Annotated in this window: 108 protein-coding genes and 1 pseudogene (2 of these 109 cut by a window edge); 70 read left to right on the forward strand and 39 right to left on the reverse strand. The window is 74.2% G+C overall.

The features are described from left to right. The 5 genes and pseudogenes from AVL61_RS17640 to AVL61_RS15455 all read left to right on the forward strand — a co-directional run. A pseudogene (locus tag AVL61_RS17640) lies at nt 1-2,016 on the forward strand (nitrate reductase subunit alpha); its annotated part reaches 1,614 nt to the left of the window's first position; the annotation flags it as partial. 13 nt (nt 2,017-2,029) lie between these two features. Next, nucleotides 2,030-3,703, forward strand: a complete 1,674-nt coding sequence (gene narH / locus AVL61_RS15440; protein ID WP_058875211.1) for a nitrate reductase subunit beta — start codon at nt 2,030-2,032, stop codon at nt 3,701-3,703. Continuing rightward, the gene (gene narJ / locus AVL61_RS15445) at nt 3,700-4,392 is read left to right on the forward strand and encodes a nitrate reductase molybdenum cofactor assembly chaperone (RefSeq protein ID WP_058875212.1); all 693 of its coding nucleotides are present in this window, start codon (nt 3,700-3,702) and stop codon (nt 4,390-4,392) included. The genes narH and narJ overlap by 4 nt, the downstream gene beginning before the upstream one ends. Then, on the forward strand, nt 4,389-5,270 hold the full coding sequence (narI, locus tag AVL61_RS15450; RefSeq protein WP_082697228.1) for a respiratory nitrate reductase subunit gamma: 882 nt from the start codon (nt 4,389-4,391) through the stop codon (nt 5,268-5,270). Before narJ ends, narI begins: the two co-directional genes overlap by 4 nt. 32 nt (nt 5,271-5,302) lie before the next feature. Beyond that, the gene (locus tag AVL61_RS15455; RefSeq protein ID WP_058875213.1) at nt 5,303-6,544 is read left to right on the forward strand and encodes an MFS transporter; all 1,242 of its coding nucleotides are present in this window, start codon (nt 5,303-5,305) and stop codon (nt 6,542-6,544) included. Between the two features lie 89 nt (nt 6,545-6,633). On the opposite strand, the gene AVL61_RS15460 is transcribed toward AVL61_RS15455, so the two are convergent. Further along, nucleotides 6,634-7,101: a pyridoxamine 5'-phosphate oxidase family protein gene (locus AVL61_RS15460; RefSeq protein WP_058875214.1), complete on the reverse strand. Its 468-nt coding sequence runs from the start codon at nt 7,099-7,101 to the stop codon at nt 6,634-6,636. 92 nt (nt 7,102-7,193) lie between these two features. Then, complete coding sequence (locus AVL61_RS15465; protein WP_058875359.1) at nt 7,194-8,402, reverse strand: globin domain-containing protein; 1,209 nt, start codon at nt 8,400-8,402, stop codon at nt 7,194-7,196. A gap of 171 nt (nt 8,403-8,573) precedes the next feature. Here AVL61_RS15465 and moaC point away from each other — a divergent pair, with 171 nt between their 5' ends. The 8 genes from moaC (at nt 8,574) to AVL61_RS15505 (ending at nt 15,036) form a co-directional block, all read left to right on the forward strand. Beyond that, a complete protein-coding gene (moaC, locus tag AVL61_RS15470) occupies nt 8,574-9,071 on the forward strand; it encodes a cyclic pyranopterin monophosphate synthase MoaC (RefSeq protein ID WP_058875215.1) in 498 nt (165 codons plus the stop codon). Beyond that, the gene (locus tag AVL61_RS15475) at nt 9,068-9,607 is read left to right on the forward strand and encodes a MogA/MoaB family molybdenum cofactor biosynthesis protein (RefSeq protein WP_058875216.1); all 540 of its coding nucleotides are present in this window, start codon (nt 9,068-9,070) and stop codon (nt 9,605-9,607) included. The genes moaC and AVL61_RS15475 overlap by 4 nt, the downstream gene beginning before the upstream one ends. After that, nucleotides 9,604-10,056 (forward strand): molybdenum cofactor biosynthesis protein MoaE, encoded by a 453-nt coding sequence (locus tag AVL61_RS15480; RefSeq protein WP_058875217.1) that lies wholly within the window; start codon nt 9,604-9,606, stop codon nt 10,054-10,056. The genes AVL61_RS15475 and AVL61_RS15480 overlap by 4 nt, the downstream gene beginning before the upstream one ends. A gap of 5 nt (nt 10,057-10,061) precedes the next feature. Further along, nucleotides 10,062-11,246, forward strand: a complete 1,185-nt coding sequence (gene moeB, locus AVL61_RS15485; RefSeq protein ID WP_058875218.1) for a molybdopterin-synthase adenylyltransferase MoeB — start codon at nt 10,062-10,064, stop codon at nt 11,244-11,246. Nucleotides 11,247-11,345: 99 nt separating this feature from the next. Continuing rightward, entirely contained in the window at nt 11,346-12,407 is a 1,062-nt protein-coding gene (locus tag AVL61_RS15490) for an acyl-CoA dehydrogenase family protein (protein WP_082697229.1), read from the forward strand. After that, a complete protein-coding gene (locus AVL61_RS15495) occupies nt 12,404-13,762 on the forward strand; it encodes a PIG-L family deacetylase (RefSeq protein ID WP_231738448.1) in 1,359 nt (452 codons plus the stop codon). The genes AVL61_RS15490 and AVL61_RS15495 overlap by 4 nt, the downstream gene beginning before the upstream one ends. Next, entirely contained in the window at nt 13,756-14,469 is a 714-nt protein-coding gene (locus AVL61_RS15500; protein ID WP_058875220.1) for a glycosyltransferase family 2 protein, read from the forward strand. The genes AVL61_RS15495 and AVL61_RS15500 overlap by 7 nt, the downstream gene beginning before the upstream one ends. A gap of 108 nt (nt 14,470-14,577) precedes the next feature. Further along, nucleotides 14,578-15,036, forward strand: coding sequence for an SRPBCC family protein (locus tag AVL61_RS15505; RefSeq protein WP_058875221.1), 459 nt, complete (start codon nt 14,578-14,580; stop codon nt 15,034-15,036). Between the two features lie 26 nt (nt 15,037-15,062). Here AVL61_RS15505 and AVL61_RS15510 read toward each other — a convergent pair whose 3' ends face one another. Beyond that, nucleotides 15,063-15,485 carry a VOC family protein gene (locus AVL61_RS15510; protein ID WP_058875222.1) on the reverse strand — a complete coding sequence of 141 codons (423 nt, stop codon included), beginning with the start codon at nt 15,483-15,485 and terminating at the stop codon, nt 15,063-15,065. Between the two features lie 183 nt (nt 15,486-15,668). On the opposite strand from AVL61_RS15510, the gene AVL61_RS15515 reads away from it, so the two are divergent. Further along, nucleotides 15,669-16,598 carry an NADP-dependent oxidoreductase gene (locus AVL61_RS15515; protein ID WP_058875223.1) on the forward strand — a complete coding sequence of 310 codons (930 nt, stop codon included), beginning with the start codon at nt 15,669-15,671 and terminating at the stop codon, nt 16,596-16,598. Nucleotides 16,599-16,622: 24 nt separating this feature from the next. Here AVL61_RS15515 and AVL61_RS15520 read toward each other — a convergent pair whose 3' ends face one another. Further along, nucleotides 16,623-17,294 (reverse strand): hypothetical protein, encoded by a 672-nt coding sequence (locus tag AVL61_RS15520; protein ID WP_331457133.1) that lies wholly within the window; start codon nt 17,292-17,294, stop codon nt 16,623-16,625. Nucleotides 17,295-17,499: 205 nt separating this feature from the next. Here AVL61_RS15520 and AVL61_RS15525 point away from each other — a divergent pair, with 205 nt between their 5' ends. Further along, a complete protein-coding gene (locus AVL61_RS15525; RefSeq protein ID WP_058875225.1) occupies nt 17,500-18,309 on the forward strand; it encodes an SDR family oxidoreductase in 810 nt (269 codons plus the stop codon). 90 nt (nt 18,310-18,399) lie between these two features. Here the strand turns inward: AVL61_RS15525 and AVL61_RS15530 are convergent, their stop codons facing one another. After that, nucleotides 18,400-19,131, reverse strand: coding sequence for a GAF and ANTAR domain-containing protein (locus AVL61_RS15530; protein ID WP_058875226.1), 732 nt, complete (start codon nt 19,129-19,131; stop codon nt 18,400-18,402). Nucleotides 19,132-19,487: 356 nt separating this feature from the next. On the opposite strand from AVL61_RS15530, the gene AVL61_RS15535 reads away from it, so the two are divergent. After that, nucleotides 19,488-20,771, forward strand: coding sequence for a glycosyltransferase 87 family protein (locus tag AVL61_RS15535; RefSeq protein ID WP_058875227.1), 1,284 nt, complete (start codon nt 19,488-19,490; stop codon nt 20,769-20,771). Further along, on the forward strand, nt 20,764-21,978 hold the full coding sequence (locus tag AVL61_RS15540; protein WP_058875228.1) for an MFS transporter: 1,215 nt from the start codon (nt 20,764-20,766) through the stop codon (nt 21,976-21,978). The genes AVL61_RS15535 and AVL61_RS15540 overlap by 8 nt, the downstream gene beginning before the upstream one ends. A gap of 25 nt (nt 21,979-22,003) precedes the next feature. Here the strand turns inward: AVL61_RS15540 and AVL61_RS15545 are convergent, their stop codons facing one another. The 5 genes from AVL61_RS15545 to AVL61_RS15565 all read right to left on the reverse strand — a co-directional run bounded on the left by AVL61_RS15545 (nt 22,004) and on the right by AVL61_RS15565 (nt 25,830). Continuing rightward, nucleotides 22,004-22,756 carry a PIG-L deacetylase family protein gene (locus AVL61_RS15545; RefSeq protein ID WP_058875361.1) on the reverse strand — a complete coding sequence of 251 codons (753 nt, stop codon included), beginning with the start codon at nt 22,754-22,756 and terminating at the stop codon, nt 22,004-22,006. A gap of 111 nt (nt 22,757-22,867) precedes the next feature. Next, nucleotides 22,868-23,539 (reverse strand): signal peptidase I, encoded by a 672-nt coding sequence (locus AVL61_RS18280; protein ID WP_058875229.1) that lies wholly within the window; start codon nt 23,537-23,539, stop codon nt 22,868-22,870. Further along, nucleotides 23,536-24,510: a hypothetical protein gene (locus AVL61_RS18285; protein ID WP_058875230.1), complete on the reverse strand. Its 975-nt coding sequence runs from the start codon at nt 24,508-24,510 to the stop codon at nt 23,536-23,538. Before AVL61_RS18285 ends, AVL61_RS18280 begins: the two co-directional genes overlap by 4 nt. A 15-nt stretch (nt 24,511-24,525) precedes the next feature. Next, complete coding sequence (locus AVL61_RS18070; RefSeq protein ID WP_058875231.1) at nt 24,526-25,125, reverse strand: hypothetical protein; 600 nt, start codon at nt 25,123-25,125, stop codon at nt 24,526-24,528. A 114-nt stretch (nt 25,126-25,239) separates the two neighbouring features. Then, complete coding sequence (locus AVL61_RS15565; protein WP_058875232.1) at nt 25,240-25,830, reverse strand: alternate-type signal peptide domain-containing protein; 591 nt, start codon at nt 25,828-25,830, stop codon at nt 25,240-25,242. Between the two features lie 398 nt (nt 25,831-26,228). On the opposite strand from AVL61_RS15565, the gene fdhD reads away from it, so the two are divergent. From fdhD to AVL61_RS15585, 4 genes are all read left to right on the forward strand, one after another. Continuing rightward, complete coding sequence (gene fdhD / locus AVL61_RS15570; protein ID WP_058875233.1) at nt 26,229-27,089, forward strand: formate dehydrogenase accessory sulfurtransferase FdhD; 861 nt, start codon at nt 26,229-26,231, stop codon at nt 27,087-27,089. Nucleotides 27,090-27,143: 54 nt separating this feature from the next. Next, complete coding sequence (locus AVL61_RS15575; RefSeq protein ID WP_058875234.1) at nt 27,144-27,878, forward strand: glutamine amidotransferase; 735 nt, start codon at nt 27,144-27,146, stop codon at nt 27,876-27,878. Between the two features lie 77 nt (nt 27,879-27,955). After that, a complete protein-coding gene (locus AVL61_RS15580) occupies nt 27,956-29,083 on the forward strand; it encodes a CPBP family intramembrane glutamic endopeptidase (protein ID WP_058875235.1) in 1,128 nt (375 codons plus the stop codon). Nucleotides 29,084-29,092: 9 nt separating this feature from the next. After that, on the forward strand, nt 29,093-30,412 hold the full coding sequence (locus AVL61_RS15585; protein WP_058875236.1) for a M18 family aminopeptidase: 1,320 nt from the start codon (nt 29,093-29,095) through the stop codon (nt 30,410-30,412). A gap of 103 nt (nt 30,413-30,515) precedes the next feature. Here AVL61_RS15585 and AVL61_RS15590 read toward each other — a convergent pair whose 3' ends face one another. Then, complete coding sequence (locus AVL61_RS15590) at nt 30,516-31,967, reverse strand: glyceraldehyde-3-phosphate dehydrogenase (protein ID WP_058875237.1); 1,452 nt, start codon at nt 31,965-31,967, stop codon at nt 30,516-30,518. A gap of 212 nt (nt 31,968-32,179) precedes the next feature. Between AVL61_RS15590 and AVL61_RS15595 the strand changes: the two genes are divergently transcribed. From AVL61_RS15595 to AVL61_RS15615, 5 genes are read left to right on the forward strand one after another with little or no spacing between them, the layout of a single operon-like run. Continuing rightward, nucleotides 32,180-33,109, forward strand: coding sequence for a carbohydrate kinase family protein (locus AVL61_RS15595; RefSeq protein WP_058875238.1), 930 nt, complete (start codon nt 32,180-32,182; stop codon nt 33,107-33,109). Between the two features lie 58 nt (nt 33,110-33,167). Further along, nucleotides 33,168-33,686, forward strand: a complete 519-nt coding sequence (locus AVL61_RS15600) for a YbhB/YbcL family Raf kinase inhibitor-like protein (protein WP_058875239.1) — start codon at nt 33,168-33,170, stop codon at nt 33,684-33,686. A gap of 26 nt (nt 33,687-33,712) precedes the next feature. Further along, complete coding sequence (locus AVL61_RS15605) at nt 33,713-34,594, forward strand: HAD family hydrolase (RefSeq protein WP_231738449.1); 882 nt, start codon at nt 33,713-33,715, stop codon at nt 34,592-34,594. 10 nt (nt 34,595-34,604) lie between these two features. Then, entirely contained in the window at nt 34,605-35,429 is an 825-nt protein-coding gene (locus tag AVL61_RS15610) for a glycerophosphodiester phosphodiesterase family protein (protein WP_058875241.1), read from the forward strand. Nucleotides 35,430-35,469: 40 nt separating this feature from the next. After that, nucleotides 35,470-36,528: an enoyl-CoA hydratase/isomerase family protein gene (locus AVL61_RS15615; RefSeq protein WP_058875242.1), complete on the forward strand. Its 1,059-nt coding sequence runs from the start codon at nt 35,470-35,472 to the stop codon at nt 36,526-36,528. A 25-nt stretch (nt 36,529-36,553) separates the two neighbouring features. On the opposite strand, the gene AVL61_RS15620 is transcribed toward AVL61_RS15615, so the two are convergent. After that, nucleotides 36,554-37,123, reverse strand: a complete 570-nt coding sequence (locus AVL61_RS15620; protein ID WP_058875243.1) for a hypothetical protein — start codon at nt 37,121-37,123, stop codon at nt 36,554-36,556. Between the two features lie 267 nt (nt 37,124-37,390). Here AVL61_RS15620 and AVL61_RS15625 point away from each other — a divergent pair, with 267 nt between their 5' ends. Both AVL61_RS15625 and AVL61_RS15630 read left to right on the forward strand, forming a co-directional pair. Then, nucleotides 37,391-38,746, forward strand: coding sequence for a phosphoribosyltransferase (locus tag AVL61_RS15625; RefSeq protein WP_058875362.1), 1,356 nt, complete (start codon nt 37,391-37,393; stop codon nt 38,744-38,746). Next, complete coding sequence (locus tag AVL61_RS15630) at nt 38,743-40,068, forward strand: erythromycin esterase family protein (protein WP_058875244.1); 1,326 nt, start codon at nt 38,743-38,745, stop codon at nt 40,066-40,068. Before AVL61_RS15625 ends, AVL61_RS15630 begins: the two co-directional genes overlap by 4 nt. Here the strand turns inward: AVL61_RS15630 and AVL61_RS15635 are convergent. Next, nucleotides 40,065-40,610: a hypothetical protein gene (locus AVL61_RS15635; protein ID WP_157571464.1), complete on the reverse strand. Its 546-nt coding sequence runs from the start codon at nt 40,608-40,610 to the stop codon at nt 40,065-40,067. The genes AVL61_RS15630 and AVL61_RS15635 overlap by 4 nt on opposite strands. Nucleotides 40,611-40,895: 285 nt before the next feature. Here AVL61_RS15635 and AVL61_RS15640 point away from each other — a divergent pair, with 285 nt between their 5' ends. The 4 genes from AVL61_RS15640 to AVL61_RS15655 all read left to right on the forward strand — a co-directional run bounded on the left by AVL61_RS15640 (nt 40,896) and on the right by AVL61_RS15655 (nt 42,918). Then, nucleotides 40,896-41,312: an Hsp20/alpha crystallin family protein gene (locus AVL61_RS15640; RefSeq protein WP_058875246.1), complete on the forward strand. Its 417-nt coding sequence runs from the start codon at nt 40,896-40,898 to the stop codon at nt 41,310-41,312. A 155-nt stretch (nt 41,313-41,467) separates the two neighbouring features. Then, complete coding sequence (locus AVL61_RS15645) at nt 41,468-41,899, forward strand: universal stress protein (RefSeq protein WP_058875247.1); 432 nt, start codon at nt 41,468-41,470, stop codon at nt 41,897-41,899. Between the two features lie 76 nt (nt 41,900-41,975). Further along, a complete protein-coding gene (locus tag AVL61_RS15650; protein ID WP_058875248.1) occupies nt 41,976-42,404 on the forward strand; it encodes a universal stress protein in 429 nt (142 codons plus the stop codon). Nucleotides 42,405-42,489: 85 nt separating this feature from the next. Then, on the forward strand, nt 42,490-42,918 hold the full coding sequence (locus tag AVL61_RS15655) for a universal stress protein (protein WP_058875249.1): 429 nt from the start codon (nt 42,490-42,492) through the stop codon (nt 42,916-42,918). Nucleotides 42,919-43,009: 91 nt separating this feature from the next. Here AVL61_RS15655 and AVL61_RS15660 read toward each other — a convergent pair whose 3' ends face one another. From AVL61_RS15660 to AVL61_RS15680, 5 genes are all read right to left on the reverse strand, one after another. Continuing rightward, complete coding sequence (locus AVL61_RS15660; protein ID WP_058875250.1) at nt 43,010-44,899, reverse strand: heavy metal translocating P-type ATPase; 1,890 nt, start codon at nt 44,897-44,899, stop codon at nt 43,010-43,012. Beyond that, the gene (gene ppsA, locus AVL61_RS15665) at nt 44,896-47,313 is read right to left on the reverse strand and encodes a phosphoenolpyruvate synthase (protein ID WP_058875251.1); all 2,418 of its coding nucleotides are present in this window, start codon (nt 47,311-47,313) and stop codon (nt 44,896-44,898) included. The genes AVL61_RS15660 and ppsA overlap by 4 nt, the downstream gene beginning before the upstream one ends. Nucleotide 47,314: 1 nt before the next feature. Further along, nucleotides 47,315-47,740 (reverse strand): four-helix bundle copper-binding protein, encoded by a 426-nt coding sequence (locus AVL61_RS15670; protein ID WP_082697230.1) that lies wholly within the window; start codon nt 47,738-47,740, stop codon nt 47,315-47,317. A 38-nt stretch (nt 47,741-47,778) separates the two neighbouring features. Further along, nucleotides 47,779-48,177, reverse strand: a complete 399-nt coding sequence (locus tag AVL61_RS15675; protein ID WP_058875252.1) for a hypothetical protein — start codon at nt 48,175-48,177, stop codon at nt 47,779-47,781. 146 nt (nt 48,178-48,323) lie between these two features. Beyond that, complete coding sequence (locus AVL61_RS15680; protein ID WP_058875253.1) at nt 48,324-49,682, reverse strand: uracil-xanthine permease family protein; 1,359 nt, start codon at nt 49,680-49,682, stop codon at nt 48,324-48,326. A 187-nt stretch (nt 49,683-49,869) separates the two neighbouring features. Here AVL61_RS15680 and AVL61_RS15685 point away from each other — a divergent pair, with 187 nt between their 5' ends. Together AVL61_RS15685 and AVL61_RS17650 are read left to right on the forward strand one after the other, a co-directional pair. Next, complete coding sequence (locus AVL61_RS15685; RefSeq protein ID WP_058875254.1) at nt 49,870-50,931, forward strand: iron-containing redox enzyme family protein; 1,062 nt, start codon at nt 49,870-49,872, stop codon at nt 50,929-50,931. Next, complete coding sequence (locus tag AVL61_RS17650; RefSeq protein ID WP_082697232.1) at nt 50,928-51,233, forward strand: CDGSH iron-sulfur domain-containing protein; 306 nt, start codon at nt 50,928-50,930, stop codon at nt 51,231-51,233. Before AVL61_RS15685 ends, AVL61_RS17650 begins: the two co-directional genes overlap by 4 nt. Before the next feature lie 3 nt (nt 51,234-51,236). Here AVL61_RS17650 and AVL61_RS15695 read toward each other — a convergent pair whose 3' ends face one another. The 6 genes from AVL61_RS15695 to pgm form a co-directional block, all read right to left on the reverse strand. Next, on the reverse strand, nt 51,237-52,136 hold the full coding sequence (locus tag AVL61_RS15695; RefSeq protein ID WP_231738450.1) for an ABC transporter permease: 900 nt from the start codon (nt 52,134-52,136) through the stop codon (nt 51,237-51,239). Next, nucleotides 52,133-53,314, reverse strand: a complete 1,182-nt coding sequence (locus AVL61_RS15700) for an ABC transporter substrate-binding protein (protein WP_058875255.1) — start codon at nt 53,312-53,314, stop codon at nt 52,133-52,135. The genes AVL61_RS15695 and AVL61_RS15700 overlap by 4 nt, the downstream gene beginning before the upstream one ends. Beyond that, nucleotides 53,311-54,066, reverse strand: coding sequence for an ABC transporter ATP-binding protein (locus tag AVL61_RS15705; RefSeq protein ID WP_231738451.1), 756 nt, complete (start codon nt 54,064-54,066; stop codon nt 53,311-53,313). Before AVL61_RS15705 ends, AVL61_RS15700 begins: the two co-directional genes overlap by 4 nt. Then, on the reverse strand, nt 54,042-55,133 hold the full coding sequence (locus AVL61_RS15710) for an acyl-CoA dehydrogenase family protein (protein WP_058875256.1): 1,092 nt from the start codon (nt 55,131-55,133) through the stop codon (nt 54,042-54,044). The genes AVL61_RS15705 and AVL61_RS15710 overlap by 25 nt, the downstream gene beginning before the upstream one ends. A gap of 114 nt (nt 55,134-55,247) precedes the next feature. Further along, nucleotides 55,248-55,781, reverse strand: coding sequence for a DUF4242 domain-containing protein (locus AVL61_RS15715; protein WP_058875257.1), 534 nt, complete (start codon nt 55,779-55,781; stop codon nt 55,248-55,250). A gap of 311 nt (nt 55,782-56,092) precedes the next feature. After that, nucleotides 56,093-57,727 (reverse strand): phosphoglucomutase (alpha-D-glucose-1,6-bisphosphate-dependent), encoded by a 1,635-nt coding sequence (pgm, locus tag AVL61_RS15720; RefSeq protein WP_058875258.1) that lies wholly within the window; start codon nt 57,725-57,727, stop codon nt 56,093-56,095. Between the two features lie 236 nt (nt 57,728-57,963). On the opposite strand from pgm, the gene AVL61_RS15725 reads away from it, so the two are divergent. Beyond that, nucleotides 57,964-58,158 (forward strand): hypothetical protein, encoded by a 195-nt coding sequence (locus AVL61_RS15725; protein ID WP_058875259.1) that lies wholly within the window; start codon nt 57,964-57,966, stop codon nt 58,156-58,158. On the opposite strand, the gene AVL61_RS15730 is transcribed toward AVL61_RS15725, so the two are convergent. Next, nucleotides 58,149-59,666 carry an amidase gene (locus tag AVL61_RS15730; protein WP_058875260.1) on the reverse strand — a complete coding sequence of 506 codons (1,518 nt, stop codon included), beginning with the start codon at nt 59,664-59,666 and terminating at the stop codon, nt 58,149-58,151. The genes AVL61_RS15725 and AVL61_RS15730 overlap by 10 nt on opposite strands. Before the next feature lie 129 nt (nt 59,667-59,795). On the opposite strand from AVL61_RS15730, the gene AVL61_RS15740 reads away from it, so the two are divergent. Further along, entirely contained in the window at nt 59,796-60,236 is a 441-nt protein-coding gene (locus tag AVL61_RS15740; RefSeq protein WP_157571465.1) for a hypothetical protein, read from the forward strand. Nucleotides 60,237-60,338: 102 nt separating this feature from the next. Here the strand turns inward: AVL61_RS15740 and gabT are convergent, their stop codons facing one another. From gabT to AVL61_RS15760, 4 genes are all read right to left on the reverse strand, one after another. Next, nucleotides 60,339-61,682, reverse strand: a complete 1,344-nt coding sequence (gene gabT / locus AVL61_RS15745) for a 4-aminobutyrate--2-oxoglutarate transaminase (RefSeq protein ID WP_058875263.1) — start codon at nt 61,680-61,682, stop codon at nt 60,339-60,341. 132 nt (nt 61,683-61,814) lie between these two features. Then, on the reverse strand, nt 61,815-63,353 hold the full coding sequence (locus AVL61_RS15750; RefSeq protein WP_197412737.1) for an NAD-dependent succinate-semialdehyde dehydrogenase: 1,539 nt from the start codon (nt 63,351-63,353) through the stop codon (nt 61,815-61,817). A 297-nt stretch (nt 63,354-63,650) separates the two neighbouring features. Continuing rightward, complete coding sequence (locus tag AVL61_RS15755; protein WP_058875264.1) at nt 63,651-65,192, reverse strand: PucR family transcriptional regulator; 1,542 nt, start codon at nt 65,190-65,192, stop codon at nt 63,651-63,653. 68 nt (nt 65,193-65,260) lie between these two features. Continuing rightward, nucleotides 65,261-66,730, reverse strand: coding sequence for an APC family permease (locus AVL61_RS15760; RefSeq protein WP_082697233.1), 1,470 nt, complete (start codon nt 66,728-66,730; stop codon nt 65,261-65,263). A 324-nt stretch (nt 66,731-67,054) separates the two neighbouring features. Between AVL61_RS15760 and AVL61_RS15765 the strand changes: the two genes are divergently transcribed. The 3 genes from AVL61_RS15765 to AVL61_RS15775 all read left to right on the forward strand — a co-directional run bounded on the left by AVL61_RS15765 (nt 67,055) and on the right by AVL61_RS15775 (nt 68,856). Beyond that, a complete protein-coding gene (locus tag AVL61_RS15765; RefSeq protein ID WP_058875265.1) occupies nt 67,055-67,390 on the forward strand; it encodes a rhodanese-like domain-containing protein in 336 nt (111 codons plus the stop codon). Beyond that, complete coding sequence (gene pheA / locus AVL61_RS15770) at nt 67,387-68,388, forward strand: prephenate dehydratase (protein ID WP_197412738.1); 1,002 nt, start codon at nt 67,387-67,389, stop codon at nt 68,386-68,388. Before AVL61_RS15765 ends, pheA begins: the two co-directional genes overlap by 4 nt. 144 nt (nt 68,389-68,532) lie before the next feature. After that, the gene (locus tag AVL61_RS15775; RefSeq protein ID WP_058875267.1) at nt 68,533-68,856 is read left to right on the forward strand and encodes a hypothetical protein; all 324 of its coding nucleotides are present in this window, start codon (nt 68,533-68,535) and stop codon (nt 68,854-68,856) included. 24 nt (nt 68,857-68,880) lie between these two features. Here the strand turns inward: AVL61_RS15775 and AVL61_RS15780 are convergent, their stop codons facing one another. Beyond that, complete coding sequence (locus AVL61_RS15780) at nt 68,881-69,822, reverse strand: diacylglycerol/lipid kinase family protein (protein ID WP_058875268.1); 942 nt, start codon at nt 69,820-69,822, stop codon at nt 68,881-68,883. Between the two features lie 161 nt (nt 69,823-69,983). On the opposite strand from AVL61_RS15780, the gene serS reads away from it, so the two are divergent. The 6 genes from serS (at nt 69,984) to AVL61_RS15810 (ending at nt 76,145) form a co-directional block, all read left to right on the forward strand. Continuing rightward, nucleotides 69,984-71,288 (forward strand): serine--tRNA ligase, encoded by a 1,305-nt coding sequence (gene serS, locus AVL61_RS15785; protein WP_058875269.1) that lies wholly within the window; start codon nt 69,984-69,986, stop codon nt 71,286-71,288. Nucleotides 71,289-71,362: 74 nt separating this feature from the next. Continuing rightward, entirely contained in the window at nt 71,363-72,364 is a 1,002-nt protein-coding gene (locus AVL61_RS15790) for an HAD family hydrolase (protein WP_058875270.1), read from the forward strand. A gap of 119 nt (nt 72,365-72,483) precedes the next feature. Next, entirely contained in the window at nt 72,484-73,125 is a 642-nt protein-coding gene (locus AVL61_RS15795) for an ABC transporter permease (RefSeq protein ID WP_058875271.1), read from the forward strand. Beyond that, entirely contained in the window at nt 73,118-74,359 is a 1,242-nt protein-coding gene (locus tag AVL61_RS15800) for an ABC transporter ATP-binding protein (RefSeq protein WP_231738452.1), read from the forward strand. Before AVL61_RS15795 ends, AVL61_RS15800 begins: the two co-directional genes overlap by 8 nt. Beyond that, nucleotides 74,356-75,168: an ABC transporter permease gene (locus tag AVL61_RS15805; RefSeq protein ID WP_231738453.1), complete on the forward strand. Its 813-nt coding sequence runs from the start codon at nt 74,356-74,358 to the stop codon at nt 75,166-75,168. The genes AVL61_RS15800 and AVL61_RS15805 overlap by 4 nt, the downstream gene beginning before the upstream one ends. After that, on the forward strand, nt 75,165-76,145 hold the full coding sequence (locus AVL61_RS15810) for a glycine betaine ABC transporter substrate-binding protein (protein WP_058875272.1): 981 nt from the start codon (nt 75,165-75,167) through the stop codon (nt 76,143-76,145). The genes AVL61_RS15805 and AVL61_RS15810 overlap by 4 nt, the downstream gene beginning before the upstream one ends. Here the strand turns inward: AVL61_RS15810 and AVL61_RS15815 are convergent. The 4 genes from AVL61_RS15815 to AVL61_RS15830 form a co-directional block, all read right to left on the reverse strand. Next, nucleotides 76,103-76,777, reverse strand: a complete 675-nt coding sequence (locus AVL61_RS15815; protein WP_058875273.1) for a hypothetical protein — start codon at nt 76,775-76,777, stop codon at nt 76,103-76,105. The genes AVL61_RS15810 and AVL61_RS15815 overlap by 43 nt on opposite strands. Before the next feature lie 52 nt (nt 76,778-76,829). Beyond that, nucleotides 76,830-77,492: a hypothetical protein gene (locus tag AVL61_RS15820; RefSeq protein WP_157571466.1), complete on the reverse strand. Its 663-nt coding sequence runs from the start codon at nt 77,490-77,492 to the stop codon at nt 76,830-76,832. Further along, the gene (locus AVL61_RS15825; protein ID WP_058875275.1) at nt 77,489-81,118 is read right to left on the reverse strand and encodes a TM0106 family RecB-like putative nuclease; all 3,630 of its coding nucleotides are present in this window, start codon (nt 81,116-81,118) and stop codon (nt 77,489-77,491) included. Before AVL61_RS15825 ends, AVL61_RS15820 begins: the two co-directional genes overlap by 4 nt. 522 nt (nt 81,119-81,640) lie before the next feature. Continuing rightward, entirely contained in the window at nt 81,641-82,168 is a 528-nt protein-coding gene (locus tag AVL61_RS15830; protein WP_058875276.1) for an inorganic diphosphatase, read from the reverse strand. Nucleotides 82,169-82,468: 300 nt separating this feature from the next. On the opposite strand from AVL61_RS15830, the gene dacB reads away from it, so the two are divergent. The 20 genes from dacB (at nt 82,469) to AVL61_RS15930 (ending at nt 102,912) form a co-directional block, all read left to right on the forward strand. Next, nucleotides 82,469-83,929, forward strand: coding sequence for a D-alanyl-D-alanine carboxypeptidase/D-alanyl-D-alanine endopeptidase (gene dacB / locus AVL61_RS15835; RefSeq protein WP_058875277.1), 1,461 nt, complete (start codon nt 82,469-82,471; stop codon nt 83,927-83,929). A gap of 45 nt (nt 83,930-83,974) precedes the next feature. Beyond that, a complete protein-coding gene (locus tag AVL61_RS15840) occupies nt 83,975-85,129 on the forward strand; it encodes a zinc-dependent metalloprotease (RefSeq protein WP_231738454.1) in 1,155 nt (384 codons plus the stop codon). Between the two features lie 174 nt (nt 85,130-85,303). After that, nucleotides 85,304-85,783, forward strand: a complete 480-nt coding sequence (locus AVL61_RS15845; RefSeq protein ID WP_058875279.1) for a hypothetical protein — start codon at nt 85,304-85,306, stop codon at nt 85,781-85,783. After that, entirely contained in the window at nt 85,780-86,904 is a 1,125-nt protein-coding gene (gene tilS / locus AVL61_RS15850) for a tRNA lysidine(34) synthetase TilS (RefSeq protein ID WP_058875280.1), read from the forward strand. The genes AVL61_RS15845 and tilS overlap by 4 nt, the downstream gene beginning before the upstream one ends. After that, on the forward strand, nt 86,894-87,445 hold the full coding sequence (hpt, locus tag AVL61_RS15855) for a hypoxanthine phosphoribosyltransferase (RefSeq protein ID WP_058875281.1): 552 nt from the start codon (nt 86,894-86,896) through the stop codon (nt 87,443-87,445). Before tilS ends, hpt begins: the two co-directional genes overlap by 11 nt. 190 nt (nt 87,446-87,635) lie before the next feature. Continuing rightward, nucleotides 87,636-89,744: an ATP-dependent zinc metalloprotease FtsH gene (gene ftsH, locus AVL61_RS15860; RefSeq protein WP_058875282.1), complete on the forward strand. Its 2,109-nt coding sequence runs from the start codon at nt 87,636-87,638 to the stop codon at nt 89,742-89,744. A gap of 11 nt (nt 89,745-89,755) precedes the next feature. After that, a complete protein-coding gene (gene folE / locus AVL61_RS15865) occupies nt 89,756-90,502 on the forward strand; it encodes a GTP cyclohydrolase I FolE (protein WP_331457134.1) in 747 nt (248 codons plus the stop codon). A 4-nt stretch (nt 90,503-90,506) separates the two neighbouring features. Beyond that, a complete protein-coding gene (gene folP / locus AVL61_RS15870) occupies nt 90,507-91,502 on the forward strand; it encodes a dihydropteroate synthase (RefSeq protein WP_231738455.1) in 996 nt (331 codons plus the stop codon). After that, nucleotides 91,499-91,960, forward strand: coding sequence for a dihydroneopterin aldolase (gene folB, locus AVL61_RS15875; RefSeq protein WP_082697234.1), 462 nt, complete (start codon nt 91,499-91,501; stop codon nt 91,958-91,960). The genes folP and folB overlap by 4 nt, the downstream gene beginning before the upstream one ends. Before the next feature lies 1 nt (nt 91,961). Then, nucleotides 91,962-92,492: a 2-amino-4-hydroxy-6-hydroxymethyldihydropteridine diphosphokinase gene (gene folK, locus AVL61_RS15880; RefSeq protein ID WP_058875283.1), complete on the forward strand. Its 531-nt coding sequence runs from the start codon at nt 91,962-91,964 to the stop codon at nt 92,490-92,492. A 12-nt stretch (nt 92,493-92,504) separates the two neighbouring features. Further along, nucleotides 92,505-93,074 (forward strand): DUF3180 domain-containing protein, encoded by a 570-nt coding sequence (locus AVL61_RS15885; RefSeq protein WP_058875284.1) that lies wholly within the window; start codon nt 92,505-92,507, stop codon nt 93,072-93,074. Further along, nucleotides 93,016-93,597: a PH domain-containing protein gene (locus AVL61_RS15890; RefSeq protein ID WP_231738456.1), complete on the forward strand. Its 582-nt coding sequence runs from the start codon at nt 93,016-93,018 to the stop codon at nt 93,595-93,597. The genes AVL61_RS15885 and AVL61_RS15890 overlap by 59 nt, the downstream gene beginning before the upstream one ends. Beyond that, nucleotides 93,594-95,108 carry a PH domain-containing protein gene (locus tag AVL61_RS15895; protein ID WP_157571467.1) on the forward strand — a complete coding sequence of 505 codons (1,515 nt, stop codon included), beginning with the start codon at nt 93,594-93,596 and terminating at the stop codon, nt 95,106-95,108. The genes AVL61_RS15890 and AVL61_RS15895 overlap by 4 nt, the downstream gene beginning before the upstream one ends. Next, complete coding sequence (locus AVL61_RS15900) at nt 95,105-96,043, forward strand: Rossmann-like and DUF2520 domain-containing protein (RefSeq protein WP_058875286.1); 939 nt, start codon at nt 95,105-95,107, stop codon at nt 96,041-96,043. Before AVL61_RS15895 ends, AVL61_RS15900 begins: the two co-directional genes overlap by 4 nt. Further along, complete coding sequence (gene panC / locus AVL61_RS15905) at nt 96,040-96,900, forward strand: pantoate--beta-alanine ligase (protein WP_058875287.1); 861 nt, start codon at nt 96,040-96,042, stop codon at nt 96,898-96,900. Before AVL61_RS15900 ends, panC begins: the two co-directional genes overlap by 4 nt. A 44-nt stretch (nt 96,901-96,944) precedes the next feature. Next, nucleotides 96,945-98,468 (forward strand): lysine--tRNA ligase, encoded by a 1,524-nt coding sequence (gene lysS, locus AVL61_RS15910; protein WP_058875288.1) that lies wholly within the window; start codon nt 96,945-96,947, stop codon nt 98,466-98,468. Between the two features lie 76 nt (nt 98,469-98,544). Beyond that, nucleotides 98,545-98,760, forward strand: a complete 216-nt coding sequence (locus tag AVL61_RS15915) for a hypothetical protein (RefSeq protein ID WP_058875289.1) — start codon at nt 98,545-98,547, stop codon at nt 98,758-98,760. A gap of 263 nt (nt 98,761-99,023) precedes the next feature. Then, the gene (locus AVL61_RS15920; RefSeq protein WP_058875290.1) at nt 99,024-99,353 is read left to right on the forward strand and encodes a histone-like nucleoid-structuring protein Lsr2; all 330 of its coding nucleotides are present in this window, start codon (nt 99,024-99,026) and stop codon (nt 99,351-99,353) included. Nucleotides 99,354-99,689: 336 nt separating this feature from the next. Then, on the forward strand, nt 99,690-102,254 hold the full coding sequence (locus AVL61_RS15925) for an ATP-dependent Clp protease ATP-binding subunit (RefSeq protein ID WP_058875291.1): 2,565 nt from the start codon (nt 99,690-99,692) through the stop codon (nt 102,252-102,254). Nucleotides 102,255-102,384: 130 nt separating this feature from the next. Further along, complete coding sequence (locus AVL61_RS15930; protein ID WP_058875292.1) at nt 102,385-102,912, forward strand: amino-acid N-acetyltransferase; 528 nt, start codon at nt 102,385-102,387, stop codon at nt 102,910-102,912. Here AVL61_RS15930 and AVL61_RS15935 read toward each other — a convergent pair. Continuing rightward, nucleotides 102,896-103,873, reverse strand: coding sequence for an HhH-GPD family protein (locus tag AVL61_RS15935; protein ID WP_058875293.1), 978 nt, complete (start codon nt 103,871-103,873; stop codon nt 102,896-102,898). The two genes, AVL61_RS15930 and AVL61_RS15935, sit on opposite strands and share 17 nt — an antisense overlap. 24 nt (nt 103,874-103,897) lie before the next feature. On the opposite strand from AVL61_RS15935, the gene AVL61_RS15940 reads away from it, so the two are divergent. Then, nucleotides 103,898-104,635, forward strand: coding sequence for a hypothetical protein (locus AVL61_RS15940; RefSeq protein WP_231738457.1), 738 nt, complete (start codon nt 103,898-103,900; stop codon nt 104,633-104,635). 16 nt (nt 104,636-104,651) lie between these two features. Here AVL61_RS15940 and disA read toward each other — a convergent pair whose 3' ends face one another. Genes disA through AVL61_RS15955 form a run of 3 tightly spaced genes read right to left on the reverse strand, consistent with a single transcriptional unit; the run spans nt 104,652 to nt 108,372 of the window. Further along, entirely contained in the window at nt 104,652-105,728 is a 1,077-nt protein-coding gene (disA, locus tag AVL61_RS15945) for a DNA integrity scanning diadenylate cyclase DisA (protein WP_058875374.1), read from the reverse strand. Nucleotides 105,729-105,735: 7 nt separating this feature from the next. After that, the gene (gene radA / locus AVL61_RS15950) at nt 105,736-107,163 is read right to left on the reverse strand and encodes a DNA repair protein RadA (protein WP_058875295.1); all 1,428 of its coding nucleotides are present in this window, start codon (nt 107,161-107,163) and stop codon (nt 105,736-105,738) included. Between the two features lie 60 nt (nt 107,164-107,223). Continuing rightward, a complete protein-coding gene (locus tag AVL61_RS15955) occupies nt 107,224-108,372 on the reverse strand; it encodes an FUSC family protein (protein ID WP_058875296.1) in 1,149 nt (382 codons plus the stop codon). 298 nt (nt 108,373-108,670) lie between these two features. On the opposite strand from AVL61_RS15955, the gene pstS reads away from it, so the two are divergent. The 4 genes from pstS (at nt 108,671) to pstB (ending at nt 112,880) form a co-directional block, all read left to right on the forward strand. Next, a complete protein-coding gene (gene pstS, locus AVL61_RS15960; protein ID WP_058875297.1) occupies nt 108,671-109,780 on the forward strand; it encodes a phosphate ABC transporter substrate-binding protein PstS in 1,110 nt (369 codons plus the stop codon). A gap of 175 nt (nt 109,781-109,955) precedes the next feature. Then, nucleotides 109,956-110,891, forward strand: a complete 936-nt coding sequence (gene pstC / locus AVL61_RS15965; protein ID WP_058875298.1) for a phosphate ABC transporter permease subunit PstC — start codon at nt 109,956-109,958, stop codon at nt 110,889-110,891. Next, a complete protein-coding gene (pstA, locus tag AVL61_RS15970; RefSeq protein WP_058875299.1) occupies nt 110,891-112,024 on the forward strand; it encodes a phosphate ABC transporter permease PstA in 1,134 nt (377 codons plus the stop codon). The genes pstC and pstA overlap by 1 nt, the downstream gene beginning before the upstream one ends. A 76-nt stretch (nt 112,025-112,100) precedes the next feature. Beyond that, on the forward strand, nt 112,101-112,880 hold the full coding sequence (pstB, locus tag AVL61_RS15975) for a phosphate ABC transporter ATP-binding protein PstB (protein ID WP_058875300.1): 780 nt from the start codon (nt 112,101-112,103) through the stop codon (nt 112,878-112,880). A gap of 152 nt (nt 112,881-113,032) precedes the next feature. Here the strand turns inward: pstB and AVL61_RS15980 are convergent, their stop codons facing one another. Further along, nucleotides 113,033-113,289 carry the 3' end of an inorganic phosphate transporter gene (locus AVL61_RS15980; protein WP_058875301.1) on the reverse strand. 757 nt of this gene lie beyond the right edge of the window, so the window shows 257 of its 1,014 coding nt (coding positions 758-1,014); the start codon falls outside the window, past its right edge; the stop codon is at nt 113,033-113,035.

Below are 113,289 nucleotides of genomic sequence, written 5' to 3' on the forward strand. Positions count from 1 at the left end.
GGCCGGTCGATGATCATCCTGGGCGCCGGCATCTGCCAGTGGTACCACGGGGACGTCACCTACCGGGCGATCCTCGCGATGCTCATGCTCTGCGGGTGCCAGGGCCGCAACGGCGGGGGGTGGGCGCACTACGTGGGCCAGGAGAAGGCCCGCCCCATCACGGGCTGGGCCGCGATGGCCGCCGCCACCGACTGGACCCGCCCGCCCCGGTTCATGATCGGCACCGCGTTCTGGTACATGCACACCGACCAGTGGCGCTCCGACGGCTACTCCTCCGACTCCCTCCAGTCCCCCCTCGCCGAGGGGCACCTGAAGGGCATGCACACCGCGGACGTGATCGCGAAGTCCACCCGGCTGGGCTGGATGCCGTTCTACCCGCAGTTCGACGAGAACTCCCTCGACGCCGCGGACCGCGCCGCCGAGGGCGTGGCGCGCGGGGAGGCGCCGGACGAGGCGCAGTGGGTCGCCGACCGGTTGAAGTCGGGGCAGATGCGCTTCGCCGTCGAGGACGTCGACGCCCCCCAGAACTGGGCCCGCACTCTGGTGCTGTGGCGCTCCAACCTGCTGGGGTCCTCCGCGAAGGGCGAGGAGTACTTCCTCCGGCACCTGCTCGGCACCCACCACAACGTCATGGGCCAGGACCACTCCGCGTCCCGGCCGCGGGACGTGACCTGGCACGAGGAGGCGCCCGAGGGCAAGCTCGACCTCCTGGTCTCCGCGGACTTCCGGATGACGAGCTCCACCCTGCTGTCCGACGTCGTCTTCCCGGCGGCCACCTGGTACGAGAAGCACGACCTGTCCTCCACGGACATGCACCCGTACGTGCACGCCTTCACCCCGGCGATCAACCCGCCGTGGGAGGCCAAGACCGACTACGAGCTGTTCCGGCTGCTGTCCGAGGAGTTCTCCCGGCAGGCGAAGGTGCACCTGGGCGTGCGCAAGGACCTCGTGGCCACCGCACTCACCCACGACACCCCCGGGGAGATCGCCCAGCCCGGAGGGCACGCGCCCGACTGGAAGAACACCGACCTGCCGGCTGTGCCCGGCCGGAACCTGCCGAACCTCAAGGTCGTGGAGCGGGACTACACGGCGGTCGGGGAGAAGTTCTCGGCGGTGGGCCCCCTGGCGGAGCAGCTGGGCTTCACCACGAAGTACATCACCTACGACGTCTCCCACCAGGTGGACCAGCTGGCCCGCCTGCACGGGGTCTTCGACTCCGGCGCCGCCGCGGGCCGCCCCGCCGTGGACACCGACGCGCGGATGGCCGAGGCGATCCTGCTGTTCTCCGGCACCACCAACGGGGAACTCGCGGTGCAGGGCTTCGAGACCCTCGAGAAGCGCACCGGGGTGGAGCTCGCGGACCTCGCCCGCGGCTCTGAGGAGAAGCGGATCAGCTTCGCCGACACCCAGGCCGCCCCGGTCCCGGTGATCACGTCCCCGGAGTGGTCCGGCTCGGAGACCGGGGGGCGGCGCTACGCCCCGTTCACGGTCAACATCGAACGGCTCAAGCCCTTCCACACCCTCACCGGGCGGATGCACTTCTTCCTGGACCACGACTGGATGAAGGACATGGGCGAGACCCTGCCGATCTACCGCCCGCCCCTGGACATGCACCGGCTCTTCGGCGAGCCGCCGCTCGGGGAGCGGGGCGAGCTGTCCGTCGCCGTGCGCTACCTGACCCCGCACAACAAGTGGTCGATCCACTCGGAGTACCAGGACAACCTCTTCATGCTCTCCCTCTCCCGCGGCGGCACCACGGTGTGGATGAGCCCCCAGGACGCCGCGCTGATCGAGGTCTCCGACAACCAGTGGGTCGAGTGCGTCAACACCAACGGCGTCTACGTGGGCCGGGCCATCGTCAGCCACCGCATGCCGGCCGGCGTGGTCTACGTCCACCACGCCCAGGAGCGCACCATCGACGTGCCGAAGTCCGAGGCGACCGGCCGCCGCGGCGGGATCCACAACTCGGTCACGCGCATCCTCGTCAAACCCACCCACATGATCGGCGGCTACGCGCANNCCAGTACTGATGCGAGTCATGGCCCAGGTCGCCATGGTGATGGCGCTCGACAAGTGCATCGGGTGCCACACCTGTTCGGTGACGTGCAAGCAGGCGTGGACCAACCGCGCCGGCACCGAGTACGTGTGGTTCAACAACGTGGAGACCCGTCCCGGGCAGGGGTACCCCCGCCGGTACGAGGACCAGGAGAAGTGGAAGGGCGGCTGGGAGCTCAACCGCCGCGGCAACCTCAAGCTCAAGTCCGGCGGGCGCTGGTCCAAGCTCGCCGGGCTGTTCGCCAGCCCCGTCCAGCCCGAGCTCAACGACTACTACGAGCCGTGGACCTACGACTACGAGACCCTGACCAACGCCCCCGCCGGCGACGACTTCCCCGTGGCCCGTCCCAAGTCCCTGATCACCGGGAAGGACATGAAGATCGAGTGGTCCGCCAACTGGGACGACAACCTCGGCGGCGTCACCGAGGCCGGTCACCTGGACCCGATCGTGGAAAAGGTCCGCCGGGAGTCCGAGGACAAGATCAAGTTCGAGTTCGAGCAGACCTTCGCCTTCTACCTCCCCCGGATCTGCGAGCACTGCCTGAACCCCTCCTGCATGGCGTCCTGCCCCTCCGGCGCGATCTACAAGCGCACCGAGGACGGCATCGTGCTGGTCGACCAGGACAAGTGCCGCGGCTGGCGCCAGTGCGTCACCGGCTGCCCCTACAAGAAGATGTACTACAACCACAAGTCCGGCAAGGCCGAGAAGTGCACCTTCTGCTACCCCCGCATCGAGGTCGGCATCCCCACGGTCTGCGCCGAGACGTGCGTGGGGCGGCTGCGCTACATCGGGATCTTCCTCTACGACGCCGACCGCGTCACCGAGGCCGCCGCGACCCCGGACGAGCGAGACCTCTACGAGGCGCAGCTGGATCTGATGCTCGACCCGCGCGACCCGGAGGTGGTCGCCGCGGCACGGGCCGAGGGCATCCCCGAGGACTGGCTCGACGCCGCCCGCAGGTCCCCCGTCTACACGCTCGCCAAGGAACTGCGCGTGGCGCTGCCCCTGCACCCCGAGTACCGCACCATGCCCATGGTCTGGTACGTCCCGCCGCTGTCCCCGGTCGTGGACCTGCTCAAGGACCAGGGCCACGACGGCGAGGACGCGGGCAACCTCTTCGGAGCCATCGACTCCTTGCGCATCCCGGTGGAGTACCTGGCCGAGCTGTTCACCGCCGGGGACACCGAAAAGATCCGGGAGGTGCTCAACAAGCTGGCCGCCATGCGCTCCTACATGCGCGACATCGCCTTGGGCGAGGAACCGGACGAGTCGATCGCCGAGGCGGTCGGGATGACCGGGACCGAGATCCAGAAGATGTACCGGCTCATGGCCATCGCCAAGTACGAGGAACGCTACGTCATTCCCTCCGCCCACCTGGAGGACGCGCACAACCTCGAGGAGATCGGCTGCTCCCTCGACGTGGAGGGCGGGCCGGGGATGGGCCAGACCGGTGTGTTCGGCGAGGCGTCCGGCCGCCCCACGCCCGTGGCCGTGGAGAACTTCAACGCCCTGCAGGCGCGGCAGACCGGGGAGTCCGCCACCGGCGAGCAGCAGATGGCCGGACGCGTCAACCTGCTCAACTGGGACGGCCGGGGGGCGCCCGCGGGACTGTTCCCGCCGCGCCCCGAGGACGGGGACCGGCCATGAGCCTGCTGGAGAAGCTGCTGGGCAGGGCCGGGAAGGGCACGCTCGACCCCGGGACCTGCACGGACCGGCACCCGCGCCGCAGCGCGGTGGCCCGGCAGGCCGCCGCCGTGCTGCTGGGCTACCCCGACCGCGAGCTGCTGGCGACGCTCCCGGTCCTCCGGGAGGCCCTCGAGGAGGTGGGCGCGCCCGTGCCCGAGGACCTCCTCGACTGGCTGCGCGCCCGCCCGCTCGACGAGGTGCAGGCCGACCACGTCCAGGAGTTCGACCTCTCCCGGCGGCACAGCCTGCACCTGACCTACTGGACCGACGGCGACACCCGGCGGCGCGGCGAGGCGCTCGCCGCCTTCAAGGAGGTCTACCGGTCCCACGGGGCGCAGCTGGACGAGACCGAGCTGCCGGACTACCTGCCGCTCGTGCTCGAGTTCGCGGCGAAGGTCTCCCCGGAGGACGGCTACGAGCTGCTCCAGCGCTACCGGCCGTCCCTCGAGCTGCTGCGGCTGGCGCTGCGCGACGACGGCCTGCCCCACCACGGCGTCGTCGCCCTCGTGTGCTCCACGCTGCCCGGGGTCTCCCCGGAGGACCGGGACGCGGCCATGCGGATGGCCGGCTACGGCCCGCCCACGGAGTCCGTGGGCCTCGACCCGTACGACCCCCGCCTGCTGCCCGTCACCGAAAGGAACAGCGCATGACTGCCACCGCCGCGAGCCTGCTCGCGCCCGGGACCTCCCTCCCCCTCGAGGCGGCGGTCCCGGCCGCCGCCGAGGTGGGGGTCGGCGACGTCCTGCTCTGGGGCGTGCTGCCCTACGTCGTGCTGGCGATCGTGATCGGCGGCACCGTCTGGCGGTACAAGTACGACCAGTTCGGCTGGACCACCCGGTCCTCGCAGCTCTACGAGTCGCGCATCCTGCGCATCGCGTCCCCGCTGTTCCACTTCGGGATCCTCGCCGTGCTGGCGGGCCACGTCATGGGCCTGATCATCCCGAAGACCTGGACCGAGGCCGTGGGGGTCACCGAGGGGATGTACCACTTCCTGGCCCTGAGCATCGGGCTCGTGGCCGGCGTGGGCACGCTGCTCGGGATCATCATGCTCATCTGGCGCCGGCGCACCACCGGGCCCGTGTTCATGGCGACCACCAAGAACGACAAGTTCATGTACGTCATGCTCGTGGCCGCCCTGCTCACGGGGCTGGGCACCACCCTCATCTCGGTGTTCGACCACTCCGTGCCCGACTACCGCCAGACGGTCTCCCCGTGGTTCCGCTCGATCTGGGTCCTGCAGCCGGACGTCGCCGCGATGACGGCCGCCGGGATCTCCTTCAAGGTGCACGCCCTGTGGGCCATGGCGCTGTTCGCGATCTGGCCCTTCACCCGCCTGGTGCACGCGTTCACCGCGCCCGTGCACTACCTGTTCCGCCCGTACATCGTCTACCGCTCCCGCGACGGGCGGTCCTCCTCCGGCCTGGTGCCGGTGCGCCGGGGCTGGGAGCCGGTGGGCACCCAGGACCGCGTGCGCGGCTCCTCCCGCCGCCCGGCCGACCGCGGCAGCACCCGCGCCGGCCGCCGCTGACCCCTCCCACCGACCGACCCTGCAGGAGCACCATGTCAGCCGCATCGTCAGCCTCCGCGGACACCGCCGCACCGGACCTGCGCTCGGGACAGCTGCGCAATCTGCTGCTCGCCACGGTGGCCTCCGCCGTCGGCTTCTGGGCCTGGACCATCGTCGGCCCGCTGTCCAGGCGCTACGCCGAGCAGATGGAGCTCGACGCGGGCCGGGTGGCGGTCCTGGTGGCCATGCCCATCTTCGTGGGCTCGATCGCCCGCGTGCCCGTGGGCGCCCTGACCGACCGCTACGGCGGGCGCACCATGTTCACCGTGGTCCTGGGCGTCACCGCGCCGCTGGTGCTGCTGACCGGTCTCGTGGGCCGGACCGGCAGCTTCGGGCTGCTCGTGGTGGTGGCGTTCTTCCTCGGCATCGCCGGCACGGTGTTCGCCGTGGGCATCCCCTTCTGCTCCGCCTGGTACGAGTCCCACCGCAAGGGCTTCGCGACCGGGGTGTTCGGGGCAGGCATGGTCGGCACGGCCGTCTCCGCGTTCTTCACCCCACGGCTCGTGGCCGGGCTCGGCTACCTGGGCGCGCACATCGCCATCGCCGTCGTGGTCGCCGTCATGGCGGTGCTCTGCGCGGTGGCGCTGCGCGACTCGCCGGTGCACACGGCCAAGACCCCGGAGCCGGTGCTGCCCAAGATGAAGCACGCCTTCACCCTGGTGGTCACCTGGCAGCTGTGCTTCCTCTACGGGGTGGTCTTCGGGGCGTTCGTGGCCTTCTCCAACTACCTGCCCACCTATCTCGACAACGTCTACGGCTGGGACGCCGCCGCCGCCGGTGCCCGCACCGCCGGCTTCGCCCTCGCCGCCGTGGTCGCACGCCCGATCGGCGGGATGCTCGCGGACCGGGTGGGGCCCCGGACGGTCACGGTGGTCTCGCTGGTGGGCACCGCCGTGCTCGCCGTGGTGGTCGCCTTCCAGCCGGGAGCGGAGCGGGTCTACGGGCCCACGTTCCTGGCCATGGCCCTGTTCCTCGGCCTGGGCACCGGCGGCGTGTTCGCCTGGGTGGGGCGGGCCGCCCCGCCCCGGGACGTGGGCACGGTCGGCGGGATCATCGCGGCCGCCGGCGGCCTGGGCGGCTACTTCCCGCCGCTCGTGATGGGCGCCACCTACGACGCCGAGAACAGCAGCTACTTCGTGGGACTGACCCTGCTGGCCGTGTTCGCGGTGGCCGCCCTGGTGCTCGCGTTCACCGTGCGCAACGGGGGGAAGGTCGACGAGCGCGCTCGTGGATGAGCGCCGCCCGGGCACCGGGGACGGTGTCCGGGCGGCGCCCGCTCAGCGGCTCCGCCGCCTCCCGCTCACTCGTCCGGGCCGCCTCCCGCTCACTCGTCCGGGGAGTGCCGCGCCCCCGACAGCGGCGTGCGCCACACCTCCGGGTCCGCGACCGGGAACCGGCGGCCGGTCACGGGCCCCGGGACGATCCGGACGAAGATGCCCTTGCGGCCCGCCTGCCACGGGAACAGCGGCAGGTCGAGGGTGTCCGTGAGCTCCTGGACCTGCTGGATGCGCTCGGCCCGGCCCTTGACCACCACGCTCCACGCCTTCCCGGAGGCCTCGTCGTACCCGTCGATCTCGACCGCCACGGGGACGTCGGTCAGGGCTCCCGCGAGCTTCGTCCCCTCCGCCGAGCGGAAGACGAGGGTCCCGTGGTCCACCACGAAGTTGACCGGGAAGATGTCCGGGTGGTCCTCCACCCACACGGCGAGGCGGCCGACGCCCGCGTCCCGCAGCAGCTCCCAGCAGCTGTTGACCGCCAGCTCCTCCACGTCGTTGCCGTGCGTGTCCGTCATCGTGTCCTCCGTCGTCGTCGCTGTCCCGGCCTGCGGCCGCGTCCTGGTCCCCGTCCCGGTCCTCGTGCCGGTGCGGGCGTCTGCACGGCCCCTCACTCGAAGTCGGCGAGCCAGAGGTCCGGGCCGAACACCTCGTACTGGATGTCCCGGGCCGGGACGCCCCTCGCGACGAGCGCGCTGCGCACGGCCTGCATGAACGGCAGGGGCCCGCACAGGTAGTACTGCGCGTCGTTCGGCAGCTCCGCGGCGCGGAGGTCCATGAACCCCTCGTGCTCGTTCTCGCCGCGCTCGCCGCCCGCCCGGGGCTGCTCGAACCACGCCTGCAGGGAGCCGTCCTCCAGGGCGGCGAGGTCCTCCTCGATCTGCCCGCGCAGCGCGAACGTCTCCGGGGAGGCGTCCGCGTGCAGGAACCGCACCGTGCGCTGCGAGCCGTCCTTCACCAGGTGCGAGAGCATCCCCGCCATGGGCGTGACGCCGATGCCGGCGCTGGCCAGGACCAGGGGCCGGTCGGAGTACTCCAGGACCACGTCGCCGGAGGGCACCGACAGCACCACCTCGTCGCCCACCTGCACCCGGTCGTGCAGCAGGGTGGACATCTCGCCGGCCGGGGTGCCGTTGCCGCGCACCCGCTTGACCGCGAAGCGCCGGTGGTGGCCGTCGTCGGCGCGGGTCAGGCTGTACTGCCGCGGTTGCTGCACCCCGTCGGGCATCTCCATCCGCAGGGTCACGTACTGCCCCGGCAGGGACCGCTTCACCTCGCGCTCGTCGACGCGCTCCACCACGAAGGTCGTGACGTCCTCGGTCTCCGGGATCTTCTCGACCACCCGCCACGTCCGCCAGACGGTCTCGGGGGAGAGCCGGACCGCGTCGTAGAGGCCGCGCTCCTGGTTGATGAGCACGTTGGCCATCAGCCAGTAGACCTCGTCCCACGCCGCGGCGACCTCCGGGGTCACGGCGTCGCCCAGGACGTCCACGATGGCCCACATGAGGTTGTCGTGCACGATCTGGTACTGGTCCGGGTGCAGCCCCAGGGAGACGTGCTTGTGCGCGATGCGGGAGAGCAGGTGGTCCGGGAGCTCGGTCGGCTTGTTCACCAGGTAGCCGGCGAAGGCGGCCACGGACCCGGCCAGCGCCTGCTGCTGCCGCCCGTCGGCCTGGTTGCCGCGGTTGAACAGCCCGTCCAGCAGCTCGGGGTGCTCCCCGAACATGTGCGCGTAGAAGCGCCGGGCGATCTCCTGGATGTTCTCCCCGACCACGGGGAGCGTGGCCTTCACGACGGGGTACGAGGTGTCTGACAGCACGGTGGGCTCCTTCACGAGCACCGACGTCGTCGACGGCGCTCTGGTCGCGTCCCGTCAAGCTAGCACCGCACCGGGCGCGGTACCAGGAGATGACACGGCGGCGCCCGGAGCCGTCGTGGGCCAGAATGGGAGGGACGCACCGACGGCACAGGCGAAGGGGACCGGACCGACATGACCGAGCAGCAGCAGGGACTCACCCACGTGCGGGCGGACGGGTCCGCGCACATGGTGGACGTCTCGGCCAAGGCCGTCACCACCCGCGAGGCCACCGCGACGGCCACGCTGCGCACCCGCCCCGACGTCGTCGAGCAGGTCTTCGCCGCGGACCTGCCCAAGGGGGACGCCCTGCCCGTGGCCCGGGTCGCCGGCATCATGGCGGCGAAGAGGACCCCGGAGCTCGTCCCGCTGTGCCACCCCCTGCCGATCAGCAAGGTGACCGTGGACTTCGAGCGGCTGGCGGACGGCGTGCGGATCAGCGCGACGGTGCGCACCCGCGGGGTGACGGGCGTGGAGATGGAGGCGCTCACCGCGGCGACGGTGGCCGCCCTGACGCTCTACGACATGATCAAGGCCGTGGACAAGCTCGCCGAGATCGAGCAGGTGAAGGTGCTCGCGAAGTCCGGCGGCAAGTCCGGGGACTGGGCGCGGACCGACGGGGACGGGGCATGAGGAGCGCCGCCGTCGTCGTCGCGTCGACCCGCGCCGCCGCCGGGGTCTACCAGGACCGGAGCGGGCGGATCGCCGCGGACTGGTTCGGCTCCCACGGCTTCACCGTGGAGGGCCCGTTCGTGGTGGCCGACGGCGAGGACGTCCGCGCCCAGCTCGAGCGGCTGCTCGTGGCCCGGGCGCCGGAGGACCGGCCCAGCGTGGTGGTGACCAGCGGCGGGACCGGTCTGGCCCCCGACGACCTCACCCCCGAGGTCACCCGGCCCTTCCTCGACCGCGAGCTGCCCGGCATCATGGAGGCACTGTGGGCGGAGGGCCGCAGGACCACCCCCCTGGCCGCGCTCAGCCGCGGGCACGCCGGGGTCAGCGGGCACACGTTCGTGGTCAACCTCCCCGGCTCCACCGGCGGGGTGTGGGACGGGCTGAAGGTGCTGGAGCCGCTGCTCGACCACGTCTGCGACCAGCTGGAGGGCCACCGCGACCGCGGGCACGCCGGCCCCCGCCACGACCCCCGACCGCACGAGGAGACCGACCGTTGAGCACCCCCGGACCCATCCAGGCCGAGACCGCCGTCGTGGCCGCGTTCGTGACCGACGAACCGCTGGACCACGGGCAGGCCGTCGCGGCCGTGCAGGACGAGCGCACCGGCGCCGTGGTCTCCTTCAGCGGCGTCATCCGCGACCACGACGGCGGCCGCCCCGTCACGAGCCTCGACTACACCTGCCATCCCGGCGCCGACCGGGCCGTCCAGGAGGTCGCCCGCCGGGTCGCCGAGGAGTTCCCGGGGGTGCGGATCTGGGCCGCGCACCGGGTCGGCCGGCTCCGGATCGGGGACTCCGCCCTGGAGGCCGCCGTGGCCGCCGCCCACCGCAAGCTCGCGTTCGCCGCGTGCGACGCGCTCGTGGACCGGATCAAGACCGAGGTGCCCATCTGGAAGGAGCAGCTGTTCGCGGACGGCTCCACCGAGTGGGTCGGACTGGACGCCTGAGCGCCGTGGACCTGCCCCCGCTCGTCGAGCCGGCCCCCGAGCTCACCGACGCCGAGCTGCGCCGCTACGCCCGCCACCTGACCGTCCCCGAGATCGGCGAGCAGGGCCAGCGGCGGCTCAAGAACGCCCGCGTGCTGTGCGTGGGCGCGGGCGGCCTCGGCTCCCCGGCCCTGCTCTACCTCGCCGCCGCGGGCGTCGGGACCCTCGGCGTCGTCGACGACGACGTGGTGGAGGCCTCCAACCTGCAGCGCCAGGTCGTCCACGGCGGATCGACGCTGGGCGCGGCCAAGACCGCCTCGGCCGCCGCGCGGATCGCCGACCTCAACCCGCTGGTGCACGTGGTGGAGCACCGCGAGCGGCTCACGGCCGCCAACGCGGAGGAGGTCCTGGCCGGCTACGACCTCGTGCTCGACGGCACGGACAACTTCGGGACCCGCTACCTCGTCTCCGACGCGTGCGAACTGACCGGTCTGCCGCACGTGTGGGGCTCGATCCTGCGCTTCGACGGCCAGTACTCGGTGTTCTGGGGCGCGCACGGGCCCACCTACCGCGACCTCTACCCCGTGCCCCCGGCGCCGGGCACGGTGCCCAGCTGCGCCGAGGCCGGGGTGCTCGGCGTGCTGCCGGGGCTGCTGGGCACCGCCATGGCGGTCGAGGCCGTCAAGCTGGTCACCGGGATCGGCACCACGATGCTCGGCCGGGTCGCCACCTACGACGCCCTCTCGGCACGCTGGTGGGAGATCCCGCTGGCACCGACGCCGGGGCGCGCGCCCGTCACGTCCCTCGCTCCCGGCACAGCCGGCACCGGGGCCGACGGCGGCGCTCCCGCCTGCCCGGCGCCGGCCCCCGAGCACGTCCCGACCGTGACGGCTCCCGAGCTCGCGGCGCTGCTGGCGGCGCGGGAGCGCGGCGCCGCGGACTTCGAGCTCGTCGACGTCCGGGAGCCCTACGAGGCCCGGCTCGCGGCGATCCCCGGCTCGCGGCTGGTCCCCCTGGGGCAGTTCGAGTCCGGGGAGGCCCTCGCGCGGATCGCCCCGGACCGCCGGGTGCTGCTGCACTGCAAGGCCGGGGCGCGCTCCGAGCGCGCCCTGCGGCTCCTGGTGGCCTCGGGGCACCGCGACGTCGCGCACCTCGAGGGCGGGGTGCTGGCGTGGATCGAGCAGGTGGACCCGTCCCAGCAGCCCTACTGAGCCGGTCGCCCCTGGTCCGGTCCCGGCCGGCGCACGGCAGCGGGCCCGGGGCACAGGACGTAGGCTGATCATCCCGTGCCGCCGACCGATGGACACCGCATGCCCCCTCCGCACCCCTGCCGCGACTCCCGGCCCGGGCGTGTCCAGGAGGCCGCCGCGGCCCTGCGCGCCGCCGTGCCCGGCGCCCTGGGCGCCGCCCTCGCCGCGGCGAGGGAGCTGGGCGAGGACCTCCCCGCTCCCGGAACGGGCCGCACCGGGCAGCTGTGGCTCCGGCTCGCCGAGCTCGCCCGGCTCGACCTCTCCCTCGCCCGCGTCGTGGAGCCGCACCTGGACGCTCTCGCGATCCTGCGCCAGGCGGGCCTCGACGAGCTCGCCGGCCGGCCCGCCGCCTGGGGCGTCTGGGCCGCCGAGGCCGCCGGTCACGAGCTCGTGGCCCGGTACGGGTCCGGCGGCTGGGAGCTCACGGGCACCAAGGCCTGGTGCTCGCTCGCCGCGCACCTGGACCGGGCGGTCGTCACGGCGAGCACCGGCGGGGGGCGCCGCCGGGCCTTCGCCGTGGACCTCGCCCACCCCGGCGTGGTCCCCGGGAGCACCGAGGACTGGCGGCCGGCGGGGCTGCAGGACGTGCCGACCGGCGACGTGCGGTGCACGGCGGTGCCCGCCGTGCCGGTCGGACCGGACGGGTGGTACCTGGAGCGCCCCGGCTTCGCGTGGGGCGGGATCGGGGTGGCCGCGTGCTGGTACGGCGGTGCCGCGGGCGTGGCCGACCTCCTGTGGGAGGACGCCGTGCGGCGCCGCCGCCCGGACGGGCGCCCGCTCGACCAGCTGGGCCACGCCGCGCTCGGCGTCGTCGACACGCACCTGCACGCCGCCCGCACGGCGCTGCGCGCGGCGGCGGAGCAGGTCGACGCCGGCCGGGCCGGCGGGGACCGCGGCGCGGTCCTGGCCCTGCGCACCCGGCGCGTCGTCGCGCGGGCGGCGGAGGCCGTGCTCGGGGAGGTCTCGGCCGCCACCGGCCCGGGACCGCTCACCGGCGCCCCCGAGCACGTCCGCCGGGTGAGCGCCCTGCAGGTCTACGTCCGGCAGGAGCACGCCCAGCGGGACGCCGCCGCACTGGGGCGCGCCCTGCTCGACGGCGCGGCCGGGGACCGCCCGTGGTGAGCTTCGACCACCGGGACCCCGGGACCCCCGAAGCGGTGTGGGCGCGCGCCCCGCGCCTGCGGGCGGCGCGTCCGCTCCTGCTCGGCGGCATCGAACGTCTCGTGGTCCTCGCCGCCCACCCCGACGACGAGAGCCTCGGCGCGGGCGGGCTGATCTCGCTCGCGGCCCGTGCCGGCGCCCGGGTGCGGGTGGTCGTGGCGACCCTGGGCGAGCGCTCCCACCCCGGGTCCCCGACCCGGACGCCGGCCGACCTCGCCCGCGTGCGGCGGGCCGAGGCCGCGGCCGCCACCGACCGTCTCGCGGACGGCGTGGTGCCCGAGCTGCTGGGGCTTCCCGACGGGGCCCTGGACACCGCGGGGGAGGCGCTGCGCGGCCCCGTGGCCGAGGCCGCGGCCTGGGCCGCCGCCGGACGGCGGGGTGTGCTCGCCGCCCCCTGGGGCGACGACGGGCACGTCGACCACGAGGTGCTGGGCCGGGCGGCACGGGCGGCCGCCGCCGCGCACGGTGTCGAGTGCCTCGAGTACCCCGTCTGGCTGTGGCACTGGGGCGGGCCCGACGACCTGCCGGCGCACGGGATCCGGGTCCTCGCCCTGGACGCCGGGGCGCGCGCGGCCAAGGAGCGGGCCCTGACCGCCCACGCCTCGCAGGTCCTGCCGCTGTCCCCGGCCCCGGGGGACGAGGCCCTCCTGGGCCCGCACGTGCTGGCCCGGTTCCGCCGTCCGGCAGAGCACTTCTTCGTGCTCCCGCCCGCCGGGGCGGCACCGGACGCCGCCGACGTGTTCGACGACGTCCACCGCGGCGCCGAGGACCCGTGGGACGTCGACTCCTCCTGGTACGAGCGGCGCAAGCGCGCCGTGACCGTCGCCGCACTGCCCCGCGCCCGGTACCGCCGGGTCCTGGAGGCCGGCTGCTCCGTCGGCGCCCTGACCGCAGAGCTCGCGGGCCGCGCCGACGTCGTGCTGGCCGTGGACGCGAGCGGTGTCGCGGCCGACCGGGCGCGGCACCGGCTGGCGGCGCGGCCCGGCGTGCAGGTGGAGCGGCGCCGGCTGCCCGAGCAGTGGCCGGCCGGCCCGTTCGACCTCGTGGTGCTCTCCGAGACCGGCTACTTCCTCGACGCCTCGCAGCTGAGCGCTCTCCTCGACCGCGCGGCCGGAGCGCTCGAGCCGGACGGCCACCTCCTGCTGTGCCACTGGCGCCACCCGATCGAGGGCTGGCCGCTCGACGGGGCCGACGTGCACGCGGCCGTGCACGCGGACGCCCGCTTCCACCGCCTGCTGGAGCACACGGAACGGGACTTCGTGCTGGAGGTCTTCGAGCCCGTGGCGCCCCGGGCAGCCGGCGCCGGACCGTGCTGAGCCCGGTGGAGCGGGTGGTGGTCGTGGTCCCGGCCCGGAACGAGGAGCGGCTGCTCGGCCGGTGCCTGGCCACGGTGGAGCACGCTGCCACCCGGGCGCGGGCGGTCCGGGCCCCGGTGCGGGTGGACGTCGTCGTGGCACTGGACCGCTGCACCGACGGCAGCGCCCGGATCGCCGCGGCGTCGGGAGCGGACGTCGTCGTCGGCTCGTGGGGCACCCCGGGGGCGGCCCGGGCCGCGGCGGTGCGCGCCGCGGGTGCGGTGGGGGAGCGCACCTGGATCGTGTCGACCGACGCGGACAGCGCGGTGCCCGCCCACTGGCTCACGGGTCACCTGGACGCGGCCGGGCGCGGAGCGGAACTGCTGCTCGGCACCGTGGAACCGGATCCCCGGGACCTGCCCGCGGACGTCCTGGCACGCTGGCACGCCCTGCACCGGCTCGAGGAGGGGCACCCCCACGCGCATGCGGCGAACCTGGGCGTCCGGGCCGACGTCTATGCCGCGTGCGGTGGTTTCCGGTCCCTGCCGCACGGCGAGGACGTCGAGCTGGCGGAGACGGCGCGGGCGCACGGGCGCCGCGTGCTCGCCACGGACCGGGTGCGCGTGCTCACCTCGGGGCGCAGCACCGGGCGGGTCGAGCTCGGCTTCGCCGGCTGGCTGCGGGCGCTGGCGGGGGAGCGGCAGCCCCTCGGCGCGGAGCCCGGCTGAGCCGGGGGACGGGCTCCGCGCTACGCGGGGAGCGGACAGCCCTGGCCAGGGACCGGTGCCGTCTGCCTACGGTGAGGCCGTACCGCAGACGACGGAAGGACCCACAGCATGACCGAGAACAGCATCTCCGCCAGCCGCGTCATCGACGCCCCCGCCGACGCCATCTTCGACGTCCTCAGCCTGCCCGCGCGCCACCGGCAGATCGACGGCTCCGGCACGGTGGTCTCCGGCGACGACCAGCGCATCCAGCAGGTCGGGCAGGTCTTCGTGATGAACATGAACGGCGAGCACATGGGCGGCGACTACGTCATGGAGAACACCGTCTCCGGCTTCGACGAGAACAAGCTGCTCGCCTGGCGGCCCAAGCCGCAGGGCGCGGAGCTGGAGGGCTGGGAGTGGATCTGGGAGCTCGAGCCCCAGGGCCCCGGCGCCACGCTGGTCACCGAGACCTACTCGTGGGAGCACGCGAGCCCGGAGGCCCGGAAGGCCGTGTCCTTCCCGCTGTTCGAGGAGGGCGCCCTGGAGCACTCCCTCGAGCGGCTCGCCGCGGCCGTCTCCGAGAAGTGAGCGCCTGAGCCGCCCAGGCCCGTGGGTCAGGGCTCCCGGCGGGCGGCGCGCGCCGAGGCCGCCGCCGGGTCGACCCACAGGATCTCCCACTGGTGGCCGTCGGGGTCCCGGAAGCAGCGCGAGCGCAGGAAGCCGTAGTCCTGGGCGTCGCCCTCGGTCCCGCCGGCGCGGACGGCGCGGTCCACGATGGTGTCGATCTCGTCCGGGGAGTCCACGCTGAGCGCGTTGACCACCGAGGCGTCGGCCGGGGTGCCGGGAGTCCCGGGGCCCACCAGGCGCAGGTGGCGGTCCTCGCTCAGGACCATGACGTGCTCGTCCTCGCGGATCTCCACGGTCCCCGCCCCGCTGCCCTCGAACGCCGGGTGCAGCCGCCAGCCCAGGCCGGAGTAGAACCGCTTCGAGCGCTCCAGGTCCGAGACGGGAAGGGTGATGAATTCTGCCGGTGCCATGACGTCCCCCTCGTGCTGCGGCGGTCCCCGCCCTCAGCATGGTCCCCGGCCCGCGGGGGCGCAACGGTGTGACAGGATCCCCGCCCGCATGTCGCGGCGGCATCGCCACGGCATCGCCACGGCATCGTCACGGCATCGGAGCGGGGCCGGAATGGGTTCGCCCGTCCCGGGGTTGGAACGGGCATGCAGGTCATCGGAGTCGAGTCGTTCGGAGGACCCGAGGTCCTCGCCGTCCACGAGCTGCCGGACCCCCACCCGGGGCCCGGGGAGGTGCGGATCCGGGTCAGGGCGGCTGCCGTCAGCCCCACGGACACCGTGCTGCGCGCCGGCGGACAGCCGCTGGAGCACCTGAGCCCGCCGTACGTGCCGGGGATGGACGCGGCCGGGGTCGTCGACGAGGTCGGGCCGGGCAGCGCCTGGCGGGTGGGGGAGGCGGTCATGGCCATCGCCCTGCCGCGCGGGGAGCACGGGGGCGCCTACGCCGAGCTCCTGGTCGCCCCCGACGACTCGATCGCCCGCCTCCCCGCGGGCACGGACTTCGCCACCGCCTGCACCCTGCCCATGAACGGGCTCACGGCCCTGCAGATCCTCGAGGTGCTGGACCTGCAGCCCGAGCAGACCCTGGCCGTCACCGGGGCCGCGGGCACCCTGGGCAACTACGTGGTGGAGCTCGCCAAGCACGAGGGCCTCACCGTCGTGGCCGACGCGTCGGAGCACGACCTAGAGCTCGTGGAGAGCCTCGGCGCCGACCACGTGGTCGCCCGCGGCGACGACGTCGCGGAGCGGATCCGCGAGTTCTTCCCCGACGGGGTCGACGCCCTCGTGGACGCCGCCGTGCTCCACGAGAAGGCGGTCCCCGCCGTCCGGGACGGCGGGGACTTCGCGACCGTGCGGCACTGGACGGGGGACCCGGGGCGCGGGATCACCGTGCACCGGATCAGCGTGCCCCGGGAGTACCACTCGGGCCGGAAGCTCGACCGGCTGCGCCGGCACGTGGAGGAGGGGGTGCTCTCCCTGCGCGTGGCCGCCGTCCTGCCCGCCGCGGACGCCGCCGAGGCGCACCGCCGGCTCGAGGCCGGGGGCGTCCGGGGGCGCCTCGTCCTGGAGTTCTGAGGCCCGGCTCCCGGAGGGCCGGACTCAGAAGTGGGACCGGTACTGGTGGTCGATCCCGACCTGGTCCACCTTGCGGTGGAAGCGCATCCCGGCCAGGCCGCCCAGGACCGCCGCGAGCAGCGGGATCAGGACGGCGACGACCAGGGCGATGATGCCGCCCGTGGTGAGGGCACCCTCGCCGATCGGGATCCGGGGGAAGCTGTTGAGCTCGCGCAGCACGTTGAACTGCTCGCCCGCGAGCGCACCCAGGAGCGCCAGGACGATCGCGATGAGGATCGCCCACACCCACACGGCCACTCCCTGCTTGGCGCCGTCGAAGCGGGCCATGCGCCCGGCCACGTAGCCCCCGGCGAAGTAGGCGACGAAGAGGATCAGCGCGAGGGCGATCCCGCTGACCAGGCCCACGGTGCCGGCGTCCTGGGCCACCTGCTCCGCGATCTCGCCGGGGTCGGTGCTGGTCGCCACGCCCACCCCCGCGCCGATCGCCCCGAGCAGCGCGGTGAGCAGCACGGCGATGCCCGTGGCGGTCATCCAGCCGAAGAACGCGGAACCGAACTTCACGCCCCCGAACTCCCGCTTCTCCGCCGCGACGACCTCCTGCCGCCGCCCCCGCGGGGTGGACGCGCCCGGGCGGTTCGCCCCGGACGTCCGGGGCTCCTCCGGGACGGTCGATCCTGACTGGTCCTGAGCTGCCACGACTGTCTCCTCACGTCCGACCGTCAGCTTGCTTGACATGCTCCTCTCCTCGGCGGTGGTCCGCAACGGGTCCGGAGGAGCAGTCCGGACGAGCTGCCCGGACGACGGCAGGGGGTGTGCCCGGGGTTGCGGCCGGACATAGGCTGAGGCTCCCGAACCGCCCCGCACGGCGGTTCCCGCACCGGACGGACGGAAGGCCACGATCATGGAACGCACTCCCGACTTCGACCCGCGCACGGCCGTGGTGACCGGCTCCGACTCCGGCATCGGGCGCGCGACCGCCGTGGCGCTCGCGGCGGCCGGCATGGACGTGGGCATCACCTGGCGCCAGGACGAGGCCGGCGCCGAGCGGACCGCCGAGGAGGTCCGCTCCTACGACCGGCGGGCCGTGGTCGCGCGGCTGGACACCACGGAGCTGGAGAGCTGCGGCGCCGTCGTCGACGGCCTCGTGGAGCAGCTGGGCGGCGTGGACGTCTTCGTGAACAACTCGGGCACGGGGGCGAACATCCCCTTCCTGGAGACGTCCCTGGCCACGTGGCGCAAGGTGTTGGCGACCGATCTCGACGGCGCGTTCCTGTGCCTCCAGGCGGCGGCACGGCACATGGTGGCGGCCGGCCGGGGCGGCCGGCTGATCGCCGTCACCAGCGTGCACGAGCACGTGCCCCGGGTCGGCTCGAGCGCCTACGACGCCGCCAAGCACGGGCTCGGGGGGCTCGTGAAGACCATCGCGCTCGAGCTGGGGGAGCACGGGATCACCGCGAACTCGGTGGCCCCCGGGGAGATCGCGACCCCCATGACGGGCCAGGAGGACGAGAACCCGAGGTCCACCCACCGTCCCGGCGTGCCGCTGGGCCGGCCCGGGGACGCCCGGGAGATCGCCTCGGTCATCGCGTTCCTCGCCTCCCCGGCCTCCGCCTACGTCACCGGGGCGTCCTGGGTCGTGGACGGCGGCATGGTGCAGATGGGGCCGCAGGCGGGATCCCACCTGACGAGCGACGAGTGGCGGAAGGGCTGACTCCGGCCGGCGGGACGCCACGGCTCCCGGCCGGCCGGGGCGCCGGCCCACGGGTGCCCGCACGCCGTCCCCGGCGACGCGGACGTGCGCTCAGGGGTCGAAGTGGGTGGTGGCCGGGCCCTGTCCCACGGTGGCGACCAGTTCCGCGGCCAGGTCGCGCAGCTTGACGTTGCGGTGGCTGGAGGCGGCCCGCAGGATCGCGAAGGCCTCCTCCTGCGTGCAGCGGTTCTGGCCCATGACGATGCCCACGGCCAGGTCGATGGTGGTGCGGGAGGCCATGGCCGCCTTGAGGTCCGCCTCGGCGTCCCGGTGCTTCTCCATCCGCACGGCCAGGCGCAGCGCGGTCGAGGCAGAGGCCACCTCGCGCTGGACGACCTCGATCGTCGCCGGGTCGAACTTGTGGGGGCGGTCGGCGTAGACGTCCAGGGCCGCGGAGGCCTCGCCGCCGAGATCCAGGGGCACCCCGAGGGCGGAGCGGATGCCGTTGGCGGCGGCGGCCCTGCCGTACTCGGGCCACCGGGGGTCGGAGCGGGTGTCCGCCACGTGGACCAGCCGGTGCTCGCGGGAGGCCGTCAGGCAGGGACCGTCACCGTAGTGGTACTGGATCTCGTCCAGGGCCTCGGCCGCGGGGCTGGAGGAGGCCACGGTCGAGGACCTCTTCGGCCGCAGCAGGGTGACCGCGCACCACACCTCGTCCCCGTCGGTGGACAGGGCCTGGGCGATGGTGGCCGTGAGCGCGTCGAGGAAGGACGTGATGTCCTCGCTCTCGAGCAGCAGCTCGTGCGGCGCCGTGGGCGATTCGCCCGTCTCGTGCTCCGTCATGGTCTTCCTCCGGTGGTCGCAGCGGGCCCGCGGTGCAGGTGCCGTCGGGCCTGGCCGTAGAGGCTCGGGGCCCGCACGGTCCATCATGCCGTGTTCCCGCGCCCCCTGCGTCCCGCCGCCGCGGCGTCCCGGCATCCGCTCGGCGCGCGTGCGGCCCGTGCCGGTCACCGGCGATCCCGGTGCGGAGCCGCGCGCGATTAGAGTGGGGGCCGACCCCGCACGCCGGCGCACGCAGTGCAGCGGCGTTCCGGGCAGCGGCGGACCACGCCGCCGCGCGGCGCCGGCTCCGCCGCCCGCGACATCCCGCCCCGTCCGCGTGCACTCCTGCACGCACCGACCCGAGAACTGAGGTCCTGGTGAGCGCTACCCCCGCCGCCGTCACGTCCCGCACGGGACGCTCGACGGCGCTGACCGGACTGGTGTGGCTGCTGCTGGTGGGCGCGCTGGTGCGGTCCGTGTGGCTGACCCTCGACGGCAGCATCGACCTGGACGTCTACCGGCTCGGCGGCATGGCCGTGGTGGACCGGCACGGGTTCGCCGACGAGCTCTACGGGCCCGGGCTGAGCCTGCACGACGACGGCGGACTGCCGTTCACCTACCCGCCGTTCGCGGCGCTGCTGTTCGTGCCGCTCGCCTACCTCCCCGAGCCGCTCACCGAGCTCGCCCTGGGGCTCGTCACGATGGGCATCGCCGCGGGTCTGTCCGCCGTCCTCCTGCGCTGGGCCGCGGAGCGCGGCCGGCCGCTGCCGCTGCAGGGCCTGCTGGGCCCGGCGACCGCCGTGGCCGCGGGCACCGCGGTGCTGCTGTGGTCGGGTCCGTGGATGCGCAACGTGGGCCTCGGGCAGATCAACGCCCTGCTCCTCGCCCTCGTGCTCTACGACCTGCTGCGCACCCGGGACGACAGCCTCCTGGGCAGGATCCCGCGGGGGTTCTGGGTCGGGCTGGCCGCCGGCGTCAAGCTGACGCCCCTGGCGTTCGGGCTGGTGTTCCTGATGCGCGGACAGCTGCGGCCGATCCTCACCATGGGCCTCACGTTCGCCGCGACCGTGCTGGTCGGGTTCCTGGCGCTGCCGCGGGACGCCGCCGTGTTCTGGAGCGAGGCCGTGGTCAGCGACGAGCGCGTGGGTGACACCGGGTACGTCGACAACACCTCGCTGCAGGGGGTGCTCCTGCACCTGGGCGTCCCCGGCGAGGCGGAGCCCCTGCTGCGCTGGGCGCTGATCCTCGTCATGGTCGTGGGCGTCGCCCTGCTGATCCGGGTTCTCGCGGCCCGGGACATGGTCCTCTCCGCGGTCGCGGTCAACGCCCTCGTCATGCTCTACATGTCCCCGGTCACGTGGTCCCACCACCACCTGTGGTGGGGGCTGGTGTTCACGGCGCTGTGGGTCGAGGCGTGGCCGGCGTTCCTCCGGGACGGCCCGCGCCGGCTCGCCCTGGTGCTGAGCGGGGTCGCCCTCGTGGGCCTGTACGTCGGTCCGATCCGCTGGGACGCGTGGCTGCGCCCGCCGGGCGTGCCCGGGCCGGTGATCGACGCCGTGGCCGCGCTGCCCTACCTCGCCCTGTTCCTGCTCCTGGCCCTGTGGACGGTCACCGGCCTCCGGGCCGGGACCCGGGGCGCCGTCGCCGCGGACCGTGGCTGAGCCCGGCGCCTGGACCGGCTACGGCCGCGGCAGCCGGGGCTACCGGCGGGTGCTGCTGGCCCTGCTGTGCGCGGGCGTGGCGACGTTCGCCCAGCTGTACTCCGTGCAGGGCGTGCTGCCGCTCATGGCGGCGGACCTCGGGATCGGCGCCGCGGAGGCGTCCCTGGGCGTCTCCGCGGCCACCCTCGGCCTCGCCGTGGGCGTCCTGCCGTGGTCCGTGGTCTCCGACCGGTGGGGAAGGCTGCGGACCATGGTGATGGCCGTGCTGTCGGCCACGGCCCTGGGACTCGTGATGCCCCTGGCACCGGGCTTCGAGACCGTGGTGGCGCTGCGCTTCGCGGAGGGCGTCGCCCTGGGCGGGATCCCCGCCGTGGCGATGGCCTACCTCGCGGAGGAGCTCGACCGCCGGCACGCCGCCGTGGCCGCCGGCACCTACGTGGCGGGGACGAGCCTGGGCGGGCTCGCCGGGCGCATCGTCGCCGCACCCGTGGGGGACGCCTTCGGCTGGCGCACCGGCACGATCACCGTGAGCGTGCTGGCCGCGCTCGCCGCCGTGGTCTTCGTCCTGATCGCCCCGCGCCAGCGGGGCTTCGTGCGCCAGACCGTCCGGCTCACCGGGCCGGGCGGTCTGCTGGGGCGGCTGCGCGCCAATCTCGCGGACCGCGGCCTGGTGGTGCTCTACCTGCAGGGCTTCCTGCTCATGGGCGGGTTCGTGGCGATCTACAACTACCTCGGCTTCCACCTCGGCGAGGAGCCGTTCGGGGTGTCCCAGACCGTGGTGAGCCTCCTGTTCCTGGCCTACCTCTCGGGCACCTGGTCCTCCGGGACCGCCGGACGCATCGCGGCGGCCCACGGGCGCCGGGTGGTCCTGGCGAGCAGCGGAGCCGTCATGCTCACCGGGCTGCTGGCCACGCTGGTCCCGTCGATCCCCGTGGTCGTGGTGGGGCTGCTGCTGTTCACCGCGGGGTTCTTCGCCGCGCACGCCGTGGCCTCCGGGTGGGTCCCCGTGCGCTCCCGCACCGGCAAGGCGCAGGCCTCGTCCCTCTACACGCTCTTCTACTACGCCGGGTCCTCCGTGCTGGGCACGGCCGGCGGCGTCTTCTACACGGCCACCGGCTGGCCGGGAGCGGTCGGCTTCGTGGCGGGCCTCGTGGTCCTCGCCGTGCTGCTGGTCCTCACGGTCCTCCGGGAGCCCGAACCCGCCTGACGGTGCCCCGCCGGCGGACCGGCGCTCACTCCTCGGTGCCGCCCCACTGCAGGGGGAACACCTCGAAGGAGCTCGCAAGCGGCACCCCGAGCCGTTCCCCCACGGCGGCGGCGTTGCCCCGCAGGAAGGTGTCCGGGTCGAAATCGGCCCAGCCCAGGCCCTCGAGGTAGGCGCCGTGGGCGCGCAGCGACTCCACGCCGGCGCCGAAGGTCTCCGTGACGTCGGCCGCGTGCCGGGCGTCGGGCGAGGCGGCCGCCCACACCGCCAGCACGTCCGGCCACGGCTGCAGGCCCGTGCCGATCTGCTCCGGGAAGACCCACCGGTTGCCGGCGTCCCGCACGGCGTCCAGCGTGGCCCGGCCCGTGGCGATGTGGTCGGCCTGGTTGAGGTTGGTGGCGCTGTCCCAGGTGTCCCGGAAGTTGTTGGTGATCACCACGTCCGGGCGGTGCCGGCGGACCACCTCGGCGATCCGCCGCCGCAGCGCCACCCCGTACTCGAGCACCCCGTCCGGCTGGTGCAGGAACTCCACCTGCTCCACGCCCACGATCCGGCACGACTCCCGCTGCTCCGCCTCCCGCAGGGGGCCGCACTGCTCCGGCTCGAGCCCGTCGATGCCGGCCTCCCCGCTGGTGACCAGGCAGTACACCACCTCCTTGCCCTGTCCGGTCCAGCGGGCCACGGCCGCGGCGGCGCCGAACTCCATGTCGTCCGGGTGCGCGACCACCACCAGGGCGCGCTGCCAGTTCTCGTCGACGTGCGTGAGCGGGGTCTCGGTCATGCTCCCCATCATGGACCCGCTCCGGGGGACCGGCAACGGCGGCCCGCCCGGTGTCGTCGTTCCGTGGGACGTGCCGGCCACGGGGCGGCGACGGAACGGCCGGGGAGGGCCTCAGCGCCCGGAGGCCGTGGCGGGCACGAGCGGCAGGGCCTCCGTGCGCGCCTCCGCCGGGGACGACGGCTCCCCGTCCGGCCGCGCGAGCTCGCCGGTGCCCTCGTCGGCGGTGGCGTCCGCGCCCTCGTCGGCGCTGTCGTCCGGGCGCCGGTCCCGGACCGCGCCCACGAGCTGCCACAGCGCGTAGCCGAACAGGGCGGCGGCGACCAGCACGATCCCGCCGCGCTTCTGCTCGGCGTCCAGGAGGGTCGCGGCGTAGCCGGCCCAGGGCACGTGGTACTTCACCAGTCCGCGCAGCTGGGTGGCGGTGACCGGCTCCGCGTCCGGGACCGCGTTGGCGTCCCCCCGGGTCGTGAAGCTGCGCCGCCCCTCGCCGTCCACCGCCACGCCCACGATCCGGTGGGTGACGAGGGTGGGGTCGTCCGGGCGGGGCATGAAGGTCACGACGTCCCCGGTGCTCAGCCCGGCGGCGTCGTCCTCGCCCTCGAGGGGGGCGACGACGACCTGGCTGCCGGTCGGGACGGTGGGCTCCATCGAGCCGGACAGCACCGTCAGGGGCACCCAGCCGAGCGCGAGCGGGACGACGACGACGGCGAGCAGCAGCGCGGCCACCGCGGTCAGGAGGGCGACGAGCACGGCGTGGCCGGCGCGGTGGACGGTCGTGGTCACTGCTGGACTCCCATGCACTCGATCTTCCTGCTCTCGCCCGGGGACTTCAGGGTCCACACGATCGGCAGCGTCTCGGGGGCCGCGGTGCCCGGCGCGAAGTGGGCCCGCACGGCGAACTCGTGGACGGTGTTGTGCTTGCCGGCGCCGCCGTTCGGGACGTCGGCCGCGGTCACGGTGGCCGCGCGGTCCGGGCTCTCCGGAACGGAGCGCAGGACGGTCCAGTCGCCGCCGGTCAGCTGGGGCCTCCGGAGCAGCTCCCAGCCGACCACGCGGGCGCCGTCGGTCGTGGCGGACCAGGGCCAGCTCAGCACCCCCTCGAGGCCCGGGGTGCAGGTCGCCGCGGGGACGGCCGGCGTCTCCGCCGGGGGCGCCGCCTCGGGCGGCTCCACCGTGAAGGGCGCCGTCCACGAGCGGGTCGTCGACCAGGTGCCCTCGCCGAGGGAGGTGGCCTCCAGCTCGGTGAGCACCTGCAGCTGCCGCCCGGCCAGGGGCCGGAGCTCGTCCTCGGGCACGCCGTCGGTCGAGACCGTCAGGCACAGCGCGGCGGGCCGGTCCCGCTCCAGGGTGGCCGCGGTCCGCTCGAGGACGGCCACCGGCGCGGACCCGCCCGCCGCGACGGCGGTCCACCGTGCCGGGGTCCCGGCAGCGCCGCAGTCCGCGCCGGTGCGGTAGGCGAAGCGCAGGCCCGGCGGCGGGGTCACGGTCTCGCCGTCGGAACCGGTCAGGGAGACCTGCCTGGGCCGGTACCCGACGCCGAACCCGGAGGTGTTGGTCAGGGTCGCCGAGCTCGCGCCGCCCTCGGCGCCGCCGACCTCGAAGCCGACCCGGCCCGTGGCCATGGCGGGCACCTCGGACTGCGCGGTGGCGGACCAGCGTGCGTGCGTCCCGCCGTTGGGGGTGGTGAGCACGATGACGGCCAGCAGGACGAGGACGCCGAGCACGTAGGCCGTGGGGGTGCGGTACTGGCTCATGAGAACTCCTGGGGGTCAGTTCTGGAGGAGGGCGACCGTGAGGTGGCCGGGGTCGACGGTCGTGCCCTGGGCCGAGGGGTCGGCGGAGACCTCGTAGGCGACGGTGACGTCGTAGGCCGCGCCGTCGTGGGCCGCGGTCACCGTCCAGGAGGACGGCGCGGGACCGGGATCCATCGGCGGGGCGCCGAGGACGGGCACCAGCTCCGCGCGCGGGACGACCGTGCCGCCGGCCGGGACGCCGGGGTCGACCGTGAGCGTCGCGGTGAGGTTCGCGCCCTCGACGTCGAGGACCGCGCGGGTCGTGACGACGACGGTGTCGCCGGGGGCCAGCGCGGAGAGGGCGCCGGCGGTGCCGGTGAGGTCGGTGGTCCCGCGAGCGAGCTCACCGGTCGCCGGGTCGATGTCGGTGTGCTGGAGGGCGGCCCGGGCCGGCTCCAGCACCACGCCGAGGCTGCCGGTGCTGGCGGCCCGCGTCTCGAGCGGGGCCGTGTCGGACCAGCGGGCGGCCGTCCCGAGGCCGTTGCCGAGCAGCGTCAGGGCCAGCAGCGCGGCTGCGGCGGCGGCCAGGGCGCGGCCGGCGGTCGAGGGGCGGCGGGTGCGGTGGGAGCGCGTCATGGGAGCCTCTGGGGGGACGAGACGGAACGGTGCGGGGCGTGCGAGGGGCGGGAGCACCCCGGTGCGGCGCCGAGGCCGCACCGGGGCGCTCCGGGGCCGGAAGGCCCCGTGCGGTCACTGCTGGGCGAGGACGAGCTTGGTGCCGCTCAACGACTTGGACATGTTCTCGCCGGCGCTGCCGGTGGTCTTGTCCGCCTGCCAGGTGAACGAGGCGACGGCCGTCACGGTGTCCCCGTTGTCGCTCGCGGTGACCGGGAACGAGTTCTGGGTCGACTTCTCGTCGCTGGACAGAGTCACGTCGTAGGACACGTAGCCGGCCTTCTCGAGAGCGTCGATCTCCTGCTGCAGCTGTGCCGGCAGCTGCAGTTCGAGGGACCCCTGCAGGTTGTTGCCCTTCGCGATCACCGTGGTGGACGCGTGGAGCTCGATGGTGTCGCCGGGGACGATCTTGTAGGTGGCCGGGTCGATGTCCTTCCCGGCGCCGTCCGTCCAGAACACGGTGGTGTTCTCCATGGAGAGCTCACCGGCGGTGACGATGTCGTCCGAGGCGACGGCGTGCTCCTCGGACCACTTCGAGAAGGTGCCGCCGCCGGCGGCGAGGAGCCCGACCGCCACGGCGCCGGCCAGGACGGCCTTGCCGGCACGCCGGTTCTTGCCGTCCCGCCCGGGGGACTCGGCCTGGGGGGTCTGTGCTGCAGTGTTCATGGTTCCGCCTTCGAGCGAGAGAGGGGTGGGAGGACGGCACGCCCGGGATCGGTGCGCGTGCCGTGCGAGGCATCCGGTGGGGTGTCCGCGGAAGGCGGCGGGTGCCCGTCCCCCCGGATCACGGGGGACGGGGTGCCCGCTGCGCCGGGCGCGCCTCGGCGCGCCGGCCCGGGAGCCGCAGTGGATCGCCCGGGGGAACCGCCGGCAGCCCTGCCGCGGAACCCCCTTGACACGTCAACCCTAGACAAAAGTCTATGAATTCGAACAGGCTTCTCCTGTCCCCACTTCCCCCCACGTTACTGATCAGTAATGTCCCCGCTTCGGCGGTCCCCCGGGGCAGCACGCCTAGGATGCCAGGGGGGGCCCCCGACCGGAGGGGCCGGGACCGGAGGACCGCCATGACCCGTGCTTCCCAGCGCCGCCGCGTGCACCGGTACACCGCCGACGGCGACGGCTCCGGTCGGGCGGACACCCTGGCCGGCGAGGAGCCCCTGGAGATCCGGCTCGACGGCAGGCCCTTCACCGTCACCATGCGCACGCCAGGCCACGACTTCGACCTCGTGGCGGGGTTCCTCGTCTCCGAGGGCGTGGTGCGCTCGCCGGCCGAGATCCTGCAGATGGACTACCGCAGCGGCGTCGGCCCGGACGGGCAGCGGACCTACAACGTGGTGGAGGTGCGGCTCGCCCCCGGCGTCGCACTGCCGGACACCTCCATGGAGCGGCACGTCTACACGTCGTCGTCGTGCGGAGTGTGCGGCACGGCGTCCATCGAGGCCGTCACCAAGGTCTCCACCCACGACCCGGCCGGGGACGCGGTCCGCCTGCCGGTGCCCGCGGTCCTGGCCCTGCCGGACCGGCTGCGCACCGGCCAGAGGCTGTTCGCCACGACCGGCGGTGTCCACGCCGCCGGTCTCTTCCGCTTCCCGGACGGTCCCGCCGCGCGCGACGGCGTCGCCGAGCCCGAGCTGCTGTGCGTGCGCGAGGACGTGGGGCGGCACAACGCCGTGGACAAGGCCGTGGGCTGGGCCCTGCGCGAGGGTCTCCTGCCCCTGCGCGGCACCGTCCTGCAGGTCTCCGGCCGCGCCTCGTTCGAACTGGTGCAGAAGGCGTACATGGCCGGGGTCCCCGCGCTCGCGGCCGTCTCGGCGCCGTCGGCCCTCGCCGTGGACCTCGCGGACCGCACGGGCGTCACGCTGCTCGGCTTCAGCCGAGGGACGTCGTTCAACGCCTACGCCCACCGGGAGCGACTCCTCCCCTGAGCCTGCCTCTCCCGAGTGCGCGGGGAGCGCCGCGGCGCTGGCTACGATGGAGTCATGAAGCCCTTCCTGCTGCTCGCGACCCGCGCCGAGGACGACGTGGCGGACGAGGAGTACGAGACCGTCCGCCGCTTCAGCGGCCTGCAGGAGAGCAGCCTCCACCGGGTCCGGCTGGAGGCCGGGCCCATGCCGCCGATCGACCTCGAGCGCTACTCCGGGGTCATCATCGGCGGGTCCCCGTTCAACTCCTCCGACCCGCCGCAGCTGAAGACCGAGGTGCAGCGGCGGGCCGAGTCCGAGATGCGGGACCTGCTCGACGAGGTGGTCGCCCGGGACTTCCCCTTCCTCGGCGCCTGCTACGGGGTCGGCACCCTCGGCACGCACCAGGGCGCGGTCGTGGACCGCACCCGTGGCGAGGAGATCGGCGTCATCGAGGTCACCCTCACCGACGAGGGGCGGCGGGACCCGCTGCTCCGCGGGTTCCCGCCCACGTTCCACGGCTTCGTGGGGCACAAGGAGGGCACGCGGACCCTCGCGCCCGCCGCCGTCCTGCTGGCCACGGGCACGGGCTGCCCCGTCCAGATGTTCCGGATCAAGCAGAACCTCTACGCGACGCAGTTCCACCCCGAGCTCGACGCCCCCGCGCTGCTGAACCGGATCGAGGCGTACAAGGAGCACGGCTACTTCCCGGCGGGCGCGGCCGAGCAGGTCAAGCACCGGATCCGCACGGGCCCGCGCGTGACGGAGCCCGAGAAGATCCTCGCCGCGTTCGTGGACCGCTACGCGCGCTGAGCCCCTCGGGGGCCGGGGATCCCGGCCCCCGAACTGTCGCGTGTCCGGAAGGGCCGGCTGAGGATACCGTGGGAGGTATGACCACGCGCGCCGCCCCCTGGAGGCAGGGGCCCCTCGACGACCTCCGCCCGAGCCCCGGTCCCCGCCTCCTGCCCTACCACCGGCTCGGCCACGCCGACCCCGAGCACCGGTGGTGGAAGCCGCTCGTGGAGCTGCTCCTCTTCGGGGCCTTCTACCTGGTGCTGACGATCGTCTTCGGCATCGTCTGGGCCGTGGGCCTCGTGGTCGTGCGCGGCGAGGAGGCCCTGGACGAGGTCTTCCTCGAGGCCACGGAGCTGGACATCATGGACCCGGCGATCTTCTTCATGCTGTTCTTCTCCCTGGTCCTGATGATCCCGGCGCTCCTCGCAGCCCGGGCCATCATGGGCCCCCGGCCCATCGGGCTGCTGCTGTCGGTGACGGGGCGGCTGCGCTGGGGCTTCCTCGGCCGGTGCCTCCTCGTGGCCCTGGCGGTCTACGCGCTGGGTCACGCGGCCGCCCTCGTGGTGGAGTACCTGCTGGTCGGGACGCCGGCCGCCCCGCGGCCCGTGGCGGGCTTCTGGTGGCTGATCGCGATGATCGTGCTCGTGGTCCCGCTGCAGTGCGCCGCGGAGGAGCTCGTCTTCCGCGGCTACCTGCTGCAGACCGTGGGGCGGTGGCTGCGCCGGCCCGTGTTCGCGATCCTGCTGCCCGTGCCCCTGTTCACCTTCGGGCACCTCTACGACGCCTGGGGGCTGCTGGCGGTCGCGGTCATGGCGGTCGTCGCCGGGTGGCTGACCTGGCGCACCGGCGGGCTCGAGGCCGCGATCGCCCTGCACGTGGTCAACAACGTGGTCGCCACGCTCTTCGGGGCCCTCGGGCTGGCCGACCCCGACGCCGAGGAGTCCTCCTGGGTGGCTCTGGCCGTCTCCGCGGCCATGCAGGTGCTCTTCGCGTGGCTCGTGGTCCGTGCCGCGCGCCGGCACGGCGTCGAGGTGACCCGGACCGTGCACCCGCCGCGGCCGCCCCTCGCGCCCGGTCCCTGGCCCGGCCCCGGAGGGCACGCCGGGGCCGGATCCGGACGGCCCGGCCACGAGCCCGCGGCCTGGGTGTGCCCCGGCCCGCCGGCCTGCCCCGGCCACTGGGCGGAGCCGGCGCCCGGCCCCGCGCCCCGGTCCCTTTCGTAGACTGACCGCATGGAACCCCGCACCGCAGCCGACCCCCGTTCCGCCGTCGAGGACCTCGGCCGCTACGTGATGGAGTCGCCGAGCTCCTTCCACGCCGCGCACGCCGCCGCCGCGCGACTGACGGAAGCGGGCTTCGTCCGCCTCGACGAGACGGAGGACTGGGCCCGGAACGGGGTCCGCGGGCGGCGCTACGTGCTCCGCGACGGGGCGGTCATCGCGTGGGCCACCCCCGCGGAGGTGCCGCCGGCGGCCGGTTTCCGGATCCTCGGCGCGCACACGGACTCGCCGGGGTTCAAGCTCAAGCCGAGGCCCACGAGCACGGCCCACACCTGGCACCAGGCGGGGGTCGAGACCTACGGCGGGGCACTGCTGAACTCGTGGCTGGACCGCGAGCTGCGCCTCGCGGGCCGGCTCGTGGTGCGGGGCGCGGACGGGGTCCCTGTGGAGCACCTGACCGCGACCGGACCCGTGGCCCGCATCCCGCAGCTCGCCATCCACCTGGACCGCGAGGCCAACAAGGGCCTGCAGCTCGACCGGCAGCAGCACGTGCAGCCCGTCTGGGGCGTGGGGCAGCCGGAGGACGCGGACGTCCTCGCGCTGCTGGCCGAGCACGCGGACGGCGGTCCCGTGGACCCCGCCCGGATCGTCGGCTACGACGTGGTGCTGGCGGACTCGCAGCGGCCCACCGTGTTCGGGCAGGGCGGGACCCTGTTCGCCTCCGGGCGGCTGGACAACCTGTCCTCCGTGCACGCCGGGCTGGGCGCCCTCGTCCGGGAGGCGGAGGCGGTGGAGCAGGGCCGGCACATCGCGGTGCTCGCCGCGTTCGACCACGAGGAGATCGGCTCCCGCACCCGCTCCGGCGCCGCGGGGCCGTTCCTCGAGGACGTGCTGGTGCGCATCAACGAGGAGCTGGGCCGCACGGCCGCCGAGCACCGGCGCTCCCTGGCCGGCTCGGTGTGCCTGTCCGCGGACGCCGGGCACCTGGTGCACCCCAACTACCAGGGCCACCACGACCCCGTGAACCGGCCGGTGCCCGGGGCGGGTCCGCTGCTGAAGATCAACGCCGACCAGCACTACGCCACGGACGCGGTGGGCGCCGGGATCTGGGCCGAGGCCTGCGCGCGCGCCGGCGTGGGCTACCAGGAGTTCGTCTCCAACAACCGGGTGCCCTGCGGGTCCACGATCGGGCCCATCACCGCCGCCCGGCTGGGGGTGCGCACGATCGACGTCGGCATCGGCCTGCTGTCGATGCACTCCGCCCGGGAGCTGTGCCACGTGGACGACGTCGCGGCCCTGGGGGCCGTCGCAGGGGCCTTCTACACCACCTGACGGGGCGCGCCGGGCCGCGGGAGGGTCCGGTGCCCGGACACGGAGAGGGGCCGTGGCCCGCCGGCGCTCCGGTGGGACACGGCCCCTCGTGGCCGGACCGGGCTCAGCCGGCGACGGCGCCGACCGCGACCCGCTCGGCCGGGAACTGCGGCATGGCGATGTCGGCCATCCGGGCCAGCACCCGCACGACCTGGCAGGAGTAGCCGAACTCGTTGTCGTACCAGACGTAGAGCACCAGCGAGCTGCCGTTGACGATCGTCGCGAGACCGTCGACGACGCCCGCGCGGCGGGAGCCCACGAAGTCGGTGGACACGATCTCGGGGGAGTCGGTGTAGTCGATCTGCTTGCGCAGGGACGAGTTCAGCGAGATGTCCTTCAGGTACTGGTTGACCGCGTCCTCGGACTCCGGGGCCCGCTCGAGCTGCAGGTTCAGGATGGCCATGGACACGTCCGGGGTGGGGACGCGGATCGCGTTGCCCGTCAGCTTCCCGGCCATCTCCGGCAGGGCCTTGGCCACGGCCTTCGCCGCGCCGGTCTCGGTGATGACCATGTTCAGGGCGGCGGAGCGGCCCCGGCGGTCGCCCTTGTGCCAGTTGTCGATGAGGTTCTGGTCGTTGGTGTAGGAGTGCACCGTCTCGACGTGGCCCTGTGCGATGCCGTACTTGTCGTGGAGGACCTTCACGACCGGGGTGATCGCGTTGGTGGTGCAGGACGCCGCGGAGAGGATGGTGTCCTCCGGAGTGATGACGTCGTCGTTGACCCCGCACACGATGTTCTTCAGGTCGCCCTTGCCCGGCGCCGTGAGCAGCACCTTGGCCACGCCCTTGGACTGCAGGTGCTTGGACAGGCCGGCCTCGTCGCGCCACACGCCCGTGTTGTCCACGACGATCGCGTTGTCGATGCCGTGCGCGGTGTAGTCGATCTCCGTGGGGTCGTTCGCGTAGATGAACTTGATGGCCACCCCGTTGGCCGTGATGACGTCGTTCTCCTCGTCGACGTGGATGGTCCCGTCGAACTTGCCGTGCACCGAGTCGCGGCGCAGCAGGGAGGCGCGCTTGACCAGGTCGTTGCCCGGCTTCTTGCGCACCACGACGGCGCGCAGGTTCAGGCCGGTGCCGTCGTTGCGGTTGATCAGGATGCGGGCGAGCAGGCGGCCGATGCGGCCGAACCCGTAGAGCACCACGTCCTGGGCCTCCGGGGAGTTCTGGGCCCTGCGGTCCACCACGGGGGCGAGCTCCTCGCGCAGGAACGCCTCGAGGTCCTGGTCCGACTCCTGGGCGAGCCGGTTGAGCTTGCCGAGGTCCACCGCGCAGGTGCCCAGGTTCAGCCGGGACAGGGTCTCGAGCAGGCGGGTCGTGTCCTCCAGGGGCAGCTCCTCGCCGTCGATGCGGCGGGCGAAGCGGTGCGCCTTGATGATCTGGGTGACGGACTTGTGCACCAGGGAGCGGCCGTAGACCGTCGGCACGACCTTGTTCTCGCGGTGCAGACGTCCGACCAGGGGGACGATGCTCTCCGCGAGTGCCTCGCGGTCGGCCCAGCTTTCAGGAGTGCTCAAGAATGACTCTCTTCCTCGGCCGGGGACGTCATCGTGTCCGGCCGTGACGTGCCGCGCCTCGTTGCGCGGTCGGATGCTCGCGCCGCTGCGGTTCGCACAGGGCGCCGCCCTCCATCCTAAGCGCACGGGCGCGCGCGCGAGGCCTCTGTGACACGTCCGCCGGGCCCCTCCGGGGCCGGGGCGGCGGGACCGGCGGGTGCTACCGTGAGGGCATGCTGACGGTGATCGGTGAAGCGCTCGTTGACGTGGTCTCGAAGCACGGCCAGGAGCCCCGCGCGCACGCCGGGGGGAGCCCCATGAACGTGGCCGTGGGCCTGGCCCGGCTCGGCCACGAGGTCCAGTTCCTCGGCCGCTACGGCGAGGACGAGTACGGCACGCAGGTCGAGGCGCACCTGCGGGACAACGGCGTCCTGCTGCCCTTCGGCGCCGACGCGCGGCCCACGTCCGTGGCGGAGGCCGTCATCGGGGACGACGGCGCCGCGACCTACGACTTCCAGCTGGACTGGTCCCTGGACCTCTCGGACGAGCAGCTGGGCGAACTGCTGCGGGACACGACCCTGCTGCACGTGGGGTCGATCGGGGCGATGCTCGAGCCCGGCGCCTCGAAGGTCCTGCACGCCGTGGAGCAGGCCCACCGCTCGGCCCTGATCTCCTACGACCCCAACTGCCGGCCGTCCATCATCCCCGACTCCTCGGAGGCGCGGGCCCGCGCCGAGCAGCTCGTGGCCCTCGCCGACGTCGTGAAGGCCTCGGACGAGGACCTCCTGTGGCTCTACCCGCACCGCAGCGTCGAGGAGAGCGCCGGCGCCTGGCTCAAGGCCGGCGCGGAGCTCGTCGTCGTCACCCGGGGACCCCTGGGGCCCTGGGCCCGCACCCGGGCCACCGGCCCGGCCGGGGTGCAGGTGCCCGCCGCCCGCACCACCGTGGTGGACACGGTGGGAGCCGGCGACTCCTTCATGGCTGCGCTGCTGTCCTGGCTCACCTACCACGGCTACACGGGCGCCCGGGCCCGCGAGCGGATCGACAACCTGGACCAGGAACAGGTCGGCGAGCTGCTGCGCCACGCCGCCTCGGCGGCCGGCGTCACGGTCTCCCGGGCCGGCGCCGACCTGCCCCGCCGGGACGAGCTGCCCGCACCCTGACCGGCCCTCGGCCGACCCCCGACCCGATCCCGACCCGACCCCGACCGAAGGAGAGCCCGTGCTCGACCGCGATCCGTACGCAGACCTGCCCGACCTGCCGAGCTTCACCCTCACCTCCGAGGACATCACCGACGGCGGGCCGCTCGCCCCGGCCCAGCTCTCGGGCATCATGGGCGCCGGCGGCGAGGACGTGTCCCCGCAGCTGAGCTGGTCCGGGGCCCCGGAGGGCACCAGGAGCTACGTGGTCACGGTCTTCGACCCGGACGCCCCCACCCCCAGCGGCTTCTGGCACTGGTGCCTGTCCAACATCCCCGCCGACGTCACCTCGCTCGAGCGCGGCGCGGCCTCCCGTCCGCCGGCCGGGGCGGTCAAGCACCGCAACGACGGCGGCACCGACGAGTACGTGGGGGCCGCCCCGCCCCCCGGCCACGGGCCGCACCGCTACGTGGTGTGCGTGACCGCGGTGGGGGAGGAGCGGATCGACGTCGACGAGAGCGCCAGTCCCGCGGTGGTCAACTTCCAGCTGTTCAGCTCCGGGATCGCCCGAGCCTGCCTCACCGGGACGCACGAGGCATAGGTGGCGGAAGAGGTGGCAGCGCACCCGTGAGCCCGACTCCGGAGGTCCCCGGGGCGGCGGCGCCGATCCGGATGATCGCCAGCGACCTCGACGGCACCGTCCTGGGGCACGACTTCCGCTTCCGCCCCCGCACCGTCGACGCGATCCGGGCCGCCCAGGACAGCGGGATCCACGTGGTGTTCGTGACGGGCCGGCCCATGCGCTGGCTCGACCCGCTGCGCGAGCAGCTCGGCCACGAGGGCGTGGTGATCTGCTCGAACGGCGCGGTGGTCTACGACCTGCGGGCCGACCTCGTGGTGGAGTCGAGCCTGTTCCCGGCCCGGGACGCGTTCGCGGTGATGGACGAGGTCGCGGCCCGGCACCCCGGCACGCTGTTCGCGGCGGAGACGCTCGAGGGCGTGTTCACGGACCGCGGCTGGGCCCGCACCGACCGGATGGAGATCGGCGCCCCCCTGGTGGGGGCGCTGCGGGAGCGGGTGCCTGAGGACCAGGGGCTCGTGAAGTTCCTGGCCAAGCTGGACACCGCCGACCCGCAGGAGTACTTCCGCGCGCTCGCCGGGATCGTGGCGGGCAGACTGTCCGTGACGCACTCCGTGGCGGCCGCCCCGCTCGTGGAGATGGGGCAGAAGGGGCTCACCAAGGCCCGCACCCTCGAGCAGTACGCGGCCGAGCGCGGGATCGGCCCGCACGAGGTGATGGCCTTCGGCGACATGCCCAACGACCTCGAGATGCTCACGTGGGCCGCCCACGGGTACGCGATGGCCGGCGGGCACCCCGCGGTGGCCCGCGCGGTCGGCCGCACGGCCCCGCCCTTCGAGGAGGACGGGGTGGCCCAGGTGATCGAGGCGCTGCTGCGCCGGGGGCGCCCCGGTGCGTCATGGGCGGGACAAACCGCTACCGCGGGGTAACAATAGGGGGGTGACCCCTCCAGCGCACCGGCGCGGCCGTCCCGCGGCCCTGGCCCACCGCGGCTTCTGCCGCGACGGGGCCGAGAACACCCTCGACGCGTTCCGTGCGGCCCGGGACCTCGGCTACGAGTGGATCGAGACGGACGTCAACACGACGGCCGACGGCGTGGTCCTGTCCTTCCACGACGAGACCCTGGACCGCGTCACCGGCGGCAGCGGGAAGGTCTCCGCGCTGACCTGGGAGCAGATCAGCACCCAGCGCGTGGCCGGCGCCGGGCGCATCCCACGGTTCGCGGACCTGCTGACGGAGTTCCCCGGGCTGAGGTTCAACGTGGACGTCAAGGACGAGGCGTCCGTGACGGCCCTGCCGGCCCTGCTCCACGAGCTCGGGGCCGCGGACCGGGTGCGGGTGACGTCCTTCTCCGAGAGCCGGCGGCGGCGCACGCTGCGGCGGATCCGCGAGCTCGACGGCCGGAGCGTGCCCACGTCCTCCGGCAAGGAGGGGATGCGCCTGCTGCTCGTGTGCTCGTGGCTGGGCGGGCCCAGCTGGCGGCTCGTCCGGCGGGTGGCCGCCCGCTGGATCGAGCCGTTCGACACCGTGCAGATCCCCCGCCGGTACCGGATGCGGGGCGGGGTGGAGGTCCAGCTCGTGACGCCCCGGTTCGTGCGCTTCGCCCACCGGCACGGCATCGACGTGCACGTGTGGACCGTCAACGAGACCGCCGAGATGGCGGAGCTGCTCGAGCTCGGGGTCGACGGGATCGTCACCGACCGGGCGGACCGGCTCGCCGCGCTGCTGGCGGAGCGGGGGCAGTGGCCGCCCACCGGCGTGTGAGCCATGACACGGCGGTCCGGCCCGTGGCAGGCTGGGGACCATGACCGACACCGCCACGGCCGGCACCGCGCCCGGCACCGAGCAGCACGTCCGGACCGAGGTCCGCAACGGCACGGGGCACATCGTGCTCAACCGGCCCCGGCAGCTCAACGCCCTGACCGCGCAGATGTACCGGGACCTCAAGGCCGCGCTCGACGCGTGGCGGGACGACGACGCCGTGCGCCACGTGCTCGTCACGTCCGCCTCGCCGCGGGCGTGGTGCGCCGGCGGCGACATCCGGGAGGTCCGCGACGCCGTGCTCGGCGGGCGGACCGAGGAGGCCACCGGGGTGTTCGCCGTCGAGTACGCCCTCGACTGCCTGATCGCGGACTACCCGAAGCCCTACGTGGCGCTCATGAACGGCATCTGCATGGGCGGCGGCATGGGCATCTCCGTGCACGGCTCCCACCGCGTGGTGGGGCCCTCGACGGTCATGGCGATGCCCGAGACGAAGATCGGGTTCTTCCCCGACATCGGCGCCTCCTGGTTCCTGCCGCGCGTCTCCCGCCCGGACCGCCGCGGCGAGCCGGGCCTGGCCGTGGGCCGCTGGCTCGCGCTCGGCGGGCAGCGGATCAGCGGCGCGGACGCCGTCGCCCTCGGCCTCGCCGACGTCCTCGTGGCCGACGAGGACTTCGAGGCCCTCGCGGGGGCCGTCGTGGAGGAGGGCCCGGAGGACGCGCTGGCCCGCTTCGCACGGGAGCCGGAGCCGTCCTCCGTGGTCGCGCAGTGGGACCGGATCGAGGAGCGCTACGGCGCCCCGACCCTCGAGGAGATCGTCGCCGCCGCGCCGGAGGACCTCGCGGGGATGAGCCCGTCCTCCCTGGTGCGCGCCTTCGAGCTGCTCGAACGAGGGGCGGCCGACGACAGCGTGCGCTCCTGCCTCGAGCGGGAGCTGCGCCTGGCCGCCGACACGATCGTGCGCCCCGACTTCGCCGAGGGCGTGCGGGCGGTCCTCGTGGACAAGGACAACGCGCCGGCCTGGGAGCACGCCTCCGTCGCGGACGTCGACGTCGCGGCCGTGCGGGCCGTGCTCGGCGAGAAGCTCCCCCTGCCCCTGTAGACGGCCCTGCACGGGCCCGCCCCGCTCAGCGGCGGGACGGGTGCTTCCCGTTGTCGCTGACCACCGTCCCGGAGGGGCCCGGGCGGTCGCCGGTCCCGGTGGGCCGGTCCACGAACCGGCGGTAGCCGAGGTACAGCACCACGACCAGTGCCACGGTCACCACGCCGAAGGCGGCGAGGGTGTCCTGCGAGATCATGCTGCGGACCACGCTGTGGAGCAGCGTGAACAGGCCGCCGAGCAGGATGCCGTGGGCGAGGACCGGCCGGCGCCGCTCCACGGCCAGGCTCACCGCCAGGAGCAGGACCGAGGCGACCAGGGCGAGCACGCCGACGTCGCGGCTGTGGCGCATGAACTCGTCCTCCCACGCCCGGCGCTCCAGCTCGTAGCCCACCCACTGCTGCTGCTCCTCCGGGGTGAGCTCCCGCGTCTCCTGCGCCAGGGCGATGGACCGCGGCGGCTCCGGCTCCTCCGGACCCGGGTGGACCGTGGCGATGCCGAGACCCACGAACAGGGCCAGCAGCACCCCCAGGAAGAACGTGTAGACCGTCCGCAGGACCCTGCGGTCCTGCGAGCGGTCCTCCGTGCGGTCCACCATGCGGCGTGCTCCGTCTCCCCCGCTCGTGCGGGACGTCCGTCCAGGGCGCCCGGGACCGCGGCCGGCCGGCGGGGCGTGCTCGCATTATGGGCCGGACCCGCAGGGTTGTCCACGGCCGTCACCTGGCCCGCGGGCCTTCCACCGGCTTCCCCGTCTGCCTACGCTGGACTCATCCGCCCCGGCCCGCGGGACCCGAGGGCCCGGGCGGAGCCGGGGAGCACCGGAGGGGCGGTGGGCCGCGCGCCCGCCGGAGAGGCGGTGGAGGCCATGGCGGTCTTCGAGAACAGGGTCGAGGCCGGACGGCAGCTGGGGAAGCGGCTGAGGTCCCTGCGCGGACAGGACGTGGTGGTGCTGGGCCTGCCCCGCGGCGGGGTGCCCGTGGCCCACGAGGTGGCCCGGATCCTCGACGCCCCGCTGGACGTCATCGTGGTGCGCAAGCTGGGAGTCCCCTCCCAGCCCGAGCTGGCCATGGGCGCCATCGGGGAGGAGGGCGCCCGGGTGCTCGAGGAGCGGACCCTGCAGTACTTCGGGGTGACGGACGCGCAGCTCGAGCAGATCGAGGCGCGGGAGCGGGCCGTGCTCGAGGCACGGACGGAGCGCTTCCGGGCGGGCCGGGAACGGGTCGATCTCACCGGGCGGATCGCCCTGGTCGTCGACGACGGCATCGCCACCGGCTCCACGGCGCGCGTGGCCTGCCGGATCGCCCGCCAGCTGGGCGCCGCACGGGTGGTGCTGGCCGTTCCGGTGGCCCCGCAGGAGGCCCTGTCCCGGGTGGTCGAGGCGGACGAGGTGATCTGCCTCGCGACCCCGCCGTACTTCACGGCCGTCGGCTACCACTACCGGGACTTCTCCGCCACGGAGGACGACGAGGTCGTGGCGCTGCTCGACGCCGCCCGGCGCCGCCACCAGGCGGAGCTGCCCGGGCCCGCCCGGGCGGACCGGGAACCGGCCGGCCGGCCGGTCGACGCCGACGTGCGCATCCCGGCGGGGACGGAGCAGCTCGAGGCCCACCTGCACCTGCCGCGGCCCGGCGCCGGGGTGGTGGTCTTCGCCCACGGCAGCGGGAGCAGCCGGCACAGCCCGCGGAACCAGTACGTGGCCTCCGTCCTGCAGCAGGCGGGGCTCGGCACCCTGCTGCTCGACCTGCTCACCCCCGGGGAGGAGTCGGACCGCGGCAACGTCTTCGACATCGGCCTGCTCGCCGAGCGGCTGCTCGTGGCCACGGCGTGGCTGCGCGAGCAGCCCGGCTCCGCGGCCTCCCCGGTCGGGTACTTCGGGGCCAGCACGGGCGCCGGCGCCGCCCTGTGGGCCGCGGCCGAGCCCGGCGCGTCGATCGCCGCCGTGGTCTCCCGCGGGGGCCGCCCCGACCTCGCGGACGAGCGGCTGCGCTCGGTGCGGGCGCCCACCCTGCTGATCGTCGGCAGCGAGGACTTCGAGGTGCTCGGCCTCAACCGGTGGGCGCAGGAGTCGATGCGCTGCCCCACCCGGCTGGCGGTCGTGGAGGGCGCCACGCACCTCTTCGAGGAGCCCGGCACGCTCGCCGAGGCCGCCGGACTGGCACGGGACTGGTTCCTCCGCCACCTCCGGCCGGCCGGCGAGCACGGCGACGGGGCGTCCCGGTGAGCGCCCGCGGACGGGGGTCCTCCCGGGAGGCCGAGGTCCTCGCGGAGATCCGCTCCCTCGCCCGGCCGCTGGAGGGGGCCCCGGACCTCGACCGGCTGGTCGAGCGCTGCGCCGGTGCCCGGTTCGTGTGCGTGGGGGAGGCCTCCCACGGCACCCACGAGTACTACCGGTGGCGGGCCCTGCTCAGCCGCCGGCTGATCGAGGAGCACGGCTTCACCTGGATCGGGGTCGAGGGGGACTGGCCGGACTGCCGGCGGATCGACCGGTGGGTGCGCGGCGAGGCGGACCAGGACCTCGACGCCCGCGGCGTCCTCGCGGGCTTCGAGCGCTGGCCCACGTGGATGTGGGCGAACGAGGAGGTCGCCGAGTTCCTCGACTGGCTCCGGGAGGAGAACGCCCGCCGCGCCGGCCACGAGCAGGTGGGCTTCTACGGCCTGGACGTGTACTCGCTGTGGGACTCGCTGCGGGAGATCATCGGCTGGCTCGAGGCCAGCGCCCCCGAGGCCCTGCCCGCCGCGCTGCAGGCGTGGCAGTGCTTCGTGCCCTTCCACGAGGACCCGCACCGGTACGCGTGGCGCACCCGGATCGTGCCCGAGAGCTGCGAGGCCGACGTCGTGGCCCTCCTGGCCGAGGTGCGCCGGCGCACCATGGACCGGACGGCCGGTGACCCCGCCGCGTTCGACGCCGCCCTCAACGCCATGGTGGCGGTCGACGCCGAGCGCTACTACCGGACCATGGTCCGGGGCGACCGGCAGTCCTGGAACGTGCGGGACGAGCACATGGCGGACACCGCCGGCCTGCTCTCCCGCCACCACGGGCCCGGGGCCAAGGGCCTGGTGTGGGAGCACAACTCCCACGTGGGGGACGCCCGGGCCACCGACATGTTCGACGCCGGGCTGGTCAACGTGGGCCAGCTGCTGCGCGAGCGCCACGCCGCGCACGAGGTGGTGCTCGTGGGCCTCGCCTCCTGGGCCGGCACGGTGGTCGCGGCGGAGTCGTGGGGCGCGGCCGAGGAGGTCGTGGCCGTCCCCGAGGCCCGTCCCGGCAGCCACGAGGACCTGCTGCACCGGGCCCTGGCGGACCCCGCGGTGCTGGTCTTCGGCCGCGACCGCTCCGGGCCCTGGCTCTCCGGGCGGTACGGTCACCGGGCCATCGGGGTGGTGTACCACCCGTGGCACGAGGCCGGCAACTACGTCCCCACCCGGATGGGGGAGCGCTACGACGCCCTGCTCTGGTTCACGGTGACCGCCGCGCTGCGGCCCCTGCACCACGAGGGCCCGCCCGAGGAGCCCGAGCTGGAGACCGAGCCGACGGGCTTCTAGGGGCGTTCCGGCGGAGCGGCCCGGACGTCGGTCCGCTCCGGCCGTCCCTCCTCGGGCGCGTCCTCGGCGGGACGGTCCTGGAAGAAGCGGCGGTGGCCGAGGAACAGCACCACGGCCAGGCCCACGCCCACGGCGATGAACGTCATGGTGGTCTCGCTGGAGGCGAAGCTCCGCCCGATGGCGTAGAGCAGGGTGAAGAGACCGCCGAGCATCACGCCGTTGGTCAGCACCCTGTTGCGCTTCTCGAGCACGAGGCTGAGGCCGAGCAGCACCACGGAGGCGCCGAGGGCGACGACCGCCACGTCGCGGCTGTAGGCCTGCTGCTCCTCCTGCCACTGCCGCCACTGCCGCTCGTTCTCCGCCATCTCCTCGCGCTGCTCCTCGGTGGGGGTGCCGCTCCCCTCGGGGACGAACTCCACCCCCGAGGTCGGCTCCGGCATCTCCGGGCCCGGGTAGAAGGTCTGGATGCCGAGCCCCACGAACAGCGCCAGCAGCGCGCCCAGGAAGAAGGTGTAGACGATCTTCATCACGTTGTTGTCCACGGCGGACACCTCGATCTGTCCCGGTCCCCGGGGCGCTCCGCCGGACGGCGGCGGCACCCGTGGAGGATGCCCTGATTATCGCCCCGCGGCACCTGCGGATCCAGTGCTCCGGGAGCCGGCCGAGCGGGCCCGTCATCATGGCGCCCCGGGCGCCGCGGGTCTTACGCACCCGGTCGGCGGTGTCTACGCTGGAAGGGTCGAGGCGGACCGCGCCGGTTCCCCGGCCGGCCGGGGTCGACACCCCGGTCGGCGCCGTGGAGCGGTGCCACGGGAAGGAGTCAGGTCATGGCCGGATTGATGCGCAGGGAGGGCCTGGAGATGCTCGAGCCCCTCCGGCGCCTCCTGGAGGGGGACGTCGAGGCGTCCTGGCCCCGGGTGGAGGAGTACCGGGACGGCGACACGGTGGTGATCCGGGCGGAGCTGCCCGGCATCGACCCGGAGCAGGACGTGGAGCTCACCGTGGCCGACGACGTGCTCCACCTGCGGGCCGAGCGCCGGGAGCGGACCGAGCACAAGGACAAGGGCAGCTACCGCTCGGAGTTCCGCTACGGCTCGTTCTCCCGCACCCTGCCGCTGCCCGCGGGGTGCCGGGACGAGGACATCAGCGCCGCCTACCGCGACGGCGTGCTGGAGGTCCGCGTGCCCGTCGCCGAGCACGTCGAGCCCCCGGCCACCAAGAAGATCCAGGTGACCCGCGGCTGAGGCCGCGCCGGCCGTGCGGGGGCGGGCGGACCGGCTCGGTGCCGCCCGCCGTCGCACGGGCCCCGCGGGCCCGGGGGCCGTTGTGACGGACCTCACCGGGTCCTATCGTGGAGACAGGCGGACCGGCCGGCCCGCCGTGATCGAGGAGGTACAGCATGGACGAGCCGTCGTCCGGTGACCGGATCGTCGTGGGAGTCGACGGGTCCGGCTCGTCCAAGGCCGCGCTCCGGGAGGGGGTGCGGCTCGCCGAGGCCCTGGGCGCGCCGCTCGAGGCCGTCATGTGCTGGGAGGACCCGCTGCTCTACGAGAGCTACCGCGTGGTGGATCCCGAGGAGTTCCGCCGCGGCAGCGAGCAGCTCTTCGAGAGCACGCTCGCCGAGGTGTTCGGGGAGCAGCGCCCCGCGCGCCTCACCACCCGGCTGCTGCGCGGCCAGGCCGCCGCCCGCCTCATCGAGGAGAGCGAGGACGCCCGGATGCTCGTGGTGGGCCGGCGGGGCACGGGCGGGGTGCTCGGGATGATCCTCGGCTCGGTCTCCTCGGCCCTCGTCTCCCACGCCAAGTGCCCCGTCCTCGTGGTGCGGCACTGAGCGCTCCGGCAGGAACCTGCCGGACGGAGCGCGCCCCGGGCTCGGACCGTGGGCGCCGGAACGAAGGAGTTCGACCATGGCAGCACCATCGCAGCAGCGGATCCTCGTGGGGATCGACGGATCGGACTCCTCGAAGGAGGCCCTCCGGACGGGGGACCGGATCGCCCGGTCCCTGGGCGCCCCGCTGACCGCCCTCATGTTCTGGCAGGGCCCGCCGGTCTACGAGGGCTGGGAGACCGTCGACCCGAACAATCCGCCGGCCGGCACCGAGGACGTGCTCCGCGCGACGGTCGAGGACGTGTTCGGCGGCGAGGTCCCGGAGCACGTGAGCGCCGAACTCGTGCACGGGCGGCCCGCGGCCCGGCTGGTCGAGGAGAGCGAGAACGCCCTGATGCTGGTCCTCGGCCGCCGCGGCCACGGCGGCATGCGGGGCTCGGCCCTGGGCTCCGTCTCCAACGCGTGCATCGCGCACGCCCACTGCCCGGTGCTGGTCGTCCGGCACTGACCGGCCGGCGCAGGCCGCCCGGCGCGGCCCCCGCGGCACCGACAGGCCGGCTCCCGGGAGCCGGCCCGGACCAGGAGGTTCGACCATGAGTGCACCGACGGACCAGCGGATCCTCGTGGGGATCGACGGCTCGGAGTCCTCGATGGAGGCCCTGCGGCTCGCCGCGGGACTGGCGGAGGCCCTCGACGCCCCGCTCGAGGCGATCGCGTGCGCCGGGGACCCCACCGTGCTGGACGCCGAGCTCCTCGTCGACGAGGAGGCCCTGCGCGCCAACCACGAGCGGATCCTCGCGCGCACGGTCGCGGCCGTCTTCGGGGAGGACGTCCCCGGACGGCTGACCACCACGGTGACCCACGGCCGCCCGGCCGGCCGGCTCATCGCGGAGAGCGAGTCCGCGCAGCTGCTCGTGCTCGGCCGGCGCGGCCGCGCCGGACTGCTCGGCTCCGGCCTGGGGTCCGTGTCCCACGCGTGCGTCGCCTACGCGCACTGCCCGGTGCTCGTGGTCCGGCACTGAGCGGACCGGCCCGTCACTTCTCGCCGTGCGGTGTGCGGCCGTGCGTTCCGGGGCTGTGCGGCTCGGAGGTGTGCGGTGCGGGACGGGCCCGTCACTTCTCGCCGTGCGGCCCCCGCAGGGCGCGCAGGGCGTTGAGGATGGCCAGGAGGTCCACGACCTCCTGGCTGAGGGCGCCGAAGATCGCCGGGATCGCCCCGGTGGCGGCCACGAGCATGAGCACCACGGACAGGGCGATGCCCAGCCAGATGCTCTGCAGGGCCACCTGCATGGTGCGCCGGCCGATCCGCACCGCGGTCGCGGTCCGGGCGAGGTCCTCGGTGAGGACCACGACGTCGGCGGACTCGCTGGCGGCGGTCGCGCCCCGGGCGCCCATCGCGACGCCGACGTCGGCGGCGGCGAGCACGGGGGCGTCGTTGACGCCGTCGCCGACCATGAGCACCGGCCGGTCCCGGGCGTCCCGGACGGTGCGGACCTTGTCCTCGGGCAGGCACTCGGGCAGCACCTGCGTGATGCCCAGCGCCGCGGCGACGTGCTCCACGGTGGCGCGGGCGTCCCCGCTGAGCACCAGGATCTCCCGCACCCCGAGCGCGGTCAGCTGGGCCATCGTGGCCGCCGCGTCCTCGCGCACCCCGTCGCTCATCACCAGGGTGCCGGCGAAACGGCCGTCCACGGCCACGTACACGGCCAGCTCGCCGGGTCCGAGCGCCTGCTCGACCACGTCCGGGGCGGAGCGGGCCACGTGGGCGCGCTTGCCGACCACCACCCGGCGCCCCCCGACGGTGGCCGTGACCCCGTGGGTGGCCTCCTCGTGCGCCTCCTCCGCGGGGACCGGGTCCAGTCCCCGGGCGAGCGCGGCGTCCCGCACCGAGGCCGAGAGCACGTGCGAGGAGTACTGCTCCGCGGAGGCCGTCAGGCGCAGCAGCTCGTCCTCCCGGAACGGGGGACGGGCGTGCACGGCCAGCAGCTCGGGGCGGCCGTAGGTGATCGTGCCGGTCTTGTCGAAGGCGGCGGTGCGCACCGCCGCGAGCCGTTCGAGCGTTCCGGCGTTCTTGATGATGACCCCGTTGCGGGCCGCCCGGCTCATTCCGCCCAGGAACGCCACGGGCGCGGCGATCAGCAGCGGACAGGGGGTCGCCACCACGAGGACCTCCGCGAAGACCACCGGGTCCCCGTGGTACCACCACGCCAGCCCGGCCACGAGGAGGGCGAACGCGGTGAAGGGCACGGCGTAGCGGTCGGCCAGGCGCACCACCGGCGCGCGGGACGCGGCGGCCTCGCGCACCATCGCCACGATCGTGGCGTACTGGCTGTCCGCCGCGGTCGCCGTGGCCCGCAGGACCACGGCCTGCTGCTCGTTGAGCACCCCGGAGAGCACCGCGTCACCGGCGCGGCGGGTCACGGGCAGGCTCTCCCCGGTGATGGAGGACTCGTCGAAGTCGGCCTCCGCGCCGACCAGCCGGCCGTCCACGGGCACGACCTCGGCGGGGCGGACCAGGATCTCGTCCCCGGGCCGGACCTCCTCGACCGGGACGTCCTGGACGGAGCCGTCCGGGTGCAGCCGGTGGGCGAGCACGGGGGCCCGCTCGAGCAGCGCGTTGAGCTCCTTGCGGGCCCGGTTGGCAGCGTAGTCCTCGAGGGCCTGCCCGCCGGTGAGCATGAGGACCACCACGAGGGACGCCAGGTACTCGCCGACCGCCACGGTGGAGCTGATCGCGGTGACGGCCAGCAGGTCCACGCCCCAGTGCCCGGCGAGGACGTCCTCGACCATGCCCCACGCCACCCGGGCGGCCACGGCCAGCGCCCAGCCCGAGCCCAGCCACTGCGCCGGGACCGGCAGCCCGGCGACCAGCAGCCCGACGACCACGGCACCCACGGCCAGGGTGGCGGCCACGAGCGGGTAGCGCCGCGGGAACTCGAGCAGCCGGCCCGCGCGGCCGGGGTCGACGTCGAGGTCGGGGCGTGCGCCCACGGAGAGGCTCATGCGTCCATGGTGCCCCCGGGCCCGGCCCCGAGTCGACGTTCCGTCTCGGCGATCCGCCGTGCGGTGCGCAGGAAGCTGTCCGGGTTCAGGGAGATCGAGTCGATGCCCTCCCGCACCAGGAACTCGGCGAAGTCGGGGTGGTTGCTGGGGCCCTGGCCGCAGATGCCGATGGGGATGCCGGCGGCGTGGGCCTTGCGGATCGCCTCGCCGATCATCCGGGTGACGGCCTCGTCCCGCTCGTCGAAGAGCGCGCGCAGGGCCTCCGCGTCCCGGTCCACGCCCAGGACGAGCTGGGTGAGGTCGTTGGAGCCGATGGAGAAGCCGTCGAACCGCGTGGCGAACTGCTCGGCCAGGACCACGTTGGAGGGGATCTCGCACATCATGTACACCTTCAGGCCGTGCCGTCCCCGCTCCAGGCCGTGCTCGGCCATCGTGGCGAGGACCCGGTCCGCCTCCGCCACGGTGCGGCAGAACGGGACCATGACCACCACGTTGTCGAAGCCGATGCGCTCGCGGACCCGCCGCAGCGCCCGGCACTCCAGGGCGAAGCCCTCGCGGTAGCGCGGGTCGTAGTAGCGCGAGGCGCCCCGGAAGCCGAGCATCGGGTTCTCCTCGGGCTCCTCGAAGGCCGCCCCGCCCACGAGGTGCGCGTACTCGTTGGTCTTGAAGTCGCTGAGCCGCACGATCACGGGCAGCGGGTGGTACGGGGCGGCGAGCTTGGCGATGCCCAGCGCCAGCGTCTGCACGAAGTACTCCTGCCCGTCGGCGAAGCCCGCCGTCAGCTGCGCGATCCGCCGCCGGTCCGCCTCGTCCTGCACCCGCTCCGGGTGCACGAGGGCCATGGGGTGGACCTCGACGATGTTGTTGACCACGAACTCCATCCGGGCCAGCCCCACCCCGTCGGCCGGCAGCCGCCACCAGCGGAAGGCCGCGGCGGGGCTCGCCACGTTGACCATGACGGCGGTGCGCGTGTCCGGCAGCTCCCCGAGGTCCACCTCCTCGACGTCGAACGCGAGGGCGCCCTCGTAGACCGTGCCCCGGTCGCCCGACGCGCAGGAGACCGTCAGCTCCTGGCCCTCCGGGATCGTCCGGGAGGCGTCCCCGGTGCCGACGACGGCGGGCAGGCCCAGCTCCCGGCTGACGATCGCGGCGTGGCTGGTGGCCCCGCCGTGGTCGGTGACGATCGCGGCGGCACGCTTCATCACCGGGACCCAGTCCGGGTCCGTCATCTCGGTGACGAGCACCGCCCCGTCCCGGAAGGACTCGATGTCCGCAGCGGTGCGCACCACGCAGGCCGGCCCGGTCGCCACGGCGTCCCCGACCGCGGCGCCCACCGCGAGCACGCGTCCCTCCTCGCGGAGGTGGTGGACCGTGAAGCGGGTCCCGCTGCGCCCGGCCTGGACGGTCTCCGGCCGGGCCTGCAGCAGGAACAGCTCGCCGGTCAGCCCGTCCTTCGCCCACTCCAGGTCCATGGGCCGGCCGTAGTGGTCCTCGACGAGCACGGCCCAGCGGCCGAGCTGCAGGACGTCGGCGTCGCCGAGCACCCACGCCTCCCGCTCCGCGGGGGTGGTCTCCACGAGCCGGGTGGCGGCGGCGCCGGCCGGGGCGTCGTCGTCGTGCACGAGCTTGTGCAGCTTGGCCCCGCGGGTCCGCTCCACGATCGGGGCCTCCGCGACGTCGAGGAGGGGCTTGAAGACGAGGTACTTGTCCGGGTCCACGGTGCCCTGCACGACCGTCTCGCCCAGGCCCCACGCCGCGCTGATCACCGCCACGCGGGGGAAGCCGCTCTCGGTGTCGATCGAGAACATCACCCCGGAGCCGCCGAGGTCCGAGCGCACCATCTCCTGCACGCCGACGGACAGGGCGACCGCGCGGTGGTCGAAGCGCTTGAGCTCCCGGTAGGTGATCGCCCGGTCCGTGAACAGGGACGCGTAGCACCGCCGGCACGCCGCCAGCAGCTCCTCCTCGCCGACCACGTTGAGATAGGTCTCCTGCTGGCCGGCGAAGCTCGCGTCCGGGAGGTCCTCCGCGGTGGCGCTGCTGCGCACGGCCACGGACAGCCGGGCGCGGCCGGTGCGCTCGGAGAGCTCCCGGTAGAACCGCCGGATCTGCCGCGCCGTCTCCTCGGGGAACTCCCCGCGCAGGAACAGCTCCCGCACGGCGGCCCCGGTCTCCCGCAGCGTCGCGCGGCCCGCGCGGTGGTCCTCGAGCCGTTCCCGCAGGGCGGGCCCGATCCCGTTGGCCTCCACGTAGGACCGGTAGGCGTCCGCGCTGGTCGCGAAGCCGCCCGGCACGCGCACGCCCCGGGACGCCAGCTCCCGGACCAGCTCCCCGAGCGAGGCGTTCTTGCCGCCCACGAGGGGGACGTCCGCGATCCCGAGCTCCTCGAACCAGCGGACCTCGGGGGCGGCCACGTCAGCTCCTCCGGGCCAGGAGGGCCGCGCAGGCCTCCTCGCACCGCTCGCAGGCCTCGGCCGCGAGGGCGCAGTGCTCGTAGACCTCGTCGTGCCTGCGGCACGCGTCCCGGCAGATCCGGACCGCGGCCCGGCACGCCTCGAGCAGCGGCACCAGCACGGCCCGGCCGTCCCCGGGCTCCGGGAAGCCGAGACGGGCCAGCACCTGGGCGGTGGCCGAGCAGATCACCGCGCAGTCCTGTTCGGCGCGCAGGCACTCGCGCAGCTCCGCGACGGCGTCCTCCTCGACGCACGCGTCGGCGCTGATCCGGCAGATCTGGGCGGTGTCGAGGCACGCCTCGATGCACTCGGCCTCGGCCGCGCGCTCCTCGTGCGTGAGCTCCGGGGCGGCGGGGTGCGCCATCAGGGCGCGGCTGATCGTGCTCACGGGACGTCCTCCATCGGGTGGGACCGGTACGGGTCGGATCAGCCCGCGAGGCGGGACCTCGGGTCGGTGCGGGGCCGGGCCGCCCGGCGCACGGGCTCGGGGGGCCCGGAGCGGCGGGAGCCCGCCCACCCGGCGAGCTGGGTGACGGTGCCGTGGCCGGGCAGCTCGGCGGGGACCACGAAGTCGACGGCGGGCGTGCCGCGCACCGCGTCCTCGTGCTCCGCGGCCCAGCGCAGCAGGTCCACGGCGGCCGGCTCGACGTGGTGGGCGGTGGTGAGGTCCACGACCACCGCGATGTCCGGTGCCAGGGTGCGGGCGCGGCGGACCAGGGGGCACAGGGCCCGGTGGTTGAGCTCCGTGACGCACCCGCTGACCACGAGCCGGATGTGCCTGCCGTCCAGATCGACCTGGACGAGGACGGACGGTTTGTGGTGCATGCTGTCTCCCCCTGCAGCTCGCGGTGCGTGGCCGGCTGCTCGGCCTTCCCTCAGTCCACGCTAGGCGACGGGAGACCTGGGTCACCACGAAAGGTGGCCTCCCACGGGCACATTTCGTCTACCGACGGGTAGGAGGGGTGCGGCGCTCAGCCCAGCGGAGAGGGCTGCCGCGTGGCGTCGGGGGCGAACGGGTCGCTGCCCACCGTCCCGCGCACGCGGGCGAGGAAGGCCATGAGGTGGTACACGACGAGCGTGGCCGCGGTGCCGAGGGCGATGCCCGCGAACTGCAGCCCGGAGGCCTCCCACGTGTAGTCGGCGATCCCGATGATCATGGCCACCGCCGCGGTGGTGAGGTTGACCGGGTTCGAGAAGTCCACGCGGTTCTGCACCCAGATCCGTACGCCGAGCATGCCGATCATCCCGTACAGCACGGTCGCGGCCCCGCCCAGGACCCCCGCGGGGACCGTGGCCACGGCGGCGCCGAAGACCGGGAAGACGCTCAGCAGGATCGCCACGACGGCGGCGACCCAGTAGGCCGCCGTCGAGTAGACGCGCGTGGCCGCCATGACGCCGATGTTCTCCGCGTAGGTCGTGGTCCCGGAGCCGCCGCCCGAGCCGGCGATCACGGTGGCGAGCCCGTCGGACATGATGGCCCGGCCGATGTACGGGTCGAGGTCGTCGCCGGTCATGAGCGCCACGGACTTCACGTGCCCGATGTTCTCGGCCACCAGCACGAGGATGACCGGGACGAACAGGCCCATGAGGGGCAGGTGGAACTCGGGGGCCTGGAACGGGGGCAGCCCGAACAGGCCCTGCTGCTGCCACGCCTCGGCGATCCGGGTGAAGTCCACCTCGCCCCGGAGCACCGCCGTCAGGTAGCCGATCAGCACGCCGAGCAGGATCGACAGCCGGCCGGGCAGGCCGCGGAAGAGCACCGAGATGAGGATGATGGAGAACAGCGTCACCAGTGCGGTGACGGGGGCCTCCATGAAGTTCTGCTGCGCGGACGGGGCCAGGTTGAAGCCGATGAGCGCCACGATGGTGCCCGTGACCAGCGGCGGCATGAGCTTCTGGAGCCAGGCCGTGCCCGCGAACTGCACCACCAGGCCGATGAGGAACAGCGCCGCGCCGGCCATCAGGACGCCGCCCAGCGCCCCGCCCGGGCCGTACTGGTTCGTCGAGGCGCCGATGGGGGCGATGAAGGCGAAGGACGAGCCGAGGTAGGAGGGCACCCGGCCGGCGGTGACCACCAGGAAGAGGATCGTGCCCACCCCGGAGAAGAACAGCGTGGTGGAGGGCGGGAATCCCGTGATCAGGGGGACCAGGAACGTGGCGCCGAACATGGCCACCACGTGCTGCGCGCCGATCGTGACCGTGCGGGGCCAGGTGAGCCGCTCCCGCGGCCGCACGACCTCCCCGGCGGTGACGGTGCGGCCGTCGCCGTGGAGGCGCCAGCCGAGGCCGAGGCGGGTGGCGATGCTGCGTCCGGGCACGGGGGAACTCATGGGGTCTCCTCGACGGCGGGGTGGGAGCCCGGATCCGGGCCCCCACCACTGTACTCGGTGCCCCCCGCCGGGCGGGGCGGGCCCTGCTTCCCGCCCGGAGGTGTCGGAGGCCCTCCATGTGATCAGCACGGTGATGGAAACTATGATGGTGGGCGACCAGCACCACCGCCCGGACAGGAGTCGACACATGCGTCAGCCACAGCCACGAGGGCCGCTCGGCGAGGACCTCCTCGCGGTGCTCCGGGAGGAGCCCGGCACCCCCGCGGCCGAGGAGCGGGCCTCGGCGCTGCCGGCGGCCGCCCGTGCCGCCGTGTCCCGCGCGGAGGACGTCCTCGCGGACGACGACGTCCAGCTCGCCCTCTTCGTCCTGCACGCCCTGCACTACCAGGGCGTCGAGGGGGTCGACGACCGCTGGGAGAGCGACCCCGAGCTGCTGCGGGCGAGGGAAGTGCTCTCCGCCGCGCTCGAGGCACGGCTGCGGGCGGAGCTGCCGGTCGACACGGTGCCCGGCACGCCGCAGTCGGTCGCCGACGCCCTGTTCGCCATGGCCGCCGAGGACGACGGCCCGAGCCTCGCGCGCCACCTCTCCGGCCGGGCGGACGGGGAGCAGGCACGGGAGTTCCTGCAGCTGAAGTCCGTCTACCAGCTCATGGAGGGCGATCCGCACACGTGGGGCATCCCGCGGCTGAGCGGCCGGGCGAAGGCCGGGCTGATCGAGATCCAGGTCGACGAGTACGGGGGCGGCAACGCCGCCCGGATGCACTCGGCCCTGTTCGCCGCCGGGATGCGCGAGGCCGGCCTCGACGACTCCTACGGCAGCGCCGTGGACCGGGTGCCCGCCGAGTGGCTCGCCGGGGTCAACACCGTCACGATGTTCGGTCTGCACCGCCGGCTGCGCGGCGCGGTGGTGGGGCACCTGGCCATGTACGAGATGACCTCCTCCGTGCCCTCCAGGTTCCTGGCCCGGGGCTTCCACCGCCTGGGGCTGCCCGCCGCGGCCGCGTTCTACGACGAGCACGTCGAGGCCGACGCCGCCCACGAGCAGATCGCGGCCCGGGACATGGCCGGGGGCCTCGTGGTCGAGGACCCCGCCGTCGCCGCCGACGTCTTCTTCGGCGCGCGCTGCGTCCTGCACCTGGACGGCCTCGCCGCACGTCAGGCGCTCGCCCGCTGGGAGGCGGGGGAGTCCGCGCTGCGCCCGGCCACGGCGGGGTCCGCACGGCGTGGCGCCGCAGAGCTCGTCCGGTGAGCGGGGAGCCCCGCGCCGGGGACCCCGCGCCGGACCCCGCCCCCGGCCCCACGGCGCTCCCTGATCCCGGCCCCGCTGCGCTCCCCGGTCCCGCCCCGGCCGGCGGTGCCGGTGAGCGGGTGACGATCACCGTGTGCCCCGACGGCCCGCTGCTGGTGCGCGGCGGCTACGAGCTGCTGGACGGCGACGACCGGCCCATCGACCCGGGGCGCGCCACCGTGGCGCTGTGCCGCTGCGGGGCCTCGTCCATCAAGCCGTTCTGCGACGGCTCGCACAAGCGGGCCCGGTTCCGCGCCCGCTGAGCCTCAGCGGCGCGGAGCGGGCTCGCGCAGCAGCCACTGCGCGAGCTGGTCCAGGGCCATGCCCAGCAGGCCGATCACGAGGATCACCACGAGCATCTCGTCGTAGGCCAGCCGGTCCCGGGCGTTGAGGATCTCGTAGCCCAGGCCGCTGCTGACCCCGAGCATCTCCGCCGGGACGATGACCACCCACGAGATCCCCAGGGCCAGCCGCACACCGGTCATGACGAACGGCCGGATGCTGGGCAGCACCACGGTGCGCAGCCGCTCGACCGGGGTGGCCCCGAGGGTCTCGGCGACCCGCAGGTGCAGCGGGTCCAGCGCCTGCACGCCCGCCGCCGTGTTCATGGTGATCGGCCAGACGGCGGCGGCGGCCACGAGGAAGACGACGGGCGCGTTGCCCACCCCCAGCAGGGCCACGGCCACCGGTGCCCAGGACAGCGGGGAGACCATGCGCAGGAACTGCACGACCGGGGCGCTGGTCCACCGGAAGCGGCGGTAGGAGCCGATGAGCAGACCCAGGGGCACGCCGAGCCCGGTGGCCACGGCCAGCCCGCACAGCAGCCGCCACAGGCTCGTCAGGCCGTCCTGGACCACCACGCCCCGCTCGAACAGCGAGGCCACGGCGCCGGGCATGCGCTCGGGCTGGAACGCGGCGATCATCGTGCTGGCGCCCGCCGCGGCGTGGGTGAACGCCCACCACACGGCGACCGTGACGAGCACCCCGAACACGCCCCAGGCGGGCCCGGCCCAGCGGGGCCCGGTGCGCCGGGCCGTCCGCGCCGGAGCGGAGCCGCCCGGGCCGGAGCCGGCCGGCGCGGTGCGGGACGGGCCGGTGCGGGCGACGTCGTCGAGGTCGGTGGGGGTCCCCGAGGCGTCCTGCGGGGTCCGGTGCGGGGCGCTCATGGGGCGATCTCCTCGGTGCGGGTCGTGCCGGTCAGGCCGAAGACGCCCAGCCCGCCGACCTTCTCGATGCTGCGGGTCACGAGCGTGTCGTCGACGAGCTCGCGGTGGGCGGCGGCCGGGTCGAGGCCGTCGAGGAACCCGGCCGGCGCGTCGACGACCGTCTCCTGCATGGCGCGCACCAGCTCCTCGGTGAAGCTCGCGTACGGGTACGGGCGGAAGTCCAGGCGCTCGCCGTTCCAGGCGGGGTGGTGCAGGGCGCCCTGGTGCTCGGCGGCGTGGTAGGTCAGGGCCTGCTGGATCACGGGCCGGGGCTGGGGGAGGTAGTCGGCGGAGAGCAGCGCCGCGGTCTCGGGGCGGTTCTGCCGGGCCCAGGCCTGGGCCCGGACGAGGGCGTCCATGAACCCCTGGGCCTGCGCGGGGCGGTTGCGGATGAGCTCGCCGCGCAGCATCGTCACGCAGCACGCGTGGTCGTGCCACACGTCGCCGAGGAACCGGTGGATGTTCCCGACGTCCTTCGCCTCGGCGGCGGCGTTGAACGGGTCGGCGACCACGTAGCCGCCGATCACCCCGTTGTTCAGCGCCGGGAGCATGTCCGAGGGGGCCATGGGCAGCAGGGCGACGGTGCGGCGCTGCCGGGACGGGGCCTCCCGCATGACCGGGACGAGACCGGCCTCGCGCAGCAGCTTCTGCACGATCACGTTGTGCACGGACCACCACGCCGGGATCGCCACGGACTCCCCGGACAGGTCCTCGAGCCGCTGCACGTCCGGGCGGACCGTGAGCGCGGAGCCGTTGATGTGGTTCCAGGCCGTGATGCGGACGTCGGCCCGCAGGCCGTAGCGCATGTACAGGGCCATGGGCATGAGCATGTGGATCGCGTCCACCTTGCCCGCCACGAACGCCTCGGACAGGGACGCCCAGCTGCGGAAGAGCACCGGGTCCGCGACCGGGACGGCGGCGTCGTCGTAGTAGCCGTTGGCGTGGGCGACCAGCAGGGGGGAGGCGTCCGTGATGGGAAGGTACCCGATCCGCACGGGCCGTGCCGGGCCGTCCGCGCCGCGGGCGTCCTGCTGGCTGCCCGCGTAGAGGCTCCCGGCGCCCCAGCCGAGACCGGTGAGGGCCGCGGCCCCGGCCCCGGCCCGCAGCAGGGTCCGCCGGCTCGGTCCGCCGGTGCTCATATGACCCAGTTCCCGTCGTCGTCCCCGCCGCCGCGGTAGTGGGCGAGGATCTGCTCGGCCGTGGTGCCGTCCTGCGCCGGCACCCACTGCTGCCGGAACCCGCGCGGACCGGCGAAGAAGCCGATCCGGTCGCCGAGGGTGATGGCCTCGTCGACGTCGTGGGTGACGAGGAAGACCGTCAGCTCGAGCTCGGTCGCGAGCCCGCGCAGCCACAGCTGCAGGTCCTTGCGGGTCGCGGGGTCCAGGGCGCTGAAGGGCTCGTCGAGCAGGAGCACGTCGGGGCGCACCGCCAGCGCACGGCCCACGGACACGCGCTGGGCCTGCCCGCCGGAGAGCTCCTGGACCGGGGTGTGCGCCAGCGCGGCCAGGCCGAGGATCCCGAGCAGGTCGTCCACGCGGGCGTCCTCGAAGCGGTCGCGGTTGCGCCGGTACCGGCCGCCGAGGGCGATGTTCTGGCGCACCGACAGCCAGGGGAACAGCCCGGGGTCCTGGAAGACGACGGCGAAGCGCTCGTCGGCGTCGCCGAACTCGATGCTGCCCCCGTCCAGGGGCTCGAGCCCGGCGATGGCCCGCAGCAGGGTCGACTTCCCGGAGCCGCTGGGGCCCAGCACCGCGAGGGTCTCGCCGCTGCGCAGGGTCAGGTCCACCCCGTCGAGGGCGGGGGCGGAGGCCCCCGGGTAGCTCTTGCGCAGCCCGCGGACGGTGAGCGCGGGCCGCGGGGCGGGGCTCAGACCAGGTGCTGCAGGACCCACCGCAGGTGCCCTTCCGTGGGGGACTGGACGGGAAGGAACGCGGCCTCGCGGGCGCGGCGGGCCGTGGCCGACGACATGGCGTAGCCGCGCCCGCCCACGATCTTCCCCTCGAGCCGGGTGGCCCGGCCCGTGAGCAGCGCGGCGTCCAGGCGGAGGGAGAACAGCTCGCGGGGGCCCGCCGCGCGGGGCGTGTCCGCGAGGCGCAGCAGGTCGGTGCGCAGCCGCCGCTGCTCGGCGGTCGCCTCCTCCAGCTCCTCGCGGAAGACCTCGGCGACGCCCTGCAGGGCGTCGTGGGCGGCGGTCAGCGCGGCGGCCGAGAGGCCGAGGCAGAACGCGGTCTGCAGCAGCAGGAAGGGGCCCCGGACGGCGGCGAGGAAGGACGGGACGTCCTCGCTCAGCAGGTCCTCGGCGAGGTCGACGGGCACGTCCTCGAGCACGAGCACGCCGGAGGCCGTCGCGTTGAGGGCCATCAGGTTCTCGAGCAGCCGCACCGTCACGCCGGGCGCCGAGACCCGGGTCCGGAGCACCGCGCGGGAGCCGTCGGCCCGCACGGCGGGCAGCACCACGAGGCCCTCGGGGTACAGGTTGGAGGCCCACGGCACGGTGCCGTTGAGGACGGGCCCCGAGGCGCCGTCGGTGAGGGTCACGGGGATCTCCCCGATGCCGGCCGCGTCCTTGAACGCCGGCGCCATCGCCGAGCACCCGGGCACGGCCCCGGACCGGACGTCCGCGGGGATCCCGGTCCCGGTGGCGGCGAGGTACTCGACGGTCGCCCGGTGCGCCCACAGGGAGAACGCCGTGGCGGTGCACTCGGTGGCGAGGTCGAACACGACGGCGGCCTGCGGGGCCAGCGACCCGGTCAGGCCGAGGTCCAGCAGCCCCCGGTCGCCCAGCTCGCGCAGGGTCGTCAGCGGGGACGCGGTGGCCGCGTCGACGTCGCGGGCCCGCGCCGCGGCGGTGCGGCGGACGAACTCGTGGTCCGGGTAGTCGACGAGCGGGGCGAGCAGCGGCTCGGTCCCGGGGACCGGGCCGCCGGCCGTGGACGGGGTGCGCGTGGACTGGGTCATGGTCTTCCGTTCTGCCGGGGAGTGCGGTGCGGGCCCGCCGGCACGGCGGGCGGGAAGCACGACGGCGGCCCCCGGCTCGCGGGGGCCGCCGTGGCGCCGGGTGCTGCGGTCCGCTCAGACGTTGAGCTTGAACATCCGGTCGAACGGGGTGCCCACGGCCTGGCGCGCGCGCTCCACGGACGCCTCGTCGGGGGCGTTGTAGAAGCACAGGCACTTCGCGGTGTCCTCGCGCACGTAGGTGCGCAGGAAGGAGACCTCGGGGACCTCGGCGTACTTGGGGGAGTTGGCCTTCTTGCGGGCCAGGTACTGCTCCATGGTGATCTCCGCGGGGATGTCCCACTCCACCAGGTACTGCGCGTCGCCCTTGAGCTTCTTGATGTCCTCGAGCTCGGCGCCCACGAGGCGGACGGCGTCGGGTCCGGTGACCTCCGCGGCGGCGTCCCCGGCGGCGGAGCGCACCGCCTGGGCGAGGCCCTCGCCGCTGTCGGCCTCGACGATCACGAACACCCGTCCGTGGTCGGCCGTGACCTGGGACTCGATGAACTCGGCGCCGGCCGAGGAGACGGCCTCGGAGACCGTGCCGATCAGCTGGGTCACGGCGTCCTTGGACGCGGAGGCGGGAACGATCTCGAGCAGGTGGAGAGACATGGGATTCCTTCCGGACGAGGGAGGCGGCGGAGCCGCGCCGGCACTGTTTCCAGGCTAGGCTCCTGCCCGCCGGACGTCGCGGAAATCGTCATGGTTCGCAACATCGGGCTCTTCCGCCCGTTTCCCTGGTGCCGGGGACCTGTCGTGTGCACAATGTCCCCCGCTCCGCCCGCCGGGACGCGGCCGGCCGACCCGGGCGGGGACCGCACGGCCTCCGCGGGGAGCGTGCCCGGGTCGGGGCGGGCGCCCCCGCGGGGGAGGCGGTCCGGCCCCGGTCCGGGGCGGTCCGGGGCCGGACCGCCCCGGACCCGTCAGGAGATGACGCCGTCCACCAGGGCCTTGGCCTCCCGCTGGACCTGCTGCAGGTGCTCCTCGCCGAGGAAGGACTCCGCGTAGATCTTGTAGACGTCCTCCGTGCCGGACGGCCGCGCCGCGAACCACGCGTTCTTCGTGGTGACCTTCAGCCCGCCGATCGCCGCGCCGTTGCCGGGGGCGTTGGTCAGCTTCGCCGTGATCTGCTCGCCGGCCAGGGTGTCCGCCTCCACCTGGGCGGGGGAGAGCTTCTTCAGGGCGGCCTTCTGCTCCCGGCTCGCCGGGGCGTCGATGCGCTGGTAGACGGGGGCGCCGAACTGCTGGGTGAGCTCCGCGTAGCGCTGGGACGGGGTCTTCCCGGTGCGGGCCGTGATCTCCGCGGCCAGCAGCGCCAGGATGATCCCGTCCTTGTCGGTGGACCACACGGAGCCGTCCCGGCGCAGGAAGGACGCGCCCGCGGACTCCTCGCCGCCGAAGCCGATCGAGCCGTCCATCAGCCCGGGCACGAACCACTTGAAGCCCACCGGGACCTCCACGAGCTCACGGCCCAGGGAAGCCGCCACCCGGTCGATGATCGAGGAGGACACGAGCGTCTTGCCGACCCCGGCCTCCGGGGACCAGCCGGTGCGCTCGCGGAAGAGGTAGTCGATGGCCACCGCCAGGTAGTGGTTGGGGTTCATCAGGCCCGCGTCGGGGGTCACGATGCCGTGGCGGTCCGTGTCGGCGTCGTTGCCGGTGGCGATGTCGTACTTGTCCCGGTTGCCGATGAGCGAGGCCATGGCGGAGGGGGAGGAGCAGTCCATCCGGATCTTCTCGTCCCAGTCGAGGGTCATGAACGCCCACTGGGGGTCCACGTCCGGGTTCACCACGGTCATGTTCAGCCCGAAGCGCTGGGCGATCTCGCCCCAGTAGGCCACGGAGGCCGAGCCCATGGGGTCGGCACCGATGTGCAGGCCGGAGTCACGGATCACGTCGAGGTCGACGACCTCCGGCAGCGTCCGCACGTACTCCTCGAGGAAGTCGTAGCCCCCGGTGGTCTCCGCCGCCCGCGCCTGGGCCAGGGGCATCCTGCGGACCCCCGCCATGCCGTTCTCGAGGAACTGGTTGGCGCGCTGGGCGATCCACTCGGTGGCGTCGCTGTCCGCGGGGCCGCCGTTGGGCGGGTTGTACTTGAAGCCGCCGTCGGAGGGCGGGTTGTGGGACGGGGTGATGACGATGCCGTCGGCCATCCCCTCCGCCCGGCCCGTGTTGTGGGTCAGGATCGCGTGGGACAGCGCCGGGGTGGGCACGTAGCCGTCCCGGGAGTCCAGCAGGACGGTCACGCCGTTGGCGGCCAGCACCTCGAGCGCGGTGTCCTGCGCGGGCCCGGACAGGGCGTGGGTGTCCTTGCCCATGAACAGCGGGCCCGTGATCCGCTGGCCGGTGCGGTACTCCACGATGGCCTGCGTGATCGCCGCGATGTGCGGCTCGTTGAACGAGGCCTTGAGGGACGAGCCCCGGTGCCCGGACGTGCCGAAGGCCACGCGCTGGTCCGGGTCCGACGGGTCGGGCGAGACGTCGGTGTAGGCGTCGAGGAGCTTGCCGAGGTCGACGAGGTCACTGGGTTGGGCGACGGTGCCCGCACGGTTGGTCATGGCGCCCAACCTACCGCCGGGCGGCTGGCGCGTGGGGCTGCCGCGCGATCGGGTCGCCAGGTTTCGCGCTCCCTGCCGCGCGAGCAGGGCCGCGCAGCGGGAGGGCCGGAGGGGGCGGACAAGCAGGGCCGCGCAGCGGGGGGCCGGAGGGAGTGCGCAGGGGCTGGAGGAATCGCGGCGGGTGGGACAGGATGAGGGCACCAGCCACGGCAGGACCCAACGAGGAGGCCGACACCATGAGCGACGCACCCGACGAGACGACCGAGGGCTCGGGCAAGGGCCCGGAGGGCACCGTCCCGGACAACGAGCAGGGCATCGGGCTGACGGCCGACGAGAACGCGACCGGGTTCGAGCCGGAGGAGGACCCCGAGGCGGCCACCGACCCGGACGAGGACCCCGAGGCGGGAGAGGCGGCCCTGGGTCACTCCTGACGTGCCGGGCGAGGACCGGGCAGACCCTGGTCCTCGAGCTGGGCGACGACGGCGAGCAGCTGCGCCTCCGCGCTCGGGCGGCCGACGAGCTGGACGCCCATCGGCACGACCGGACCGTCGTCGTCGCCCGCCGGACGGGTCCACAGCGTGGGCACGGTCACCGCGGGCAGGCCCACCACGTTGACGACCGACGTCCAGGGCGTGTACCCGCACTGGCGCCGGTAGTCCTGGTCCGCGCCCGCGGGGTCCGCGAGGTCGTAGCCCTCCCAGTACCAGCCCAGGGGGCGCGGGGTCATGGCGAGCGCCGGCGTCAGGACCAGGTCCCAGGCGCCGTAGGCCCGCACCACGTCCTGCTCGACGCGGCGCAGGACGGTCACGGCCCGCGCCAGCTCGACCGCCGACCGGCGCAGGGCGCGGGCCCGGAACTCGCCGGCGAGCCCGGTCAGCCTCCCGGCCTGGTCCTCGTCGAGGGGCGCGGTGCCCATCGCCGTGGTCCACACCTCGAAGAACGCGCCCGGGTACTCGGGGTCGTAGGACAGCTCGGCCTCCTCGACCTCGTGCCCGGCCGCCCGCAGCCGGGCGGCGCCGGCCTCGAGGGCGGCGCGCGCCTCCGGGGAGACCTCGATGTCCTGGACGGTGTCGAACGGGGAGGCGGTGCTCACCCCGATCCGCAGCGGCCGGTCCCCCCAGGGGAGGTCGCCCCGCCGGGCCGCGCGCACGCCGTCGAGGAACGACTCCTGCGGGGCGGCGCGGACCGCCCGCCGCACCACGTTGCCGTGCGCCGGTCCCGGCGCGGGGGAGCACAGGACGTCGAGCAGCAGCGCCGCGTCCTCCGCCGTGCGGGCGAGGGGGCCGTTCACCACGAGCTGTGCGGCGTCCGACTGCGCGTCCGCGGTGGGCACCCGGCCGCGGTTGGGCTTGAGCCCGACCAGCCCGCACGCCGCCGCCGGGATCCGCACCGAGCCGCCGCCGTCGGAGCCCGGCGCCACCGGGAGCATCCCCGCCGCCACGGCCGCCGCCTGGCCGCCCGAGGACCCGCCGGCTCCCGCCGACAGGTCGTGCGGGTTCCGGGCGGGCGGGGCCACGAGGTTCTCGGAGTAGCAGTTCAGGCCGAACTCGGGGACCTGGGTCTTGCCCAGGCACACGGCGCCGGAGGCGCGCAGCACGGCCGCGAGGTCGTCGTCGGCCTCCGCCACGGGCGCGCCCCCGGGCCGGCCGGCCACGGCGGCGGAGCCGTAGCCGGTGGGCATCCCCGCGACGTCGTGCAGGTCCTTCAGCGCGAGCGGCACGCCGTGCAGGGGCCCGCGCGCGGTCCCGGCCGGCAGGTCGTCGAGCGCGCGGGCCCGGGCGAGCGCGAGGTCCGCGGCCACGTGGACGAACGCCCCCACGGCCGGGTTGCGCTCCTCGATCCTGGCCAGGAAGTGCTCGGCGGTCTCGGCCGCGCGCAGTTCTCCGCGCGCCAGCGCGTCCCGCAGCTGCACGGCGCTGAGGTCTCCGATCGAGGTCACGGCTGCTCCTGTCCGACGGTGGTGCGCTGCCCTCCGGGGTCCGCGGGGCGCTGGGCCCAGGCTAGTAGGCTGGCGGCTGCCGGGGCGTGCCCGCCCCCCTCGTGTACCTCGACCCCGCAGGAGATCCCCGTGCCGACAGCCCCTGCGCCCCGTTCCGCGGTGACCCGCGCGGCGACGGCGGCCGTCCTGGTCCTGGCCCTCACCGGCTGCTCCGCCGCCGGTCCCTCCGCTCCCTCCGCCGAGCGGGAGGCCGCGGAGGTTCCCGGGCAGGACGGGCGCACGCCCACCGCCACGAGCGCCGCCGCGGCCTCGGGCGACGCCTCGGTCGCCACCGTGCGGCAGACGTGCGACCGCGTGCTCGAGACCGTCCGCACCGCCCCGCAGCAGCTGCGGGAGGATCCCGCGGGACTGTTCGCGGAGGTCGACGAGCTCGCCGCCACCGCCCCGGACGAGCTGACCGGGCAGCTGACCTCGGTCCGCGAGGCCGTCTCCGGCTTCCGGCAGGGCGAACGCTCCTTCATCGACGTGGTGCAGGAGGTCAGGGGCCTGCAGGAGCGCTGCTCCGGCTGACGCCGCGCCGGGGGCGTCCGTGACCGGGCACGCGCGAGGGGCCCCTCCGTCCGCCGGCTGACTCGCCAGGCGGACGGGGGAGCCCCTCGGGAGGTGCCGGTGCTACCGGGCCGCGGTGCGGACGGCCTGTGCGAGCACCCGCAGTCCGTCGCGCAGCAGCTCCTCGCCGATGACGAGCGGGGGCAGCAGGCGCACGACGTTGCCGAAGGTCCCGCAGGTCAGGATGATGACGCCCTGGGCGAGGCACTCCGCGGCGATCGCCCTGGCCGCGTCGGCGTCGGGCTCCGTGCCGCCGGGGCGGACGAACTCGAGCGCCATCATGGCCCCGCGGCCGCGGATCTCGCCCACGATGCCGGTCTCCTCGGCCACCGGGGCCAGCTCCTCGCGGATGACCTCCTCGATCCGGCGGGCGCGGGCGACGAGGTCCCACTCCTCGACGGTCTGCAGCGCGCCCAGGGCGGCGGCGCAGGCCACGGGGTTGCCGCCGTAGGTGCCGCCGAGGCCGCCGGCGTGCACGGAGTCCATGATCTCGGCGCGGCCGACCACGCCGGACAGCGGCATGCCGCCGGCCACGCCCTTGGCCACGGTGATCAGGTCCGGGACGACGCCCTCGTGGTCCACGGCGAACCACTCGCCGGTGCGCGCGATGCCGGACTGCACCTCGTCGACGACGAACACGGCGCCGTTGCCGGTGCACCACTCGGACAGCGCGGGCAGGAAGCCCTCGGCCGGCACGATGAACCCGCCCTCGCCCTGGACGGGCTCGATCACGACGGCGGCGACGTTCTCGGCGCCCACCTGCTTCTCCACCTGGAGCAGCGCGCGGCGGGCGGCCTCGGCGCCGCTCATGCCCTCCGGGTCCCGGAACGGGTAGGACACGGGCACGCGGTAGACCTCACCGGCGAACGGTCCGAAGCCCTGCTTGTAGGGCATGACCTTGGCCGTCATGGCCAGGGTCATGTTCGTGCGGCCGTGGTAGGCGTGGTCGAACACGACGACGGCCTGGCGGCCGGTGTGCACGCGGGCGATCTTCACGGCGTTCTCGACGGCCTCGGAGCCGGAGTTGAACAGCGCCGCCTTCTTCGGGTGGTCGCCGGGGGAGAGCGCGGCGAGCTTCTCCGCGACGGCCACGTAGCCCTCGTACGGGGTGACCATGAAACAGGTGTGCGTGAAGTGCGCCACGGCCTCCTGCACCTTGGCGACCACGGCGGGGGCGGAGCCGCCCACGGTGGTCACGGCGATGCCGGAGCCGAGGTCGACGAGCTGGTTGCCGTCGACGTCGAGCACGATCCCGCCGTCGACGTCCGCGGCGTAGGCGGGCACGGACGAGGCGACTCCGGAGGCGACGGCCGCGGCACGCCGCTCGGTGAGCTCGCGGGACCTCGGGCCGGGGAGGGCCCCGTCGACACGGCGGACCTGCTCGAGGCGGTACTGGATCTCGGTCACGGCGAGATCTCCTTTCGGTGGGGAGGGGGTGGGGACAGGGACGTCGAGCGGGCGTGCGCCGACGCGGGGCGGCGGTCGCCGCAGCTGACTGCGACGACCGCCGCCCCGGGGCAGGGAGCGCGGGTCAGGACCTCAGGCGGGGGTGCCGGTGCCGGGGGTCGGGACGGTGGCCCAGGGGTTCTCCACGCCGATGTACTGGGTGGTGGTGTACTCGTGCAGGCCCTCGGCCCCGCCCTCGCGGCCCAGACCGGACTGCTTGACCCCGCCGAAGGGGGCGGCGGCGTTGGAGATCACCCCGACGTTGAGGCCCATCAGGCCGAACTCGATGCGGTCGCCGATGCGCAGCCCGCGGGAGATGTTCTCGGTGAACACGTAGGAGGCCAGCCCGTACTCGGTGGCGTTGGCCAGGGCCACGGCCTCGTCCTCGTCGGCGAAGGTGACGACCGGGGCGACGGGCCCGAAGATCTCCTCGGTCACCGCCCTCGCGTCCCGCGGGACGTCGCGCAGCAGGGTGGGCTGGAAGAAGTAGCCGGGCCCGTCCACCCGGGAACCGCCCACGACGACCTTCGCCCCGCGCTCAACGGCGTCGGTGACGAACTCCTCCACGGAGTCCCTCGCCTTGGCCTCGACCATCGGGCCCACGGTGACCCCGTCCTCCACACCGTTGCCCACGGTGAGGGCGGCCATCTTCTCGGCCAGCTTCGCCACGAACTCCTCGACGACGTCCTCGTGCACGAGCAGCCGGTTGGCGGCGGTGCAGGCCTCGCCCATGTTGCGCATCTTCGCGGCCATCGCCCCGGCCACGGCCTTGTCGATGTCGGCGTCCTCGAAGACGATCAGCGGCCCGTTGCCGCCGAGCTCCATGGAGGTGCGCAGCACGTTGTCGGTGGCCAGCTTCATGAGCTGCTTGCCCACCGGGGTGGAGCCGGTGAAGGAGACCTTCCGCAGCCGCGGGTCGGCCATGATCGGCTCGGACACCGCCGAGGCGGACTTGGAGGAGACCACGTTGAGCACCCCGGCCGGCAGCCCGGCGTCCAGCATGAGCTGGGCGAAGTACTGGGAGGTCAGCGGGGTCAGCCGGGCGGGCTTGAGCACCATGGTGCACCCGGCGGCCACGGCCGGGGCGACCTTGCGGGTGGCCATCGCCAGCGGGAAGTTCCACGGGGTGATCAGCAGGCACGGGCCCACCGGCTTGTGCGTGACCAGCATCCGCAGGTTGCCCTCGGGGGTGTCGAGGTAGCGGCCGTAGTCGCGCACGGCCTCCTCGGCGAACCAGCGCAGGAACTCGCCCCCGTACTTGACCTCCCCGGCCGCCTCGGCCAGGGGCTTGCCCATCTCCAGGGTCATCAGCAGCGCGAGGTCCTCGGCGCGCTCCTGCACGAGGTCGAAGGCCCGCCGCAGGATCTCCGAGCGCTCCCGGGCCGGGGTGCGGGCCCAGGACTCCTGGGCGTCGGCGGCGGCGTCCATCGCGGCCTGGGCGTCCTCGCGGGTGGCCGAGGCCATCGTGGCCAGGACCTCGCCGGTGGCCGGGTTCTCGACCTCGAAGGTCCCCCCGTCCGAGGCCTCGCGCCACTGGCCGCCGATCAGCAGCCCCGTGGGGGTGGCGGCCAGGACCGCCTCGATGCGCTCCTTCATGCCGGTGGCCGTGCGGGCCTTCTCCGTGATGCTCATGTGTTCAGCCTCTCTGGTCGACGCGCACCGCACCACCGGGCGCCGGTGGTGCCTGCGCTGCGTCAAGGGGTTCGTCGGACGGGCGGGCGACAGCACTGGGCCCGCCCGTCCATCGTAGGACTCCGGCCGGGCTCCTCCGCGGGGACGTCGTCACGGTGTGACGACGTCCCCGTGCAGGACCGGCGCCGGGCGGCCGCTCGACTGCTCCCAGGCTAACGCCCGGACGCCCCAGCATGCTGCTGAATCGTCGCCCGAAATCTGTGCACAATGCACACTGACGTGGAGCGCGGCGACCGGCTACGGCGCCGAGGGGTCCGGCCGGTCGGCGAGACGCAGGGCGAGCCACAGCTCCGCGCGCAGCTGCGGGTTGTCCACGGACCGGCCGAGCGCCTCCTCGATCTCCTGCAGCCGCTGCTGCAGGGTGTTGCGGTGGATGCCCAGGGCGTCGGCCGCTGCGCTGCGGTTGCCGTTGTGCGCGAGGAACGTGCGCAGCAGGCCCGTCCGCCCGGCCCGTTCCAGGGGTTGCAGCAGCTGCTGCGCCCAGGCCCGGGCGGTCTCGGGCGGCAGGAGGTCGGCGACGCCGCCCGCCACGAGGTCGTCCCACGTGCCGACGGGCCGGCGGTCCGTGGTGCGCTCCAGGGCCTCGCGGGCCCCGCGGTCGCTCGCGTCCGTCCCGTGGACGGTCGACGGTCCGCCGATGCCCGCCCGCAGGCCCGAGGCCTCCACGGCGGCACGGACCTCGGCCAGCCGCTCGGGGAGGTCCTCCAGCAGCAGCGCGGCCGTCTGCTCGCCGGAGGGCCCGGTGGCCGGTGCGCCGACGAGCACGGGCCGCTCGCCCGGGCCGGTGGCCGCCTCGAGGCGGCGCACGCCGTCCCGGAGCGCCTCGGCGCCGCCGCGCAGGCGGGCCACCCGCACCCGGGGCGCCGCCGACCAGGTCGTGTCGTCCGCCACCCCCAGCAGCGCGTCCGCCGACCGCACCTCGCCGTTGAGCAGGAGGGCGAGGGCCCCCGCACGGACCCGGCGGCGGAACAGTGCCTGCTCCGCGGCACGCTCCGCGTGCAGGGAGAGCAGGGCCACGGCGGTGGCGATGACGCCCGTCCGGACGGGGTCCGCCGGACCGGGCAGGACCACCACGAGGTAGCTCTGGGGAACGCCGTCCACCCCGAGGGGGTGGACGACCACCGCGCCCTCCGGGCCGGACTCGCTCAGGGACCCGCGGAGCCCGGCCGGGCGCAGCCGGTCGAGGAGCTCGGGGAGCGTCCGGCCCGAGGGGAGCGCGGGCAGGCCGGGCCCGGAGCGCTCCACGACCCGGGCGTCGGCCGCGCAGACGCCCGCCCATCCGCCGCCGAGCACCGCCACCAGCGTGCGCACCACGCGGGCCGGGCCGTTGCGCCCCACGGCCGCCCGGGTCAGGCTCCGCTGCTCGGAGAGCATCGCCTCGAGCGCGGTGCGGGCCTCGGCCGCGCGCATCTCGGCCGTGGCGCTGATGATGCCCAGGAAGGGAGTGCGCTCCGGCACCCGGAACAGGGTCAGCCCGGCGTCCCGGCACGCGGCGGCGAGCGCGTCCGGCACGTCGGGGTAGGACAGCCGCTCGCCCACGCCTAGCCCCAGCGCCACGACGCCACGGTCCGTGAGCCGACGGACGTACTCCGTCCAGGAGTGCGCCCGGGCGGAGGTGTGGATGCCGGTCAGCAGGAGGACCTCGCCGCCCTCCAGGTACGGGGTGGGGTCGGCGAGCTCGCTGGTCACCACCCAGCTCACCGGCAGGTCGGTGGCCGCCCCGACCACGGGCTCCAGTCCGAGTCCGGGCAGGGCGAGCACCTGGGCGACCGTGACCATGGGCAGTCCTCCTCCTCGTCGGCGCGCCGGGGACAGCCTAGGGCAGCCGTCCCCGGCGCGCGGCGGTCTCAGGCCTGCTGCCGGCGGCGCTCGACCTCGGCGACGAGCCGGTGCTCGGCGTCGGGCCCCGGCCGGATCCCGGTGGGGATGCGCAGCAGGAAGACGAGCCCGAGCAGCCACCACAGCCCGAAGATGGTCCAGGCGGGCGCGCTCAGGAACGCGGGCATGCCGGGCAGGTACAGGCTGATCAGCGCGAGGCACAGGACCACGGAGAGCACGCCGATCGCCGTGCCGCCGTGGCGGCGGCCGCCGATCCGGAAGGGGCGCTCCATGCCGGGCTCGCGCCGGCGCAGGATCACGAAGACCACGGAGACCAGGGCGTAGGCGATCACGATGGACGGGGAGCCGGAGTCCACGAGCCAGCCGAGCATCTCCGCGCCGAAGAACGGCGCCACGAAGGAGACGGCGCCCACGAAGAGCAGGGCGTTGGCCGGGGTGCCGTACTTCGGGTGCAGGCGGCCGAACCACCGCGGCACCATCCGGGAGTTGCCGAGCGCCCACAGCAGCCGGGACGCGCCCATGAGCAGGGAGTTCCAGGAGGTGAGGATGCCGGCGAGACCGCCGGCGATGAGCAGGTTGGCCACGACCGGGCTGTCGAAGGCGGAGCCCATGGCGTCGGCCACCGCGATGTCCGCGCCGGAGAGGTCCTCGGCGGACATGGACGCGGAGGTGGTGAGCACGACCATCACGTACCAGGCGGCGGCGAGCAGCACGGAGACGATGATGGTGCCGCCGAGCTTCTTCGGCGGGAGGTGCATCTCCTCGGAGACCTGGGGGATGACGTCGAAGCCGACGAACAGGAACGGGACGGTCACGAGCACGAGGAAGAAGCCGGCCGTCCCGGGCGTGAAGAACGGTTCCATGGTGGCGACGGAGCCCTCGGTGAACGCGCCGAAGAGCATCATGAGGCCCACGATCAGCAGGAAGAGGATCACGAAGATCTGCACCACGGAGGCGTGCTTGACGCCGCGGATGTTGATCCCGGTGATGAGCACGGCGGTCAGCGCCCCCACCAGCGCCCAGGTCAGGTTCACCTCGAAGCCGGCCACCGTCCACAGCGGGACCTGGCTCAGGCCCGGGAAGATGTACTGCGCGGTGCGCGGCACCGCGACGGCCTCGAAGGCCACGATGGTGATGTAGCCGCCCGTGATGGCCCAGGAGCCCACGAACGCCCAGCGCGCGCCCATGCCGCGCAGCAGATAGTTGTGCTCCCCGCCCGCGTACGGCATGGCGGCGACGAGCTCGCCGTAGACGAGCCCCACGACGGCCATGATCAGCCCCCCGGTGACCAGGGCCAGCACGGCGCCCATGGTCCCGGCCTCGGCGAGCCACTCGCCGGTGAGGATGACCCAGCCGAAGCCGATCATCGCGCCGAAGCCGAGCGCGATCGCGTCGAGGCGGCCGAGGACCTTCTTGAAGCCGTGGTCCTCGCGGTCCGGGGCGAGCGGTGTCGCGCCCCGGGGTTCGGTGGTGCTCATGGGCGTCGTTCCTTCTGTCGAGGGCGCCGGGCAGGGGTGCCCGGCCGGACCTGCCGCGCGGCACTCCCGGCGGCGAGGGCACAATTTATACAGGCAATGTTTCGACTCTGTGTGCTCCCTGACAGGAACGGGCCGCCCGCGGCGTCCGCGGCGACCCGTCCCGGCACCGGCGCGCCCCGCTCGCCGCCCGCCCGGGGCACCACGACCGGGTGCCGGGCCGCCCCGGCCCGGCGGCGCCGGCGCGGTGCGCACTAGGCTGGTGCCGAGAGAACCGCCGGTCGCAGGACGGCCGCAAGCACACCTGCAAGAGAGAGGACCCGGACGATGGAGAACCTGGACAGCCTGCCCAGCGCCTCGGTGGAGGAGATCCCCGAGGGCGCCCGCATCCTGGACGTGCGCGAGGACGAGGAGTGGGACGCCGGGCACATCGACGGCGCCCAGCACATCCCGCTCCGGCAGCTCCCGGAGCGCTACGGCGAGGTGCCGGTGGACGAGGACGTGTACGTGATCTGCCGCTCGGGCGGCCGCTCGCTGAAGGCGACGGCGTACCTCCAGCAGTACGGCTTCGACCCCGTCAACGTCCTGGGCGGCATGGGGGCGTGGATGGACGCCGAGAAGCCCATGGTGTCCGAGACGGGCGAGACCCCGACCGTCCGTTGAGGTACGCCTACCTGGGTCCCGCCGGAACCTTCACCGAGGCCGCGCTGCTGGGCGTGGAGGGCGCCCGGGACGCGGAGCGCGTCCCCGTGTCCTCCGTGCCCGTCGCCCTCGCGGCCGTCCGCGCCGGCGAGGTCGACGCGGCCATGGTGCCCATCGAGAACTCCGTGGAGGGCGGGGTGACCGCGACCCTCGACACCGTGGCCACCGGCAGCGAGCTGCGCATCGTCCGGGAGGCGCTGGTGCCCATCAGCTTCGTCCTGGTGGCCCCGCCCGGCACGGCGCTCGCCGACGTCCGCACCGTCTCCACGCACTCCCATGCCTGGGCGCAGGTGCGCGGCTGGATGGACGCGCGGCTGCCGGACGTCGACTACGTCCCGGCGTCCTCCACGGCGGCGGCGGCCCTCGCGCTGCTCCCCGGCCGCCCGGGGCGCGGGGCGCCCGCCCGGGACGCCGGCTTCGACGCCGCCGTCTGCTCGCCCGTGGTCGTCGAGCAGCACCCCGAGCTCGAGGTGCTGGCGGAGGACATCGGGGACAACCGGGCCGCCGTCACCCGGTTCGTGCTCGTGGCCCGGCCCGGGGCGCCGCTGCCGCCGCGCACGGGCGCGGACCGGACCACGCTCGTCATCCCGCTGTGGGAGGACCGGGCCGGGGCCCTGATGGAGATCCTCGAGCAGTTCGCGACCCGGGGGGTCAACCTCTCCCGGATCGAGTCCCGCCCCACGGGCAACTTCCTCGGCGAGTACTTCTTCAGCGTGGACGTGGACGGCCACATCCTCGACGCCCGGGTGGCCGAGGCCCTCGAGGGGCTGCGCCGGGTCTGTCCCAGCACGCGCTTCCTCGGGTCCTATCCGCGGGCCGACCACAAGGTCGCGACCGTCGCCCGGCAGCACTCCGACGGCGCCTTCCGCGAGGCGGAGGCCTGGGTCGCGGCCCTGCAGGGGCGCGCGCACCGGGCCCCGGGCGCCCCGTCAGCCCCCTCCGCGCCGGGCTCCGCGTAACGGGAGGACGCGCACCGCACCCCCGCTTGTTAGCAATTGCGAATACATGCACCATGGGGAGTGCGGGCGCGTCCGTGCCCGCGATCTTCAGCCGGTGTCGATCGACCCCCCGGGTCGGGACCGAGCCCGACCGGAGGTGCCACCATGCCCGTCCCCGCCGCCCGCCGACTCGCCCTCGCCGCGGCCCCCGCCCTCCTGGCCTGCGCGCTCGCCGCGCCGCCCGCGGCGGCCGCGCCGCCCGGGCCCACCGAGGTGGTCCGCGTCGAGGCGGGCCCCGGTCCCGTCGTCGGCGACCCGACGGCCGCCGACGCGCTCGAGCTCGTGCCGGCCTCCCGCGTGGTCCCCGAGCCGGGCGCCTCCCTTCCGGACCGCGGCCGGGGCCCGCTCGTGGCCACGGGCCTGGCCGTGCTCGCCCTCGTGGGCGCGTTCGTGGCGGGCCTGAGCCGCAGGCCCGACCCGGCCGGCTGACCCGCGCCGGCAGCGGCGCGGGCGTCAGTCGCCCTGCGTGGGCGGCACCCGCACGGAGAGCGCGCCCGGGAGGATCTCGGATTCGAACCCGGTGATCACCCCGGTGCCGTCCCCGTCCATCTGGGACTCGATGGGCTCGTGGAACTCCACGCGCACCTTCTTCGCGGCGAAGAACTCGATCACGGGCAGGTCCCGCCGCTGCCGGAACACGACCTTGGCGGCCATCAGCGCCCACTCGAGCGTGCTGCGCGGGGACATCACCACGAGGTCCAGCAGGCCGTCGTTGATCTTCGCCTGCGGGACCAGGATCAGGCCCGCGGTCAGGATCCCGCAGTTGGCCGCCATCACGGAGCGGACCCGGCGGCTCTGCCACTCGCCCTCGTCGATCCGGAAGCGGGCCCACCGCGGGGGCGCGATCAGGTGCCGGACCCCGGCCTCCCCGTAGGCCGCCCAGCCGACCAGCTTCTTCAGCTCGTCCCGGGTGTCCGTCATGATCTGGGCGTCGAAGCCGGCCCCGCCCATGACGCAGAACGCGTGGTCCCGCACCGTCCCGTCCTGGAGCTCCACGCGGAACGAGGCCATGTCGATGGCGCGCTCCGCGCCGAAGAGCGCGATGTCCACGTTGCGGTGCGGATCGCCGAGGTCGGCCCCCAGGTTGCGGGCCAGCAGGTTGCCGGTGCCCAGTGGGATCAGGCCCAGCGGGGTGTCGTGGCCGATCAGGGCCTCCGCGACGGCCCGGACCGTGCCGTCGCCCCCGGCGGCGACGATCAGGTCGGCGTCCTGCTCGAGCGCCCGCCGGGTCATGGCGGCGCCCGGGTCGTCCTCCGCCGTCTCGAAGAACACCGGGTCCGGGAACCCGCCCTTGCGGCAGCCGATGATGATCGCGTCACGGGCGACGTCCGCGTCGGCCTTGATGGGGTTGATGACGACGGCGACCCGTTTGCGGGCCACTGGGGTGGCGGTCACGGAAGGACTCCTCGGTTCTGCGGCGCCGGGGGACCGGTGCCGCCGTGCGATGGGGGCGGTGGGCCGTGGCGCGGTGCCGCGGGCCCGGGGCGCCGGGCGGATCGCGGCGGGCCTCCACCCTAACCCGGTCGCGCCCCGGAGGACTTGGGTACCCTGTCAGGGTGATCGACATCAACCAGCTCCGTGAGAACCCCGACGTCTTCCGCGCCTCCCAGCGTGCCCGCGGGGCGGACGTCTCCCTGATCGACCGGATCCTGGAGGCCGACGTCGAGCGCCGCCGGCTGATCACCGAGTACGAGTCGCTGCGGGCCGAGCAGAACGCCTTCGGCAAGCAGGTGGCCCGCGCCCGGGGCGAGGAGAAGCAGGCCCTGCTCGCCGAGGTGAAGGACCTGGCGGCCCGGGTCAAGGAGGCGCAGGCGGCGTCGGAGGCCGCCCGGGCCCGGCAGGACGAGCTCGTCGCGGTCGTGGACAACCTCGTCCTCGAGGGCGTCCCCGCCGGCGGCGAGGACGACTTCGTCCTGCTCCGGACGGTCGGGCAGCCCCGCGACTTCGCCGCCGAGGGGCTCGAGCCGAAGGACCACCTCGAGATCGGCGAGCTCGTGGACGGCATCGACATGGAGCGGGGGTCCAAGGTCTCGGGCGCCCGGTTCTACTTCCTCAAGCGGGACGTCGCCCGGCTCGAGACCGCGCTGCTGCTCATGGGCCAGGACCAGGCCGTGGACAACGGGTTCGTCCCCATGACCACCCCGAACCTCGTGCGCCCCGAGATCATGAGCGGCACGGGCTTCGACGTCGCGCACTCCGACGAGATCTACCACGTGGGCAAGGACGAGCTCTACCTCGTGGGCACCTCGGAGGTGCCCCTGGCCGGGTTCCACGCCGACGAGATCCTCGACCTCTCGGAGGGGCCGCTGCGCTACGCCGGCTGGTCCTCCTGCTACCGCCGCGAGGCCGGCTCCGGGGGCAGGGACACGCGGGGCATCATCCGCGTGCACCAGTTCAACAAGCTCGAGATGTTCGTCTACTGCTCCCCGGAGGACGCGGAGGCCGAGCACGCGCGGATGCTCGCGTGGGAGGAGGAGATGCTCGCCAAGTGCGAGCTCGCCTACCGCGTGATCGACACCGCCGCCGGGGACCTCGGCACCTCCGCCGCCCGCAAGTTCGACTGCGAGGCGTGGGTGCCCACCCAGGGCAAGTACCGGGAGCTGACCTCGACGTCGAACTGCACCACCTACCAGGCGCGGCGGCTCAACATCCGGGAGCGGCTGCCGGAGACCACGGACGCCGCCGGCGCGGTCCGCAAGGGCGGCACCCGCACCGTGGCCACCCTCAACGGGACGCTGGCCACCACCCGGTGGCTGGCGGCCATCCTCGAGACCCACCAGCAGGTCGACGGCTCGGTGCGCGTGCCCGAGGCGCTGCGGCCCTACCTGCGCGGCCAGGAGGTCATCCCGGTCCGTCGCTGAGCCGCCGGACGGCGTTCGGCTCCCGTTCAGCTCACGTCGAAATCCCGGCCATCCTGTCGGTGTGATGTGGCACCATGTCCCGCATGACAAAAGAAAAGACAGCTGGCACCGAGGACCAGCACGAACTCGTCGGCATCAACTCCACCGTCCCGCTGAAGGTCGATCACTCGGAGGACCTCAGCGACTCCGCCGGCGGCACCACCGCGCCCGCGCGCTCCGCCGCCGACGTCCGGATCCCCCTCAAGGTCCAGCCTCCCCGCTCGAACGGGTGGAAGAAGGAGGCCGGCGTCCAGTACCTGGTGGCCCTCGACGTCGACGGGACGCTCGTCGACCACGACGGCCACATGTCCCGGCCGGTGCGCGAGGCGGCCCAAGCCGTGCTCGAGGCCGGCCACCACGTGGTCATCTCCACCGGCCGCTCCAAGGGGGCGACCCTGCCCGTGGTCGAGCTGATCGGCCAGGAGCGCGGCTACGCCGTGTGCTCCAACGGGGGCATGACGCTCGAGCTGGACCCGGAGCTGCCGGAGTACCACCGGGTGCTCGAGTGCGTCTCCTTCGACCCCGGCCAGGCCCTCGAGGCCCTCGAGCAGCGCCTGCCCACCGCGAAGTTCGCCCTCGAGACCGAGGACGGGTCCTTCTACTCCACGGAGCGCTTCCAGGACGCGTCCTTCGGCATCGAGGCGATCGGCGTGGACCTGCACGAGCTGGCGCGGATGAAGGCCGTGCGCATGGTGGTGTACAGCACCGAGCACACCCCGGAGGAGTTCGCCCTGGCGATCGACGAGGCCGGGCTGCACGGCGTCACCTACTCGGTCGGCTGGAGCGCCTGGCTCGACATCGCCGCCAACGGCGTCTCCAAGGCCAGTGCCCTGGAGCAGGTCCGCCGCCGGCTCGGCGTGGACCCGTCCCACACGGTCGCGGTCGGCGACGGCCGCAACGACATCGAGATGCTCGACTGGGCGGCCCGCGGCGTGGCCATGGGCCAGTCCCCGGACGAGGTCGCGGCCGCGTGCCACGAGGTGACGCACACGGTCTACGAGGACGGTGTCGCCCGCATCCTGCGCTCGCTGCTCTGAGGCCGCACGGCCGTCGCACACGCCCCTTCCTGTGATCTGGATCACATCCATGCGGATGGAATGATAGGGTCTCGGCAGACCGGGTGACGACGTCATCGACGACGACCGAGAGGTGAGCCGTGATCGAGTACGTGTCCGACCGGTGGGAGCAGATCCTCTTCTCCAGCTGGCAGCACTTCTCCCTGGTGGTCCAGTGCCTGATCCTGGCCACTGTCCTCGCCGTGGGCATCGCGGCGCTGTGCTACCGCTCGCCGCGGCTCACGACCGTGGCCAACAACGTCTCCGCCGTGGGGCTGACCATCCCGTCCTTCGCGCTCATCGGCCTGCTGATCGCCCCGCTCGGCTTCGGGGTGACGCCCGCGGTCGTGGTCGTCACCTTCTTCGCCGCCCTCCCCGTGCTGCGCAACGCGGTCGTCGGGCTGGCCGGCGTCCCGCAGGCCACCGTCGAGGCCGCGCGCGGGCTCGGCATGGGGAGGGCGGCGACCTTCCTGCGGGTGGAGCTGCCGATGGCCTGGCCGGTCATCCAGGCCGGCATGCGGGTCTCGGCGCAGATGGTGATGGGCGTGGCCGCCATCGCCGCCTACGTGCTCGGCCCCGGTCTGGGCGGGTTCATCTTCTCGGGCCTCTCGCGGCTCGGGGGCGCCAACTCCTTCGCGTCGGTCGTCACCGGCGTCGTCGCCGTCATCGTCGTCGCACTCATCCTGGACGGGCTGCTCGTGCTGCTCGGCCGACTCACCACATCGCGAGGTATCCGTGTCTGACTCCGTGACCACCACCAGCAACGACTCCTCCGTCACCGGGGCCCGGATCCTCCTGGAGAACGTCTCCAAGCGCTATCCCGGGCAGGCCAAGGCCGCGGTCGACGGCCTCACCCTGGAGATCCCCGCCGGCAGCATCGTCATGCTGGTGGGCCCCTCCGGGTGCGGGAAGACCACCACGCTGAAGATGATCAACCGGCTCATCGAACCCACCGACGGGCGGATCGTCATCGACGGCCAGGACGTGACCTCGATGAACGGCGACGAGCTGCGCCGCGGCATCGGCTACGTGATCCAGGCCGGCGGGCTGTTCCCGCACATGAGCGTGGCCACCAACATCGGGATGGTCCCGAAGATGCTCGGCTGGGACCGGAAGCGCATCGCCGCGCGGGTGGACGAGCTCCTCGAGCTCGTCTCCCTCGACCCCGCCGTCTACCGCGACCGGTACCCCCGGGAGCTCTCCGGCGGGCAGCAGCAGCGCGTCGGCGTGGCCCGGGCCCTGGCCGCGGACCCGCCCGTGCTGCTCATGGACGAGCCGTTCGGCGCCGTGGACCCCATCACCCGCCAGCGGCTCCAGGACGAGCTCATCAACATCCAGCACGAGCTGCAGAAGACCATCGTGTGCGTGACCCACGACTTCGACGAGGCGGTCAAGCTCGGCGACTGGATCGCGGTCTTCGACGAGGGCGCCCGGATCGTCCAGTACGACGCCCCCGAACGGATCCTGGCCGAGCCGGCCGACGAGTTCGTGGAGGACTTCATCGGCTCCGGTGCGGGCCTCAAGCAGCTCACCCTCACCCGGGTCCGGGAGGTCGACCTCGTCCCCGCGGTGACCACCCGTCCCGGCGAGGACGTCCGGGCCGTGCTCGGACGGATCGACGAGGCGGGCACCCGGGACGTCGTCGTCGTCGACGACCGGGACAGGCCGCTGTCCTGGGCCTCCCGCCGGCAGCTGGAGCGCTTCGACACCGTTCCCGGGGAGCGCAACGAGCGCCTGCCCCTGGTCGGCACGAGCTCCACGCTCAACGACGCGCTGGACACGATGCTCGTCTCCAGCACGGGGGCCGCCCTCGTGGTGGGGGCGCGGGACCGGTTCGAGGGCGTCATCTACGTGGAGACCGTCATGGCCGCGATCACCGAGGCCCGCCGGGCCGTGGCCGCGGAGGACGCCCCGCTCGGCCACAACACGGGCGAGATGCCCGCGGTGAGCACCACCTCGGAGGGCGGGGACCGATGAGCACGCAGACCGAGCGCCCCGCCGCCGCGGAGCAGGACCCCGGGGACGCCCCGGAGTCCCGCCCGTCCCCGGTCGACCCGGACCAGCGCACCTGGAAGGGCCTGCTGCTGCAGCCGCTCGCGATCCTCGTGGCGCTGGGCCTGCTCGTGCTGTGGCTGTCCACGGCGGAGCTGACGGAGACGGAGGCCGTGACCCTGAGCCCCGGGTCGCTGTGGAGCTACACCGTGGAGCACCTGCAGCTCACGGTCGTGGCCACGGTGGTGGTCCTGCTCATCGCGATCCCCGTGGGCGTCCTCCTGACCCGCAAGCCGCTGCGCTTCCTCACCGGCCCCGTGATCGCGCTGGCGAACATCGGCCAGGCCGCACCGGCGGTGGGCCTCATCGTCCTGTTCGCCTTCTGGTTCGGCTTCGGCTTCCAGGCGGCCGTGGTGGCGCTGATCGTCTACGCGATCCTGCCCGTCCTGAAGAACACCATGGTCGGCCTCGACGGCGTGGACCGCAGCCTCGTCGAGGCCGGGCGCGGCATGGGGATGAGCGCCGCCTCGGTCCTGTTCCGCGTCGAGCTGCCCCTGGCCGTGCCCGTCATGCTGGCCGGCGTGCGCACCGCCCTGATCCTGGTGGTCGGCACCGCGACCCTGGCCACGTTCGTCAACGGCGGCGGACTCGGTCTGCTGATCACCACCGGGGTCAACCTCAACCTCGTGCGGGTGCTGATCGCCGGCTCGATCCTCGTGGCGCTGCTCGCGCTCGCCATCGACTGGATCGGCCGCGTGGTGGAGCACGTCGCACGCCCGAAGGGACTGCGATGAGAACCTCCCGTGCCGCCGGCGGCGCCCTGCTGCTCTCCTGCGCCGGCCTGCTCCTGACCGGGTGCGGGCTCGAGCCCTCCACCGCCTACGTCCCCGCCGCCGAGCCCGGTTCCATCGAGCCCGTCGAGGGCGCCGAGGACACGGAGGTGCGGGTCACGTCCAAGAACTTCACCGAGCAGCTGATCCTCGGCAAGATCGCCGTGCTGGCCATGGAGGCCGCGGGCTTCGAGACCGAGGACATCACCAACGTGCCCGGCTCCCAGCCGGTGCGCGAGCTCATGCTCAGCGGGGACGCGGACCTCACCTACGAGTACACCGGCACGGCGTGGCTGACGTACCTGGGCAACGAGAGCGGCATCCCCGACCAGCAGGAGCAGTGGGAGGCCGTGCGGGAGGCCGACCTCGACAACGGGCTGACGTGGGGCGAGCCGGCCGCGCTGAACAACACCTACGCCATGGCCGTGCGCTCCGAGTACGCGCAGGCCAACGGCCTGGAGACCATCTCGGACATCGCGAGCCTGCCGCGGGCGGAGCGCACGTTCTGCGTCGAGTCCGAGTTCAACTCCCGCAGCGACGGGCTCACGCCCCTGCTCGCCCACTACGGCCTGGACCGCGGCAGCGAGGTGCCGGAGGACAACATCGGCATCTACGACACCGGCGCCATCTACTCGGCCACGGACGACGGGGAGTGCAACTTCGGGGAGGTCTTCTCGACGGACGGCCGGATCCCCGCCCTGGACCTGACCGTGCTCGAGGACGACCGGCAGTTCTTCCCCGCCTACAACGCCGCACCGGTGTACAACACCGAGCTGCTGGAGGAGTTCCCCGGGATGACGGAGGTCATGGAGCCCATCTCCGCGGCGCTCACCGACGACGTGATGCAGGAGCTCAACCGGCAGGTGGACGTCGAGGGGCGGGACCCGGCCGACGTCGCCTACGAGTGGATGATCTCCGAGGGGTTCATCGTCGAGCCCTGAGCCCCGCCGCCGGCCGGTGCGTCCCGGGCCGGCTCGCACAGGCCCAGCAGCCGGGCCGCCGCGGGGCGGGCGTCCCACTCCTCCTGCCACAGCGAGCGCGCCACCGCCTTGGAGACGGCCTGCGGGGAGATGCCGAGCTCCGCGGCCACGACCTTCTGCTGGCCGCGGGCCCCGGGCACGAGCAGGTCCACCACGCGCCACTCGGCGTCGCTGCGCTCCGCCACGATCCGGCCCAGCAGCCGCAGCACGGCCTGTGCCTGCGCCGCGGCCGGACCGTCGTCGGCGGCCACGTGCACGGGCACCCGCCCGCCGGGACCCCCGGCGGCCTCCGCGGCGCGGCGGCCGTGCACGGTCCCGGGGCCGTCGGCGCGCAGGCCCGTCCGGCCCTCCGGGTCGGTCGCGGTCTCGAGGCGGACCGGCCCCACCCCGATCCCCGCGCTCCAGGCCCCGCCGCGCAGCCCGGCGAGCACGGCCTCGACCGCGGCGCCGGGATCGGCGGTGATGCCCTGGACCGCGTGCGCCCGGGCACGCTGGAACGGCACCACGGTCCCGAGGTCCGCCAAACGGCGCAGGAGGCCCGGCACGAGGTCGCCCGCCTCGCGGCGGCGCTGCTCCAGGGTCACGACGTACACGGTCCCAGTATCGGGCACGGAGGCCGCCGGGGAGCGGGGGCGCGGCCGGGACTCACTCCCAGAACCGCGGTTCGATGTCGACGCCCTGCACGATGAGCTCGTCCTCCAGGGGCTCCCGGCACATCACCGGCAGGCGCAGGCAGCCGATCCGGTCGTCCGGGCCGAAGTAGGCGGTGAGCCGGTCGAAGCCCAGCCGGAACCCCGCCAGCTCCTTGGCCGTGGCGGCGACCTCGGCCAGGTCGGCGTCGGAGCCGAGCACCCAGAAGGAGTCCGGGTCGGTCAGCTGGAGCAGTCCCACGGGCGCCCCGGCGTCGTTGTTCTCGGTGCCCGCCCAGCCCGGCGCCCGCAGCCACCCGCCCGGGGCCGCCGCGCCCAGCGCCGGCGCCACGGGATCGTACTCCCACGCCCGGGCCCGCTGCAGCCACCCCGGCGGGACCGGGAGGTAGAGCGGGCCGTCGAGGTCCACGGGCCACCGGGCGGCGGCGAACGCCCCGGCGTCCACGCGGTCCCAGAACTGCTCGGCGGTGAGGTCGGTGCCCACGCTGTTGAGCGCCGCCCCGGGATCCTCCGCCCGCATGCCGTGCCAGTAGGTGGGGCGGGTCGGGACGTCGGCGCGGCGCAGCAGGGCGTCCAGCTCCTCCAGGTGGGCCGGCTCCCCGAGCACCACCGTCCTGGACTCGAAGTGCAGGACGTAGGGCACGCGCTCGGGGCTCACGGCAGCCCCGCGGACCGTCCGCGGCGGCACAGCCGCGTGAAGCGGCCGAGCACCTGCAGCGCCTCCGGGGTGGCGGGCAGGTAGTCCGTCAGGGCGGGGGAGCGCACCAGGACGGCGCACCACTGTCCCCGGGAGACCGCCACGTTGAGCCGGTTGGGGGAGAGCAGGAACTCCATGCCGCGCGGGCCGTCGGCGGCGGAGGCGGCCATCGACACGATCACCACGGGGGCCTCCTGGCCCTGGAACCGGTCGACGGTGCCCACGCGGACCCCGCCGCCCTCCTCGTCCCGCAGCCCCGCGTCGGCGAGCGCGCGGCCGATCAGCTCGACCTGGGCGTTGTACGCGGCCACCACGAGGACGTCCTCGGGCGTCAGCGCCGCGGGGAGGGCGTCCGGGCCGGAGCGCCACGGGGTGCCGACGAACTCGTGGGCCAGCTCCACGACGCGCCGGGCCTCCTCGGGCGAGGCCGTGCGGTTGCCGGTGTGCTCGACGTAGCAGGTGCGCAGGCCCGGGGCCACGCCGGTGAGCTCGCGCCGGCCGGCGGCCGGCGCGGAGCCGAGCCGGCCCGCGTAGGACAGCTCGGAGACCGGCTCGCACAGGGCCGGGTGCATCCGCCAGGTGCGGTCCAGGAAGTAGCCGTGCTCGGCGGGCAGGGTGGGCGATCCGCGGGAGAGCCAGCCCAGCGCCGACTCGTCCACGGGCAGGGGGTGGGTGCCCTGCGAGACCTGCGGCAGCTGCTGGGGGTCGCCCAGCAGCAGCAGGCGCCGCGCGGCGCGGGACACGGCCAGGGTGTTGGCCAGCGAGTACTGCCCGGCCTCGTCGACGACGAGCAGGTCCAGGGCCTCGTCCTCGAGGTTCCGGGCACTGGAGAAGTCCCACGCGGTGCCGCCCAGCACGGCGCCGCCGTCCGCGAGGAACGCGGCGAAGTCCTTGCCCTGCACCTCGCGCCACGGGACCTCCCGGTCCGCGGGCCGGGCGGCGGACGGCTTCTTGCCGACGCGCTCCGGGGCGACCCCGCCCTTCTCGAGCACCCCGGTGAGGAGGTTCTCGACGACGGCGTGGGACTGCGCCACCACGCCGATCCGCCAGCCGGCCGCCACGAGCCGGCCGATGACGTGGGAGCCGAGGAACGTCTTGCCGCTGCCCGGCGGGCCCTGCACGGCCAGGAAGCTGCGGTCGAGGGAGCGCAGGGCCCGCACCACCGCGTCGATCGTGCCGTCGGGGCCCTCGTGCGGGCGGGGCAGGGGGCCGCCGTCCCCCGGCCGCGGCGCCCGGCGCCGGAGCAGCTCGAGGCCCGGCTGCCCGGGCAGGTCCGGCAGGGCGTCGGCCGTGCGCCCGGCGAGGTCCTGCAACGACTCCTCGAGGGAGCGCGTGGCGATCGGCTGTGCCGGGCCCAGCGCCATCGGCAGCTCCGCCCAGGGCTCGGGGGCCGGGCCGTCCCTGGGCTTCCTCAGCCGCTCCCGCACCGTGAGCACGGCCGTGCCGTCCTCGTGCTCGTCGAGCTCCTCGAGCGCGGCCGTCCAGTCCCCGGCGCGGCCGCTGCCGCGCGCTCCGGCGTCCTCGGCCAGGTGCGCGGGCACGGGCGTCCCGTACATCAGGAACAGCCCGGCGTCGCCCGGTCTCGCCGTCGAGCCCTCCCCGAAGCGGCCGGCGAGGCGCAGGAGGCGGGTGGGGGCGGTGCCGCGGCGCTTGGCCGGGTCCTGCGCCCAGTCCTCGAGCACCTCCGCGCGCTGGACCACGAACACGTCGCGGGTGTCCTCCCAGTCCTCGACGGGGCCCTCCAGTCGGTCGAAGTGGGACCACCAGTACTGCTTGCGCTCGCGCCGGTGGTAGCCGGTGGCCGAGGCGACCATCGCGACGGCCGTGCGCTCCTCCTCCGTCAGGGCGTCCCGGGTCCCCGGGTCCGCCAGGTGCTCGTGCAGGCGCTGCTCGGCGCCGGTCGCCGCCGCGCCCGGCAGCTCCTCGGCCGGCCCGAGCCGGCCCTGGGCGGGGCGCGGCGGGTGGTCCGCCGGGTCCGGGGAGATCCCGGCGAGGCCCAGCAGCCAGTCCCGCAGCCGCAGGGTCGAGAGGCAGTCGTACTCGTTGTAGTCGGCGATCCCGGCCAGCAGCCGCTGCGCGGCGTCCTCCCGCCCGGCCTCCCGGGCCGCGCACCAGTCGGCGTAGGCCACCACCGACGCCCCGGCGTCCACGACGTCCCCGGTGCGCAGGTGCTCGCCCATGTAGAGCGGCTCCAGCTTCTTGATGGAGTACGAGCTCTCGGACAGCCGCAGGCTGCCCCGCACGGTGTCGTAGAGGTCCACCAGGACGTTCTCGCGCAGCAGCTCGTCCACGGCGTCCTCGCCCACCGCGTGCACGAGCGAGAGCCGGCGCAGGGCGGCCTTCTCGTAGTCGGCGTAGTGGTACACGTGCATGCCGGGGAAGCGGGCGCGGCGCTCGGCCACGTAGTCCAGGAACGCCCGCAGCGCCTCCCGCTCCTCGGCCCGGGAGTGCGCCCAGAACGGCCGGAAGACGGGGGCGGCGCCGGGGGCGGGCGGCTGCTCGACGACGCCGAAGAGGTACTCGAGCCCCCAGGACGTCGGGTCGTCGGGGTCCTGCCACAGCGGGTCGCCCTCGAAGTCGAAGAACACGTCCCCGGGGTCGGGGGCGGGCAGCCGCCGCACCGGCTCGGTGGCCGTGACCCGGTAGGCGACCCGGCGGGTGCCCCCGTCCTTCGGGTACTCCACCGCGCCGTCCTCCCCGCCCCGGCCGGTCTGCATGGCGGCCTGGTCCCGCAGCCGCCGCACCGCGGCGGGGAGCCCCCGGTCCGGCAGCGCCGCGAGCTCGTCGACGGTGCGCACCCCGTGCCGGTCGCGCAGCGTGCGGCGCATCCGCACGGACAGGCCCGCCGTCAGCAGCAGGTCCCGGTGCCCGGCCACGGCCCGGGCGCAGTGCTCGCACCGGCCGCAGCGGGCGACGTCGTCGTCCTGCCAGTCCACGGGGCCCGTCCGCTCCCGGTGCGCGGCGGCGGCCGCGACGAACCGCTCCCGGCGCTCGCGGTAGACCGCCAGGTGCTCGGAGACGGGGAAGACCGCCTCCCGCTGGTCGCCGAGGACCAGGGTGACCTCGGGTGCCACGTCCACCCCGGCCCGTTCGAGCTGGTCGGCGTAGGCGGCGAGCTGGAGCAGGGCGGTGACCTTGGCGTGCCGGGCGAGCTTCGTGTCGTGCACCGCGTACGCGCCGTCCGGGCGGCGGACGAGGAAGTCGGCGCGGCCGTGGAAGGCGCCGTCGAAGAAGGAGGCCTGGAAGACCACGTCGGCGCCGGCGCGCAGGGCGCCCAGGGACTCGGCGTGCTTGGCCGTCAGCTCGTCCCGGTCCATCCGCCGGGCCGGCTCGACCTCGTGCACGCCCCGTCCGGTCGCCCCGTCCCAGGGGCCGAACGTCTCCAGGTGGCGGGCCAGGACCCGGAGCTCGTGGGCGTCGCCCAGCTCGGCCGTGCGGGCGAGCATCGCGTCCCGCTCCGGGGTCCGCCGGGGCGCCCGGCCCAGCTTCTCGTCCAGGACGCACAGGCTCGCGTAGGGGCACTCGGCCGCGCGCACCAGGTCGCTCGCGGAGAAGACGAGGTCCGCCTCGGGGCCCAGCAGGAACATGCGCATCCTTCCGACGGCGCCGGGTCCGTCCCGGCTCCGGGTCCATCGAACCACAGGGACCGGACGTCACAAGGAGGAGGGGAGGACAGCGAGAACGGACGGGGCAAGGGCGGGGAGGGCAGCAGAAGGGGACGAGCGGGGAGGGGACAGGTGAGGAGGAGAAAGGGTGACGAGGATCGGCCGGCAGGTCCGAGGGACCTGCCGGCCGCCGACTCCCGGCGGACCGGCTGCCGGCCCGCCGGGATGGACCGGGAGAGATCGATGGGATGCGGCGCGGGTGGGGGGACCCCCGCCGCCACCGGGCACCTCGCGGGTGCGCTCCGGCGACCTCGATCCCGGTCGGCGGCCCGGATGCCGATGGGGGGATGCATCCCGGGGCCGTCGGGCCGGCTGAGCCGGCCGCCTCCAATATAACGAAAATCATGGATTCTCTGTAGGGTGCCCGTCACTTCCGCGCGCGCCGGGCACGCGCAGGGGCCGGGGACCGTCCGGTCCCCGGCCCCCGCCGTCGCGCCCGTCCGCTCAGTCGGTGGAGGGCGCCTTCTCCTCGGCCTCGGCGGCCGACTCGTACTGGGACTGCTCGAAGCGCTCACGGGCCTCCTCGACGAGGCGCTCCGCGGTCTCCCGGCCCTCCCAGCCCTCGCCCTTGACCCACTTGTTGGGCTCCAGGTCCTTGTAGCGCTCGAAGAAGTGCTGGATCTCCTTGAGCTTGAACTCGTCGATGTCGTCCAGGCCCTGGATGTGGTCGTAGCGCTTGTCCGTGGACACGCAGAGGATCTTCGCGTCCCCCCCGGCCTCGTCGTTCATGTTGAACACGGCGATGGGGCGGGACTCCACGAGCACGCCCGGGACGATCTCGAAGTCCAGGAGCACGAGCGCGTCCAGCGGGTCGCCGTCCTCGCCCAGGCTGTCCTCGAAGTAGCCGTAGTGCGCGGGGTACTGCATCGACGTGAACAGGACGCGGTCCAGGCGGAGGCGGCCGGTCTCGTGGTCGATCTCGTACTTGACGCGCGATCCCCGGGGGATCTCGATGGTGACGTCCAACTCCATGGTGTTTCTCCTCGTGCTGGGAAGGCCTGGAAGGGCCGGAAAGGGCTGACAGCGGCCGAGCACGGCCGCACCACCCGGTGGGGTGGGCAGATCCGACACCCACGATAGCGGCGGCCCCGCGGGCGGCGGTAACCGCCCGGGCCGGGGCGGCCCCGGCCCGGGTCCCCTGCAGGGGCGGCCGCGGGTCCCGCGCGGCGCCCGCCGCCGGGGCCGCCGCCGGGGCCGCCACCGGGCCGCCACTGGGCCGCCACTGGACGTCCGCTGCGCCGCCGCCGGGCCGGCACGGGCCACAATGGGGGCGTGAAGAGTCCCCGACGCCACGGTCCCCCCGCCGGGCAGCGGCGGCCGCGGTCCCGCGGCGACCGCGGCCGGCGCGCCCTGACGGCGCTGCTCGCCGCCGGCTGCGTGGGCGTGGCGGGCTGGCTGCACCCCCACTGGGTCCCCGCGCCGGGGCCGGGCGGCGACGACCTCCCGGCAGCCCGCGTCCTACCGGCGGAGGCGCCCGCCCCGGCCGGCGCCGTGCGCCCCGACCCGGCCGCCCCCGTGCCCGGCGCCGCGGCGGTGGCCGCGGCCGTGGACCCCGCGCTCGCCGGCGCGCCCGCCGGGCGGCGCTCCGTCCTGGTGGCCGACGCGCTCACGGGGACGCCGCTGCTCGAGCGGGACCCGGACGTGCCCCTGGTCCCCGCCTCCAACCAGAAGCTCGTCACGGCGCTGTCCCTGCTCACCCACGCCGATCCCCGGCAGCGGCTGCGCACCACGGTGGTCCAGGGGCAGGAGCCGGGCACGGTGGTGCTGGTGGCGGGCGGCGACACCCTGCTGAGCCCGGGCCGCTCCGACCCGGACGCCGTGCTGGGCCGTGCCGGCGTCCGGACCCTGGCGGAGGATACGGCCCGGGCCCTCGCCGAGCGCGGGGCCGGCGGGCCCGGCACCGTGCGGTGGGACGCGAGCCTGTTCACCGGCCCGGCCCTCAACGGGGCCTGGGCCGCGGGCGACGTCGCGGCGGGGCAGATCGGGCCCGTCGCGCCCATGGCGTTCTGGTCCCACCGCGTGCCCGCGGGGGAGGGCTCCTCCGCCGCGCGGCCCGCCGACGCGGCGCGCGGCGTCGCCGAGGTCTTCGCCGCCGAGCTCGCGGCCCGGCTCGCCGCGCACGGGGTGCCGGCGCCCGTCCCCGGGGTCGAGCCCGGCCGGGCGCCCGAGGGGGCGGCCGAGCTGGCCGCCGTCGAGTCCGCGCCGCTCGGCGAGCAGGCGGGGCTGATGCTGCGGGACTCCGACAACCACCTCGCCGAGGTCCTCTCGCGGCTGGCGGCCCGGGCCGCGGACCGGCCCGCGAGCATCGCCGGCGGCCGCGCCGCCGCGGCCGAGGCGCTCGAGGCGCACGGCGTCGGCACGGCCGGCGTGGAGCTCTCCGACGCGTCCGGGATGTCCCTGGGCAACCGGATTCCCGCCCGCGCGCTGGAGCAGGTCGTGCGGGCCATGGTCACCGACCCCACCGGAGCACTGGTCCCGGGGGCCCGGGCCCTTCCGGTGGCCGGGGGCAGCGGGACCCTCGCCGACCGGTTCGACGAGGACGCCGAGCGCCCCGGGCGGGGCCTGGCGCGGGCGAAGACGGGCACGCTGAACTCCGTGGTCTCCCTCGGCGGCCACGTCACCACCGACGGAGGGCGGCTGCTGACGTTCTCCGTGCTGCTCAACGAGGTCACCGACCCGGCCGCGGCCCGGGACGCCGTGGACCGCGCGGTGGCGGCCCTGGCCCGACTGTGACGGGCCGCGGCGGGCGCTCCCAGTCGCGTGTGGTTGCATGAGGCCATGAGCGCAGCACAACGACCCCCGGTGACCCCGGAGACGGAGACCCCGGAGACGGAGGCGCCCGGGATCGTCCGGTGGGACCTCGCGGCCTCCGCCGCCGCCCGGCTCACCCCGCCGGGGCCGCGGATGTCCGCCCGGGCCATGCAGACGGCCGTGGCCTCCCTGCGCCGGCACGCCGAGGCGTCCGTGGACCACGTCCACCGGATCACCGGTCTGGAGGCCGCGCGGGACCTGCGGGACTCCACCGTGCTGGTCGTGGACCGGGCCGGCTGGTCCAAGGCCAACGCCCAGGCCTTCGAGGTGCTCATGGAGCCGGCGGTGGAGGCGCTGCGCCGGCGCCGCCCGGAGCAGTTCGGCGCGGCCGCCACCGCGCTCGGCGGCACGGCCACCGCCATGGAGATGGCCGCGGTGCTGGGGTTCCTCTCGGCGAAGGTCCTCGGCCAGTACGACCCGTACGCCGGGCTCGTCTCCGCCGTGGCCGCGCAGCGGCACCCCGGCGGACGGCTGATGCTCGTGGCGCCCAACATCCTGACGGTCGAGCGGGAGCTCAACGTCGAGCCGGAGGACTTCCGGCTGTGGGTCTGCCTGCACGAGCAGACCCACCGCGTCCAGTTCGCCGCGGCACCCTGGCTGCGGGAGCACATGATCGAGCAGATCAACGAGCTCGCGGACTCCCTCATGGGCCACGCCGAGACCCTCGGGGCGCGGCTCACGGAGGCGGTCCGGTCCCTGCCTGGGCGCGGCTCGGCGGGAGAGCCCAAGGCGTCCCTCGGCGTGGTGGGGCTGCTCATGGGAAGGCGGGAGCGGGAGGTGCTCTCCCACCTCACCGCGGTGATGAGCCTGCTCGAGGGGCACGCGAACTTCGTGATGGACGGGGTGGACGCCTCCGTGGTGCCCTCCGTGAAGACGATCCGGCGGCGCTTCGAGCGGCGCTCCGAGCTGCAGGGCAGCCTCGACCGCTTCGTCCGGCGCCTGCTCGGGATGGACGCGAAGATGCGCCAGTACAGCGACGGCCAGCAGTTCGTCTCGACCGTGGTGGCGGCCGTGGGGCTGGAGCGGTTCAACCGCATCTGGGAGGCGCCGGAGCACCTGCCCACGGAGGCGGAGATCCACGCCCCCGAGCGCTGGATCGAGCGCGTGCTGGGCCCGGCCTGAGCGCCTTCCCGGACCGGTGCCGCCACACGGGCGCCGAAAGTGTGGTAAGAAAGGCGCACCCCCGGTTGACATGCACATTCATTGAAAAAGTGACCGGAGTGACCCGCCCGTGAGGTCCCGGTCACAGCGCGACACGCGATAGGCCGGATCACCATTGTGTGACAAAATCTTTACGTGAGCACAGAGAATATCGAACAGCAGGTCAAGCTGTACGGCCAGCCCCTGTCAGAGCGCTTCGGCACGGTCGTCCAGGCCTACGGCATCACCCAGCGGCGGCTGGCCGAGGTCCTCGGCCTCTCCGCCCCGATGCTGTCGCAGCTCAACAGCGGCCGCCGGATCAAGATCGGCAACCCGGCGGTCTACGAACGCCTGGTGATGCTGGAGCAGCGCATCGGCACCCCGGACATCGAGGAGACCCTCTCCGCGGTCGAGGCGTCGCAGCCCGTGCTGTCCACCACGCAGATCCAGGCCGGCATCCACAGCGAGACCAACGCCGTGGCGGCCCTGGCCCACGTGGTCCCGCGGCACGAGCTCGAGGCGGCCCTGGACCTGCTCGGCGAGACCGCCCCGACCCTGGCCAAGGTCGTGCGCCTGGCCGTGCGGGAGTCGCAGAACCAGCAGGCCGCGAGCGACCGCGAGGACGCCCGCCGGTGACCCAGTTCGCCCGCCGCGGCCGACTGTCCCCGGACGTCGCCGCGGGGCGGCGCCGTGTGCTCGACTCCGTCCGGCGGCACGTCTCCCGGGGCTCCGGGGAGCCGCCGCTCGTGCTGGTCGCCTGCAGCGGCGGGCCGGACTCCCTCGCGCTGGCCGCCGTGGCGGCCCACTTCGCCCGGCGCGGCACGCTGCGCGTGGGCGCGGTGGTGGTCGATCACGGCCTGCAGGAGGACTCCGCGGCGGTCGCGGCGCGCACCGCCCGCACGCTCGAGCGGACCGGGCTGGGGCCCGTCGTCGTCACCGCCGTGACCGTGCGCCGGGACGCCGGCGGACCCGAGATGGCCGCCCGCACCGCCCGCTACGCGGGCATCGCGGAGGCCGTGGCCCGCACGGGCGCCGACGCCGTCCTGCTCGGCCACACCCTGGACGACCAGGCGGAGTCCGTGCTGCTGGGCCTCGCCCGCGGCTCCGGCACCCGCTCGCTGGCCGGGATGCCGCCCGTGCGCGAGCTCGACGGCGTCACCTACCTCCGTCCGTTCCTGGACCTCTCCCGCGAACAGACCCTGCAGATCTGCGCCGCCGAGCAGCTCGAGCCCTGGCACGACCCCACGAACCGGGACACCACCCTGATGCGCTCGCGGGTCCGCCACCGCGTGCTCCCGCTGCTGGAGGACGAGCTCGGCCCCGGCCTGGCCCGCGCGCTGGCCCGCTCGGCGGCGATCCTCGGCCCGGACGCGGACTACCTCGAGGGCGCGGCGGCCGAGCTGCTCGAGCGCGCCCGCGCCGCGGCCCCGGCGCTGCCCGGCTCCCTGGCCCTCGACCTCGCCGCGCTCCGGGCCGCGCACCCCGCGCTGCGCCGCCGCGCCCTGTCGGCCGCCGTGGTCGCCGCCGGCGGGCAGACCCCCGCCTACGAGCGGCTCGGCGCGCTGGACGAGTTCGCCGCGGGGCACGGCGCCGCGGGGCCCGTGCAGATGGCGGGTAAGGTGTCCGTGTGGCGCCGCCGCCCGGCGGCGGGCACTCGTGGCCCGGGGCACCTGGAGCTCGTCCGCCCGCGGCCCGCGGTCCCCGCGAGCGCCACCCGACCCGCATCCGCATCGTACGAGGAGCGCCGTGAAGGCTGAGGACGTCCAGGGGGATCTCACCGAGGTCCTGTACACCAAGGAAGAGATCGACACGAGGATCGCCGAGCTCGCGGCGGCCGTGGACGCCGACTACCGGGGCCGGGACGTCCTGCTCGTGGGCGTGCTCAAGGGCGCGGTGATGGTCATGGCGGACCTGTGCCGGGCGCTCCAGGGCCAGTACCCCATGGACTGGATGGCCGTGTCCTCCTACGGCTCCGGGACCAAGTCCTCGGGCGTGGTCCGCATCCTGAAGGACCTCGACACCGACCTCACGGGGCGGGACGTGCTCATCGTCGAGGACATCATCGACTCCGGTCTGACCCTGTCCTGGCTGCGGGCCAACCTGGAGTCCCGCGGCACCGCCTCGGTGGAGATCTGCGCGCTGCTGCGCAAGCCGGAGGCGGCGAAGACGTCCATCGACGTCAAGTACGTGGGCTGGGACATCCCCAACGAGTTCGTCGTGGGCTACGGGCTCGACTACGCGGAGAAGTACCGCAACCTCGACTGCATCGCGACCCTGGCCCCCCACGTCTACGAGTGAGCCGGGGCCCCGGCAGGCGTCCCGCGGCGGTTCCCGGGCGGGCTGTCCGCTGACAGGGAACTCCCGGCCCGTCCGGGGCGGGAGCCGGAGTCCGGGCTGTACATTGTAGGTCTGCGTCCCCTGGACCCCCGGCCCTGGGCGGGCCCCGGCTCGAGGGGGCCGGACAACCATCCACGGGAGGATCAGCGGCTTGGCCACGGCGAAAAAACCCAACAACTTCTTCAGAGGACCCTGGTTCTGGGTCCTGCTGGCCGCTCTGATCCTGTTCCCCCTGGTCGGCACGCTGACCACGGGCTCCTCCGGGCGCGTGGACACCAACGTCGGGCTGCAGCTGCTCCGGGACGGCCAGGTCTCCGAGGCCAAGATCTACGACGGCCAGCAGAAGGTCGAGCTCCAGCTGGAGGAGGACCTCTCCCTCGACGGCCGGGACCTCGGGCGCAGCGTGGAGTTCTACTACGTCACCCCGCGCGGGGAAGAGGTCGTCGACGCGATGAACGCGGCGGACCTCGAGGGGTTCACGGACCAGCCCGTCGAGTCGAACTGGTTCACGAACCTCCTCGGCTTCATGCTCCCGTTCCTGATCATCCTGGCCATCTTCTGGTTCGTGTTCTCCCGGATGCAGGGCGGCGGGTCCCAGGTGATGCGCTTCGGCCGCTCGAAGGCCAAGATGTTCGACAAGGACAACCCCACGGTGACCTTCGCCGACGTCGCCGGCGCCGACGAGGCCGTGCAGGAGCTCGACGAGATCAAGCAGTTCCTGGTGGAGCGCGAGCGCTTCACCGCCCTCGGCGCGAAGGTGCCCAAGGGCGTGCTGCTCTACGGTCCGCCCGGCACCGGCAAGACCCTGCTCGCGCGGGCGGTGGCGGGTGAGGCCGGTGTCCCGTTCTTCTCGATCTCGGGCTCCGACTTCGTGGAGATGTTCGTGGGCGTGGGCGCCTCGCGGGTGCGCGACCTGTTCCAGCAGGCCAAGGAGAACGCGCCCGCCATCATCTTCGTGGACGAGATCGACGCCGTGGGCCGCCAGCGCGGCGCAGGCATGGGCGGGGGCAACGACGAGCGCGAGCAGACCCTCAACCAGCTGCTCGTCGAGATGGACGGCTTCGACGCCACGACCAACGTCATCCTGATCGCCGCGACCAACCGACCGGACGTTCTCGACCCCGCCCTGCTGCGCCCGGGGCGCTTCGACCGGCAGATCGGCGTGGACGCACCGGACATGAAGGGCCGCCTGCAGATCCTCCGGGTGCACTCCCAGGGCAAGCCGCTCGCGGACAACGTGGACCTCGCCGCCGTGGCCAAGCGCACCCCCGGCTTCACGGGCGCGGAGCTCGCCAACGTGATGAACGAGGCGGCCCTGCTGACCGCCCGCTCCCACGCCCAGCTCATCGACGACCGCGCCGTGGACGAGGCGATCGACCGCGTGATCGCCGGCCCGCAGAAGCGCAGCCGGATCATGAAGGAGCTCGAGCGCAAGGTCACCGCCTACCACGAGGGCGGGCACGCGCTCGTGGCCGCGGCCCTGCGCAACACGGACCCGGTCACGAAGATCACGATCCTGCCCCGCGGCCGGGCCCTGGGCTACACCATGGTCATGCCCATGGACGACAAGTACTCGACCACCCGCAACGAGCTGCTCGACCAGATGGCCTACGCCATGGGCGGGCGCGCGGCGGAGGAGATCGTGTTCCGGGACCCCTCCACCGGTGCTTCCAACGACATCCAGAAGGCCACCGACACGGCCCGCAAGATGGTCACCCAGTACGGCATGAGCGCCCGCGTGGGCTCGATCAAGCTCGGCGGGGACAGCTCCGAGCCGTTCCTCGGCCGGGACGCCGCCGGCTCCGGCCGGGAGTACTCCGAGCGCACCGCCGCGATCGTGGACGAGGAGGTGCGGGCCCTGCTCGAGCAGGCCCACGACGAGGCGCACGCGATCCTGATGGACAACCGTCCCGTCCTCGACCGGCTCGCCCTCGAGCTGCTCGAGAAGGAGACGCTCAACGAGGCGCAGATCGCCGACATCTTCCACGACATCCGCAAGCGGGACCTGCGGCCCGTGTGGCTGTCCAAGGACACCCGCCCGCTCTCCGAGGACCCGCCGGTGGTCACGCAGGCCGAGCGCGAGGAGGCCCGCCGGATCCACGCACAGGACCCCGCCACGCTGGCCCCGCAGGACCAGGCGGCCGCCGCCAAGCCGGAGCACCCCCTCGAGGTCCCCGAGCGCGGGCACTCGGTGCCGCCGGAGGAGGGCGCGAGCTCCTCGAGCAGCACCCGGACCACCCCGGCGCCGGGCACGGACTGAACCGGCCTAGGATGGAGCGACAGCCGGTCGCGTCCGCCGACCCCCGTTCCGCCCGGCAGACCCGGTCGATCCCGAAGGAGGGCGCGTTGCCCCACGAGGCCCGCACGAAGCAGACGACCGCGCACGACCCGCGCGCGGAGGCGTTCGAGCCGCCGTACCCCGACCCCGCCCCCGCGCTGGAGGCCGGCGCCGGCGCGGTGGACCAGCCCCGGGTGGCCGCGGCCGTGCGGGAGCTGCTGCTGGCGATCGGCGAGGACCCCGACCGGGACGGGCTGCAGGGCACCCCGGGGCGCGTGGCGCGGGCGTACGCGGAGATGTTCGCGGGACTGCACCAGGACCCCGCCGAGGTGCTCGGGACCACCTTCGACATCGGCCACTCCGAGATGGTCCTGGTGAAGGACATCGCCTTCTACTCGACCTGCGAGCACCACCTCGTCCCGTTCCACGGCCACGCCCACGTGGGCTACATCCCCGGCCACGACGGGATGGTCACGGGTCTGAGCAAGCTCGCCCGCCTCGTGGACCTCTACGCGCGCCGGCCCCAGGTCCAGGAGCGGCTGACCACCCAGATCGTGGAGGCCATCGTGGAGCACCTCCAGCCGGCCGGGGTGATCGTGGTGATCGAGTGCGAGCACCTGTGCATGTCCATGCGGGGCGTGCGCAAGCCCGGCGCGATGACCGTGACCTCGGCCGTGCGCGGCCAGCTGCGCGAGACCGCCACCCGCGCCGAGGCGATGAGCCTCATCCTGGGGCGCTGAGCACGTGCCGACCCCTCGCCGCACCGACCCCGCGCACCGGCCCCCGGGCTGGGGCTCCTTCGAGGGCCTGCCCACCGGGCGCACGCTGGTCATGGGCATCCTCAACGTCACCCCCGACTCCTTCAGCGACGGCGGGGAGCACGCCGGGCACGAGGCCGCGATCGCGCACGGGCTGCGCATGATGGCCGAGGGCGCCGACATCGTGGACGTCGGGGGCGAGTCCACGCGGCCCGGCTCCGAGCGGGTCGACCCCGCCGAGGAGCGGCGCCGGATCCTGCCCGTGGTCGAGGCCCTCGCCGCCGCGGGGGCGGTGCTCAGCGTCGACACGCTCCACGCCGCGACCGCCGAGGCCGTCCTGGACGCCGGCGCGCACATCGTCAACGACGTCTCGGGACTCGCCGCCGGCCAGGAGATGATCGACCTGGTCGCCGAGCGGCAGGCGCCCTACGTCCTCATGCACGCCCGGGGGCTGCCCGACGTGCAGGACTCCCGGGCCGTCTACGACGACGTCGCCGGGGAGGTGCTCGGGGAGCTCGGGGCGCTGCGGGAGCGCTGCCTGGCCGCCGGCCTGGCCCCCGAGCGGCTGGTCCTGGACCCCGGGCTGGGCTTCGACAAGCGGGGGGCGCAGAACTGGGAGCTGCTCCGGGCGCTGCCGCGCTTCACGGCCGGAGGCCACAAGGTGCTCGTGGCCGCGTCCCGCAAGCGATTCCTCGGCACCCTGCTCGAGCAGGACGGGGTGCCGCGCCCGGCCGCCGGGCGGGACGCGGCCACGGCCGCGATCAGCGCGCTCTCCGCGCACGCGGGCGCGTGGTGCGTGCGCGTCCACGACGTGCGCGCGAGCGCCGACGCCGTGGCCGCCGCGCACGCCTGGCGCGGCGTCGAGCCGGCGCTCCTGCGCCCCGCCGCGGGCACCGGCACGGACTCCGGCGCGGGCACCGTCGCGGACTCCGGCGCGGGCGCCGGCGCGCCGGCCGCGGGATCCCCGGGAGCGCACCGGTGAACCGGGCGCCGCAGGAGGGCCCGGATGCCGCCCGGGTGCGCGCCGGGGACCGGGCGGGCCGCCAGCACGTGCCGGCGTCCTCCACGCGGTCCCCCGACCGCCGCGACCGGATCAACCTCCTGGGGGTCGGCGCGGTGGGCTACCACGGGGTCTTCGACCAGGAGAAGCGCAGCGGGCAGCCCTTCTTCGTGGACCTGGTCATGTACCTGGACCTGTCCGCGGCGGGGGCCTCGGACGACGTCGCCCTGACCGCCCACTACGGCGAGGTCGCCGAGGAGGTGCGGGACATCGTCATCGGCCCCAGCGTCAACCTGCTCGAGACCCTGGCCGACCGCATCGCCCGGCGGCTGCTCGAGCGCTTCCCGCTCGAGGCGGTGGAGGTCACCGTGCACAAGCCCAAGGCGCCCATCGAGGTGACGTTCTCCGACGTGTCCGTGACGATCTACCGGGAGCGCTGAGATGGGCACCCTGGCCGTCCTCGCCCTCGGCGCCAATCTCGGCGACCGGGAGGCCACCCTGCGCCGGGCCGCCCTCGACCTGGCCGCCCACCCGCGGATCACCCTGACCCGAGCCTCGCCCATCGTGCGCTCCAAGCCGGTCGGCGGACCGGCCGGGCAGGGGGACTACCTCAACGCCGTCGTGGAGGTGGAGACCGACCTGAGCCCCTTCGGGCTGCTCCGGGCCTGCCAGGAGGTGGAGGAGCGCCACCACCGCACCCGGACCCAGCGGTGGGGTCCGCGCACCCTCGACGTCGACATCGTGGTCTACGGCGACCTCCGCCTGGACGAGCCGGACCTCACCGTGCCGCACCTGCGCGCCGCCTCCCGCGCGTTCGTGCTCGTCCCGTGGGCCCTCATGGACCCCGGCGCGACGCTCGAGGGGCGCAGCGTCGCCGAACTGGCCCGCCGGGCGGGCGACCTCGGGGGCCTCGGGCCGGACACGACCCCCCTGCTGGGCGAGCTCCCCGCCCCCGGTGGGGACGAGGACTGAGGAGGAGCCGCCGTGCACGTGCTCACGGTCCCCGCGCTGCTGATGTGCGCGGCCGCCGCCGGCGCCGTCGGCTGGACCGCGAACCGGCTGTCCACCGGAGCGGGCGGGCCGCTGCTGATCCTGCCCTGGGCCTCGCTCGCGGCCCTCGCCGCGGTCGCCGCGGCGCTGCTGGTGCTCGGCGTGCGGGTCAAGCGGCACCAGGAGGGGGCGCACCCGGAGCACTTCGACCCGCTGGTCGCGGCCCGCACCGCGGCCGGCGCGCAGGCCGTGGCCTGGGCGGGGGCGATGCTGACGGGCTGGCACGCCGCCGTCGCCGTCGAGCAGGCGGCCCTCGTGGCCGTGCGCTCCGACCAGGGACCGCTCTGGGCCAGCCTGGTCCACGCCGCGGCCGGGCTCGTCCTCGTGCTGGTGGGCTGGATCGTGGAGGGCTTCTGCAAACTGCCGCCCGACGATCCCGACGCGGAGGAGAGCGCCGAGTACGGTAGGGGACGGCAGAAGGAGCGCCCCGAGGGAGAAGGTGGTTATGCGCGAGAGATCCGCCCCCGGGCCCGTCGGCGGCCCCGGGGCCGCGACGTCCGGTGACCGGGTGCCCCTGCGCAACCCCGCGATCGACCCCGAGGGCCTGGCCTGGACCCGGGTCTCGCCCCGGCACCTCACCGTGGTGGTCCTCTCCACCCTCCTCTCCACCCTGTTCTGGCTCGTGGCCCTGGGCTGGCCGGCGGTGCTGGCGGCCACGGGCGTCTGGGGCGGCGCCCCCCTGGGGCTGCTGCTGCTCCCGCCCGGGGCCGCCCTCGCGGCCGGCCTGCTCTCCGTGCTCCTGGCCCCGCGCCGGGTCCGGGCGATCGGCTACGCCGAGCGCGGCGAGGACCTGCTCGTGCGGCGGGGCCTGCTCTACCAGCGGGTCACGATCATCCCCTACGGGCGGATGCAGTACGTGGACGTGTCGGTCTCCCCGCTGCAGCGCAGCTTCGGCCTGGCCACCGTGAAGCTGCACACCGCCGCCGTGGGCAGCCACGCCGAGATCCCCGGCGTGGAGCACGCCGAGGCGTCCCGGCTGCGCGAGCGGCTCACCGCGCGCGGCGAGGCCCTCCTGGCGGTCCTGTGAGCGCTGCGCCCGCCCCCGCGGCGGCTCCGCAGTGGCACCGTGTCCACCCGCTGACGCCGGTGGTCAAGGGGTGGCTCGCGATGCTCGTGATCGCGGGGGCCGTCGTCAACATCCTCCTCGACGACTTCCTCAACGCCGTCCTCGGCCGCGGGGCCGCCGGGCCGCCCCAGGACTTCGACCCCGCCCGGATGGGCGCCGTCTTCTGGTGGGCGCTGGCCGGGCTCGTGCTCGTCGTGCTCCTCCTGTTCGCGGCGGCCGTGCTGGTCTCCTGGTGGTTCACCCGCTACCAGGTGACCCCCGAGCACGTGCGGATCCGCTCCGGGGTGCTCTTCCGGCAGGAGCGCCAGGCCCGGCTGGACCGGGTGCAGGCCATCGACATCCACCGCCCGTTCCTGCCCCGGCTGCTGGGGCTGGCGGAGCTGAAGTTCGAGGTCGCGGACGCCGGGCAGTCGGCGGTGTCCCTGTCCTACCTCACCCACCCCCAGGCCCGTGCGCTGCGCGGCGAGCTGCTGGGCCGGCTCGGCCTGGCCGCCCCGGGGCGGACCCCCGCACCCCCCGTGCCCGGCGCGCCCGTGCGGCGGCCCGCGCCCTGGGCGGTGACGGGCGACCAGGAGCGCCCAGTGCTCGGGGTGCCGGTGCCGCGGCTGATCGGCTCCGTGCTCGCCTCGGGCTCCGCCGTCGCCCTGGCCGTGCTGCTGGCCGCCGCACCGGTCGCCCTCCTGGTCGACTCCCGCACCGGGCCGGCAATGCTGGCGGCCTGGCTGCCCGGGCTGCTCAGCTTCGGGGCCATCTCCTACCGCCGCGTGGAGCAGGGCTGGTCCTTCCGGCTGCTGCGCGTCCCCGAGGGCATGCGCGTGCGCTACGGCCTGTTCGACGTCCGCTCCCAGACCGTCCCCGCCGGGCGGATCCAGGCGCTGGGCGTGGACCAGCCGCTGCTCTGGCGGCCCTTCGGCTGGTACCGGGTGCGGGTCAACGTGGCCGGCTACGGCCCCGCGGCGGGGGAGAGCGACGTCATGCGCTCCACCCTGCTGCCCGTCGGCACCCTCCCGCAGGTGCACCAGGTCCTGCACCTGGCGCTGCCCGGCGCCCGGGACGGGGACCTACCGGACCTGCTGCGGGAGGGCCTGCACGGTTCGGGCGCGCAGGGCCGGTTCACCACCTCCCCGCGCCGGGCCCGGTGGCTCGACCCCCTGGTGCACCGCCGGACCGGCTTCGCCGCGACCGGCGACGTCCTCGCCGTGCGCTCCGGGCGGTTGAGCCGGCACACCGCGGTGCTGCCCCACGAGAAGACGCAGTCGGTGGCCGTGAGCCAGGGACCGCTCGAGCGGGCCCTGGGCCTCGCCGACGTCCACCTGCACTCCACGCCGGGGCCCGTGACCGTGGTGGTCCCGCACCTCGACACCGGGGACGCCCGGGCGCTCGCCGCCGCCCAGGCGGTGCACGCGGCCGGTGCCCGTAGACTGGCCGACGGCCCGAGCGACCCCCGGAACCACCCGCAGGAGAGAGCATGACCCATCCGTCCGAGCGCCCCGGACGCCTCGGCGTCGGGGTCGTCAGCGCCGGGAAGGTGGGCGCCGTCCTGGGGGCCGCGCTGCGCGCCGCCGGCCACGCCGTGGTCGGCGTGAACGCCGTCTCCGAGGCCAGCCGGGACCGGGCCGAGGCCCTCCTGCCCGGGGTGCCCGTCCTCGACGTCCCGGCCGTGCTCGAGCGCGCGGAGCTCGTGCTGCTCGCGGTGCCCGACGACGAGCTGCCGGGGCTCGTGCAGGGCCTCGCCGACGCCGGGCTGTGGCAGGCCGGCCAGCTCGTGGTGCACACCGCGGGCCGCTGGGGCACCGGTGTGCTGGAGCCGGCCCGCCGGCTCGGGGCGATCCCGCTGGCGATCCACCCGGCGATGACGTTCACGGGCATGAGCCTGGACCTGGCCCGGCTGAGCGACTGTTCGTTCGGGATCACGGCCCCGGCCCCGGTGCTCCCCATCGCCCAGGCGCTGGTGGTCGAGATGGGCGCCGAGCCCGTGGTGGTCGCGGAGGGCGACCGCGCGCTGTACCACGCCGCCCTCGCCCACGGCGCCAACCACCTGATGACCGTCGCGGGCCAGTCCATGCAGGTGCTCCGGGACATCGGGGTGGAGCACCCCGCCCGCACGGTCGGGCCCCTGCTGCGGGCGACCCTGGACAACGCCCTGGCCGCGGGGGAGTCGGCGCTGACCGGTCCCGTGTCCCGCGGCGACGCGGGGACCGTGGCCGCCCACCGGGACGCCCTCGACGAGTACGCGCACGGCCACGGCGGCGACGACGTCCTGCTGGCCTACCTGGACCTCGCCCGCGTCACCGCCCGTCGCGCCCTGGACCGCGGGCTGCTGGACCGCCCGCGCTACGACGCCGTGCTCGCCGCCCTCGAGCTCACCCACGGCACCGACGGCACCGACGGAGAGGACACCCCGTGAGCGAGCCCACCACCGTGCCCCGCGTCTGCCGGGGCATCGACGAGTTCCGGACAGCCCTCGCCGACCGGCTCGGCGCGGTGCCGCAGCAGCCGTCGCTGGGGCTCGTGCCCACCATGGGCGCCCTGCACGAGGGGCACGGGCACCTGGTGCGCCTCGCCCGGCAGGAGAACGCCGTGGTCGCGGTCTCGGTCTTCGTCAATCCGCTGCAGTTCGGCCCGGACGAGGACCTCGAGCGCTACCCGCGCACCCTCGAGGCCGACGTCGAGCTGCTCTCCCGGTTCGGGGCCGACCTCGTGTTCGCCCCGTCCGAGGCGGAGATGTACCCGGACGGGGAACCCCTCGTGCGCGTCACCTCCGGCCGGCTCGGCTCCGTGCTCGACGGCGCGAGCCGCCCCGGCCACTTCGACGGCGCCCTGACGGTGGTCAACAAGCTCCTCAACATCACCGCTCCGCCCGTGCCGGCCGCGTTCCGGGCGTACTTCGGGGAGAAGGACGCCCAGCAGCTGCTCCTCGTGCGCCGGATGGTCGCCGACTTCGACCTGCCCGTCACCGTGCGGGCCGTGCCCATCGTGCGCGACGACGACGGGCTCGCCCTGTCCTCCCGCAACCGCTACCTCGACGCCGCGCAGCGCCGGGCCGCGCTGGTGCTCCCGCGCACGCTCCGTGCCCTCGCCGCCGGGGAGCTGGACCTCGGGGCCGCCCGGCGGCGGATCGACGCCGAGGACCTGGTCCGGCTCGACTACCTCGTCGTCGTCGACCCCCGCACCCTGGCGCCGGTCGAGCCGGCGCCCGGCGCCCTCGCCCTCGTGGCGGCCCACGTGGGCGGCACCCGGCTGATCGACAACCTCGTGCTCTGAGCCGCCCGGCCGGGATTTGACCCCTCCCGTTATCCTGGACAACTGTGACCAACGCGCAGAACACCTCCCCGACCGCCCAGGACGAGGCCGAGCAGGCCGAGCTCTCGGACCAGATGCAGTTCCGGCTCGCCAAGCGCGCCCGGCTGCTCGACTCGGGCCGGGAGGCCTACCCCGTGGGCGTGGAGCGCACGCACACCCTCGCCGAGGTGCGGCAGGCCCACGGCCACCTCGAGCCCGGCGAGGAGACCGGCCGGTTCGTCGGCGTGGCCGGGCGCGTGGTCTTCGTGCGCAACACCGGCAAGCTGTGCTTCGCGACCCTCCAGGAGGGGGACGGCACCCGGCTGCAGGTCATGCTCTCCCTCGCGAAGGTGGGGGAGGAGTCCCTGGCCGAGTGGAAGTCCCTCGTGGACCTCGGCGACTTCGTGGCCGTGCACGGCGAGGTGATCGCCTCCCGCCGCGGCGAGCTCTCCGTCATGGCCGACACCTGGTCCATGGCCTCGAAGGCGATCCGGCCCCTGCCCACGCTGCACAACGAGCTCAGCGAGGAGACCCGGGTGCGCCGGCGCTACCTCGACCTGATCGTCCGGCCCGAGGCCCGCGAGGTGGTCGTGCAGCGGGCGCGGATCATCCAGACGGTGCGCAACGTCCTGGTGGCCCGCGGCTACGTGGAGATCGAGACGCCCATCCTGCAGCTCGTGCACGGCGGGGCCACGGCCCGGCCGTTCGAGACCCATCTCAACGCGTTCGACCAGGACATGACCCTGCGCATCGCCACGGAGCTCTACCTCAAGCGCGCCGTGGTCGGCGGGATCGAGCGGGTCTTCGAGATCGGGCGGGTCTTCCGCAACGAGGGCGTCGACTCCTCGCACAGCCCCGAGTTCACCACTCTGGAGGCCTACGAGGCCTACGCCGACCAGTTCACGATGGCCGAGCGGATCAAGGAGATCATCCTGGCGTGCGCCGACGCCCTGGGCGTCGACACCATCGAGACGGAGCGGGGCACGATCGACCTGCGCGGGGAGTGGCGCTGGCTGTCCGTCTATCCCGCCCTGTCCGAGGCCGTGGGCCAGGAGATCACCCCGCAGACGCCCGTGCCGGCCCTGCACCGGATCGCCGAGGAGCACGCGGTGGCCGTCGGCCCGATGTGGGACGCGGAGAAGTACGTGCTCGAGCTGTTCGGCGAGATCGTGGAGCCCACCCTGGTCCAGCCGACCTTCGTGTGCGACTACCCGCCCTCGGCGCAGCCCCTCGCCCGCCAGCACCGCTCCGAGCACGGGCTGATCGAGGCCTGGGACCTGATCATCGGCGGGATGGAGCGCGGCACGGCGTTCTCCGAGCTGATCGACCCCGTGGTCCAGCGCGAGCGGCTCACCGAGCAGTCCCACCGGGCCGCGGCCGGCGACGCCGAGGCCATGCGGCTCGACGAGGACTTCCTGCGCGCCCTCGAGCACGGCGCCCCGCCCATGGGCGGCCTGGGCCTCGGCCTGGACCGGCTCATCATGCTCTTCACCGACCTGGGGATCCGGGAGACCATCCTGTTCCCCCTCATGAAGCCGGAGCAGGACTGAGCCCGGGGCCGCGGCCGTGCCGCGGCCCCGCACCGTCCTCAGCCACCGCCCAGATCTCCCCGGGAGAATCGCACCCATGGAATACATCGCTGTCCTGCTGCCCTCGATCAGCATCGGCATCATCTTCTGGTTCGTCCTCCGCTGGATCTTCCGCGGCGACCGCACCGAGCGCGCCGTCGAGTCCCGCTCGCAGGAGGACGCCGAGCGCTGGTACGAGGAGCTCAAGCGGCGTGACGGCGAGGACCTGCCGTTCGGCCCTTCCCCGCGCCGTGACCGCGGGACGGATCGCTGAGCTCCTCCTGAGCTGATTCCCGGCTCTTGCCGATGAATTCGAATTGGTGCCCGGTTTGTCCGCTTTTTCGTGCTGTTGAATTCCGTGCCGGAATCGTAGGATAAACTCGACGGCGCCGGGAGTTCGTTCTCCCGGTGGTCGCCGGAATTCACGATCCGGATCAACCGGTCCGACACGGGGGAATCAGCACCGCCTCGGGGCACGCCGTTCACCGGCGCGTCCGGGGAAAGACGAGCGCCGAGAGGCGGAGGAGAGTTTCAGCTATGGCACAGACCGTGAAGATCATTCTCGAGGACGATCTCGACGGCGGACCCGCCGAGGAGACCGTGCGCTTCGGCCTCGACGGCGCGCAGTACGAGATCGATCTCTCCGAGGAGAACGCGGCCAAGCTGCGCGACGCCGTGCGGCCGTTCATCACCAAGGCCCGGCGCGCCCAGAGCAAGCAGGCGGCGAAGCAGGCCCGCCCCACCGGGAAGTCCAACCCGGACACCGCGGCCATCCGGCAGTGGGCCCGGGAGAACGGCCACCCGGTCTCCGACCGCGGCCGCATTCACCAGGACGTGCAGAAGGCGTACTACGACGCGCACCAATAAGAACGGGTCCGGCGCCGCCGAACAGGCCGCCGGGAATTAGGAGGAGGGACCGGTCCGCCGGTCCCTCCTTTTCCCTTTCCGGCGCCCCTTTCCGGTTCCGCTTTTCGGGGCGGGGAGGTCCCTGTCGGGCGCGGGCGGTTCCTGGCGGGAATTCCCGGGCATTCTTTTGATGACCTGCGCCTTTGCCGGTGCGGAAGCGAACGGCGGAAATTGTCGGGTCCCTTTCCGGGGCCGTCCGCGCCCCGGTGCACCGGTCTTCTCGCCGGTGGCGAACAGCCCCCCGTTCGTCGGTGCGGGTGCGTAGCATCGGGTGCAGACATCGACTGAGGAGTATCCATGTTCGAACGCTTCACCGACCGCGCCCGCCGGGTCGTGGTGCTGGCCCAGGAAGAGGCCAGGATGCTCAACCACAACTACATCGGCACCGAGCACCTGCTGCTCGGGCTGATCCACGAGGGCGAGGGAGTGGCCGCGAAAGCGCTCGACTCGATGGGCATCACCCTCACCGGCGCCCGCGAGCAGGTCCAGGACATCATCGGGCCGGGCCAGCAGGCCCCGTCCGGGCACATCCCCTTCACCCCGCGGGCCAAGAAGGTCCTCGAGCTCTCGCTGCGCGAGGCCCTGCAGCTCGGCCACAACTACATCGGCACCGAGCACATCCTGCTGGGCATCATCCGCGCGGGCGAGGGCGTGGCGGCGCAGGTGCTGACCAAGCTCGGCGCGGAGCCCCAGAAGGTGCGCTCCACCGTGCTGGAGCTGATCTCCGGCTACCAGGGCGGGGGCACCCCCGAGAAGGAGGGCGCCGGCGTGCGCTCGGCCGGCCAGTCCGAGGGCACGCCCGCCGGCTCGGCCGTGCTGGACCAGTTCGGCCGCAACCTCACCGCGGCGGCCCGCGAGGGCAAGCTGGACCCGGTCATCGGGCGGTTCAAGGAGATGGAGCGCGTCATGCAGATCCTCTCCCGCCGCACCAAGAACAACCCGGTGCTGATCGGTGAGCCCGGCGTGGGCAAGACCGCGGTGGTCGAGGGCCTGGCGCAGCAGATCGTGCGCGGGGACGTCCCGGAGACGCTCAAGGACAAGCACCTCTACACCCTGGACCTCGGGTCCCTCGTGGCGGGCTCCCGCTACCGCGGTGACTTCGAGGAGCGGCTCAAGAAGGTGCTCAAGGAGATCCGCACGCGCGGGGACATCATCCTGTTCATCGACGAGATCCACACTCTCGTGGGCGCCGGCGCGGCCGAGGGCGCGATCGACGCCGCCTCCATCCTGAAGCCCATGCTGGCCCGGGGCGAGCTGCAGACCATCGGCGCCACGACCCTCGACGAGTACCGCAAGCACATCGAGAAGGACGCGGCCCTCGAGCGCCGCTTCCAGCCGATCCAGGTGGACGAGCCCTCCGAGGCGCACGCCGTGGAGATCCTCAAGGGGCTGCGCGACAAGTACGAGGCGCACCACCGCGTGTCCATCTCGGACGACGCCCTCGAGGCCGCCGTGCACCTCGGCGCCCGCTACATCTCCGACCGCTTCCTGCCGGACAAGGCGATCGACCTGATCGACGAGGCCGGCGCGCGCCTGCGGATCAAGCGGATGACCGCCCCGCCGGAGATCAAGGAGCTCGACGACCGCATCACCGAGGTGAAGCGGCTCAAGGAGGCCGCGATCGACGGCCAGGACTACGAGAAGGCCGCCTCGCTGCGCGACACCGAGCAGAAGCTCATCGCGGAGCGGGACGACAAGGACCGTGCCTGGCGCGAGGGCGGCGACGAGCTCGCCGAGGTGACCCCCGAGGTCATCTCCGACGTCCTCTCCGCCTCCACGGGGGTGCCCGTCTACAAGCTCACCGAGGAGGAGACGGGCCGCCTCCTGCACATGGAGGACGAGCTGCACAAGCGCATCATCGGCCAGGACGACGCCATCAAGGCGCTCTCCCGGTCGATGCGGCGCACCCGCGCGGGGCTGAAGGACCCCAAGCGCCCGGGCGGGTCGTTCATCTTCGCCGGGCCCACGGGCGTGGGCAAGACCGAGCTCGCGAAGGCGCTGGCGGAGTTCCTGTTCGGGGACGAGGACGCCCTCATCACCCTGGACATGTCCGAGTACCAGGAGAAGCACACCGTCTCCCGGCTCTTCGGTGCCCCTCCGGGCTACGTGGGCTACGAGGAGGGCGGCCAGCTCACCGAGAAGGTGCGCCGCAAGCCGTTCTCGGTGGTGCTCTTCGACGAGGTCGAGAAGGCGCACCAGGACCTGTTCAACTCGTTGCTGCAGATCCTCGAGGACGGTCGCCTGACCGACTCGCAGGGCCGCGTGGTGGACTTCAAGAACACCGTGATCATCATGACCACGAACCTGGGCACCAAGGACATCTCCCGTGCCGTCCCCGTCGGCTTCCAGACCGGCGTGGACCCCGCGTCCAACTACGAGCGCATGCAGGCGAAGGTGCAGGACGAGCTCAAGGAGCACTTCCGGCCCGAGTTCCTCAACCGCGTGGACGAGATCATCGTCTTCCCGCAGCTCACCGAGAACGAGATCGTGCAGATCGTGGACCTGTTCGTGGCCCGGCTGCAGGAGCGGCTGCGCGACCAGGGGATGTCGATCGAGCTCTCCGACTCCGCGAAGCGGTGGGTCAGCCGCAAGGGCTACGACCCGTCCATGGGCGCCCGCCCGCTGCGCCGCACCATGCAGCGGGAGATCGAGGACCAGCTGTCCGAGAAGATCCTCTTCGGGGAGATCAGCACCGGGGAGAAGATCTTCGTGGACACCGACGGCGAGGGGGACGAGCAGAAGCTGGTCTTCTCCTCCACCCCGATGTCCGACCTCACGGGCGACGGCATGGTCGACCCGATGGGCGGTCTGGAGGACGTCGACGTCTCCCGCGGTGACGGCGAGAACCGTTCCGAGGGCTGAGCCCGTCCGACTCCACCGAGGGGCCCGCCGCGCGTCCGCGCGGCGGGCCCCTCGGCGTCCACCCAAGTGGGGACGGACCCGGAGCGCAGCTCCCGCGGGGCGCCGGCGTTCGCAAGCGTACACTTGCGGCGTGACCGACCTGCGCCTGCGACCAGCCCGCACCTCCGACGTCCCCGCCATCAAGGACCTCGTGGCCCCGCTGGCGCGCGCCGGGGTGCTCATCAACAAGGACACGGTCGCCTACTACGAGGGCATCCAGGAGTTCCTGGTGGTGGAGGCGGTCGGCGACGAGCAGGCCGGTCTCGTGGGCTGCGGCGCGCTGCACGTGATGTGGGAGGACCTGGGCGAGGTCCGCACGCTGGCCACCTCCGACGCGTGGCGGGGCCGCGGGGTGGGCCGCACCCTGCTGGCCGGGCTGATCGAACGGGCCCGCGCCGTGGGGGTCTCGCGGGTGTTCTGCCTGACCTTCGAGGTGGACTTCTTCAGCCGCTACGGCTTCGAGGTCATGCCCAACCAGAACCAGGTGGACCCCGACGTCTTCGCCGAGCTGCTGCGCTCGCACGACGAGGGCGTGGCCGAGTACCTCGACCTGGCCCGCGTGAAGCCCAACACCCTCGGCAACACCCGGATGCTGCTGGAGCTCAGCCCGGAAGACTGACCCCGGCGGGCCCGGCGACGGCCAGCCCGTCCCGCACCAGCCCGTCCAGCGCGCGCCGGCGCTGCTCCTCCGGGGCCTCCAGCCCGTGCAGCGCGTCCAGGGCCCGGAGGGCCTCCGGCGGCAGGCCCGCGCCCGTCGCGACGTCGACGGGACCCGTGAGGTGGTGGGCCGGCACCGGCGCGGACCCGGCCCGCAGCACCGCCATGACCGCCCCGCGGACCTGGCGGTCCGTGCCGTGCCACCGCTGGCCCCGGGGGGCCTCCAGCGGCTCCGGCCGGCCCGCGGCGACCCACGCGCACGCCGACCGCACCGGGCACTGCTCGCACCGGGGGGAGCGGGCCGTGCAGACGAGGGCGCCGAGCTCCATGACCGCCTGGTTCCAGCGCACGGCCAGGGCGTCGTCGGCCGGCATCAGCTCCTCCGCGAGCCGCAGCTCGGCGGCCGTCAGCGACCGGGCCGGCAGGGCCCGCCCCGTGACGACCCGGGCGTGCACGCGGCGGATGTTCGTGTCCACCACGGTCTGCCGGTCCCCGAAGGCGAAGACCGCGATCGCGGCGGCCGTGTAGGCGCCCACGCCGGGCAGGGCCAGCAGCGCGTCGTGCGCCGCCGGCACCCGGCCCCCGTGCTGCTCGGTGATCTCGACGGCGGCCGCGTGCAGGCGCAGGGCCCGCCGCGGATAGCCGAGCCGGCCCCACGCGCGCACGGCCTCCCCGGCGCTCTCGGCCGCGAGGTCGGCGGGCCGCGGCCAGCGCCGCAGCCACGCCTGCCACACGGGCAGCACGCGCGCCACCGGAGTCTGCTGGAGCATGAACTCGCTGACCATGACCCCCCACGGGGTGCAGGCCGGGTCCCGCCACGGGAGGTCCCGGGCGGCGTCGTCGTACCAGTCGGTCACGGCCCGGTGCAGGTCCGGCAGGCCGGCGGCCGGGACGGGGGGCGGGGCAGCGTGCGGGGAGCTCATCGGAGTCCACTGTAGCCTGGGAGCATGGCGCAGAAGGGTTCCGGGAGCACCCCCCACGGACGGTCGGGGAACGGTCACGACGACGACGGACGAGCTCCCCGCCACCCCGGGTCCCGGCGCGAGAGCCCCGAGGTGTACCGGCGCCGCCGGCTCGTGGCGGCCCTCGCCGCGGGCGTGCTGCTCGTGCTCGTGGCCGTGGGGCTGGTCTCGGCCGTGGCGGGCATGCTGGGCCCCGAGGAGACGGAGGGGGTCCCGGCCCCGGACACGGCCACCGCGTCCGCCGCGGCGGCCTCGCAGGAGCCCTTCGCGGACTTCACGCCGCGGCCGGACGAGAGCGCGTCCGCGGCGGGGTCCGCGCCCGCCACGGAGGGCCCGGTCGAGGAGTGCGGTCCTGAGCTGGCCGTGCGGGCGTCCACGGACCGGGAGAGCTACGCCGAGGACGCGCAGCCGGTCCTCGTGCTGAGCCTCGAGAACACGGGGGAGGACCCCTGCCGCGTCAACGCGGGCACCTCCCAGATGGTCTACGAGGTGACCTCGGGGCCGGACACCGTCTTCGACAGCAGGCACTGCCAGGCCGGCTCCGAGGACGCGGAGGTGGTGCTCGAGCCCGGGCAGGAGCAGAGCGCGCGGCTGAGCTGGAACCGGGTGCGCACCGCCGAGGGCTGCACGGAGGCGGGGGGCGAGGCCCGGCCCGGCTACTACCGGCTCGAGACCTCGCTCGGGGAGCGCACGTCGGAGCCCGTGCCGTTCGTCCTGGAGTGAGCGCGCCGCGCGCGGCTCACATGAAGCGCTCGAGCAGGCTGGTCTCGGCCATCCGGGAGAGGGACTCGCGCACCGTGCGGGCCCGCTGCTCGCCGATGCCCTCGACCGCCTTGAGGTCCTCGAGGTTGGCGGCCATCAGGGACTGCAGGCCGTCGAACTGGCGCACCAGCCGGTTGGCCACCGCGCGCGGCATCGACTTGATGCCCTCCAGCAGCCGGTAGCCGTGCGGGTGCAGGTCCGTCTCGAGGCTGCCCTGGGGTTCGACGAGGCCCACCGACACCGCGATCCGCTGCAGGTCGATGAGCTCCGTGGGGGTGAGCTCGGCGAGGCGCGCCAGCCCCTCCTCGATGCCCTCCGCGGGGGTGCCGTCGGGCAGGTAGTCGCGCAGCACCACGTCCGGCCCGGGGCCGGTGCCCGCGGTGAGCTCCTCGAGCTGCAGGGCGATGAGCCGCCCGTCCACCCCGAGCTCGAGGACGTACCAGCCGATCTCGGAGGAGATCCGCCGGACCATCTCCATCCGCTGGAGGGTCAGGGCCACGTCCCGCGCCGTCACGGACGCCTCGATCTCGAGCGAGGACAGGTTTCCCAGCACCTGCTCCATCCGGTGGCTGTAGTGCTCGAGCGTCTGCAGGGCCTGGTTGGCGCGGGCCATGATCGACTGGGAGCCCTCGATGGCGTACCGGGTCTCGCCCACGTAGATCGTGATGACGCTCATGGACTGGCTCACGGAGATCACCGGCACCCCGGTCTCCTTGGCGGTGCGCTCCGCGGACCGGTGCCGGGTCCCGGACTCCGTGGTGCCGATGGAGGGGTCCGGCACGAGCTGGACCCCGGCCTTGAGGATCCGGGTGGCGTCCCGGTCGCAGATGATGGCGCCGTCCATCTTGGCCAGCTCCCGCAGCTTGGGCGCGGAGCAGTCGGTGTCGATGTCGAAGCCGCCGGAGCAGATGGTCTCGACGGAGCGGTCGAAGCCGAGGACGATCAGCCCGCCCGTGCGTCCGCGCAGGATCCTCTCGAGACCGGTGCGCAGCTCGGTGCCGGGCGCGATGCGGGCCAGCGTCTTGCGCAGTGCGTTCTCAGGGGTCTTCGCCACGGTCACATCATACGGCCGCGGCGGTCTGCCGCTTCCGGGCGGGAGCCGCGGCGGAGGCCGGGAAGAGCAGCTCCATGGCGTCGTTGATGGTGGTCACCTCCCGGACGGTGAACCCCGCCGGGACCGGGCCCGGCCCCGTGGGGCTCGCGGGCACCACCGCGTGCGTGAAGCCCAGCCGGGCGACCTCCTGGATGCGGCGCCCGATGCCCGGGACGGGCCGCACCTCGCCGGCCAGGCCCACCTCTCCGAAGCACACCAGGCGCTGCGGCAGGGGCCGGTCCTGCGCGGCCGAGGCCAGCGCCATGGCCACGGCGAGGTCGGTGGACGGCTCGGTGAGCTTCACGCCGCCGACCGTGGAGACGTAGCAGTCCAGCCCGGCCAGGTTCACGCCGGCCCGGCGCTGCAGGACGGCGAGGAGCATGGCGACCCTCGAGGAGTCGAGGCCGGCGGTGGCCCGCCGGGGCTGGGCGGTGGAGGAGCGGTCCAGCAGCGCCTGCACCTCGGCGAGCAGGGGCCGGCGGCCCTCGAGGGTCACCGTGAGGCACGTGCCGGACACCGGCATGGCCGTGCGGGAGACGAACAGGCCCGAGGGGTCCTCCACGCTCGTGATCCCGGTCTCGGTGAGGTCGAAGCAGCCGACCTCGTCCGTGGGGCCGTAGCGGTTCTTGACCGCCCGCAGCAGCCGGATCCGGGAGTGCTTCTCGCCCTCGAACTGGCACACCACGTCCACGAGGTGCTCGAGCAGCCGCGGACCGGCGATGGAGCCGTCCTTCGTCACGTGCCCCACGAGCAGCGTGGTCATGTTCCGCTTCTTGGCCGCGGCGATCAGGGACGCGGCGACCTCGCGGACCTGCGTCACCCCGCCCGCGGAGCCCTCGACCTCGGCGCTGGCCAGCGTCTGCACGGAGTCGACCACCAGCAGGCGTGGGGAGATCGTCTCGATGTGGCCCAGCGCCGTGGCCAGGTCCGTCTCGGCGGTGAGGTACAGGGTGGGCGCCACGGCGTCGATCCGGTCCGCGCGCAGCTTCACCTGCGCGGCGGACTCCTCGCCCGTGACGTAGAGGACGTCGCGGGTCCCCGAGCCCGTGCCCTCCGCGAAGCGGGCGGCGACGTCGAGCAGCAGCGTCGACTTCCCGACCCCGGGCTCGCCCGCCATCAGCACGACCGCGCCGGGGACGAGCCCGCCGCCGAGGACGCGGTCCAGCTCGGGCACCCCGGTGGGCGCCGAGGTCGCCACGGTGGCGTCCACCTGGGCGATGGGGCGGGCGGGCTCGGCGATCGACCGGGCGGCCGTGGTGCGGGCCCTGTGCTCGCCGATCTCCTCGACGGTGCCCCACGCCTGGCACTCCCCGCACCGGCCCACCCACTTGGCGGTGCTCCAGCCGCACTCGGTGCAGCGGTAGGCGGGGGAGTTGCGGCGGGTGCGGGTGCTCATGGCGTCCAGGCTAGCCGCCGGGTCGGACGGCACAGGTCCTGAAGACCCCGCGACCCGTGCTCAGGCGCGGTCCCAGCCCTCGAGCCGGGGGAGCTGGGCGCGCGCCTCCTCGTGCGTCATCCCGGCGGCCTCCAGGAGGTCCACGACCATGGGGCGCAGGTCCAGCACCAGGGTCTCGCCCTCCATGGTGCGCACCCCCATCCGTCCCGGGTGCAGGCGCCCGGCCACGTCGGCCAGCTCGTTGCGGGCCTGGCGCAGATAGCTCTCCCGGGAGCCGGGGGAGGCCACGGCGAGCGCGTTGCCCAGTGTGGTGACGGCGTCGGCGAGGTCGTCGAAGGCCGTGCCCATGGAGGCCACGGCCTCGTCCGAGAGCGTCACGTGGTTGAGCACGGAGGCGAGGCGGCGGGCGAGGACCCGCGCGTTGCGCACGGCGAGGTCCAGATAGCGGATGGAGTGCGCGATCCCTTCGATCTCCGCCCGGCGACCGCGGTACAGCGGTGAGGCCGTGGCGATCTCGAGGGAGGACTTCAGCCCGGACGTCACGGAGTCCACGAGCGGCTGGGTCTGGCGGGCGCGCACGAGAGCGTGCCAGGCGGCGGTGGCGTCGTAGTCCTCCACGGCCCGGCTCGCCTCCCGGAGGACCCCGGAGAACTCGTCGACGAGCGCCCGCAGCCCCTGGCGCGGCTGGCTCCGCGGGTCCGTGGGCACGAAGTAGGCCATGGCCAGGGCGCAGAGCCCGCCCACGACCGCGTCCGTGGAGCGGGCGAAGACCCCGTCCTGGGACGGCGGCAGCAGGACCACGAGCACGGACTGCAGCCCCATCTGGGTGGTGAACAGCGTGCCGTTGTCCAGGAAGCGGGCCAGCAGGATCGAGGTCATGAGCACCACGCAGGCCTGCCACACGCCCGTGCCCAGGACGTGGATCAGCGTGTCCCCCACGGCGATGCCGAGGGTGCAGCCGATGGAGACCTCCAGGACGCGCCGGTAGCGCAGCCCGTCCTTCGCGAAGCCCAGCGAGACCAGGGCCGCCGTGGCCGCGAAGATGGGCCCGGAGTGGCCCAGCAGCTGCTCGGCGATCACGTAGGCCCCGACGCTGGCCACCGTGATCTGGAAGCTCTGGAGCAGGCCCGTGCGGACCCGGGTGAGGCCGACCCGGGTGCGGCTGCGCACCGCGCGGGCCGCGGCTCGCGCACGGTTGCCTGGCTGCATGGGGCCATCCTAGGCGAGCGGCCCGGGGCCGCCGGCGAGCGGGCGGGGCCACCGTGCCGGCCCGGGAACGGGTGGCCGCGGTGTGAGATCCGCAACTCCGGCACGGCTCCGGAGGCCGGTGTTCACCCGCCGTTCATCTTGCCGGGTCAATCTGGCCACCTGCGCTCCCTAGCGTCTTCCGGAGAGAGGTTCGCGGGTCGACCGCAGATCCACCTCTTGCACCGGCCCGGAGATCCTCCGGCGCCACGACGGACCACGGCCCCGTGACGGGCCACGACTGTGATTTGAGGGGCAACAAGTGAAGGCATCCCACCTCGGCCGTTCTGCGGCCGTCCTGGCCATCGGCACGCTCGCGCTCACCGCGTGCGGTTCGGACAACGCCACGGGCGGAGGCTCCGGCTCCGCCGAGACCTCTGCGTCCGGCGTCTCCGGCACGCTGACCGGCATCGGGTCGTCGGCCCAGAACGCCGCGATGACGGCGTGGCAGAACGGCTTCCAGGAGGCCAACCCCGAGGCCACGGTGCAGTACTCCCCGGACGGCTCCGGCGCGGGCCGCGAGGCCTTCACCGCCGGCGGCGCCGACTTCGCGGGCTCGGACGCCTACCTCGACGAGGAGGAGTACGAGGCCTCCAAGGAGGTCTGCGGCCCCGAGGGCGCGTTCCACGTCCCGGCCTACATCTCCCCGATCGCGGTGGCGTTCAACCTGCCGGGCGTCGACACCGTGAACATGGACGGCGCGACCATCGCCCAGGTCTTCACCGGGGAGATCACCGAGTGGAACGACCCCGCCATCGCCGAGCAGAACCCCGACGCGGAGCTGCCGGACACCCCGATCACCGTGGTCCACCGCAACGACGAGTCCGGGACCACCGAGAACTTCCAGGAGTACCTGGCCGCGGCCGCCCCCGAGGTGTGGACCGAGGAGGTCTCCGGCAACTGGCCCTCCCAGTGGGCCGCCGAGAACAACAAGGGCACCGCCGGCGTGGTCCAGTCCACCAACGCCACCGAGGGCGCCATCACCTACGCGGACGCCTCCGCCGTGGGCGATCTCGGCACCGTGGCCGTGGGGGTGGGCGAGGAGTACGTCGAGTACTCCTCCGAGGCCGCCGCGAAGGCCGTCGAGGCCTCGTCCCCGGTCGAGGGCCGCGCCGAGTACGACATGGCGATGGACCTCGAGCGCGACACCACCGAGTCCGGGAGCTACCCGATCGTGCTCGTGTCGTACGAGATCTTCTGCCCGCAGTACGATTCCCAGGAGACCGCTGACCTCGCGAAGGCGTTCGGCGAGTACGTCATCAGCGAGGAGGGGCAGCAGGCGGCGGCCGAGGCGGCCGGCTCCGCCCCCATGTCCGAGAACCTGCGCACCGCCGCGCAGGAGGCGATCGACCAGATCACGGTCGCCGGCTGATCCAGTTCTGCTGGTCCCGTTCGGTGCGGGCCCGGGCCCTCCCGCCCGCGCCCGCGCCGAACGGGACATTCGTGTGTGAGGCGACCTCCGCGTGAGGCGCGTCACCGGACCCACGCGCGGGGACACCACTGCGTCCCCGCACCACCCGTGTCAGGCAATCGAAGGGGCACCCGACATGTCCACCACCGTCACCACCAGGAAGACCGCCGCCGGCGGCAAGGCGGGCGACTCGATCTTCTCCGGGCTCAGCCTCGGGGCCGGCGTGCTGATCCTCGCCGTCCTGGCGGCCGTGGCGCTGTTCCTGTTCCTGCAGGCGCTGCCCACCTTCCAGGCCCCCGCCGAGGAGATCTCCGGCGGCGCCGGCTTCTGGTCCTACATCTGGCCGATGGTCATCGGCACGGTGATCGCCGCCGTGATCGCGCTGGTGATCGCCACCCCGATCGGCGTGCTGGTGGCCCTGTACATCTCCCACTACGCGCCGGCGCGGATCGCCAAGCCCGTGGGCTACGTCATCGATCTGCTGGCGGCGATCCCGTCGGTGATCTACGGGGCCTGGGGCACCACCGTCCTGGCCGCCTCCGTAGTGCCCTTCTACGACTGGCTGTCGACCAACCTCGGGTTCATCCCGATCTTCAGCGGCCCGGCGTCCCAGACCGGCAAGACCATGCTCACGGCCGGGGTGGTGCTGGCCATCATGATCCTGCCGATCATCACGGCGATGTCCCGGGAGCTGTTCGTCCAGACCCCGAAGCTGCACGAGGAGGCCGCCCTGGCCCTCGGGGCGACCCGGTGGGAGATGATCCGGATGACGGTGCTGCCCTTCGCCCGCCCGGGGATCATCTCCGCGGTGATGCTCGCCCTGGGCCGCGCGCTGGGCGAGACCATGGCGGTGGCCCTGGTGCTCTCGAGCGGCCCGCTCACCTCGTCGCTCGTGCAGTCCGGGAACCAGACCATCGCGGCGGAGATCGCCCTCAACTTCCCGGAGGCCTACGGCCTGCGGCTGTCCGAGCTCATCGCCGCGGGCCTGATCCTCTTCGTGATCACCCTCGTGGTGAACATCATCGCCCGCGCCATCGTCGCCCGCTACAAGGAATTCTCGGGAGCCAACTGATGTCCTCCACCGCCTTCCGCAATCCCACGCCGGTGCGTCCCTCCTCGCCCCGCCGGTCGATGCTCACCCGCAACCAGAGGCCGGCGTGGCTGGTCCCCGTGATCGGTGCCGCCGCCATCGTGGTGGGGGCGGCCCTCGCGGCCCTCCTGGGCTTCTCCACGGCCCTCTGGGCCGTCCTCGCCGCCGTGGTCTTCCTGGTCGCCGCACCCGTCGTCGTCTCGGTGATCGAGGGCGGGCGCAAGGGTGCCGACTCGCTGATGACCTACCTCGTCTACACGGCGTTCGTCCTGGCGGTGATCCCGCTGATCTCCGTGATCTGGACGGTGCTCGCCAACGGCCTCCCGGGCCTGACCTCCAACCTGCTGCTGACGTCCATGAACGGTGTCACCGGTGCCACGGACAACGCCGCGGCCGCGGGGGACGGGCCCGTGCTGGGCGGCGCGTACCACGCGATCGTGGGCACGGTGTCGATCACCTTCTGGGCCACCCTGCTCTCGGTCCCCATCGGCCTGCTGACGGCCATCTACCTCGTGGAGTACTCGAAGGGCGGCTGGCTGGGGCGCGGCATCACCTTCTTCGTGGACGTCATGACGGGCATCCCGTCCATCGTGGCGGGCCTGTTCGCCGCGGCCTTCTTCGGGCTGCTGCTCGGCCCGTCCACCCGCTTCGGCTTCGTGGCGGCCGTCGCGCTGACCGTGCTGATGATCCCCACGGTCGTGAAGAACACCGAGGAGATGCTGAAGATCGTCCCCAACGAGCTGCGCGAGGCGGCCTACGCGCTGGGCGTGCGCAAGTGGCGGACGATCATCAAGGTGGTGATCCCCACCGCGATCTCCGGCATCGCCTCCGGCGTGACCCTGGCGATCGCCCGGGTCATCGGGGAGACCGCCCCGCTGCTCGTCACCGCGGGCTTCGCCACCGCCATCAACTGGAACTCGTTCTCCGGGTGGATGACCACGCTGCCCACGTTCATCTACTACCAGATCATGACGCCCACGTCCCCGACGAACCCCGACCCCTCGCAGCAGCGCGCGTGGGCCGCGGCGCTGCTGCTGATCCTGATCGTGATGCTGCTCAACCTCGTGGCCCGACTGGTCGCGCGGGCCTTCGCGCCCAAGACCGCCGGCCGCTGACGCGCGCCGCGCACCCACCGGACCTCCGCACGCACCTCCCGCACGCACCTCTGCGAGAAAGAAGCAAGGAACACACATGTCCAAGCGAATCGACGTCGACCACCTCAATGTCTACTACGGCGACTTCCTGGCCGTCGAGGACGTCAGCATGGGGATCGACGCCCGGTCGGTGACCGCGTTCATCGGCCCGTCCGGCTGCGGCAAGTCGACCTTCCTGCGCACCCTCAACCGCATGCACGAGGTCATCCCCGGCGCCCGCGCCGAGGGCCAGGTACTCCTCGACGGGGAGGACCTCTACGGCCCCGGCGTGGACCCCGTGGTGGTGCGCTCCATGATCGGGATGGTCTTCCAGCGCCCCAACCCGTTCCCCACCATGTCCATCCGCGACAACGTGCTCGCGGGCGTGAAGCTCAACAGCAAGCGGATCTCGCGCGGTGACGCCGACGCGCTCGTGGAGAGCTCCCTGCAGGGCGCGAACCTGTGGAACGAGGTCAAGGACCGCCTGGACAAGCCGGGCTCGAGCCTCTCCGGCGGCCAGCAGCAGCGCCTGTGCATCGCCCGGGCGATCGCGGTGAAGCCCGACGTGATCCTCATGGACGAGCCGGCCTCCGCCCTGGACCCGATCTCCACCCTGGCGATCGAGGACCTGATCAACGAGCTGAAGCAGGACTACACCGTGGTCATCGTGACCCACAACATGCAGCAGGCCGCGCGCATCTCGGACCGGACGGCGTTCTTCAACATCCAGGGCACGGGCAAGCCGGGCAAGCTCATCGAGTACGGCCCCACGTCCGAGATCTTCAGCAACCCGCGGGAGAAGCAGACGGAGGACTACGTCTCCGGCCGCTTCGGCTGAGCCGTCCCGCCCCCGGAGGCACGGGCGCCGGTCACCCCGCGGGGTGGCCGGCGCCCGTCGTCGTCGACGCCCTCGACCGCCTCCCGGGCCCGGCGGCGGAGCCCGCGCGGCCGCCCCTGCGCCGGCGTCCTGGACGTGGTGCCCCGCCCCCCCTAGAGCAGCGGTGAGAGGGCGAGCAGCAGGGTGCCGGAGATCGCCGCGCACGCCGGGACGGTGAGGACCCACACGAGCAGGACCCGCTTCACCACCCTGACGTTGACGGTGTGGAAGCGCTGCTGCCGTCCCGCCCCCAGGATCGCGGCGGCGGTGGTCTGGGACGTGGACATCGGCACGGGGATCAGCGTCCCGCCCAGGAACAGCAGGGCTCCCGCGACGCCCTGGGCCACGGCGCCGCGGAACGGGTCGATCG

It is taken from the genome of Kocuria rosea subsp. polaris (assembly GCF_001483755.1).
GTDB classification, from domain to species: Bacteria; Actinomycetota; Actinomycetes; order Actinomycetales; family Micrococcaceae; genus Kocuria; species Kocuria cellulosilytica.

Bases quoted from the DNA above. Each gene is read 5' to 3' on its own strand.
- narH (WP_058875211.1), top strand. From the start codon at position 2,030: ATGCGAGTCATGGCCCAGGTCGCCATGGTGATGGCGCTCGACAAGTGC.
- narJ (WP_058875212.1), top strand. From the start codon at position 3,700: ATGAGCCTGCTGGAGAAGCTGCTGGGCAGGGCCGGGAAGGGCACGCTC.
- narI (WP_082697228.1), top strand. From the start codon at position 4,389: ATGACTGCCACCGCCGCGAGCCTGCTCGCGCCCGGGACCTCCCTCCCC.
- AVL61_RS15455 (WP_058875213.1), top strand. From the start codon at position 5,303: ATGTCAGCCGCATCGTCAGCCTCCGCGGACACCGCCGCACCGGACCTG.
- AVL61_RS15460 (WP_058875214.1), bottom strand. From the start codon at position 7,101: ATGACGGACACGCACGGCAACGACGTGGAGGAGCTGGCGGTCAACAGC.
- moaC (WP_058875215.1), top strand. From the start codon at position 8,574: ATGACCGAGCAGCAGCAGGGACTCACCCACGTGCGGGCGGACGGGTCC.
- AVL61_RS15475 (WP_058875216.1), top strand. From the start codon at position 9,068: ATGAGGAGCGCCGCCGTCGTCGTCGCGTCGACCCGCGCCGCCGCCGGG.
- AVL61_RS15490 (WP_082697229.1), top strand. From the start codon at position 11,346: ATGCCCCCTCCGCACCCCTGCCGCGACTCCCGGCCCGGGCGTGTCCAG.
- AVL61_RS15505 (WP_058875221.1), top strand. From the start codon at position 14,578: ATGACCGAGAACAGCATCTCCGCCAGCCGCGTCATCGACGCCCCCGCC.
- AVL61_RS15510 (WP_058875222.1), bottom strand. From the start codon at position 15,485: ATGGCACCGGCAGAATTCATCACCCTTCCCGTCTCGGACCTGGAGCGC.
- AVL61_RS15515 (WP_058875223.1), top strand. From the start codon at position 15,669: ATGCAGGTCATCGGAGTCGAGTCGTTCGGAGGACCCGAGGTCCTCGCC.
- AVL61_RS15525 (WP_058875225.1), top strand. From the start codon at position 17,500: ATGGAACGCACTCCCGACTTCGACCCGCGCACGGCCGTGGTGACCGGC.
- AVL61_RS15530 (WP_058875226.1), bottom strand. From the start codon at position 19,131: ATGACGGAGCACGAGACGGGCGAATCGCCCACGGCGCCGCACGAGCTG.
- AVL61_RS15545 (WP_058875361.1), bottom strand. From the start codon at position 22,756: ATGACCGAGACCCCGCTCACGCACGTCGACGAGAACTGGCAGCGCGCC.
- AVL61_RS18285 (WP_058875230.1), bottom strand. From the start codon at position 24,510: ATGAGCCAGTACCGCACCCCCACGGCCTACGTGCTCGGCGTCCTCGTC.
- AVL61_RS18070 (WP_058875231.1), bottom strand. From the start codon at position 25,125: ATGACGCGCTCCCACCGCACCCGCCGCCCCTCGACCGCCGGCCGCGCC.
- AVL61_RS15565 (WP_058875232.1), bottom strand. From the start codon at position 25,830: ATGAACACTGCAGCACAGACCCCCCAGGCCGAGTCCCCCGGGCGGGAC.
- fdhD (WP_058875233.1), top strand. From the start codon at position 26,229: ATGACCCGTGCTTCCCAGCGCCGCCGCGTGCACCGGTACACCGCCGAC.
- AVL61_RS15575 (WP_058875234.1), top strand. From the start codon at position 27,144: ATGAAGCCCTTCCTGCTGCTCGCGACCCGCGCCGAGGACGACGTGGCG.
- AVL61_RS15580 (WP_058875235.1), top strand. From the start codon at position 27,956: ATGACCACGCGCGCCGCCCCCTGGAGGCAGGGGCCCCTCGACGACCTC.
- AVL61_RS15585 (WP_058875236.1), top strand. From the start codon at position 29,093: ATGGAACCCCGCACCGCAGCCGACCCCCGTTCCGCCGTCGAGGACCTC.
- AVL61_RS15595 (WP_058875238.1), top strand. From the start codon at position 32,180: ATGCTGACGGTGATCGGTGAAGCGCTCGTTGACGTGGTCTCGAAGCAC.
- AVL61_RS15615 (WP_058875242.1), top strand. From the start codon at position 35,470: ATGACCGACACCGCCACGGCCGGCACCGCGCCCGGCACCGAGCAGCAC.
- AVL61_RS15620 (WP_058875243.1), bottom strand. From the start codon at position 37,123: ATGGTGGACCGCACGGAGGACCGCTCGCAGGACCGCAGGGTCCTGCGG.
- AVL61_RS15625 (WP_058875362.1), top strand. From the start codon at position 37,391: ATGGCGGTCTTCGAGAACAGGGTCGAGGCCGGACGGCAGCTGGGGAAG.
- AVL61_RS15640 (WP_058875246.1), top strand. From the start codon at position 40,896: ATGGCCGGATTGATGCGCAGGGAGGGCCTGGAGATGCTCGAGCCCCTC.
- AVL61_RS15645 (WP_058875247.1), top strand. From the start codon at position 41,468: ATGGACGAGCCGTCGTCCGGTGACCGGATCGTCGTGGGAGTCGACGGG.
- AVL61_RS15650 (WP_058875248.1), top strand. From the start codon at position 41,976: ATGGCAGCACCATCGCAGCAGCGGATCCTCGTGGGGATCGACGGATCG.
- AVL61_RS15655 (WP_058875249.1), top strand. From the start codon at position 42,490: ATGAGTGCACCGACGGACCAGCGGATCCTCGTGGGGATCGACGGCTCG.
- AVL61_RS15660 (WP_058875250.1), bottom strand. From the start codon at position 44,899: ATGAGCCTCTCCGTGGGCGCACGCCCCGACCTCGACGTCGACCCCGGC.
- AVL61_RS15675 (WP_058875252.1), bottom strand. From the start codon at position 48,177: ATGCACCACAAACCGTCCGTCCTCGTCCAGGTCGATCTGGACGGCAGG.
- AVL61_RS15680 (WP_058875253.1), bottom strand. From the start codon at position 49,682: ATGAGTTCCCCCGTGCCCGGACGCAGCATCGCCACCCGCCTCGGCCTC.
- AVL61_RS15685 (WP_058875254.1), top strand. From the start codon at position 49,870: ATGCGTCAGCCACAGCCACGAGGGCCGCTCGGCGAGGACCTCCTCGCG.
- AVL61_RS15695 (WP_231738450.1), bottom strand. From the start codon at position 52,136: ATGAGCGCCCCGCACCGGACCCCGCAGGACGCCTCGGGGACCCCCACC.
- AVL61_RS15700 (WP_058875255.1), bottom strand. From the start codon at position 53,314: ATGAGCACCGGCGGACCGAGCCGGCGGACCCTGCTGCGGGCCGGGGCC.
- AVL61_RS15710 (WP_058875256.1), bottom strand. From the start codon at position 55,133: ATGACCCAGTCCACGCGCACCCCGTCCACGGCCGGCGGCCCGGTCCCC.
- AVL61_RS15715 (WP_058875257.1), bottom strand. From the start codon at position 55,781: ATGTCTCTCCACCTGCTCGAGATCGTTCCCGCCTCCGCGTCCAAGGAC.
- pgm (WP_058875258.1), bottom strand. From the start codon at position 57,727: ATGACCAACCGTGCGGGCACCGTCGCCCAACCCAGTGACCTCGTCGAC.
- AVL61_RS15725 (WP_058875259.1), top strand. From the start codon at position 57,964: ATGAGCGACGCACCCGACGAGACGACCGAGGGCTCGGGCAAGGGCCCG.
- AVL61_RS15750 (WP_197412737.1), bottom strand. From the start codon at position 63,353: ATGAGCATCACGGAGAAGGCCCGCACGGCCACCGGCATGAAGGAGCGC.
- AVL61_RS15755 (WP_058875264.1), bottom strand. From the start codon at position 65,192: ATGGTCACGGTCGCCCAGGTGCTCGCCCTGCCCGGACTCGGACTGGAG.
- AVL61_RS15760 (WP_082697233.1), bottom strand. From the start codon at position 66,730: ATGAGCACCACCGAACCCCGGGGCGCGACACCGCTCGCCCCGGACCGC.
- AVL61_RS15765 (WP_058875265.1), top strand. From the start codon at position 67,055: ATGGAGAACCTGGACAGCCTGCCCAGCGCCTCGGTGGAGGAGATCCCC.
- AVL61_RS15775 (WP_058875267.1), top strand. From the start codon at position 68,533: ATGCCCGTCCCCGCCGCCCGCCGACTCGCCCTCGCCGCGGCCCCCGCC.
- AVL61_RS15790 (WP_058875270.1), top strand. From the start codon at position 71,363: ATGTCCCGCATGACAAAAGAAAAGACAGCTGGCACCGAGGACCAGCAC.
- AVL61_RS15805 (WP_231738453.1), top strand. From the start codon at position 74,356: ATGAGCACGCAGACCGAGCGCCCCGCCGCCGCGGAGCAGGACCCCGGG.
- AVL61_RS15810 (WP_058875272.1), top strand. From the start codon at position 75,165: ATGAGAACCTCCCGTGCCGCCGGCGGCGCCCTGCTGCTCTCCTGCGCC.
- AVL61_RS15825 (WP_058875275.1), bottom strand. From the start codon at position 81,118: ATGTTCCTGCTGGGCCCCGAGGCGGACCTCGTCTTCTCCGCGAGCGAC.
- AVL61_RS15830 (WP_058875276.1), bottom strand. From the start codon at position 82,168: ATGGAGTTGGACGTCACCATCGAGATCCCCCGGGGATCGCGCGTCAAG.
- AVL61_RS15840 (WP_231738454.1), top strand. From the start codon at position 83,975: ATGAGCGCAGCACAACGACCCCCGGTGACCCCGGAGACGGAGACCCCG.
- folE (WP_331457134.1), top strand. From the start codon at position 89,756: ATGGAGCGACAGCCGGTCGCGTCCGCCGACCCCCGTTCCGCCCGGCAG.
- folK (WP_058875283.1), top strand. From the start codon at position 91,962: ATGGGCACCCTGGCCGTCCTCGCCCTCGGCGCCAATCTCGGCGACCGG.
- AVL61_RS15890 (WP_231738456.1), top strand. From the start codon at position 93,016: ATGCGCGAGAGATCCGCCCCCGGGCCCGTCGGCGGCCCCGGGGCCGCG.
- AVL61_RS15900 (WP_058875286.1), top strand. From the start codon at position 95,105: ATGACCCATCCGTCCGAGCGCCCCGGACGCCTCGGCGTCGGGGTCGTC.
- AVL61_RS15915 (WP_058875289.1), top strand. From the start codon at position 98,545: ATGGAATACATCGCTGTCCTGCTGCCCTCGATCAGCATCGGCATCATC.
- AVL61_RS15920 (WP_058875290.1), top strand. From the start codon at position 99,024: ATGGCACAGACCGTGAAGATCATTCTCGAGGACGATCTCGACGGCGGA.
- AVL61_RS15925 (WP_058875291.1), top strand. From the start codon at position 99,690: ATGTTCGAACGCTTCACCGACCGCGCCCGCCGGGTCGTGGTGCTGGCC.
- AVL61_RS15935 (WP_058875293.1), bottom strand. From the start codon at position 103,873: ATGAGCTCCCCGCACGCTGCCCCGCCCCCCGTCCCGGCCGCCGGCCTG.
- AVL61_RS15940 (WP_231738457.1), top strand. From the start codon at position 103,898: ATGGCGCAGAAGGGTTCCGGGAGCACCCCCCACGGACGGTCGGGGAAC.
- radA (WP_058875295.1), bottom strand. From the start codon at position 107,163: ATGAGCACCCGCACCCGCCGCAACTCCCCCGCCTACCGCTGCACCGAG.
- AVL61_RS15955 (WP_058875296.1), bottom strand. From the start codon at position 108,372: ATGCAGCCAGGCAACCGTGCGCGAGCCGCGGCCCGCGCGGTGCGCAGC.
- pstC (WP_058875298.1), top strand. From the start codon at position 109,956: ATGTCCACCACCGTCACCACCAGGAAGACCGCCGCCGGCGGCAAGGCG.
- pstA (WP_058875299.1), top strand. From the start codon at position 110,891: ATGTCCTCCACCGCCTTCCGCAATCCCACGCCGGTGCGTCCCTCCTCG.
- pstB (WP_058875300.1), top strand. From the start codon at position 112,101: ATGTCCAAGCGAATCGACGTCGACCACCTCAATGTCTACTACGGCGAC.